The organism is Duganella sp. CT11-25, from assembly GCF_047302815.1.
Taxonomy (GTDB): Bacteria; Pseudomonadota; Gammaproteobacteria; order Burkholderiales; family Burkholderiaceae_D; genus Rugamonas.
The window spans coordinates 4,337,785-4,449,660 of sequence record NZ_JBKBFD010000001.1 but is presented as its reverse complement, the minus strand read 5'-3'; the positions used below and the strand labels follow the sequence as shown (position 1 = coordinate 4,449,660).

Annotated in this window: 107 protein-coding genes and 1 tRNA gene (2 of these 108 cut by a window edge); 36 read left to right on the top strand and 72 right to left on the bottom strand. The window is 62.9% G+C overall.

Annotated features, from left to right (window positions below; genetic code table 11):
- The 5 genes from ACEN9F_RS18990 to ACEN9F_RS18970 form a co-directional block, all read right to left on the bottom strand.
- On the bottom strand, positions 1–52 hold the 5' portion of the coding sequence (locus ACEN9F_RS18990; protein WP_413422250.1) for a ParB/RepB/Spo0J family partition protein. Its footprint begins 836 nt before the window's first position; 52 of the gene's 888 nt are visible here — the first part of the coding sequence; it begins with the start codon at positions 50–52; its stop codon lies off the left edge, out of view.
- A 14-nt stretch (positions 53–66) separates the two neighbouring features.
- The gene (locus ACEN9F_RS18985; protein ID WP_413422248.1) at positions 67–837 is read right to left on the bottom strand and encodes a ParA family protein; all 771 of its coding nucleotides are present in this window, start codon (positions 835–837) and stop codon (positions 67–69) included.
- A gap of 120 nt (positions 838–957) precedes the next feature.
- Positions 958–1,608 (bottom strand): 16S rRNA (guanine(527)-N(7))-methyltransferase RsmG, encoded by a 651-nt coding sequence (rsmG, locus tag ACEN9F_RS18980; protein ID WP_413422246.1) that lies wholly within the window; start codon positions 1,606–1,608, stop codon positions 958–960.
- The gene (gene mnmG, locus ACEN9F_RS18975; protein WP_413422244.1) at positions 1,605–3,536 is read right to left on the bottom strand and encodes a tRNA uridine-5-carboxymethylaminomethyl(34) synthesis enzyme MnmG; all 1,932 of its coding nucleotides are present in this window, start codon (positions 3,534–3,536) and stop codon (positions 1,605–1,607) included. The genes rsmG and mnmG overlap by 4 nt, the downstream gene beginning before the upstream one ends.
- Positions 3,537–3,697: 161 nt before the next feature.
- Positions 3,698–4,456, bottom strand: coding sequence for a TSUP family transporter (locus tag ACEN9F_RS18970; RefSeq protein WP_413422242.1), 759 nt, complete (start codon positions 4,454–4,456; stop codon positions 3,698–3,700).
- 137 nt (positions 4,457–4,593) lie between these two features.
- On the opposite strand from ACEN9F_RS18970, the gene ACEN9F_RS18965 reads away from it, so the two are divergent.
- A complete protein-coding gene (locus tag ACEN9F_RS18965; RefSeq protein ID WP_413422240.1) occupies positions 4,594–5,760 on the top strand; it encodes an iron-containing alcohol dehydrogenase in 1,167 nt (388 codons plus the stop codon).
- Here ACEN9F_RS18965 and ACEN9F_RS18960 read toward each other — a convergent pair.
- The 8 genes from ACEN9F_RS18960 to ACEN9F_RS18925 form a co-directional block, all read right to left on the bottom strand.
- Entirely contained in the window at positions 5,755–7,818 is a 2,064-nt protein-coding gene (locus ACEN9F_RS18960) for a 3-hydroxybutyrate oligomer hydrolase family protein (RefSeq protein ID WP_413422238.1), read from the bottom strand. The genes ACEN9F_RS18965 and ACEN9F_RS18960 overlap by 6 nt on opposite strands.
- Before the next feature lie 126 nt (positions 7,819–7,944).
- Positions 7,945–8,928 carry a branched-chain amino acid ABC transporter permease gene (locus tag ACEN9F_RS18955; RefSeq protein ID WP_413422236.1) on the bottom strand — a complete coding sequence of 328 codons (984 nt, stop codon included), beginning with the start codon at positions 8,926–8,928 and terminating at the stop codon, positions 7,945–7,947.
- 10 nt (positions 8,929–8,938) lie between these two features.
- The gene (locus ACEN9F_RS18950; protein ID WP_413422234.1) at positions 8,939–9,823 is read right to left on the bottom strand and encodes a branched-chain amino acid ABC transporter permease; all 885 of its coding nucleotides are present in this window, start codon (positions 9,821–9,823) and stop codon (positions 8,939–8,941) included.
- A gap of 68 nt (positions 9,824–9,891) precedes the next feature.
- Entirely contained in the window at positions 9,892–11,100 is a 1,209-nt protein-coding gene (locus tag ACEN9F_RS18945) for an ABC transporter substrate-binding protein (RefSeq protein ID WP_413422232.1), read from the bottom strand.
- 51 nt (positions 11,101–11,151) lie between these two features.
- The gene (locus ACEN9F_RS18940; protein ID WP_413422231.1) at positions 11,152–11,859 is read right to left on the bottom strand and encodes an ABC transporter ATP-binding protein; all 708 of its coding nucleotides are present in this window, start codon (positions 11,857–11,859) and stop codon (positions 11,152–11,154) included.
- On the bottom strand, positions 11,859–12,629 hold the full coding sequence (locus ACEN9F_RS18935; protein ID WP_413422229.1) for an ABC transporter ATP-binding protein: 771 nt from the start codon (positions 12,627–12,629) through the stop codon (positions 11,859–11,861). Before ACEN9F_RS18935 ends, ACEN9F_RS18940 begins: the two co-directional genes overlap by 1 nt.
- Before the next feature lie 123 nt (positions 12,630–12,752).
- The gene (locus tag ACEN9F_RS18930; RefSeq protein ID WP_413422227.1) at positions 12,753–14,381 is read right to left on the bottom strand and encodes a GMC family oxidoreductase; all 1,629 of its coding nucleotides are present in this window, start codon (positions 14,379–14,381) and stop codon (positions 12,753–12,755) included.
- Positions 14,382–14,394: 13 nt separating this feature from the next.
- Complete coding sequence (locus tag ACEN9F_RS18925; protein ID WP_413422225.1) at positions 14,395–15,432, bottom strand: NAD(P)H-dependent flavin oxidoreductase; 1,038 nt, start codon at positions 15,430–15,432, stop codon at positions 14,395–14,397.
- 446 nt (positions 15,433–15,878) lie between these two features.
- Between ACEN9F_RS18925 and ACEN9F_RS18920 the strand changes: the two genes are divergently transcribed.
- Complete coding sequence (locus tag ACEN9F_RS18920; protein ID WP_413422223.1) at positions 15,879–18,602, top strand: EAL domain-containing protein; 2,724 nt, start codon at positions 15,879–15,881, stop codon at positions 18,600–18,602.
- A gap of 331 nt (positions 18,603–18,933) precedes the next feature.
- Entirely contained in the window at positions 18,934–19,620 is a 687-nt protein-coding gene (locus ACEN9F_RS18915; RefSeq protein ID WP_413422221.1) for a 5'-methylthioadenosine/adenosylhomocysteine nucleosidase, read from the top strand.
- 87 nt (positions 19,621–19,707) lie between these two features.
- On the opposite strand, the gene putA is transcribed toward ACEN9F_RS18915, so the two are convergent.
- On the bottom strand, positions 19,708–23,361 hold the full coding sequence (putA, locus tag ACEN9F_RS18910) for a trifunctional transcriptional regulator/proline dehydrogenase/L-glutamate gamma-semialdehyde dehydrogenase (protein WP_413422219.1): 3,654 nt from the start codon (positions 23,359–23,361) through the stop codon (positions 19,708–19,710).
- A 212-nt stretch (positions 23,362–23,573) separates the two neighbouring features.
- Here putA and ACEN9F_RS18905 point away from each other — a divergent pair, with 212 nt between their 5' ends.
- Together ACEN9F_RS18905 and ACEN9F_RS18900 are read left to right on the top strand one after the other, a co-directional pair.
- Positions 23,574–24,029 (top strand): Lrp/AsnC ligand binding domain-containing protein, encoded by a 456-nt coding sequence (locus tag ACEN9F_RS18905; RefSeq protein WP_008443393.1) that lies wholly within the window; start codon positions 23,574–23,576, stop codon positions 24,027–24,029.
- A 55-nt stretch (positions 24,030–24,084) separates the two neighbouring features.
- Positions 24,085–25,641, top strand: a complete 1,557-nt coding sequence (locus ACEN9F_RS18900) for a methyl-accepting chemotaxis protein (protein WP_413422216.1) — start codon at positions 24,085–24,087, stop codon at positions 25,639–25,641.
- A 36-nt stretch (positions 25,642–25,677) separates the two neighbouring features.
- On the opposite strand, the gene ACEN9F_RS18895 is transcribed toward ACEN9F_RS18900, so the two are convergent.
- Entirely contained in the window at positions 25,678–26,646 is a 969-nt protein-coding gene (locus ACEN9F_RS18895) for a LysR family transcriptional regulator (protein WP_413422214.1), read from the bottom strand.
- A gap of 170 nt (positions 26,647–26,816) precedes the next feature.
- Here ACEN9F_RS18895 and ACEN9F_RS18890 point away from each other — a divergent pair, with 170 nt between their 5' ends.
- Entirely contained in the window at positions 26,817–27,098 is a 282-nt protein-coding gene (locus tag ACEN9F_RS18890; protein WP_413422212.1) for a hypothetical protein, read from the top strand.
- Between the two features lie 56 nt (positions 27,099–27,154).
- Here ACEN9F_RS18890 and ACEN9F_RS18885 read toward each other — a convergent pair whose 3' ends face one another.
- The 5 genes from ACEN9F_RS18885 to ACEN9F_RS18865 form a co-directional block, all read right to left on the bottom strand.
- The gene (locus ACEN9F_RS18885; RefSeq protein WP_413422211.1) at positions 27,155–27,730 is read right to left on the bottom strand and encodes a chalcone isomerase family protein; all 576 of its coding nucleotides are present in this window, start codon (positions 27,728–27,730) and stop codon (positions 27,155–27,157) included.
- A gap of 131 nt (positions 27,731–27,861) precedes the next feature.
- Positions 27,862–28,116 (bottom strand): YfhL family 4Fe-4S dicluster ferredoxin, encoded by a 255-nt coding sequence (locus ACEN9F_RS18880; RefSeq protein WP_413422209.1) that lies wholly within the window; start codon positions 28,114–28,116, stop codon positions 27,862–27,864.
- 12 nt (positions 28,117–28,128) lie between these two features.
- Positions 28,129–28,620, bottom strand: coding sequence for a pantetheine-phosphate adenylyltransferase (gene coaD, locus ACEN9F_RS18875; RefSeq protein ID WP_413422207.1), 492 nt, complete (start codon positions 28,618–28,620; stop codon positions 28,129–28,131).
- A 76-nt stretch (positions 28,621–28,696) separates the two neighbouring features.
- A complete protein-coding gene (gene rsmD, locus ACEN9F_RS18870) occupies positions 28,697–29,347 on the bottom strand; it encodes a 16S rRNA (guanine(966)-N(2))-methyltransferase RsmD (protein ID WP_413422205.1) in 651 nt (216 codons plus the stop codon).
- Between the two features lie 65 nt (positions 29,348–29,412).
- Positions 29,413–30,309 (bottom strand): DUF6279 family lipoprotein, encoded by an 897-nt coding sequence (locus ACEN9F_RS18865; protein WP_413422203.1) that lies wholly within the window; start codon positions 30,307–30,309, stop codon positions 29,413–29,415.
- Between the two features lie 27 nt (positions 30,310–30,336).
- Between ACEN9F_RS18865 and glmU the strand changes: the two genes are divergently transcribed.
- Entirely contained in the window at positions 30,337–31,701 is a 1,365-nt protein-coding gene (glmU, locus tag ACEN9F_RS18860; RefSeq protein WP_413422201.1) for a bifunctional UDP-N-acetylglucosamine diphosphorylase/glucosamine-1-phosphate N-acetyltransferase GlmU, read from the top strand.
- Positions 31,702–32,092: 391 nt separating this feature from the next.
- Here the strand turns inward: glmU and ACEN9F_RS18855 are convergent, their stop codons facing one another.
- A complete protein-coding gene (locus ACEN9F_RS18855; protein WP_413422199.1) occupies positions 32,093–32,545 on the bottom strand; it encodes an Lrp/AsnC family transcriptional regulator in 453 nt (150 codons plus the stop codon).
- 139 nt (positions 32,546–32,684) lie between these two features.
- Between ACEN9F_RS18855 and glmS the strand changes: the two genes are divergently transcribed.
- From glmS to ACEN9F_RS18835, 4 genes are all read left to right on the top strand, one after another.
- A complete protein-coding gene (gene glmS, locus ACEN9F_RS18850) occupies positions 32,685–34,514 on the top strand; it encodes a glutamine--fructose-6-phosphate transaminase (isomerizing) (RefSeq protein ID WP_413422197.1) in 1,830 nt (609 codons plus the stop codon).
- A gap of 78 nt (positions 34,515–34,592) precedes the next feature.
- Positions 34,593–35,603: a helix-turn-helix domain-containing protein gene (locus ACEN9F_RS18845; RefSeq protein WP_413422195.1), complete on the top strand. Its 1,011-nt coding sequence runs from the start codon at positions 34,593–34,595 to the stop codon at positions 35,601–35,603.
- Positions 35,604–35,823: 220 nt separating this feature from the next.
- Positions 35,824–36,495, top strand: coding sequence for a class I SAM-dependent methyltransferase (locus ACEN9F_RS18840; protein ID WP_413422193.1), 672 nt, complete (start codon positions 35,824–35,826; stop codon positions 36,493–36,495).
- A 43-nt stretch (positions 36,496–36,538) separates the two neighbouring features.
- Positions 36,539–37,081, top strand: a complete 543-nt coding sequence (locus tag ACEN9F_RS18835) for a hypothetical protein (protein WP_413422191.1) — start codon at positions 36,539–36,541, stop codon at positions 37,079–37,081.
- Here ACEN9F_RS18835 and map read toward each other — a convergent pair.
- The 6 genes from map to ACEN9F_RS18805 all read right to left on the bottom strand — a co-directional run bounded on the left by map (position 37,023) and on the right by ACEN9F_RS18805 (position 42,232).
- Entirely contained in the window at positions 37,023–37,790 is a 768-nt protein-coding gene (map, locus tag ACEN9F_RS18830; RefSeq protein ID WP_413422188.1) for a type I methionyl aminopeptidase, read from the bottom strand. The genes ACEN9F_RS18835 and map overlap by 59 nt on opposite strands.
- Positions 37,787–37,999: a ParD-like family protein gene (locus ACEN9F_RS18825; RefSeq protein ID WP_413422186.1), complete on the bottom strand. Its 213-nt coding sequence runs from the start codon at positions 37,997–37,999 to the stop codon at positions 37,787–37,789. Before ACEN9F_RS18825 ends, map begins: the two co-directional genes overlap by 4 nt.
- A gap of 68 nt (positions 38,000–38,067) precedes the next feature.
- Entirely contained in the window at positions 38,068–38,943 is an 876-nt protein-coding gene (locus ACEN9F_RS18820) for an alpha/beta hydrolase family esterase (RefSeq protein WP_413422184.1), read from the bottom strand.
- 77 nt (positions 38,944–39,020) lie between these two features.
- Positions 39,021–40,244, bottom strand: coding sequence for a sensor histidine kinase (locus tag ACEN9F_RS18815; protein ID WP_413422182.1), 1,224 nt, complete (start codon positions 40,242–40,244; stop codon positions 39,021–39,023).
- Entirely contained in the window at positions 40,237–40,947 is a 711-nt protein-coding gene (locus ACEN9F_RS18810; RefSeq protein ID WP_413422180.1) for a response regulator transcription factor, read from the bottom strand. Before ACEN9F_RS18810 ends, ACEN9F_RS18815 begins: the two co-directional genes overlap by 8 nt.
- Before the next feature lie 7 nt (positions 40,948–40,954).
- On the bottom strand, positions 40,955–42,232 hold the full coding sequence (locus tag ACEN9F_RS18805) for an MFS transporter (protein ID WP_413422178.1): 1,278 nt from the start codon (positions 42,230–42,232) through the stop codon (positions 40,955–40,957).
- A gap of 225 nt (positions 42,233–42,457) precedes the next feature.
- Between ACEN9F_RS18805 and ACEN9F_RS18800 the strand changes: the two genes are divergently transcribed.
- Positions 42,458–45,208, top strand: coding sequence for a hypothetical protein (locus tag ACEN9F_RS18800; protein ID WP_413422176.1), 2,751 nt, complete (start codon positions 42,458–42,460; stop codon positions 45,206–45,208).
- A 14-nt stretch (positions 45,209–45,222) separates the two neighbouring features.
- On the opposite strand, the gene ACEN9F_RS18795 is transcribed toward ACEN9F_RS18800, so the two are convergent.
- On the bottom strand, positions 45,223–47,136 hold the full coding sequence (locus ACEN9F_RS18795; protein ID WP_413422174.1) for a methyl-accepting chemotaxis protein: 1,914 nt from the start codon (positions 47,134–47,136) through the stop codon (positions 45,223–45,225).
- Between the two features lie 290 nt (positions 47,137–47,426).
- Positions 47,427–48,158 (bottom strand): SDR family oxidoreductase, encoded by a 732-nt coding sequence (locus ACEN9F_RS18790; RefSeq protein ID WP_413422172.1) that lies wholly within the window; start codon positions 48,156–48,158, stop codon positions 47,427–47,429.
- Positions 48,159–48,258: 100 nt separating this feature from the next.
- Here ACEN9F_RS18790 and ACEN9F_RS18785 point away from each other — a divergent pair, with 100 nt between their 5' ends.
- The gene (locus tag ACEN9F_RS18785; RefSeq protein ID WP_413422170.1) at positions 48,259–49,155 is read left to right on the top strand and encodes a cupin domain-containing protein; all 897 of its coding nucleotides are present in this window, start codon (positions 48,259–48,261) and stop codon (positions 49,153–49,155) included.
- 12 nt (positions 49,156–49,167) lie between these two features.
- Here the strand turns inward: ACEN9F_RS18785 and ACEN9F_RS18780 are convergent, their stop codons facing one another.
- The 5 genes from ACEN9F_RS18780 to ACEN9F_RS18760 form a co-directional block, all read right to left on the bottom strand.
- Positions 49,168–49,845 carry a Fe2+-dependent dioxygenase gene (locus ACEN9F_RS18780; RefSeq protein ID WP_413422168.1) on the bottom strand — a complete coding sequence of 226 codons (678 nt, stop codon included), beginning with the start codon at positions 49,843–49,845 and terminating at the stop codon, positions 49,168–49,170.
- 74 nt (positions 49,846–49,919) lie between these two features.
- Positions 49,920–52,283 (bottom strand): catecholate siderophore receptor Fiu, encoded by a 2,364-nt coding sequence (locus ACEN9F_RS18775; protein WP_413422166.1) that lies wholly within the window; start codon positions 52,281–52,283, stop codon positions 49,920–49,922.
- Between the two features lie 248 nt (positions 52,284–52,531).
- Positions 52,532–56,062: a response regulator gene (locus ACEN9F_RS18770; RefSeq protein WP_413422164.1), complete on the bottom strand. Its 3,531-nt coding sequence runs from the start codon at positions 56,060–56,062 to the stop codon at positions 52,532–52,534.
- A gap of 86 nt (positions 56,063–56,148) precedes the next feature.
- Positions 56,149–56,904 (bottom strand): alpha/beta fold hydrolase, encoded by a 756-nt coding sequence (locus ACEN9F_RS18765; RefSeq protein WP_413422162.1) that lies wholly within the window; start codon positions 56,902–56,904, stop codon positions 56,149–56,151.
- 167 nt (positions 56,905–57,071) lie between these two features.
- Positions 57,072–57,515: a MarR family winged helix-turn-helix transcriptional regulator gene (locus ACEN9F_RS18760; RefSeq protein ID WP_413422160.1), complete on the bottom strand. Its 444-nt coding sequence runs from the start codon at positions 57,513–57,515 to the stop codon at positions 57,072–57,074.
- A 137-nt stretch (positions 57,516–57,652) separates the two neighbouring features.
- Here ACEN9F_RS18760 and ACEN9F_RS18755 point away from each other — a divergent pair, with 137 nt between their 5' ends.
- From ACEN9F_RS18755 to fnr, 3 genes are read left to right on the top strand one after another with little or no spacing between them, the layout of a single operon-like run.
- Entirely contained in the window at positions 57,653–57,874 is a 222-nt protein-coding gene (locus ACEN9F_RS18755; RefSeq protein WP_413422159.1) for a DUF2892 domain-containing protein, read from the top strand.
- 6 nt (positions 57,875–57,880) lie between these two features.
- Positions 57,881–58,399 (top strand): RNA polymerase sigma factor, encoded by a 519-nt coding sequence (locus tag ACEN9F_RS18750; RefSeq protein ID WP_413422157.1) that lies wholly within the window; start codon positions 57,881–57,883, stop codon positions 58,397–58,399.
- A 46-nt stretch (positions 58,400–58,445) separates the two neighbouring features.
- Positions 58,446–59,204: a fumarate/nitrate reduction transcriptional regulator Fnr gene (gene fnr / locus ACEN9F_RS18745; protein WP_413422155.1), complete on the top strand. Its 759-nt coding sequence runs from the start codon at positions 58,446–58,448 to the stop codon at positions 59,202–59,204.
- On the opposite strand, the gene ACEN9F_RS18740 is transcribed toward fnr, so the two are convergent.
- The 13 genes from ACEN9F_RS18740 to ACEN9F_RS18680 all read right to left on the bottom strand — a co-directional run bounded on the left by ACEN9F_RS18740 (position 59,201) and on the right by ACEN9F_RS18680 (position 74,077).
- Positions 59,201–59,713 carry a FixH family protein gene (locus ACEN9F_RS18740; protein WP_413422153.1) on the bottom strand — a complete coding sequence of 171 codons (513 nt, stop codon included), beginning with the start codon at positions 59,711–59,713 and terminating at the stop codon, positions 59,201–59,203. The two genes, fnr and ACEN9F_RS18740, sit on opposite strands and share 4 nt — an antisense overlap.
- A gap of 11 nt (positions 59,714–59,724) precedes the next feature.
- A complete protein-coding gene (gene ccoG / locus ACEN9F_RS18735; RefSeq protein ID WP_413422151.1) occupies positions 59,725–61,104 on the bottom strand; it encodes a cytochrome c oxidase accessory protein CcoG in 1,380 nt (459 codons plus the stop codon).
- Positions 61,101–62,042 (bottom strand): cytochrome-c oxidase, cbb3-type subunit III, encoded by a 942-nt coding sequence (gene ccoP, locus ACEN9F_RS18730; protein WP_413422149.1) that lies wholly within the window; start codon positions 62,040–62,042, stop codon positions 61,101–61,103. Before ccoP ends, ccoG begins: the two co-directional genes overlap by 4 nt.
- Entirely contained in the window at positions 62,035–62,202 is a 168-nt protein-coding gene (locus ACEN9F_RS18725) for a cbb3-type cytochrome oxidase subunit 3 (protein ID WP_413422147.1), read from the bottom strand. The genes ccoP and ACEN9F_RS18725 overlap by 8 nt, the downstream gene beginning before the upstream one ends.
- Position 62,203: 1 nt before the next feature.
- The gene (gene ccoO, locus ACEN9F_RS18720) at positions 62,204–62,818 is read right to left on the bottom strand and encodes a cytochrome-c oxidase, cbb3-type subunit II (protein WP_413422145.1); all 615 of its coding nucleotides are present in this window, start codon (positions 62,816–62,818) and stop codon (positions 62,204–62,206) included.
- A gap of 13 nt (positions 62,819–62,831) precedes the next feature.
- Positions 62,832–64,253 carry a cytochrome-c oxidase, cbb3-type subunit I gene (gene ccoN, locus ACEN9F_RS18715; protein ID WP_413422143.1) on the bottom strand — a complete coding sequence of 474 codons (1,422 nt, stop codon included), beginning with the start codon at positions 64,251–64,253 and terminating at the stop codon, positions 62,832–62,834.
- Positions 64,254–64,329: 76 nt separating this feature from the next.
- The gene (gene ccoS / locus ACEN9F_RS18710; protein WP_413422141.1) at positions 64,330–64,506 is read right to left on the bottom strand and encodes a cbb3-type cytochrome oxidase assembly protein CcoS; all 177 of its coding nucleotides are present in this window, start codon (positions 64,504–64,506) and stop codon (positions 64,330–64,332) included.
- Positions 64,506–66,959, bottom strand: coding sequence for a heavy metal translocating P-type ATPase (locus ACEN9F_RS18705; protein ID WP_413422139.1), 2,454 nt, complete (start codon positions 66,957–66,959; stop codon positions 64,506–64,508). The genes ccoS and ACEN9F_RS18705 overlap by 1 nt, the downstream gene beginning before the upstream one ends.
- The gene (locus ACEN9F_RS18700; protein WP_413422137.1) at positions 66,938–67,774 is read right to left on the bottom strand and encodes a sulfite exporter TauE/SafE family protein; all 837 of its coding nucleotides are present in this window, start codon (positions 67,772–67,774) and stop codon (positions 66,938–66,940) included. The genes ACEN9F_RS18705 and ACEN9F_RS18700 overlap by 22 nt, the downstream gene beginning before the upstream one ends.
- On the bottom strand, positions 67,775–69,196 hold the full coding sequence (hemN, locus tag ACEN9F_RS18695; RefSeq protein ID WP_413422135.1) for an oxygen-independent coproporphyrinogen III oxidase: 1,422 nt from the start codon (positions 69,194–69,196) through the stop codon (positions 67,775–67,777).
- Between the two features lie 4 nt (positions 69,197–69,200).
- On the bottom strand, positions 69,201–70,838 hold the full coding sequence (locus ACEN9F_RS18690) for a methyl-accepting chemotaxis protein (protein WP_413422133.1): 1,638 nt from the start codon (positions 70,836–70,838) through the stop codon (positions 69,201–69,203).
- Between the two features lie 126 nt (positions 70,839–70,964).
- Positions 70,965–73,070 (bottom strand): EAL domain-containing protein, encoded by a 2,106-nt coding sequence (locus tag ACEN9F_RS18685; RefSeq protein WP_413422131.1) that lies wholly within the window; start codon positions 73,068–73,070, stop codon positions 70,965–70,967.
- Between the two features lie 68 nt (positions 73,071–73,138).
- Positions 73,139–74,077, bottom strand: coding sequence for a DUF808 domain-containing protein (locus tag ACEN9F_RS18680; RefSeq protein WP_413422129.1), 939 nt, complete (start codon positions 74,075–74,077; stop codon positions 73,139–73,141).
- Between the two features lie 155 nt (positions 74,078–74,232).
- Here ACEN9F_RS18680 and ACEN9F_RS18675 point away from each other — a divergent pair, with 155 nt between their 5' ends.
- The gene (locus ACEN9F_RS18675; protein WP_413422127.1) at positions 74,233–74,874 is read left to right on the top strand and encodes a LysE family transporter; all 642 of its coding nucleotides are present in this window, start codon (positions 74,233–74,235) and stop codon (positions 74,872–74,874) included.
- An 85-nt stretch (positions 74,875–74,959) separates the two neighbouring features.
- The gene (locus ACEN9F_RS18670) at positions 74,960–76,933 is read left to right on the top strand and encodes a DUF6600 domain-containing protein (RefSeq protein ID WP_413422125.1); all 1,974 of its coding nucleotides are present in this window, start codon (positions 74,960–74,962) and stop codon (positions 76,931–76,933) included.
- 65 nt (positions 76,934–76,998) lie between these two features.
- Here ACEN9F_RS18670 and ACEN9F_RS18665 read toward each other — a convergent pair whose 3' ends face one another.
- Positions 76,999–77,487, bottom strand: a complete 489-nt coding sequence (locus ACEN9F_RS18665) for a phage regulatory CII family protein (protein WP_413422123.1) — start codon at positions 77,485–77,487, stop codon at positions 76,999–77,001.
- A gap of 86 nt (positions 77,488–77,573) precedes the next feature.
- On the opposite strand from ACEN9F_RS18665, the gene ACEN9F_RS18660 reads away from it, so the two are divergent.
- The 4 genes from ACEN9F_RS18660 to ACEN9F_RS18645 all read left to right on the top strand — a co-directional run bounded on the left by ACEN9F_RS18660 (position 77,574) and on the right by ACEN9F_RS18645 (position 80,321).
- Positions 77,574–78,380, top strand: coding sequence for a hypothetical protein (locus tag ACEN9F_RS18660; RefSeq protein WP_413422121.1), 807 nt, complete (start codon positions 77,574–77,576; stop codon positions 78,378–78,380).
- A 1-nt stretch (position 78,381) separates the two neighbouring features.
- Positions 78,382–79,155 (top strand): DUF2491 family protein, encoded by a 774-nt coding sequence (locus ACEN9F_RS18655; RefSeq protein ID WP_413422119.1) that lies wholly within the window; start codon positions 78,382–78,384, stop codon positions 79,153–79,155.
- Between the two features lie 28 nt (positions 79,156–79,183).
- The gene (locus tag ACEN9F_RS18650) at positions 79,184–79,966 is read left to right on the top strand and encodes a hypothetical protein (protein ID WP_413422117.1); all 783 of its coding nucleotides are present in this window, start codon (positions 79,184–79,186) and stop codon (positions 79,964–79,966) included.
- Positions 79,967–80,045: 79 nt separating this feature from the next.
- A complete protein-coding gene (locus tag ACEN9F_RS18645) occupies positions 80,046–80,321 on the top strand; it encodes a DUF493 family protein (protein ID WP_413422115.1) in 276 nt (91 codons plus the stop codon).
- A gap of 1 nt (position 80,322) precedes the next feature.
- Here ACEN9F_RS18645 and gcvA read toward each other — a convergent pair whose 3' ends face one another.
- Positions 80,323–81,219 (bottom strand): transcriptional regulator GcvA, encoded by an 897-nt coding sequence (gene gcvA, locus ACEN9F_RS18640; RefSeq protein WP_413422113.1) that lies wholly within the window; start codon positions 81,217–81,219, stop codon positions 80,323–80,325.
- Positions 81,220–81,341: 122 nt separating this feature from the next.
- On the opposite strand from gcvA, the gene yfcF reads away from it, so the two are divergent.
- The 3 genes from yfcF to lipA are packed head-to-tail and all read left to right on the top strand — an operon-like array spanning position 81,342 to position 83,682.
- A complete protein-coding gene (gene yfcF / locus ACEN9F_RS18635) occupies positions 81,342–81,965 on the top strand; it encodes a glutathione transferase (RefSeq protein WP_413422111.1) in 624 nt (207 codons plus the stop codon).
- 14 nt (positions 81,966–81,979) lie between these two features.
- Complete coding sequence (gene lipB / locus ACEN9F_RS18630) at positions 81,980–82,663, top strand: lipoyl(octanoyl) transferase LipB (protein ID WP_413422109.1); 684 nt, start codon at positions 81,980–81,982, stop codon at positions 82,661–82,663.
- A 32-nt stretch (positions 82,664–82,695) separates the two neighbouring features.
- Complete coding sequence (gene lipA, locus ACEN9F_RS18625; protein WP_413422107.1) at positions 82,696–83,682, top strand: lipoyl synthase; 987 nt, start codon at positions 82,696–82,698, stop codon at positions 83,680–83,682.
- A 284-nt stretch (positions 83,683–83,966) separates the two neighbouring features.
- Here the strand turns inward: lipA and ACEN9F_RS18620 are convergent, their stop codons facing one another.
- From ACEN9F_RS18620 to ACEN9F_RS18600, 5 genes are all read right to left on the bottom strand, one after another.
- Positions 83,967–84,731 (bottom strand): hypothetical protein, encoded by a 765-nt coding sequence (locus tag ACEN9F_RS18620; RefSeq protein ID WP_413422105.1) that lies wholly within the window; start codon positions 84,729–84,731, stop codon positions 83,967–83,969.
- Entirely contained in the window at positions 84,646–85,245 is a 600-nt protein-coding gene (locus ACEN9F_RS18615) for a hypothetical protein (RefSeq protein WP_413422103.1), read from the bottom strand. Before ACEN9F_RS18615 ends, ACEN9F_RS18620 begins: the two co-directional genes overlap by 86 nt.
- A 287-nt stretch (positions 85,246–85,532) precedes the next feature.
- A complete protein-coding gene (locus ACEN9F_RS18610) occupies positions 85,533–85,742 on the bottom strand; it encodes a hypothetical protein (RefSeq protein ID WP_413422101.1) in 210 nt (69 codons plus the stop codon).
- Positions 85,743–85,855: 113 nt separating this feature from the next.
- Positions 85,856–87,073, bottom strand: a complete 1,218-nt coding sequence (locus ACEN9F_RS18605) for a DUF4861 family protein (RefSeq protein ID WP_413422099.1) — start codon at positions 87,071–87,073, stop codon at positions 85,856–85,858.
- A gap of 16 nt (positions 87,074–87,089) precedes the next feature.
- Entirely contained in the window at positions 87,090–88,505 is a 1,416-nt protein-coding gene (locus ACEN9F_RS18600; RefSeq protein WP_413422097.1) for a glycoside hydrolase family 88/105 protein, read from the bottom strand.
- A gap of 182 nt (positions 88,506–88,687) precedes the next feature.
- Between ACEN9F_RS18600 and ACEN9F_RS18595 the strand changes: the two genes are divergently transcribed.
- From ACEN9F_RS18595 to ACEN9F_RS18585, 3 genes are read left to right on the top strand one after another with little or no spacing between them, the layout of a single operon-like run.
- Positions 88,688–88,975, top strand: coding sequence for a type II toxin-antitoxin system Phd/YefM family antitoxin (locus tag ACEN9F_RS18595; protein WP_413422096.1), 288 nt, complete (start codon positions 88,688–88,690; stop codon positions 88,973–88,975).
- Complete coding sequence (locus tag ACEN9F_RS18590; RefSeq protein ID WP_413422094.1) at positions 88,938–89,243, top strand: Txe/YoeB family addiction module toxin; 306 nt, start codon at positions 88,938–88,940, stop codon at positions 89,241–89,243. Before ACEN9F_RS18595 ends, ACEN9F_RS18590 begins: the two co-directional genes overlap by 38 nt.
- A gap of 12 nt (positions 89,244–89,255) precedes the next feature.
- On the top strand, positions 89,256–89,918 hold the full coding sequence (locus ACEN9F_RS18585) for a uracil-DNA glycosylase (RefSeq protein ID WP_413422092.1): 663 nt from the start codon (positions 89,256–89,258) through the stop codon (positions 89,916–89,918).
- Here the strand turns inward: ACEN9F_RS18585 and ACEN9F_RS18580 are convergent.
- From ACEN9F_RS18580 to ACEN9F_RS18560, 5 genes are all read right to left on the bottom strand, one after another.
- Positions 89,876–91,009, bottom strand: a complete 1,134-nt coding sequence (locus ACEN9F_RS18580; protein WP_413427102.1) for a HupE/UreJ family protein — start codon at positions 91,007–91,009, stop codon at positions 89,876–89,878. The two genes, ACEN9F_RS18585 and ACEN9F_RS18580, sit on opposite strands and share 43 nt — an antisense overlap.
- Positions 91,009–92,166, bottom strand: coding sequence for a hypothetical protein (locus tag ACEN9F_RS18575; protein ID WP_413422090.1), 1,158 nt, complete (start codon positions 92,164–92,166; stop codon positions 91,009–91,011). Before ACEN9F_RS18575 ends, ACEN9F_RS18580 begins: the two co-directional genes overlap by 1 nt.
- 53 nt (positions 92,167–92,219) lie before the next feature.
- Positions 92,220–92,480, bottom strand: coding sequence for a hypothetical protein (locus ACEN9F_RS18570; RefSeq protein WP_413422088.1), 261 nt, complete (start codon positions 92,478–92,480; stop codon positions 92,220–92,222).
- A complete protein-coding gene (locus ACEN9F_RS18565) occupies positions 92,477–94,003 on the bottom strand; it encodes a DUF4331 domain-containing protein (protein WP_413422086.1) in 1,527 nt (508 codons plus the stop codon). The genes ACEN9F_RS18570 and ACEN9F_RS18565 overlap by 4 nt, the downstream gene beginning before the upstream one ends.
- A gap of 96 nt (positions 94,004–94,099) precedes the next feature.
- Positions 94,100–96,112, bottom strand: coding sequence for a TonB-dependent receptor (locus tag ACEN9F_RS18560; protein WP_413422084.1), 2,013 nt, complete (start codon positions 96,110–96,112; stop codon positions 94,100–94,102).
- 105 nt (positions 96,113–96,217) lie between these two features.
- On the opposite strand from ACEN9F_RS18560, the gene ACEN9F_RS18555 reads away from it, so the two are divergent.
- The 5 genes from ACEN9F_RS18555 to ACEN9F_RS18535 are packed head-to-tail and all read left to right on the top strand — an operon-like array spanning position 96,218 to position 99,421.
- Positions 96,218–96,805 (top strand): sigma-70 family RNA polymerase sigma factor, encoded by a 588-nt coding sequence (locus ACEN9F_RS18555; protein ID WP_413422082.1) that lies wholly within the window; start codon positions 96,218–96,220, stop codon positions 96,803–96,805.
- The gene (locus ACEN9F_RS18550) at positions 96,802–97,506 is read left to right on the top strand and encodes an anti-sigma factor domain-containing protein (RefSeq protein WP_413422080.1); all 705 of its coding nucleotides are present in this window, start codon (positions 96,802–96,804) and stop codon (positions 97,504–97,506) included. Before ACEN9F_RS18555 ends, ACEN9F_RS18550 begins: the two co-directional genes overlap by 4 nt.
- 58 nt (positions 97,507–97,564) lie before the next feature.
- On the top strand, positions 97,565–97,987 hold the full coding sequence (locus ACEN9F_RS18545) for a PaaI family thioesterase (protein ID WP_413422078.1): 423 nt from the start codon (positions 97,565–97,567) through the stop codon (positions 97,985–97,987).
- A 44-nt stretch (positions 97,988–98,031) separates the two neighbouring features.
- Positions 98,032–98,511: a group I truncated hemoglobin gene (locus tag ACEN9F_RS18540; RefSeq protein WP_413422076.1), complete on the top strand. Its 480-nt coding sequence runs from the start codon at positions 98,032–98,034 to the stop codon at positions 98,509–98,511.
- A 19-nt stretch (positions 98,512–98,530) separates the two neighbouring features.
- Positions 98,531–99,421, top strand: a complete 891-nt coding sequence (locus ACEN9F_RS18535; protein ID WP_413422074.1) for a DUF3034 family protein — start codon at positions 98,531–98,533, stop codon at positions 99,419–99,421.
- Here the strand turns inward: ACEN9F_RS18535 and cynS are convergent, their stop codons facing one another.
- From cynS to ACEN9F_RS18505, 6 genes are read right to left on the bottom strand one after another with little or no spacing between them, the layout of a single operon-like run.
- Positions 99,422–99,865, bottom strand: coding sequence for a cyanase (gene cynS / locus ACEN9F_RS18530; RefSeq protein WP_413422072.1), 444 nt, complete (start codon positions 99,863–99,865; stop codon positions 99,422–99,424). It lies immediately after the preceding gene.
- Between the two features lie 56 nt (positions 99,866–99,921).
- Positions 99,922–100,443, bottom strand: a complete 522-nt coding sequence (locus ACEN9F_RS18525) for a peroxiredoxin family protein (RefSeq protein ID WP_413422070.1) — start codon at positions 100,441–100,443, stop codon at positions 99,922–99,924.
- A gap of 15 nt (positions 100,444–100,458) precedes the next feature.
- Complete coding sequence (locus ACEN9F_RS18520) at positions 100,459–101,106, bottom strand: BON domain-containing protein (RefSeq protein WP_413422068.1); 648 nt, start codon at positions 101,104–101,106, stop codon at positions 100,459–100,461.
- Entirely contained in the window at positions 101,099–101,695 is a 597-nt protein-coding gene (locus ACEN9F_RS18515) for a phosphoheptose isomerase (protein ID WP_413422066.1), read from the bottom strand. The genes ACEN9F_RS18520 and ACEN9F_RS18515 overlap by 8 nt, the downstream gene beginning before the upstream one ends.
- 57 nt (positions 101,696–101,752) lie before the next feature.
- Positions 101,753–102,103 carry a YraN family protein gene (locus tag ACEN9F_RS18510; protein WP_413422064.1) on the bottom strand — a complete coding sequence of 117 codons (351 nt, stop codon included), beginning with the start codon at positions 102,101–102,103 and terminating at the stop codon, positions 101,753–101,755.
- A 7-nt stretch (positions 102,104–102,110) separates the two neighbouring features.
- A complete protein-coding gene (locus ACEN9F_RS18505; protein WP_413422062.1) occupies positions 102,111–103,514 on the bottom strand; it encodes a penicillin-binding protein activator in 1,404 nt (467 codons plus the stop codon).
- A 10-nt stretch (positions 103,515–103,524) separates the two neighbouring features.
- On the opposite strand from ACEN9F_RS18505, the gene rsmI reads away from it, so the two are divergent.
- On the top strand, positions 103,525–104,433 hold the full coding sequence (gene rsmI, locus ACEN9F_RS18500; RefSeq protein ID WP_413422060.1) for a 16S rRNA (cytidine(1402)-2'-O)-methyltransferase: 909 nt from the start codon (positions 103,525–103,527) through the stop codon (positions 104,431–104,433).
- An 11-nt stretch (positions 104,434–104,444) separates the two neighbouring features.
- Here the strand turns inward: rsmI and ACEN9F_RS18495 are convergent, their stop codons facing one another.
- Positions 104,445–105,059, bottom strand: coding sequence for a hypothetical protein (locus tag ACEN9F_RS18495; protein WP_413422058.1), 615 nt, complete (start codon positions 105,057–105,059; stop codon positions 104,445–104,447).
- 124 nt (positions 105,060–105,183) lie between these two features.
- Here ACEN9F_RS18495 and ACEN9F_RS18490 point away from each other — a divergent pair.
- A tRNA-Pro gene (locus ACEN9F_RS18490) sits at positions 105,184–105,260 on the top strand.
- A gap of 48 nt (positions 105,261–105,308) precedes the next feature.
- Here ACEN9F_RS18490 and ACEN9F_RS18485 read toward each other — a convergent pair.
- The gene (locus ACEN9F_RS18485; RefSeq protein WP_413422056.1) at positions 105,309–105,968 is read right to left on the bottom strand and encodes a glutathione S-transferase family protein; all 660 of its coding nucleotides are present in this window, start codon (positions 105,966–105,968) and stop codon (positions 105,309–105,311) included.
- 137 nt (positions 105,969–106,105) lie between these two features.
- Between ACEN9F_RS18485 and ACEN9F_RS18480 the strand changes: the two genes are divergently transcribed.
- Positions 106,106–106,594, top strand: a complete 489-nt coding sequence (locus tag ACEN9F_RS18480; RefSeq protein WP_413422054.1) for a winged helix-turn-helix transcriptional regulator — start codon at positions 106,106–106,108, stop codon at positions 106,592–106,594.
- A gap of 31 nt (positions 106,595–106,625) precedes the next feature.
- Here ACEN9F_RS18480 and ACEN9F_RS18475 read toward each other — a convergent pair whose 3' ends face one another.
- From ACEN9F_RS18475 to bioD, 5 genes are all read right to left on the bottom strand, one after another.
- Positions 106,626–107,537: a hydroxymethylglutaryl-CoA lyase gene (locus tag ACEN9F_RS18475; protein WP_413422052.1), complete on the bottom strand. Its 912-nt coding sequence runs from the start codon at positions 107,535–107,537 to the stop codon at positions 106,626–106,628.
- A 1-nt stretch (position 107,538) separates the two neighbouring features.
- Positions 107,539–108,471, bottom strand: a complete 933-nt coding sequence (locus ACEN9F_RS18470) for a 2-hydroxyacid dehydrogenase (protein WP_413422050.1) — start codon at positions 108,469–108,471, stop codon at positions 107,539–107,541.
- Positions 108,472–108,482: 11 nt separating this feature from the next.
- Positions 108,483–110,537 carry an acetyl/propionyl/methylcrotonyl-CoA carboxylase subunit alpha gene (locus ACEN9F_RS18465; protein ID WP_413422048.1) on the bottom strand — a complete coding sequence of 685 codons (2,055 nt, stop codon included), beginning with the start codon at positions 110,535–110,537 and terminating at the stop codon, positions 108,483–108,485.
- An 84-nt stretch (positions 110,538–110,621) separates the two neighbouring features.
- Positions 110,622–111,671 (bottom strand): biotin synthase BioB, encoded by a 1,050-nt coding sequence (bioB, locus tag ACEN9F_RS18460; protein ID WP_413422046.1) that lies wholly within the window; start codon positions 111,669–111,671, stop codon positions 110,622–110,624.
- A 17-nt stretch (positions 111,672–111,688) separates the two neighbouring features.
- A protein-coding gene (gene bioD, locus ACEN9F_RS18455) for a dethiobiotin synthase (protein WP_413422044.1) crosses the window boundary here: on the bottom strand, positions 111,689–111,876 show its 3' end. Its footprint extends 619 nt past the window's final position; the window shows 188 of its 807 coding nt (coding positions 620–807); the start codon falls outside the window, past its right edge — the gene reads right to left on this strand; the stop codon is at positions 111,689–111,691.

Below are 111,876 nucleotides of genomic sequence, written 5' to 3'. Positions count from 1 at the left end.
CGAGCAGCGCTTCCAGGCCGCGACCCAGGCCTTTGAGTTTTTTAGTTGCCATGATGTTGTGATGCCTTACATTTTCTTGATGCGCTTGACCATCTCGGCGCCGAAGGCGATGTACGCCTGCGCCCCCTTGGAGGTCGGATCGAATGTGACGCCCGGCAGGCCGTAGGACGGCGCTTCGGCCAGTCGCACATTGCGCGGGATGATGGTCTTGAAGACTTTGTCGCCGAAGTGCTGCTCCAGCTGGGCCGACACCTGCTGCGACAAGGTCATGCGCGGATCGAACATCACGCGCAGCAGGCCGATGATCTTCAGGTCGGGATTGAGGTTGGCGTGCACCTTCTTGATGGTGTTGACCAGGTCGGACAAGCCTTCCAGCGCGTAGTACTCGCACTGCATCGGAATGATGACGCCGTGCGCGGCGCACAGGCCGTTCAAGGTCAGCATCGACAACGCCGGCGGACAGTCGATCAGGATGAAGTCGTACTCCTTGTCGACCAGCGCCAGCGCATCCTTGAGGCGGCGCTCGCGGTTGTCCAGCGAGACCATCTCGACTTCGGCGCCGGCCAGCTCGCGGTTGGATGGCAGCACGTCGAACTGACCCGGCTCCGAACGCTGGCGCGCGGTGGCGACGTCGGACTCGCCCAGCATCACCTCATAGGTCGATGCCGGCAGCCCTGCCTTGTTGATGCCCGCGCCCATCGTGGCGTTGCCCTGCGGGTCCAGGTCGACCAGCAATACGCGCTGGTCCAGCTTTGCCAATCCGGCGGCCAGGTTTACCGTTGTGGTAGTCTTACCTACGCCACCCTTTTGATTCGCTACGCAAAAAATTTTCGCCATGTATCTTTTATAGTTGTGCTGCTTAATTATTTATACTATTAAAACGATATAAACGATTTATATAGTTTATACAGAATAAACTGTATATTTCATTTATACCGTTTATTTCATTTATATCGTTTACTTGGTTTCGGCTTTGATGAAAACCAGGTGACGCTCCGCATCCAGTCCTGGCACCTCCAAAGGCTCTAATTTCTGCACTTTCCATGGCTCTGGCAGTCGCTCTCGCTCCTCCGCCGGCGCTGTTCCTTTCAGGGCGATGAATTGCCCGCCCTCCGCCAAAACGTGTCCCGACCAGTTGACGAAGTCGGATAGGTCCGCAAAAGCCCGCGAGGTGATGACGTCGAATTTCGTCTTCACTTCCAGCTGCTCCACCCGCTTGGTGTACACCGTCACGTTGCCCAGTTCGAGCTCCGCTTTCACCTGGTTCAAAAACGCGGTCTTCTTGTGCACCGTGTCGATCATCGACACTTTCATGTCCGGCCGGCTGATCGCCAGCACCATGCCCGGCAATCCGCCCCCCGCTCCCACGTCCAGCACATTCGTCGCGCCAGCGAATGCGGGAACGGCGGCCAGCGAGTCCAGCACGTGCAAGGTCACCATCTGCATGGGATCGCGCACCGAGGTCAGGTTGTACACAGAATTCCACTTGTTCAGCAGCGCCAGGTAGTCCAGCAGTTTCTCCACCTGGCCGTCGTTCAATTCCAACTTCAGATCTTTGATGCCTTGCTTTAGAACATCCGCAATAACGACACGGTCAAACACCTTCATTGAACAGCCTCGTCTTTCTGGTTCACAAAGCCGCCAAAACCGGCCTTCTTCAAATGCACCAGCAACAGCGAAATCGCCGCCGGCGTCACGCCGGAAATGCGCGATGCCTGGCCCAAGGTTTCAGGGCGCTGCGCGTGCAGTTTCTGGCGCACTTCCACCGACAGCGCGGTGATGTCCAGGTAGTTGAACCCTTCCGGCAACTTCAGGTTTTCGTAGTGCTCATGGCGCTCGACTTCCTTGGTCTGGCGGTCGATATAGCCCGAATACTTGAGTTGGATTTCCACCTGTTCGCGCACCGCTTCGTCGCTCACGCCGGGACCGGCCAGCTCGCGGCCATCGATGCCGGACAGGCTCATCAGCTTGTTGTAATCGACGCCCGGACGGGCCAGCAGATTGGCCAACGAGTATTCACGCTCGATCGCCTGGCCGATGACGCGCTCGGATTCGGCGGCTTCCAGGATGCGCGGGTTGACCCAGGTGGAGCGCAGGCGCTCCAGTTCCAGCGCCACGGATTCGCGTTTTTTCTCGAACGCTTCCCACTGCGCATCGCCGACGCAGCCCAGCGTGCGGCCGATTTCGGTCAGGCGCATGTCGGCATTGTCTTCGCGCAGGCTCAGGCGATACTCGGCGCGGCTGGTGAACATGCGGTACGGTTCCATCACGCCTTGCGTGACCAGGTCGTCGACCATCACGCCGAGGTAGGCTTCGGAACGGGCCGGCGTCCACGCCTCGCGGCCCTGGGTTTGCAGCGCCGCGTTGATACCGGCCAGCATGCCCTGGGCTGCCGCTTCTTCGTAACCGGTGGTGCCGTTGATCTGGCCGGCAAAGTACAAGCCGCCGATGGCCTTGGTTTCCAGCGACGCTTTCAGGCCGCGCGGGTCGAAATAGTCGTACTCGATGGCGTAGCCCGGACGCAGGATGTGGGCGTTTTCCATGCCCTTCATCGACCGCACCAGCTCGATCTGCACGTCGAACGGCAGGCTGGTGGAGATGCCGTTTGGATAGAACTCGTTGGTCGTCAGGCCTTCCGGCTCCAGGAAAATCTGGTGCGATTCCTTGGCCGAGAAGCGATGGATCTTGTCTTCGATCGACGGGCAGTAGCGCGGGCCGACGCCTTCGATCACGCCGGTGTACATCGGGCTGCGGTCCAGGCCGGCGCGGATGATGTCGTGGGTCTTGGTGTTGGTGTGCGTGACCCAGCACGGCATCTGCTCGGGGTGCATGGACGCATTGCCCATCACCGAGAATACCGGCACCGGATCGAGGTCGCCCGGCTGCTCGGTCATCAGCGAAAAGTCGATGCTGCGGCCGTCGATGCGCGGCGGCGTGCCGGTCTTCAGGCGGCCCTGCGGCAGCTTCAACTCCTTCAAGCGGGCCGACAGCGAGATCGCCGGCGGGTCGCCGGCGCGGCCGGCCGAGTAGTTCTGCAGGCCGACGTGGATCTTACCGTCGAGGAAAGTACCGGCGGTCAGCACCACGGCCGGCGCCAAAAACTTCAGGCCGATCTGGGTGACGGCGCCGACCACGCGCTCGCCCTCCACCATCAAGTCGTCGACGGCCTGCTGGAACAGCCACAGGTTGGGCTGGTTTTCCAGGCGCGAACGGATCGCTTGCTTGTACAGGATGCGGTCGGCCTGGGCGCGGGTGGCGCGCACGGCCGGGCCCTTGGAGGAATTCAGGATACGGAACTGGATGCCCGACTCATCGGTGGCGATGGCCATGGCGCCGCCCATGGCGTCGACTTCCTTGACCAGATGGCCTTTGCCGATACCGCCGATGGATGGATTGCACGACATCTGGCCCAGCGTCTCAATGTTGTGGGTGAGCAGCAAAGTCTTCTGTCCCATGCGGGCGGAAGCGAGGGCCGCCTCGGTACCGGCGTGACCACCGCCGACAACGATGACGTCGAAATTAGTTGGAAATAACATGATTGGAATGGTTTAAAGCGAAGGGATCAAGGTCAGATTATAGAGTCTTTTTACTGCTGCGACTTTTTTAAGCAAAAAAATATCAGCAATTGTTCCACGTGAAACATTGAAAAAGGGGAGCCGAAGCTCCCCTTTTTTTTGTTCCACGTGAAACAATATCGTCAACGCAACCATGCATCGTAGCCAGTCTTGACGATCAAGACAGACACCACGACCAAGAACAGTTTGCGCACAAATCCGCTGCCGTGCTTCATCGCCAGGCGCGAGCCGATCAAGGAGCCAGCGATCTGGCATACCGCCATCGTCAGGCCCAGCTGCCAGATCAGGTGGCCGCTGTAGCCGAACCAGACCAGCGCCGCGAAGTTGCAGGCCACGTTGACGATCTTGGCCACGGCCGAGGCGCCGAGGAAGTCGAAGCCGAAGATGCGCACGAACAGGAACACCAGGAAGCTGCCGGTGCCCGGGCCGAAGAAGCCGTCGTAGAAGCCGATGCCGGCGCCGATCAGTAGCGCCAGCGTCTGCTCTTTGGCGCCCGAGTGGATGGGCGCGTGGACGCTGCCGAAGTCCTTCCTGGCGAAGGTGTAGATGGCGACGACGATCAGCACCAGCGGCAGCGCCCCGCGCAGGAAGTCCGGCGATACCTTGGTCACGGTGTAGGCGCCGAAAAAGGCGAAGATCAGCGCGGCGAACGCGGCCGGCGCGGCGACGCTCCAGGCGATGGCGACGCGGCGGGCGTAGCTGACGGCGGCCACGCCGGTGCCGAAGATGCTGGCCAGTTTGTTGGTGCCGACCAGCGTGGCGGGCGCCATGTTGGGAAACACCGTGAACATCGCCGGCAACTGTATCAGTCCCCCGCCCCCAACCACCGCATCCACCAACCCCGCGGCGAACGCCGCTATCGCCAACACCAGATAATCCATCGCCCCGCCATCCCAACTTCTGTGTAAAGGCTACATTGTACGGAAGAAATTCGTACAAGCTCATGCGCATCCTGCATGACCGGCGGTCCGGCTTGAGGTAAGCTTTCACGTGAAATCCACCACTAGCGGAAGCAGCCATGAACGATTTCCCAGCGTTTGCATTCAGCACCGTCGCCCACATCGTCTCCGAACTGGGCGCCGCCGGGCGGCTGGGCGAGCACATCGCCCAGCGTTTCCCGGGCGCCCGCCGCGCCCTGCTCGTCACCGATCCGGGCTTCCTGAAGACCGGACTGGTGGACGCGCCCGCCGCCAGCCTGCGCGCCGCCGGACTGGCGGTCGAGGTGTATTCCAAGGTGGTGGCGGACCCGCCGGAGCAGATCGTGCTGGAAGCCGTCGACGCCGCGCGCGCGCACCGGACCGACATCGTCATCGGCTTGGGCGGCGGCAGCTCGATGGACGTGGCCAAGCTGATCGCCGTGCTGGCCGCCAGCGATCAAGCGCTCAGCGCGATCTACGGCATCGGCAATGTGCAGGGCGCGCGGTTGCCGCTGGTGCAGATTCCGACCACCGCCGGCACCGGTTCGGAGGTCACCAACATCGCCATCGTGACGACCGGGGCTACCACAAAAATGGGCGTCGTCGCGCCGCAACTCTATGCCGATCTGGCATTGCTGGACGCGGAACTGACCCTGGGCCTGCCGCCGATGGTGACGGCCGCGACCGGCATCGATGCGATGGTGCATGCGATCGAGGCCTATACCAGCCGCCATAAGAAGAACCCGCTGTCGGATATCCTGGCCCGCAAGGCGCTCGGGCTGCTGTCGGCCAGCCTGATCCCGGCCTGCGAGAACGGCAAGAACCTGGCGGCCCGGCAGGGCATGCTGCTCGGCGCGATGCTGGCCGGGCAGGCGTTTTCCAACGCGCCGGTGGCGGCGGTGCATGCGCTGGCTTACCCGATAGGCGGCATATTCCACGTGCCGCACGGGCTGTCGAATTCGCTGGTGCTGCCGCACGTGCTGCGCTTCAACGCGCCGGAGGCGGCCGGGCTGTATGCGGAACTGGCGGAGATCGTGGTGCCGGCGGCCAGCGGCGGCGCCGAGGCGAGGGCGGAAGCGCTGGTTGTTGCGATGCAACAAATCGCCATCATCACGGGAATCGAGCGGACCTTGCAGCAGGTCGGCATCAAGGAAACGGACCTGGACCGGCTGGCCGACGGCGCCATGCTCCAGACCCGTTTGCTGGGAAATAACCCGCGCACCGTGACACGCGACGATGCGCGGGCGATCTACGCCGCAGCCCTATAGCGGGATATCCACCGTCGTGCCGGTCACGGTGATGGTGTTGCCCGCAGCCGGCGTGGCGGCGATAGGCGGCACATTGGCGATGGTGATCGGCGTCGTGTTATCCACCCGCGTGACGGTCCGCACCACTTGCGACGGCGGCAGCGGCGTGGCCGAACTGCGCAGGTTGGCCAGCATCGCATCCAGCGCCCGGAACAGGTACACATGCAGCGGCACGATGTTGGCCGGCAGCGTATTGCTGAACAAATCGAAGTGGTTGGCATTGGTCACCTCGATGTAGCGCAGCTTGCTCGCATTACCCTCCACCGACGCGTTCAAGCCCAGGTAGGCGCGCGAAGCGAAGTTCACCGGGATCAGCGTGTCGCTGCGGCCGTGCACGATGATGGCCGGCTTGCCGTGCAGGTTGCCGGTCGCAGCCACCTCCGCCACACCCGCCCTGACCCGCGTGCTCTGCGCCGCCAGCGCCGCGCTCAGCGCCCCACCGTTGACCGGATCGATGCCCGTCGCCAGCGCGCGCAGGCACAGGAATCCGTCCAGCGACTGGTCCGCCACACCGCTGCTTGGGGACACGCCGAAGTTGTATGCCTTGGCGCCGCCCACCGAATCCTCATATATGACGCTGCCGATAATGCCGTTCTGCGTGGCGAAGCTGCTCGCTTTTTGAGCAGCGGTGAACGCCACCGGCAAGCCGGCCGCATCGCTGGGCGCGAACGACAAACCACATACCTTGTCCGACGCCGCGAACTTGCCGTAGGCATTCGCATACGTCACGGCGACCAGGATGTTGGTGCCCGCATGCAGCGCCTGCAGCACATCCGAATCCGGCAGCCAGCCGTAGGCCTTGAGCCGGGCCTTGGCGTCGTCCTGCTGCGCCGTCAGATTCGCGCCGCTCAGCAAGCCCTTGGCCGCCAGCGCCGTGCAGCGTCCCGGCGCGGCCGCCGTCGACGCGATGCATGGCTGGTACAGCGCCGCGTAGGTCGCATAGTCGAACAGCGTCTTGCCCTGCCCCGTGACGTTGGCCGCGCCCTGACGCACCGTGTAGCCGGTCGCGGTCTTGGGCTGGACCTGCGGCTCGGTCGCGGCCACGCCGCTGATCAAGCCCTTGGTATCCTGCTCCGCCGCCAGCAAGGCCGAACCGGCGCCGTTGGAAATGCTGGAGGCGATGGTGATCGTATTCTTCGGCGTCAGCACCACGACGCGGCTCTTGTTGTCCTTTGCCAAGGTGCCGTACTTTTCGTTGAGCACATAGAACGCAAACTCCACCGACTGCAGCGTGACCTTGCCCCAGTCCTTTTCCGGGTTCTGCTGCGAGTACGCATGCTTGAACGACACCCGGCTCGGCGACGCGGCGGCAAACGCGGCGCGCTGGGCATCGGTCAATCCCGGCGGCGCGAAATTGGCGTTCTTGCCGGCCGCTGCACGCGTGGCGCGCACGCCGTTCTGCAGGTTCACCGTGTCGTCGTCAAAAGCATAGAGGCCGTTGCCGCTGCCCTTGTCGTTGTAGGCGACCGCGCAATTGTTCTTCAGGCCCCATTCGCCCGCGCTGCCGATGGCGCCATACACGCCGCGCGAGCCGCTCGACGTGCCGGTGACGATGCAGGGATTGTTCACGTCGAAGCCGGCCGGCACCTGCACCATCAAGGTCACGTTCTGGTTGCCGCTGCCGTCGTCGCTGTAGGCGATGTACTCGGTGCCGGCGATCTTGCCCTCGCCTGTCCCGGCCACGCCCTTGGCGTCCACGTTGGGCCCGTACAGCGTGCCGTAGCCGCTGTTGGCGACGATATCCAGCACCGCCCGGTAGTTGGCGTGGATGGCGTTGCGGCGCAGCTCGGCGGCGGTGGGATTGGCCGGGTCGGCGTAGGCCGGCGTGGCGCCTGCCAGCCCGGTCTTGCCCAGGCCGGCCGTCAGCAGATCGTCGCTGGCGCCGTCGTAGGTCTTGCTGCTGATCGTGCCCAGATAGCTCGGCAACTGGTTCAGGTCTTCCGTCTTGTCGTGCTCGTTGGAGCCGCAGGCGGTGAGCGCGATGCCAGCCAGCGCCAGCACGATGGTTCTTGTTTGCATGTCATCCTCTTTCTTCCAGAAGTCTCAAAAGTGACGGACGGACGAAACCACTCCGGCCGGCGGCCAGACAAAGTTACTACCCATTGAAAAAGAACGCCGGACAGAACGTCCGGCGCGTGTGCTACATCAAGCTGGCTTCTTGCTGCCGTTGCGGCCGAACCAGGCGATGAATTCGCCGATGATGCCGCGCCGGAACAACAACACGCAGACGATGAAGATCAAACCGACCACCATGTTGACCGCTTCGCCGATGGTGTTGAACCATTCGATGCCGGTGGCGTTGGTGAGGAAAATGCCCCAGTCGCCCAGCTTGTTTTCCAGCGCGATGATGATGATGGCGCCCAGCATCGGCCCGGCCAGCGTGCCCATGCCGCCCACCAGCGTCATCAGGATCACCAGGCCCGACATGGTCCAGTGGACGTCGGTCAGGGTCTCGAAGCCCTGCACCAGCATGTTGGTGGCGCCCGCCAGGCCGGACAGCGCGGCCGACAGCACGAAGGCCAGCAGCTTGTACTTGTCCACATCGTAGCCCAGCGAAATCGCGCGCGGCTCGTTTTCCTTGACCGCCTTCAGCACCTGGCCGAACGGCGAATGCACGGTGCGCACGATCAGCATGAAGGCCAGCACGCAGATGCCGAGCACGAAGAAGTACAAGGTCGTGTCGTTGGCGAGATCGACCACGCCCAGCAGCTTTCCACGTGGAACACCCTGCAGGCCGTCCTCGCCGCCGGTGAACTCGCCCGCCCTCAGCGCGCCGAAATACACCATCTGCGCCAGCGCCAGCGTGATCATCGAGAAGTAGATGCCTTGGCGGCGGATCGCCAGCGCGCCCATCACCAGGCCGATCAGGGCGCCGGCCGCGACGCCGGCCAGGATGCCCAGCTCGACCGGCCAGCCCCACATCTTCATCGCGTTGCCGGCCACGTAGCCGGCGCCGCCGTAGAACGCCGCGTGGCCGAACGACAGCAAACCGGTGAAGCCGATCAGCAGATTGAAGGCGCAGGCGAACAATGCAAAGCACAGCAGCTTGGCGAGGAACACCGGGTAGCCGACAAAGGGCGCCGCCAGCGCAATGGCGAAGGCGATCAAATAACCTATTTTCCTGTTCATCGTTACCCTCTTATTTTTCTTTGCCGAACAGGCCGGCAGGACGAATCAGCAACACGATGACCATCACCAGGAACACCACCGTCGACGAGAACTCCGGATAGAACACCTTGGTCAGCCCCTCGATCACTCCCAGGCCGAGGCCGGTCAGGATGGAGCCCATGATCGACCCCATGCCGCCGATCACCACAACGGCGAACACGACGATAATCAGGTTCTGACCCATCAGGGGCTGGACCTGGATGATCGGGGCCGCCAGCACCCCTGCAAAGCCCGCCAAAGCGACGCCGAAGCCATAGGTGAGCGTGACCATCAGCGGCACATTGACGCCGAAGGCTTCGACCAGCTTGGGATTCTCGGTGCCGGCGCGCAAATATGCGCCCAGCTTGGTCTTCTCGATCACGAACCAGGTCGACAGGCACACCGCCACCGACGCCAGCACCACCCAGGCCCGGTAATTCGGCAGCACCATGAAGCCGAGGTCGGTCGCGCCCGCCAGCGCGTCGGGCACCTGGAACGGCTGGCCGGAGACGCCGTAGAACGAGCGGAACACGCCTTCCACCAGCAGCGTGATGCCGAAGGTCAGCAGCAGGCCATACAGGTGGTCCAGCTTGTAGAGGTGGCGCAGCATGGTCTTTTCGATGACGATGCCGAACGCGCCGACGATCAGCGGCGACAGCACTAGCATGAACCAGTAGTTGAGGCCGAGATAAGCCATCCCCATCCAGGCCACGAAGGCGCCCATCATGTACAGCGCGCCATGCGCAAAGTTAATCACGTTCAGCAGGCCGAAGATGACCGCCAAACCCAGCGACAGCATCGCATAGAACGAACCGTTGACCAGACCCAGCAGCAGCTGGCTCATCATCGCGGGCAGGGGAACGCCGAAGATTTCCATGAGATCCACAATCAAAAGATCAGAAAAAAGGGCGGCGCCAGCGGCGCGCGCCCTGTGCACAACTCAGCTTATTTCCACAGGCTGCACTTGGTTTCCGCTTTGGTGGCGTAAGCCTGGTCGCCCGGAATGGTGGCCACGACCTTGTAGTAGTCCCACGGATATTTCGATTCCGACGGCTTCTTCACTTCCATCAGGTACATATCGTGCACCATGCGGCCGTCCGGACGGATCACGCCGTTCTTGGCGAACATATCGTTGATCTTGTTGGCTTTCAGGTAGGCCATGACTTTGTCGGAATCGTCGGTGCCCACGGCCTTGACCGCCTTCAGGTAGTTGCTGGCGGCCGAGTAGTCGCCGGCCTGCAGCATCGACGGTTCCTTCTTCATCTTCTCGAAGTAGCGCTTGGACCAGGCGCGGGTTTCCGGATTTTGATCCCAGTACCAGCCGTCGGTCAGGTACATGCCCTGGGTCAGGTTCAGCCCCAGCGAGTGCACGTCGTTGATGAAGATCAGCAGGCCGGCCAGCTTCATTTTCTTGGTGATGCCGAATTCGTTGGCGGCCTTGATCGAGTTGATGGCGTCGCCGCCGGCGTTGGCCAGGCCCAGGATCTGCGCGCCCGACGATTGCGCCTGCAGCAGGAAGGACGAGAAGTCCGACGCCGACAGCGGATGCTTGACCGCGCCCAGCACCTTGCCGCCGGCCGCCTTCACCACGTCCGAGGTATCTTTTTCCAGCGACTGGCCGAAGGCGTAGTCGGCGGTCATGAAGTACCAGCTCTTGCCGCCCTGCTTGACGATGGCGCCGCCGGTGCCGCGCGCCAGCGCGATGGTGTCGTAGGCGTAGTGCACGGTGTACGGCGTGCACTCTTCATTGGTCAGGCGGGCCGAGCCGGCGCCGATCGAGATGAAGATTTTTTTCTTTTCCGCGGCGACCTTGGCCATCGCCAGGTTGGCGCCGGAATTGGTGCCGCCGATCAGCATGTCGACGCCCTGCTGGTCGAACCATTCGCGCGCCTTGGAGGCGGCGATGTCGGCCTTGTTCTGGTGGTCGGCGGAGATGAACTCAACCTTTTTACCGGCAATGACCACGCCCGCATCGGCGATCGCCATCTTGATCGCCTCGGCGCCGCCGGCGCCATCGATATCTGTGTACAAGCCGGACATGTCGGTGATCATGCCAATCTTGATGGTGTCGCCGGAAACCTGGGCTTGGGCAGCAAAGGACAGGCCGAATGCGCAAACGGCGGTAGCTGCGATGGTGATGGCTTTGAGTTTCATTTCGTCTCCGTTCAGGGAAGTAGTGTTATTGCTTATTTTTAGTCCACTTACTTAGACGCCCAGAAGCTCGGTCAGTACCGGCATCTTGGCGCTCAACTCAGATGCAACAAAGGTCTCAACGATTTGACCGTGTTCCATCACATAAAACCGGTCCGCCAGCGGCGCGGCGAACCGGAAATTCTGTTCCACCATGACGATGGTGTAGCCCTTGGATTTGAGCGTGGTGATCATGCGCGCCAGCCCCTGCACGATCACCGGCGCCAGCCCTTCCGAGATTTCATCGAGCAGCAGCAGGCGCGCGCCGGTGCGCAGGATGCGCGCCACCGCCAGCATCTGCTGCTCGCCGCCGGACAGGCGCGTGCCCTGGCTGTGCTTGCGCTCCTCCAGGTTGGGGAACATGGCGTAGATTTCCTCGATCGACATGCCCTTTTCGCCGGTCGACAGCTGCGGCGGCAGCAGCAGGTTTTCCTCGGTCGACAGCGACGAGAAAATGCCGCGCTCTTCCGGACAATAGCCGATGCCGAGGTGGGCGATTTTATGCGTCTGCAAGCCGATCGATTCGACGCCGTTGACCTTGATCGAACCTTTGCGGGCGCCGGTCAGGCCCATGATGGAGCGCAGCGTGGTGGTGCGGCCGGCGCCGTTGCGGCCCAGCAGCGTCACCACTTCGCCCGGCTGCACCGTCAGGTTGACGTTGTGCAGGATGTGCGATTCACCGTACCAGGTTTGCAGGTTGGAGATATGCAGGGCGGCAGTCATCAGTGCGCTCCTTCCAGCACAGCGGCTTCCGTGCCCATATAGGCTTCCATCACTTGCGGGTTGGTCGAGACTTCGGCATACGTGCCTTCCGCCAGCATCGCGCCGCGCTGCAAGACGGATATCTTGTCGCAGATGCCGGACACCACTTTCATATTGTGTTCGACCATCAAAATGGTGCGGCCGGTGGAGACTTTTTTAATCAGCTCGGTCACGCGGTGCACGTCTTCGTGCCCCATGCCTTGCGTCGGTTCATCAAGCAGCATCAGCTCCGGTTCCATCGCCAGCGTGGTGGCGATTTCCAGGGCGCGCTTGCGGCCGTAAGGCATATCGACCGTGATGGTATCGGCGAACTCGGTCAGGTCGACCTCGGCCAGCAGCTGCATGGCGCGGTCGTTCAACTTGTCCAGCGCGCGTTCGCTCTGCCAGAAATAAAAACTGGTGCCCAGCTGGCGCTGCAGTCCGATGCGGACATTCTGCAACACCGTCAGGTGGGGGAACACGGCGGAAATCTGGAACGACCGGATCACGCCCATGCGGGCGATCTGCGACGGCTTGGCGGCCGTGATGTCGTTGCCGTTGAAAAGGATCTGGCCCGAAGTGGGCACCAGGAACTTCGTCAGTAAATTGAAGCACGTGGTTTTACCGGCTCCGTTGGGGCCGATCAGCGCGTGGATGTGGCCGCGCTGCACTTTGAGATTAACGTCGTTGACCGCGGTAAAACCCTTGAATTCCTTGGTCAAGTTCTTTGTTTCCAAGATAACGCCGGACATCCTGTCTCCTTGTTATTCTTTTCAAAGTACTAAAGTTTTTTAGATCATACACAGTAACAAATTCGCTAACAATACAGTATAACTACGGTCCACTTTTGATCTAAACCTAGCGTGCGCTAGCTTTCATTTCCAGGCTGAACGGATCAGTTCTGAAGCTTTCTCTGCAATCATGATTGTCGGCGAATTGGTATTTCCGGACGTAATAAACGGCATGACGGACGCATCCACGACACGCAATCCCGCCACGCCGATGACGCGCAAATCGCTGCCGACCACGGCGCCTGGATCATCGACGCGGCCCATCTTGCAGGTGCCCACGGGATGGAAAATCGTGGTGCCAATCGCGCCGGCCGCCTGCGCCAGTTCTTCCTCGCTGCGGTAGTGGATGCCCGGCTTGTATTCTTCCGGCGCGTATTGCTGGAGCGCCGGCGCCGCGACGATCTTGCGCGTGAGCGTCAGCGCATCGGCGGCGACCTTGCGGTCTTCCGGCGTGCTCAGGTACATCGGCGTGATCTTCGGCGGCGCATACGAATCGGCGCCGGCGATGCGTACATGGCCGCGCGAGGTCGGCCGCAGATTGCACACGCTGGCGGTGAACGCGGGGAAGGCATGCAGCGGATCGCCAAACTTTTCCAGCGACAAAGGCTGCACGTGATACTGCAGGTTCGGCGTCGCCTGGCTTGCGTCCGAACGCGCAAACGCGCCCAGCTGCGACGGCGCCATCGACATCGGCCCGCTCTGGAACATCGCATATTCGAGGCCGATTTTCATCTTGCCGAACCAGCCGGCCGCCAGCGTATTCAAGGTGCGCGCGTTCTTGCCGACCTTGTAGACCATGCGCAGTTGCAGATGGTCCTGCAGGTTTTCGCCAACCCCGGGCAAGTCGGCCAGCGGTGTGATGCCGTGCTGTTGCAGCAGCGCGGCCGCGCCGATTCCGGAGCATTGCAAAATCTGTGGAGAATTCACAGCGCCTGCCGCCAGCAGGGTTTCTTTGTCGGCGGTCGCACTGTACTGGGTTCCGCCGCCGGTGAAAACCACGCCTTTGCAGACGGGACCAAGGTCGCTTTTTTCGATCAGCAAACGTTCCACGTGGCAGCCGGTCATGATGGTCAGGTTAGGCCGCGCCCCGATCGGCTTCAGATACGCCTTGGCCGTGTTCCAGCGGATGCCGCGTTTTTGATTGACGTCGAAGTAGCCGCAGCCGGCGTTGTCGCCGCGGTTGAAATCGTCCACTTTCTGGATGCCGGTCTGCTCGGCCGCATCGCGGAAGGCGTCCAATATCTGCCAGGACAAGCGCTGTTTTTCCACGCGCCACGGACCGCCTGCGCCGTGATGTTCGGACGCGCCGCCGTGATAGTCCTCGCTCTTTTTAAACAGCGGCAGCACAGACTCCCAGCGCCAGCTGGCGTCGCCGGTCAGGTCGGCCCAGCGGTCGTAGTCGCCGGACTGGCCGCGCATATAGATCATGCCGTTGATCGACGAACTGCCGCCCAGCACCTTGCCACGCGGGTACAGCAGGCTGCGCCCGCCGAGTCCGGGATCGGCTTCGGTACGGAACATCCAGTCCGTGCGGGGATTGTCGATGCAATGCAGGTAGCCGACGGGAATGTGTATCCACAGATAGTCGTCCCGCCCGCCCGCCTCGATCAGCAAGACTTCCGCGTTCCTGTCCGCGCTTAACCGGTTCGCTAATACGCAGCCCGCCGAGCCTGCACCTATGATGATGTAATCGTACTCGCCAGCTGATTCCAAAAACGACTCCCCGTTAGGCTGCGGCTATCTCCGCCAACAATGTTTCGACCAGTTTTGCCGCCGGCATCGGCCGGACACGCGCGACGCCCGTACCGCACCAGAGCGACATCAGCTCGGTTTCGCCACGCTTGGCGGCTTCGGCGCGTATGGGCGACGTTAATGCATTTTGAATGGGATATGCAGGCAATTGCTTCTCGATGGCGGTCAGTTCGCGCATGAAGCGGTTTTCCAGTCCGCGCGCATAACGGCCGGAGAAGGTCCGGGTCAGCCTGGTCGGATGGTCGCCGGCCGTCAGCAAGCGTTGCTTATAATCAGGCTGGATGGCGGATTCATCGCAGACCAGGAACGCCGTTCCCATCTGCACCGCCTGCGCGCCGCCGTCCAGCGCCCGCTTGATATCGGCGCCGTCCATGATGCCGCCGGCTGCGATCACCGGAATGGCGACTGCTTCGACGATAGTCGGCAGCAACTCAAAAGTGGTCAGCCTGGCGTCTTCCTGCGCGCCGATGAAAGTGCCGCGATGCCCGCCCGATTCCGTACCGGACGCAATCACCGCATCGGCGCCCCTGCTCTGCCACGCCAGCGCTTCCTCGGCGTGGGTAATCGTGCCGACCACCAGGATGCCGGCGTCATGCAAACGCTGGATTTGTTCCGCGCTGAGGATGCCGAAAGTAAAACTGGCGACGGCAGGGCGCAATTCGATCAGCGCTTCAAACTGGGCGGCGAAGTCTTCGCACCATTTGGCTGGCGTCGGCAATGCCGTCCAACCCAGCGAAGACCAGAGCGGTTTCAGCCATTCGGCAGCGCGCGCCACCTCGGCCGGATCAGGCTGAGGCGTCTCCAAAACAAAGAAATTGAGGCAAAACGGCTTGTCGGTGAGCGCCCGGATCTGCGCGGTTTGCGCGCGGATCGTCTCCGGCGGCAGTAAAGAACAGGCCAGCGAACCCAGCGCACCGGCGTTCGACACGGCGGCGACCTGCGCCGGCGTGTTGTTCCCTCCGGCAGTAGGCCCCTGAATGATGGGATGCGGAAAAACTGATGCTAATTTCATCTGATTTCTCACAAAAAGGGGCGTTTACGGCTGTGGATAACGCTATGGATATCCACAGGCACCAAATGTGAGTAAACAAAAATTTTTTGGGGACGACTTTTCTTATCCCAAAACAGTTCTTTGCTCATACACGGTTTACTCGCCCGCTTATGCAGCCCGTAAACGCCTGATTCTAATCCAAAATCGACACTTATCCACAGAAAAGTGTCTGCGTTAACAACTACTACTATTTTTATATCTACATCTTTAGAGTAAACCATAAACCCAAAAACCACAGGCGTCACCGCCTGAACGGCTCGATACCTCGTTGAAAGCCGAAATAGTATTTCTCCAACATCAGCTTTCCCCTATACTGGATCGGCAAACAAACAGCATCAGCCGGAGTAATTTTGTCTTCACAGCGCAAAAATCCCCGGTCGCCTGCCTATCTGCGTTTTCGGCGACGCTTGGTCACCGGCCTGTTGTCCATGGCTGCGCTTGCCATTGCCGTAGTCGTCAGTCAATTCCGCGCTTCCTATGTCGATCGCGAACTCTCGGTGCAAAGCCAGACCGAGCATTACGTCAAGGCGATGGAAGCCCATGTTCTGTATTCGATTCAATCGGTGGATCTGTCGCTGATTGGATTTGCCAACGCCATCAAAGTTCTGCCTGCAAAGCAAAGCCGTTCACCGGAAACGATGTCGGATCTACTCTCTTCGCGCGGTTCCAATTTCCAAAGCGATTACTGGATAACTTTTCTGGATCCCAAAGGCATCGCCGTCGCCACGTCGACCGGCAACAACATTACCGGCGTCTCGTATGCGGATCGCGATTACTACAAAATCCACGTCGACAACACCATGCAAGGCAAGGTCTATGTCGGCGAACCGGACATCGGCCGGCGCAGCAAGCAAAAACTGTTTTTCTTAAGCCGCCGCGTGGAAAGCGCCAAAGGCGAATTCCTGGGCGTCGTCGTGGCGCCGCTCAACGTCAGCCGCTACGTCTCGGTATTTGAAAATTCGCGCTTCAATTCCGATATCTCGATCGCGCTGGTGCACGGTCGCGGCAAAATCATCGCCAGGGTGCCGAATTTTGAAGAAGCCTTCGGCCGTGACCTGGGGCCGACCGCCCTCTTCGACAACGTCCACCGCGCCAGCTCCGGCACCTACAAAACCCACAGCGTCATCGACAAGATAAACCGGATATTCAGCTATCGAGTACTGGACAACTTTCCACTGATCGTCGTCGTCGGCAGCAACGACACGGAATCGGCACGGCTGCTGCAAAAAAATTACCTGGTCGCAGGCGCCGGCCTGGCCACATTGCTCTTGCTGATGTGGGGCGCCGGACATTTCTCGCTGCGCACCTACACCAAATTGGCGGAACGGGAACTGCGTTACCGCATGCTGTATGCGGCCAGCCGGGAAATGGAGAAAAAACTGCTGGCCGGCGAAGATGAACGAAAAAAGAACGAAGAATCGATGAAGTTGGCGGCCCTGCTATTCCAGAACAGCGGCGAAGGCATGATGGTCACCGACGCGGAAGGCTTGATCTTGACGGTGAATCCGGCTTTTTCACTGCTCAGCGGCTACACCGAAAAAGAATTGCTAGGCCATCGCGGCTATGAAATCACCTCCGGCCGCGAAGACATGAGCTTGTTCGACCGCATGTTTGAATCGGTTGAGCAAACGGGTCAGTGGCAAGGCGAATTGTGGCAACAGCATAAGGACGGCGAGGAATACCTGGTCGCCATGCACGTCAACACCGTCTACGATGAACTGGGAAATCCATTCCGCTATGTCGCGTTGCTCAGCGATATCACCCAAAAGAAAGCCTCGGAAGAACTGATCTGGCGCCAGGCCAACTTCGATGCGTTGACGGGATTGCCGAACCGGCGCATGTTCCATGAGCATCTGCGCCAGGAAATGAAGAAAACCGACCGCTCGCACCTACCGATGGCGCTGATTTTCGTCGATCTGGACTACTTCAAGGAAATCAACGACACGCTGGGCCACGACAAAGGTGATTTACTGCTCAAGGAAGTGGCGGCCCGGCTGTCGAATGCCGTGCGCGGCACCGATACCGTGGCCAGGCTGGGCGGCGATGAATTCACCGTCATCGTCAGCGAGCTGCGCAATGCCGGCGACGTGGTGCGCACGGCGCAGGAAATCCTCCGGCAAATGAGCACGCCGTTCAACCTCGACGGCAACGTTGCCCATATTTCGAGCAGCATCGGCATCACCTTGTACCCGGAAGACGGCGCCGATGCCGAAACGTTAATCAACAACGCCGACCAGGCCATGTACGCGGCCAAGCAGCAGGGCCGCAACCGCTTCAATTATTTCGCGCCGTTCATGCAGGAAGCCACGCGCGTGCGCATGACCCTGGTGAACGAGCTGCGTGAAGCGATCAACCGCGATGAATTGCGCATCATGTACCAGCCGATCATCGACCTCTCCAACTGTGCGATCTGCAAGGCCGAAGCGCTGGTGCGCTGGCAGCATCCGGTGCGCGGCTTGTTGAATCCGGTTGAATTTATCGGCGTCGCCGAAAGCAGCGGCATGATCGTCGGCATTGGCGACTGGGTATTCCGCCAGGCGGCACGGGAAGTGCAGAAACTGCAGGCGCTCGGATTGCCCGAATTCCAGGTCAGCGTGAACAAATCGGCCTGGCAGTTCAAGGATGACGGCAGCAACTACCAGCAATGGCTGGATTTTCTGCAGGAGCTCAAGCTCAGTCCCAACAGCATCATCATCGAAGTGACGGAAAACCTGCTGTTGGACACCGCCAACGCGAATTCCGACCGCATGCTGGCCTTCCAGCATGCGCATATGCAGTTTTCCCTGGACGATTTCGGCACCGGCTACTGCTCGGTGGCGTTTTTAAAGCGTTTCAACATCGATTACATCAAGATCGACCCGAGTTTTGTCTCCAATCTCGCGAATGGCAGCGACGACGTGACGCTTTGCGAGGCAATTATCGCGATGGCGCACAAGCTCGGCATCAAAGTCATCGCCGAAGGGATCGAAACGCCACAACAATTGGCCGCCTTGACGGCGGCCGGATGCGATTTGGGGCAGGGATATCTGTTTTCCAGGCCGATTTCAGGCGAAGAATTGGAAAAACAACTACAAAATCAGCTAGCACCTGTGGATAAGGTCCTGAATATCCACAGGACGACTTGTGAGTAAGGACCCTGCTTGTGCAGAGGTCGATATTTTATACAGAATTGCTCCTGAATTGATACAGCGCTTATGCAGGTGCTTGTTTACGTCGTAAGCAGATGATTTGTAAACGTATACGTGACTTATCCACAGCTTTTTGATCGTTTACTATTACTACTATTTTTATATAAATCTTTTGTAAACTACTAAAACACCAAAAAGCGAAATCTGAGGGCCTGCTCGCCAACAGAAACCCATCCGCACAGTAAAAAACGCCTTAAAATCGATTTTTTTCGCTACGCGCTGTGGAAAAACGTCTGGATACCCACAAGCGATCTCACAAAATTGAAGGAAAAGTATGCGTTTAGGCATCATCAGCGCGTTGGCTGAGGAACAGCATGGGCTGATAGAAGCCCTTCAGAGCCCCTCCAGGCACGTTCACGGCATGAGGGAGTACACGGCCGGGAAACTCTGGGAAATCGACGCTGTGTGCGTTCTATCGCGTATAGGCAAGGTTGCAGCAGCCATGACAGCTGCGATCCTTGTGGAAAAGTTCGGAGTTACGCACATCGTCTTCACCGGAGTCGCTGGAAGCGGGGATAAAAACGTTCATGTTGGAGACATCGTGATCGCCGAATCGTTGATCCAGCACGATTTCGATGCCAGCCCGCTGTTTCCGCAGTTTGAAATCCCGCTGACGGGCTTATCGCGCTTCGCCACGGACGTGGCGTTGACGGAGCGTCTGGCTCGCGCCGCTGCGCAAACCACGCGTATACATCGGGGGCTGATTGCCAGCGGTGATCAATTTATAGGCAAATTGACGCAAATACAGGCCCTAAAGGCTGCTTTGCCCGACTTATTGGCAGTGGAAATGGAAGGCGCCGCCGTGGCGCAAGTATGTTTTGAGCTGGGCATTCCGTTCGCGGTCATCCGCACCATCTCGGACAACGCCAACGACGATGCCGCCGTCGATTTCATGCATTTCATCAAAACCGTAGCCTCGCGCTACGCCTTCGATGTGATTCAAAACTTCTGCAAAACCTAAATCCGGGGTCAGGTCCAGATCACGGACACAAGCTCAACTGCTAGTGGCAGAGCTCGTGTCCGTGATCTGGACCTGACCCCGGAGTTTTTAGGCTTCCAGCGTCATCAGGCTGGCGTTGCCGCCTGCCGCGGTCGTATTGACGCATAGAGCGCGCTCAGCGACCAAACGCCACAGGGGGATGGCTCCGTCCCCGCTGGTGTCGATCAGGCCTACCAGCGCCCCGCTACGGGCCGCCAGCGAGCTGTACAGGCCGGAGGCCAGCATCGATTCCACCAGGGCGATCTGGAAGTCGCCTTCGAAGCTTTCCAGGCTGCCGATGGTTTTGATGCGGTCCTTGACTGCTGTCGGCAGGTCGCCGGGCAGCAAGTTGGCCGATTCCGCGACGACCAGTGCGGTATTCCCGGTTGCGAGGCACGCCGCGATCTGGTTCAGCAGGCCGCCGACGGTGCCGGCTGCGCACACTACAGCGCCGCGCGGCACCAGGGCCAGCGTGTTGCGTTCGCCCGTCGGGCCCGGCAGGACGGTCAGGCTGCCCAACATGGTCGTGCGGCTGTATTGCTCCGCCAGGCTGGCGATGCGCTCGTGACCGTGCATTTTGGACCAGACCGCCAGAGCGTCGAGCGATGGCGTGGCCTGGCGCGTGTGTTCCGAGGTGGCGACCGCGCCGCGCTGCAGGCGTTTCAGGTACAGTGGACCGCCGGCTTTCGGGCCGGTGCCCGATTTGCCTTCGCCGCCAAACGGTTGTACGCCGACCACCGCGCCGACGATGTTGCGGTTGACGTAGATGTTGCCCACGTGCGCGCGGCTGGTGATGTAGTCGATGGTTTCATCGATGCGCGAGTGGATGCCCAACGTCAGGCCGAAGCCGCTGGCGTTGATCTGGTCGACCACTTTGGGCAGGTCGGCGCGCTTGTAGCGGATCACGTGCATGACCGGGCCGAACACTTCCTGCGTCAGTTCGTCCAGCGAGCGGATTTCCAGCACGGTCGGCGGTACGAAAGTGCCGGCCGCCGTCACGCTCGCAGGCAGATCCAGCGAGAAGTAGTTCACCGCCGTCGCTTTCAGCTTGTTGATGTGAGCCAGCAGGTTTTGCTGGGCTTCGGCGTCGATCACCGGGCCGATGTCGGTCACCAGGCGGTCAGGCGTGCCAACTTTCAGTTCCAGCATCGCACCCTTGAGCATTTTGATGGTCTTGTCGGCGATATCTTCCTGCAGGAACAGCACGCGCAGCGCCGAGCAGCGCTGGCCGGCGCTGTCGAAGGCCGACGAGATCGCATCCTGCACCACCTGCTCCGGCAGCGCCGACGAGTCGACGATCATCGCGTTCTGGCCGCCGGTTTCGGCGATCAGCGGGATGTCGGTGTTTTCCGCCACGGCGCGCTTGGCCAGGGTGCGGTTGATCAATTGCGCCACTTCGGTCGAGCCGGTGAAGATCACGCCTTTGACGCGGCTGTCGCCGGTCAGCGCGGCGCCGACCACTTCGCCGCGGCCAGGCAGGAATTGCAGCGCGGCGCGCGGAATGCCCGCTTCGTGCAGTAGCTCGACCGCGCGGTGCGCGATCAGCGGCGTTTGCTCGGCCGGCTTGGCCAGCACCACGTTGCCGGCGGCCAGCGAGGCCGCCACCTGGCCGGTAAAGATCGCCAGCGGGAAGTTCCACGGGCTGATGCAAGTGACCGGACCCAGCGCCAGCGTGTTGGCCGCGCCACCCACTTCGCCGGCGTAGTAGCGCAGGAAGTCGACCGCTTCGCGCAGCTCGGCGATGGCGTTCGGCAGCGATTTGCCGGCTTCGCGGATCGCCAGGGTCATCAGTTCCATGGCGTTGGACTCGAACAGGTCGGCGGCGCGGTTCAGTGCGGCGGCGCGCTGCGACGGTTCGGTGGTTTGCCAGTCCATGGAGAAATTGCTGGCGCTGGCCAGCGCGGTTTCCACATCGGCGGCGCTGGCTTCGACCAGTTGGCCGACGATATCGCCGCGCTGCGCCGGGTTGGTCACGTCCTGCACCGGCTGGCCGGCGCTGACGGCGCCCGCCAGCAACGGTGCGGCATGCCAGCTGCGCGGTTCGGCCAGGGCCGCCGAAATATCGCGCAGCACGTTTTCATTGGCCAGGTCGAAACCGGACGAGTTCTTGCGGTCGCCGAACATATCCAGCGGCAAGGCGATGCCGGCGTGCGGCTGGCCACCCTGCTCGCGCGCCTGCGCGACCGGATCCTTGATCAGCGAGTCGACCGGAATCGCTTCGTCGACGATCTGGTTGACGAACGACGAGTTGGCGCCGTTTTCCAACAGGCGGCGCACCAGGTAGGCCAGCAGCGTTTCATGGGTGCCGACCGGCGCGTAGATGCGGCACGGCTTGTCCAGGTTGTCCTTGCCGACCACCTGGTCGTACAGCGATTCGCCCATGCCGTGCAGGCACTGGAATTCGTAGTCGGTGACGCCGTCGCGCTTGGCCCAGGTGTAGATGGTCGACAGGGTTTGCGCGTTGTGCGTGGCAAATTGTGGATAAATCACCTCGGTCGCGCCGAGCAGCTTCTGCGCGCATACCAGGTAGGAGACGTCGGTGTAGACCTTGCGCGTGTAGACCGGGTAGCCGCTCATGCCGTCGACCTGGGCACGCTTGATTTCGGCATCCCAATATGCGCCCTTGACCAGGCGCACCATGAACTTGCGGCCGCTGCGTCTGGCCAGGTCGATCAGGAAGTCGATGACGAACGGGCAGCGCTTCTGGTACGCCTGCACCACGAAGCCGATGCCGTCGAAGCCGGCCAGTTCCGGGTCGTAGGCCATCGCTTCCATCAGGTCCAGCGACAGTTCCAGGCGGTCTGCCTCTTCCGCATCGATGTTCAGGCCGATGTTGTAGTGCTTGGCCAGCAGCACCAGCTGGCGCACGCGCGGCAGCAGTTCTTCCATCACGCGGGCGCGCTGGGCGCGGCTGTAGCGTGGATGCAGCGCCGACAGCTTGACCGAGATCCCCGGGCCATTCTTGATGCCGCGGCCGTTCGAAGCCTTGCCGATCGCGTGGATCGCGGTCTCGTAGGAGGCGTAGTAATTCTTGGCGTCGGCCTCGGTCAGCGCCGCTTCGCCCAGCATGTCGTAGGAGTAGCGATAGCCGCGCGCCTCGTTGCCCTGGCCGTTCTTGATCGCCTCATCGATGGTCTGGCCGGTGACGAACTGGTTGCCCAGCATGCGCATCGCCAGGTCCACGCCCTTGCGGATCAGCGGTTCGCCGCCCTTGGAAATGAGCTTGGTCAGCGCCGAGCCCAGGCCGTTTTCGCTGCTGGTGGATACCAGCTTGCCGGTGATCAGCAGGCCCCAGGTTGCCGCATTGACAAACAAGGACGGCGATTCGCCCAGGTGCTTGCGCCAGTCGCCTTTGCTGATTTTGTCGGCAATCAGGCGGTCGGCGGTGGCGTTGTCGGGAATACGCAACAGTGCCTCGGCCAGGCACATCAGTGCGACACCCTCTTCGGAAGACAGCGAAAACTCGTGCATCAGCGCGTCGACGCCGGAGGCGCGGGTGCGTTCCGCGCGCACCGAGCTGACCAGTTTATGGGCCAGTTGCTGGGCCTGCTGGAGGCTGGCGGCGTCGTTGTTTTTCAGCGCGCCGAGCAGCCACTGGACGGCGTTGACTTCATCGCGCCGATAGGCTGCTGTCACTGCTGCGCGCAGGGGAATCGGGTCGCGCAGGACTTCAGCCTGAAGCGCTGCAAATGGGGTAAAACCGGCGGAAACTGCTGCTTGCATGGAAGACTCTCAGAAGAAAAATTTGAAGCACGTCCACGTACAAAAACACGCTCGGCGAGCAAGGCTGGCGAGCGTGAAAAAGGGTGAACTGCTAATGATTCGATTGTAGTGGGATTTCTTCTGGATTAATTCTGGTAATGCAGGGGGCTAGCAATAGATTGTTTTTAGTGAGACAATTTAACCAAATAATATTTATTTGGGAGTTCCCGGAAATGTTAGACAAGATCAGCAAAAAAATCTTGATGGAATTGCAGAGCGATGGCCGCATCAGCAATGTGGAACTGGCGGCGCGGGTGAACCTGTCACCAGCCGCTTGCCTGGAGCGCGTGCGTAAGTTGCACGAGTCCGGCTACATCATGGGCTACACTGCGCAACTGAACCCGCAGTTGCTGGATGTATCCCTGCTCGTCTTCATCGAGGTGGTGCTCGATCGCACTACGCCCGAAGTCTTCGATGCTTTCAAACACAGCGTTCAGGTAATCCCTGAAGTGCTGGAGTGCCACATGGTTGCCGGCGGCTTCGACTACCTGGTCAAAGCCCGCGTCAAGGACATGGCGGCCTACCGCGAATTCCTCGGTAAAACCCTGCTCCAAAAGGGCGTACGGGAAACCCACACTTACGCCGTGATGGAAGAAGTGAAGAATACCACCAAGTTACCCATAAAATAGCATTACAGAAATAAATTAGTCGAGACGCTCGGCGCGCCGTCACAACGGGGGACAAATGAAGCATTTGCAGCACAAGCTGGTGCAACGTGGATTATGGTTTTTGGGCGCGACGGCCGGCGGCACATGCCTCGCTTATTTATTCAATATGATGGGCGCTTCGCCCGTGGTCTCGGCGATCCCGGCCGCGCTGACCGGCGCGCTGGTGGCGTGGTGGGCCGCCAGCCAGAACAGCGACGAAGGCGGCGTGCGCCGCTTTGCCCATACCGTGGGCGAGGAAATCGACGCCATCATGATCGGCGCGGCGGAAACCTCGTATTTCGTCGACTCGGTCAAGAAAAAGATTGAACTGGACGTGGGCATCGCCAGCAACATTGTCCACAGCTCGACCCAGAATGCGGACACTACCGAGCGCATCGCCGCCAATGCCGAGCGCGCAGCCAAGATCGCCGCCCAGGTGCGCGGCGAAACCGCGGCCGGCCGCGCCGAGGCCGATCACGGGCTGAAGCGCATCAGCACCGCGCGCCAGGATGCGCAGACCGCGGCGGCCGTCATGGCTGCGCTGCAAATCAATTCCCGCAAGATTTACGGCTTTACCGAGGCGATCAGCGAGATTTCCGCGCGCACCAATCTGCTGGCGTTGAATGCCGCCATCGAGGCGGCGCGCGCCGGCGAGCAGGGACGCGGTTTTGCCGTGGTCGCCAGCGAGGTACGCCAGCTGGCGCTGCGCACCAAGGAAGCCACCGACGAAATCAGCACCATGGTGCGCGAGATCAACCAGCAGGCGGAACAGGCCGCCACCGGCATGAGTTCGCTGGCGGTCAAGGTCAGCGAGGCGGCCGGCAACGTCGAGACCGTGCACGGGCTGCTAGGCAATATCGAGCGTTCGTCGGGCGTGTCGGAAGACGAGATCGGCCAGATCGCCCGGGCATCGCGCGAACACGTCGCCACCACCGAGGAAATCGCCGCCGCTATCCTGAGCATCCGCGACAGCCTGTTATCCACAGAGAAGGAATTGCCGCGTGCCGCCAGTTCGGCGATGGCGCTGGCCGAGCGGGCCGAGGTCATCACCGGCGCGCTGGGCGAGTCGTCGATCGAGACTTCCCATGACGCGATCCGCATGGCCGCGCAACGGGCGGCGGCGGAAGTGGGGCGCATCTTCGAGGCCGCTATCAATTCCGGCAAGATCACGCGCGAGGCGCTGTTCGACCGCAGCTACACGCCGATCCCGAATACCGATCCGCCCAAGCACAAGACGCGCTTTGACGATTTCACCGACCGCGCGCTGCCGTCGCTGCAGGAAGCGCTGCTAGTGGAGCTGCCGCAGCTGGCCTACGCCGGTGCTGTGGATAACAACGGCTATTTCCCCACCCATAACAAGAAGTTTTCCCAGCCGCTGACCGGGAACTATGACGTCGATATCGTCAACAACCGCACCAAGCGGATTTTCAGCGACCGCACCGGCAAGCGCTGCGGCTCGAATACCAAGCCGTTTCTGCTGCAGACCTATAAGCGCGATACCGGCGAAGTGATGCACGACCTGTCGGCGCCGATCTATGTGAACGGCAAGCACTGGGGTGGTTTCCGCATCGGCTACCGCTCCAGCCACAAGTAGGCGCGCGTCCTTCCCGCCTGAGCGGGAAGGACGCGGCTAGTAGGTGTCTTTCTTGGGCGCGCTGCCCGGCGCGGTACGCGAGGCGACCTGGTTCATGCCTTCCAGATGCATGCGCAGCCACTTGTGGGCCGGGCTGCGCGCATCGCGTTCGTGCCACAGCATGTCCAGGTGGACGGCCGGCAGCTGGAACGGCAATTCCTTCGAAATCAGCGCATCGGTCATGCCGGTGGAGGCGATCAGGTGGCGCGGCAGCACGGTGATCAGGTCCGAGTTGGCGACCACACGCCCTGCCGTGAAGAACTGGTTCACCGTCAGCAGAATGCGGCGCTCGCGCTGGATCTGCGCCAGCGCCTCGTCGACCAGGCCGTGCGCGCGGCCGGAGAAACTCACCAGCAGGTGGTTGGCCTTGCAATAGTTATCCAGGTTCAGCTCGATCTTGGCCAGCGGATGGTCGCGCCGCATCACGCACACGTAGTGGCCGGAATACAGGCGCTCGTGGCGGATCGGCGAGCCGGTCTCGTACGACAGCTGCGCCGCCACGCCAGGGAAGAAGCCCACCGCCAGGTCGATATCGCCGCGCAGCAGCATCGGCCGCGGTTCACGCGTGGTCAGCGGCACCATGCGCACGTTGACGCCCGGCGCTTCGCTTTCGATCGAGCGCATCAGCGATGGCAGCCAGAAGGCGGCGGTCGCGTCGGCCATCGCCATGCGGAAGGTGGCGTGGGCGGCGGAGACGTCGAAGGTTTCCGGCGCCACGGCCGCTTCCAGGCTGGCCAGGGCGCTGCGCACCGACGGCCACAGCGATTCGGCGCGCGGGGTCGGCTTGACGCCGTAGGCGGTGCGGATCAGCAGCTCGTCGCCCAGGCTCTCGCGCAACCGCTTGATGGCGTTGGACACGGCGGGCTGGGTCATGGCCAGGTGGCCTGCGGCGCGTGTCAGATTTTGTTCCGTCATCACGGCGTCGAAGACGCGTAACAAATTCAAGTCCAGCGTCAGAAAGCTCATAGTGGCTCAGGTGGTAGGTTGGGTTAAGTGCGGCGTCGAGAAATATGGAATTCTCGTCAACGATAACACATCCCATTCACCAAACGAATAATTGTTATCGTGAAAGGAAATTGGATACTTATGTTGCGCCGCACTATAGTTACGTTAGATTCTAATTGTACGACCACACCATGTCCACCATCATTTCCGCAGTACAAGATTTTTCATTCATCGCCGCGATGCAGCTGGCGCTGGTAGTCTCTTTGGCCGGCGGCGTGCTGGTGCTGTTCAAGCCGCTGCTGCGCGGTTGCGCAAGGGCCGCCATGCTTGTGGTTAAGCCAAAGTTGAGCAAAGAGGAACGCTTGCAGCGCCGCCAGATGCGCGACGCCATGATGTTGAAGCGGATGTTGAACCGCAGTGAATGCAATCCCAGCCACGCCGCCGAACTGCGCGCCATGGCTTCGCGTGCCTAAAATTTAAGCAATCGATACCGGCAATGGCCGATATCGCAGCGCAACATCCCCCGGTATTATTTCTCCCCCAGCAGGGCGGGCTTCAACGAGCTGTCGACCGGCTTATCACCCAGCCAGATGCGCAGCACGGCGTTGTAGAACGCCTGGTCCGGCATCAATTCCCCGAGTTTCTTACCATTCAGATAGCACTGCGTGCCCTCGCCCGGGGTCCAGTCCAGCAGCATCTGGTCGCCTTTTTTCAGCGTCTGGATCTGCGCGAACACTTCGCCGAACTTCATCGTCTGCGGCAGGATCTTGGTGCGTTCGGTTTTCTCGGTATTGGCGTTCAAGCCGTCCATGAAGGCTTTGCCGAAATCTTCGGAGCTGACTTCGCGCAGCATGGTGATGGAGACGCGGCGCGGGCCCGGCACGGCCAGCACGTCCGGCACGGTGTTTTTCTTCTCCGCCAGGTACAGGCCGGCGGCGTAGACCTTGAAGATGACCTTGGTGCGGATGCCGGCGCCGTTGAGCTTGAGCTCCTTGCCGGCAACGGTGAGGGTGTCGTCGAATTTCACGCCGGCCACTTCCGTGGCGGCAAATGCGGGCAGGCTGAAGCTGGTCGCCAGGAAGGCGGCCACGGCCAGGCTTTTCATAGTGGTTCTGCGGTTCATTTTTTTGTCTCCGAGGTAGGCCTGGCCCGAATATACCATCACGGAGACGACAAAAACGCGGCAAAACCGCGCTGCGGCGCAAATTGGCCGCACGGTCATGCTTTTAAGGCTCGTCAGGCCTTGGTGGCCTGCAGAAGATTGAACTTGGCGCGCAGCTGCTCTTCCGATTCGCGCCAGTCCGGATTGAAGGGGATGCAGCTGACCGGGCACACCTGCTGGCATTGCGGCTCATTGAAGTGGCCGACGCACTCGGTGCATTTGTCCGGATTGATTTCGTAAATTTCCGCGCCCATGTAGATCGCGTCGTTCGGGCACTCGGGCTCGCAAACGTCGCAATTGATACAGTCGTCGGTGATCATTAATGCCATGACAGGACTCGCTTAATCGGTTTTGGTGGCCGCGATTTTCTTTTGCAGCCAGCGGTCGACCGATGGGAAAACAAACTTGGAAACATCACCGCCCAGCACCGCGATTTCACGCACGATGGTGCCGGAGATGAACTGGTACTGGTCGGACGGCGTCAGGAACAGCGTTTCGACGTCCGGCAGCAGGTAGCGGTTCATGCCCGCCATCTGGAATTCGTATTCGAAGTCGGACACGGCGCGCAGGCCGCGCACGATGACGCGGGCGTCATGTTCGCGCACAAAATCCTTCAACAGGCCGGAAAAACTCTCGACCTTGACGTTCGGATAGTGGCCCAGGACTTCATTGGCAATAGCCAGGCGTTCTTCCAGCGAGAAGAAAGGTTTCTTGTTCTTGCTGTCGGCCACGCCGACGACGAGCGTGTCGAACAGACCCGATGCGCGACGCACCAGATCTTCGTGACCACGGGTCAACGGATCGAAAGTTCCTGGATAAACAGCTACTACCATTGCGGCTCCCTGCAGTGCACCAATATAGAACGCGCATTATGCCTGAAAAACGATGTTTGCCTTAATATAGGGCAGCTTATGCGGCTTTTAGCCGCAATAAATGGAAGAACACCATCCCGGCTTTGTCGGCCCGGATGACTTCCCACGGCGCCATCCACTCCGGCGCCTCGTCGTCGGCGAACTCCAGCGCCGCGCCGGATTCCGCGTAAATCAAACCGCCCTCTTTCATCAGCCGCGTGCACAGCGGCAGGCAGCGCTCCAGAAAGTTCTGCTGGTACGGCGGATCCAGGAAGATCAGGTCGTACTTCTGGCCGCGCGCGCCGGCCGATTGCGCCACCGCCAGCGCGTCGCCGCGCGTGATTTGCACGTTGTCGGCCTTCAGCTTGGTCTTGATCTCGTCCAGCTGGCGCACGACAGGCACGTTGGTGTCGATCATCGTCACCGATTGCGCGCCGCGGCTGGCGGCTTCGAAGCCCAGCGCGCCGCTGCCGGCGAACAGGTCCAGCACCTGGGCGTCGGTCCAATTGGCGTCGCGCTGGTGGTTGATCCAGTTAAACACCGTCTCGCGCACGCGGTCCGGGGTCGGCCGCAGGCCCAGCGCGCTCAGCACCGGCAGCGGCGTGCGCTTCCACGCGCCGCCGATGATGCGCACCTGGTTGCTGTGCTGGGGACCGTGGACCGGGACCTTGGCGGGTTTTGCGGGCTTGCTTGCTGGCTTCTTGGGCATGTGGCTGTGTTCTAAGTCATTGATTCAACAGGGGCCATCATACCATATGGGCTTGCGGCAGCTGGTCAGCGGACATCCGCCGCCAGGCTGGTGAAATCGTCGATCCAACCCTGCATGCGTTTATGCGCATGCGCTTTTTGCTCCGGCGTGGCCATCTTGATCACAGTCAGGATCAGCTGGATGGATGCCTGCTCGGACGCATCGAGGAAAGCCTTGTGTTCGGATTGCTGCTGGCGGTTGAAGTTTTCATCGATCACGTTCCTGATCAGCGGGATCGTCGCTTCCTTGCTCAGTTTTTCGCGCTGGACTTTCTGCACCAGTGCCAGGATGCTTTTCTGGCGGCGCATGCGCTCGTCGAGCCAGATCTGATTATCCAGCGGACGGGCGTCGGATGCTTTGCGGATGATCACTTCCTGCTCCGAACTGAAAGAGCCGAACCACAACTCAAACTGCTCCATCGATTTCTTGAAGCGGAATTTCTGCTGCGCCTCCCGGTCGCCCTTCATGTTCTTTTTGCGGAAATCGGCATTGTTCGCGGCGAATTGCTTCTCCAGCGTGCCGATCTGCTCCGGCTCCAGCGACAGCGCCAGGTCGGCCAGTTCCGGCAGGGCCTTGGTCAGCAGCAGCTGGGTGCGTTTTTTGATTTCGTCATAATCGGCGTTCAGGTCGGCGGCGGTCGGGTTGCCCGCCAGTTGCCGCTGGCCGTTCTTCAGGAGCTGCACGTAATCGAGCAGCTGGGTCTTGCGATGCCAGCGGAACAGGTCGCTGATATCTTCCTTGACCGAGATTTTTTGGTCCGAGTTGAGGTCGACGTATTTGTCTATCCACCAGTACAGCAGGGTGTCGCCGTGGTTGTAGGCCGTGCGCAGCGCGCCGCAGCCGGCCATGATGACCACAAGTGCGATCAGGAAAAGGCCTCTGAAGGAACGGCCGCCGATATGGGGCATGTTAGACTTTTGCATTTACTCACTCTCTCTCGATTAGCACCTATGAACGTAGTTATCCTCGCCGCTGGCATGGGCAAGCGTATGCAGTCCGCGCTGCCGAAAGTTTTGCATCCCCTGGCCGGCAAGCCGCTGCTGTCGCATGTGCTGGATACAGCGCGCAGTCTGTCTGCCAGCCAATTATGCGTGATTTACGGACATGGGGGCGCAGCCGTGCAGGAGCTGCTCGCCAAACAACCCGAGAAGGTCGCCACCGCGCTGCAGGAACCGCAGCTGGGCACCGGCCACGCCGTCATGCAGGCGCTGCCGGCACTGGACGACAGCGTCCCTACCCTGATCCTGTACGGCGACGTGCCGCTGACCACGGCCGCCTCGCTGCAGGCGCTGGTCGATGTGGCCGGCAGCGACAAGCTCGGCATCCTGACCGTGGTGCAGGACGATCCGTTCGGCTTGGGCCGCATCGTGCGCGAGAATGGCGAGATCAAGCGCATCGTCGAGCAGAAGGATGCGACCGAGGCGGAGCGCGCCATCAAGGAAATCAACAGCGGCATCATGGTGGTGCCGACCAAGCGCCTGAGACAGTGGCTGGGCGCGGTGAAGAACAACAATGCCCAGGGCGAGTATTACCTGACCGATATCGTCGCGCTGGCCGTGGCGGACGGCGTGCCGGTGGTATCGGCCCAGCCGTCGGCGCAGTGGGAGGTCGCCGGCGTCAACAGCAAAGTGCAGCTGGCCGAGCTGGAACGCATCCACCAGCGCAACATCGCGCTGAAACTGCTGGAACAAGGCGTGACGCTGATGGACCCGGCGCGCATCGATGTGCGCGGCGAACTGATCTGCGGCCGCGATGTCACCATCGACGTCGGCTGCGTGTTTGAAGGCAAGGTCGAGCTTGGCGACGGCGTGCGCGTCGGCGCCCACAACGTCATCGTCAACGCCCGCATCCTGGCCGGCGCACAGATCAAGCCGTTCTGCCATATCGAGGAAGCGGTGGTCGGCGAAGTCTCTATCATCGGCCCGTATGCCCGCCTGCGCCCCGGCACCGTGCTGGCTGAAGACGTCCATGTGGGTAACTTCGTCGAGATCAAGAACGGCCAGGTCGCCGCGCACAGCAAGGCCAACCACCTGGCCTACATCGGCGACGCCACCATCGGTTCGCGTGTCAACATCGGCGCCGGCACCATCACTTGCAACTACGACGGCGTGAACAAATCGCGCACCGTGATCGAGGACGACGCCTTCATCGGCAGCGACAGCCAGCTGATCGCCCCGGTCACCGTCGGCAAGGGCGCGACCCTGGGCGCTGGCACCACGCTGACCAAGGATGCGCCGGCCGGCAAGCTGACGGTGTCGCGTGCGCGGCAGGTGACCATCGAAAACTGGAGCCGTCCGGTCAAAAAGCCAAAATAATGCGTTGTGGATAAACGTGTGGGCAAGCAGATGAACAAGCCGGGATAACTATCCCGGCTTTTTTATTTGTGGATAAAGATGTGGAGAAGCCTGCTAATAAGCCTTGAAAAAGCGGGGTATAAGCAGGGGAAAAGGCTGGGATAACTTCGCTTGCATGAGCGATAGCCACACGCATCGCCGCCGTGGGCCATGCTTTGAGTCATGTTGTGGATAAGCTTGTGGGAAATTCTGTGAGTAACGCAGGATAACTTTTTATTGTGGATAAGCTTGGGTATAAGCCGGTGGAAAGCCGTTGCACAAGCGTTGGAAAAGCCGGGAAAAGTTTTCCCGGTACTGGCATCTTGTGGATAAAGCTGTGTAAAAGCGGCTGGATAAAGGTGGGATAACTGGATCAAACCGCGATGCGCGTCTCGAATTTGCTGCGGAAAGTGGAGAAATAGGCTTTGACGTTGCGAACATTGGCCTGCGTAGCGAACAAACGGTGCGCCAGCGCGTGGTAGGCCGGCATGTCCGCCACCTGTACGATCAGCACAAAGTCCGGCCCCGGCGCCACGCGGTAGCACTGCAACACAGCATCCTCGCTCGCCACATGGGCCTCGAACTCGGCCATGCGCTCGGCGGCCTGGACATCCAGCGAGATTTCCACAATCGCCGTCAGGCTGGGGCCAACCTTTTCCGGCGCCACGATGGCCACCTGGCGCTGGATCACGCCGGTCTCGGTCAGATGCTTGACCCGACGCAAACAAGTCGGCGGAGAAACATGCACGGCCGCCGCCAGCTCGCTATTTGTTTGCGAGGAGTCAACTTGTAGCGCATTCAGAATGCGACGATCTATTTCGTCCATAAAAATAATCCACTTAAATGAAATAATATTTCACGATACACGTGTCGTGAAATATTATTCCAAAGTTTGATGGATTTAGAAAGCTTATTTCATCAAGGCTGCTCTACGATGGCCGCCTAACTTAATTCGCGAGGTTTTTATGTGCGGCATCGTCGGCGCGGTAGCGCAACGCAACATCACCCCCATCCTGATCGAAGGCCTCAAGCGCCTGGAATACCGCGGATATGATTCCTGCGGCGTCGCCCTGCACGTGGATGGCCAGTTGCAGCGCTCGCGCAGCACTTCGCGTGTGGCCGACCTGGAAAAACAGATCGCCGACGTCGGCATGCAAGGCTTCACCGGCATCGCCCATACCCGCTGGGCCACGCACGGCGCGCCGGCCTCGCACAATGCCCACCCGCACTTCTCGCCATCGACGGAACAGGCGCGCATCGCGCTGGTCCACAACGGCATCATTGAAAACCACGACGAACTGCGCGCCGAACTGACCGCGCTCGGCTACGTCTTCCAGAGCCAGACCGACACCGAAGTCATCGCCCACCTGGTCGACCATATGTACAACGGCGACCTGTTCGACACCGTCCAGCACGCCGTCAAACGCCTGCACGGCGCCTACGCGATCGCCGTGTTCAGTCGCGAAGAACCGCACCGCGTGGTCGCCGCGCGCCAGGGCTCGCCGCTGATCGTCGGCATCGGCCAGGGCGAAAACTTCGTCGCCTCGGACGCGATGGCGCTGGCCGGCACCACCGACCAGATCATCTACCTGGAAGAAGGCGACGTGGTCGACCTGCAACTGGGCCGCACCTGGATCGTCGACGTCAACGGCAAGCCGGTCACGCGCGAAGTTAAAACCGTGCAGGCGCACACCGGCGCGGCCGAGCTGGGCCCGTACCGCCACTACATGCAGAAGGAAATCTTCGAGCAGCCGCGCGTCATCGGCGACACGCTCGAAGGCGTCACCGGCATCATGCCGGAACTGTTCGGCGACGGCGCCTACAACGTCTTCAAGCAGATCGACCGCGTGCTGATCCTAGCCTGCGGCACCAGCTACTACTCCGGCCTGACCGCCAAGTACTGGATCGAATCGGTGGCCAAGATCCCGGTCAACGTCGAAATCGCCAGCGAATACCGCTACCGCGACAGCGTGCCGCACCCGAACACGCTGGTCGTGACGATCTCGCAAAGCGGCGAAACGGCCGACACGCTGGCCGCCTTGAAACACGCGCGCAGCCTCGGCATGGAGCACACGCTGACCATCTGCAACGTCGCCACCAGCGCCATGGTGCGTGAATGCAAACTGGCGTACATCACCCGCGCCGGCGTCGAAGTCGGCGTGGCGTCGACCAAGGCCTTCACCACGCAGCTGGCGGCCTTGTTCCTGCTGACCCTGTCGCTGGCGCAAGTCAACGGCCGCCTGACGGACGCCGAAGAAGCCCAGCACCTGAAGGCGATGCGCCACCTGCCGGTCGCGATCTCCTCGGTGCTGGCGCTGGAGCCGCTGATCATCGCCTGGGCCGACGATTTCGCCCGCAAGGAAAACGCGCTGTTCCTCGGCCGCGGCATGCACTACCCGATCGCGCTCGAAGGCGCGCTGAAGCTGAAAGAGATTTCGTACATCCACGCCGAGGCATATCCGGCGGGCGAGCTGAAGCACGGCCCGCTGGCGTTGGTCACCGAGGAAATGCCGGTAGTCACCATCGCGCCAAACGATGCGCTGATCGAGAAGCTGAAATCGAATATGCAGGAAGTGCGCGCACGCGGCGGCCAGCTGTACGTCTTCGCCGACGTCGACTCGCGCATCACCTCGGGTGAAGGCATCCACGTGATCCGCCTGCCGGAACACTACGGCCTGCTGTCGCCGATCCTGCACGTCGTCTCGCTGCAGTTGCTGGCCTACCACTCCGCGCTGGCGCGCGGTACCGACGTCGACAAGCCGCGCAACCTGGCCAAGTCGGTGACGGTGGAGTAGTCCACCACCTTTTAGCTGACTGAAAGGAGCGATGCTATAGTGGCAAGCATCGCTCACTTTGAATACCTTTGACGCATCATGATAGCAACGGTCAGCATCCTCACGATTGGCTTTTCCGTTCTGAGCGCGGCGATACTGCTGACTGCTTATGTTTTCTTTCTCAAGAACGTCAGCAGGAAGTGGTATGCATTGGGTTCCTGTGCCGGACTCCTGATCAGCCTGAGCGCCTTGCAGCTCTGGCAGCTGGAATACTTTCTCCGGGGCGTAGATGTGCTGGCGTTGGCGGAATATCGCTTCTGGCTGTTCCTGGCGCCACCTATGTTCTTCTTTTTCAGCAAGGCCACCTTGCTTCCAGATGCGTCAACGCGGCCAATCCACCTGCTCCAGCTATTACCCTTATTACTGAATTTTCTGCCGCGTTATGAAACAGCCATCCCGCTGATTTTCATGATTGGCATGGGCTATTGCTTTTGGTTGTCCAACTTGATTTTCGGACTGCGCGAGCAACGTAAGCGTTTTAATATCGAGATATTCTTTTTCACGCTGTTTTCAATTGTTGCGCTGTGCGTGCTGGTGCTGGGATTGTCGGTTCCCTATATCGACCATGTTTATTTCTATGTGTTCTATACCAACAGCATCGGTATTTCATTCGTGCTGGTTGTCGCCGCATTGATCGTGTTCCCCGATCTGCTGATGGATCTGGCGGAGGCGGCAAAACTCAGTTATTCGGCATCGACACTCAACGAGGTCGATATCCAGGCCAGCGTGGATAAACTCGACGAGCTGATGAAGGTGTCCAGGCTGTACCAGAACGAAAGTCTGAACCTGGCCATGGTGGCGGAAGCCATGGAGCTGACGCCCCATCAATTGTCCGAGCTGGTGAACCGGCAGTTTGGCATGAATTTCTCGCGTTTCATTCGCGAGCAGCGGGTCAATGCGGTCAAGGCCAACTTGCTCAAGGAACCGAAAGCCTCGGTCCTGTCGATTGGGCTGGAAGCCGGCTTCGGCACCCAATCGAGTTTTTATGCCGCATTCAACGAAATTACCGGGATGTCCCCCGGCGCCTACAGAAAATCCATGACCCGATAGGCGTTTTCTCTTCCTCCCGCACTTCCAATACTCCAGAATGATCAATCTGGAAGTTTCCAAGTCCTTGTTTTTGAACGGCTATTCAGCTATTTGTTCAAAGCTTATCAATCCGGAAGTTCAAATACATCAGCTGCCTTAGTCTGGCCACTGTTTTCAGGCATTCGGGGATTTTCCACCGGCCGCCTTCGAAAACATACGACCAACATCACCGAGGCTGCGTATGCACACCACCAGAACCACTCAAGACGGGGTAAGGATTTACGGCGCCCTTTTGCTGCCGTTCTATGACTTCTTGATCATGAAGATGCTTTCCCCGTTTGTCTGGAGATGCCCCGCCCACCATTACACCGATCTGTACCGCAATCTGATGTCGCGCAATCACGCCGATATCGGCGTCGGTACCGGCTATGTGCTCGACCGGTGCGCATTCAAGCCAGGCGAGGCCCGGATCGCTTTGTTCGACCTGCAGCAGAACTGTCTCGATTACACCGCCAAGCGCCTGGCCCGGTTTGATCCGGAAGTCTATCAATGCGATGCGATGGAACCGATTCGGATCGATGCCGATCGGTTTGACTCCATCGCCCTCGGCGGGATCTTGCATTGCATCCCGGGGAATATGGCAAAAAAGGGCGTGGTCTTCGATGCAATCGCACCCCTCATGCGTTCCGGTGCAAACGTGTTCGGCTACACGATTCTGAATCGCGGCGTCAAAAAAACCATGGCAAGCAGAATTACCTATTTCATTTTGCAGAAACTCAGGGTGATTAACGGCCTTGACGATTCCGCAAACCAGCTGGCCCTGGAATTGAAAAAGCGTTTCACTTCCACTGACATAAAGGTGGTCGGATGCGTGGCTATATTCAGCGCCCATTCGCCGATCCAGGCAATTTAGTTTTTTAAACCTAATAAAACCCAGTCACCCGATAGGAGCAATCATGAACCAACAAGCCATCAGCAGCGCAACCACCAGCATGAAGATTCAAGCGAACAAGGTCGATATCTGGAAAAAAGTGGGGTTTTACGAGCACGTACAGAAGGCGCCAAACTGGCTCTTAAAATTGAGCCTGCCAGTGCCGCAGGAAGTGGACGGCCAGCACGGCAAGGTCGGCGATACCTGCCGTTGCAAATACAGTGATGGCGGCTTCCTGACCAAGCGTATGACCCGCATCGTTGGCGAGAGCCGTATCGAATTCGAGATCATCGAGCAAAGCATCCGCTATAGCAATACCGTCAAATTACTTGGCGGCTCGATTGAAGTCGAAGATGTCGGCGAGGGCCAGTGCATGGTTCACATGGTCACGTACTACGAAAACCTCTCCAGCCTGAAGACCATCGCCGCCGTGTTCATCAACAAGGTCATCAAGACCATGCATCAATTCGTCATGGACGATATGCGCCAACAGCTCGAAGGCGGCTTGCTCAGCTCAACGACATTTCCTCGGGGCGCAGCGTCAACACCCGAACGCCGTTGCGCGTGACCGCCACCGTATGCTCGAACTGAGCGGACAGTTGCCCGTCTATCGTCACCACCGACCAGCCATCGTCTTCGGTCCGAACGTCATGACGACCTTGGTTGATCATCGGTTCGATGGTGAACACCATGCCTTCGCGTAAGATCAGCCCGGTTTTTGGCCGTCCCCAATGCAGCACTTGGGGCGGCTCGTGCATCTCACGGCCAATACCATGACCGCAATACTCTTTGACGACGGAGTAACCGCTGAGCCGGGCGTGACGCTGGATGGCATAGCCGATATCGCCAAGCTGGGCGCCAGGTCGGACGGCTTTGATTCCCTTCCACATGGCTTCATAGGTCACTTGCACCAGCCGCTTGGCCGCTGGCGACACTTCGCCGACGAGGTAGGTTTTGCTGGAGTCGGCGATAAATCCGTTTTTTTCCAGCGTGATATCGAAATTCACGATATCCCCATCCTGCAAGATATCGGTCGGCGACGGAACGCCGTGGCACACAACGCTGTTGCGAGAGGAGTTCAGCGCATAGGCATATCCGTACTGCCCCTTGCTGGCCGGACGCGCATTGAGTTCGTTCACGATGAAGCTGTCGACCATGTCATTCACCTGCATGGTCGACATGCCGATCAAGCTCAGTTGGTCCAGGTAGCCGAAGACACTTGCCAGCAGCTTGCCCGATTCCGCCATCAACGCGATTTCCTCCGGCCGCTTGGTCATATTGAAGCCCCCCTGAAAGCCTGGGCCTCGACGCCGGCCGCCCGCAGTTCCCGGGCGACGATCTCGTTGAACGTCAGCGTCGGATTTACTTCGCACAACATGCCGATCTTGATCCAGAAGGTCGCCTGCGCATTGATTGACCGGCACGCCACCGCACTCGCCTTGCGCAGTTGGTCGTGCAGATCCTCGTCGATGTTCACAATGCCCATATGCTATCCTCTATATACGAAACGTATATGAATTGTATATTCATCCGATATGATCGTGCAAGAGGCTTCTAACGGCGGTGTTTGTCGAAGAATTGCCAGATGACTTCGTTGGCATCGATATCGCGGGTGGTTTTCCCTATCGGCAGGCCTACGTTGAACGGGTCGGCGCCGGGCCAGGTATGGCCGCCATCCCTGATCGTCGCCAGTGCCACGCTCTGCCGGCCATTCCCCTGCTCGACCCAGGTGACGTCGGTGCCGTCGCCGGCGTCGCTGTCGATGACGCGGCGGCTTGCCCGGCCCGGCCCGATGCCGTTCTGCTTCAACCAGTAGCTGTAGCTGTCTTCGGCGGACAAATAACCGGTTGGCTTGCCGTCATATGCCACCACCTGGTCCGCCGTGCCGTGTAGCAGGAGTACGCCGACCTTGCCTGGCTTCGAATGGTGCTGGACAACGGGTTCCGGCATCGGTCCGCCCACTGAGGCCACTGCCGCGAACAGGTGGGGCAGCTCGGCCGCGATGCGCAGCGTGAAGAAACCGCCACGCGATAGCCCGGTCGCATACACGCGCTGGCTGTCGACACGGTAGTCCTGCTTGAGTTTGGCGAGCAGCGCTTCGGTGAAACCGATATCGTCTGTACCTTCAAGGTAGGACATGCCGAAACCGACGTTCCAGTCCTGCTTGATCCCCAAGGGGTAGACGACAATGAACTGGTGGCGGTCCGCGGCGCGGTTCATTTGCGTGTAGAGCATTTGTTCGGCCATGGTCATGCCGCTGCCGTGGAAGTTGAAGACGACCGGAAAGGCCTTCTGCGGCTGGCCGGCGTACGACGTCGGGGTGTAGACGAGGTAGCGGCGCTTTTCTTCTTTGTACTGATGTGATTTCACCTGCGCGAACGCCGGAAGAGATGCACATGCGAGGAGGATGAGGCTGATCAGGATTTTCATGCTGTGTGCTCGGGGAAAGTTAGCGAGTACACAGCATAAAAAATCGGTGGTGAAACCTGGGTGAAATCCGCCCGGTTTCAGCGTGCGCGAAGCGGCGTGATCTTGACGCGGTACGCGTCTGCGCCGGCATGGAAGCCGATTTCCCAGCGCATGGCCTTGGCGATGCGACTAAGCAGATTCTGGCCGTGCAGGAATCCCTGCATCGAACCGGCCCGGACAGGATCGACCGTGTTGGTGACGCTGAGCACGCCATCCGCGAACGATAGCTGCAGCTGTGAATCGGGCCCGCCATGGAACAGGGCATTGCCCAGGCAGTTATTGATGAGCAGCATGGCCAAATGGCGGTTGCCCATTACCTCCAGCCGATCGGGCAAGTGGAGCTCCAGCCGTTCGTCGTCCCAGGCGCCATCGTCCAGCAGGCGCAGCAGGCTTTCCTCGATGCAGCCGCGCAGGTCGAGCGCCTCGTGCGCGATGTGCTCCGCGCGCGCCAGTGCGAACAGCACGTCGATGGTATTGCCGATCTCGTCGATGCCAGCCCGCAGCTGCGCCACGTCGTCCGCATCCAGCGGACCGGATGCCGCCTTGCCGAGGGTATTGTTCATGACCGTCAGCGGCGTTCGCAACTCATGGCTGACGTCGCGCGTGAAGGCATGCTCCCGGTTCAGCGACGAATGCAGCTCGGCGATCGTGGTACCGAGCTTTTGCGCCAGGTAGCCGATTTCATCCGGGCGATGGCGGGCGCTGAATTCGACCGGACTGTGCGGCGTTACGCCCCGCACTTCGTCCGCCAGCACCTGGAGCGGCGAGACCAGCCGCCTGGACAGCAGGTAGGCCAGTAGCAGCGCCAGAGCGATCAAGCCGAGCGCGACAAAGATCAGCACACCACCGACATCCTGGATAAGTTTCGACACCACCAGCAGCGGGCGGACATCAGCCAGCAGGTAGACACGTTGCAGACCGGACGCTGCGGGGAGATCAAGCGCGCGCAGATGATAGTGCTGGCCGGTGTCCGTGGAGATCTCGGCCCGTTCGCTGCCTGCCGCAACCCGTTCGCGCACGATGGTTGGGAGCGCCTCGACGCTGCGGTAGACGCGGATCAGTTCATCGCTGGGCAGCTTGACTTCGCCGTTCAGGCGGAAATGTGCTGTCATGGCGGTCGCTTCCCGTTCCAGCAATCGATCGATCAGCATGTCTTCGGTGACGTAGGAAATGACCAACGCGAGCCCGGTATAGCAAACGCAAAGCAGCACGGTGAAGCCGGCCAGTGCGGCAAACAGGCTATGCCGGATCGACCTAAACATGGTCCGCCGCATCCAGTTCCAGCCGATAGCCGAGCTGGGGAATGGTCAGGATCATGTTCAGCGCACCAGCCAGTTCCAGCTGCTTGCGCAGCGCATAGATGTGCGATTTGAGGGCGTCGCTGTCCGGCGGATTGGCGCCCCACAATTCGTGCATCAGCGCGGAGCGGGATATGGCATGCGGATGCGCGCTGCACATCGCAAACAGGATCTTGAAACCGGCCTGCGTCAGCGGGACGGGCGCGTTGTTGTAGCGGGTGCGTTTTTCCCGCAGCAGAAGCGTCAAAGGGCCGACGCGCATTTCCTGGTTGAGGTGCAGCTGTCCGCGTCGCGCCAGCGCTTCGCAACGCAGGGCAAGCTCGCGCAGGTCGAACGGCTTGGTCAGGTAATCGTCCGCGCCTTCCTTGAAGCCGCGCGCCTTGTCTTCGAACGCGTCGCGGGCGGTGAGCATCAATACCGGCACATTGCGCGGCGCCCGCGCCTTGATCGTACGGCAGACTTGCAGTCCGTCCAGGTCGGGAAGATTCAGATCGAGCAGCACGACGTCATACGCCTCGCGCGTTGCGAGCTCGATGGCGAGCGCGCCGGTCGCCGCATGGTCGGTCTGCCACTTGAGCCCTTCCAGGAACTGCACGATCTGGCGTGCAATCGTCGGGTGGTCTTCCACTACCAGTATGCTCAAGGAGTTGCGGGAGAGTGTCGTCACGTCGCTATCAGTCTTGTTCGGGGATGGGGCGGATCACCAGGAAGTGATACGACATGGCACCACAGAAGGCGATCGCGGCGCCGGTCAGCAAGGCCGGCACGAAGGACCAGGTCTGTGCGATGTAGCCGGTCAGGATGGGCGCCAGCGCTCCGCCAAGAAACCCGCCGAAGTTCTGGATCGCGCCGAGCGACGCGATGCGGCTCGGCGGCGCCGCCACGGTGGCCAGCGACCATGCACAGGCCGATGAGGCGTTGGCGAGGAAGATGACGATCGAGATGCAGGCCACGGCCAACACATTGCTCTCGACCAGTGCAGCAGGAATCGTGAACACCACCATGCCCAGCGTGGATACCACCACCGCATTGCGGCGGCCGGATATCGGCGAGGCCGCATGCCGGGTGACGCGGTCGGAAGCCCAGCCCGCCAGCAAGGCGCCGGCGAAGCCGCAAAGAAACGGGACCGAAGCCGCGATGCCGGCGTATGCCAGGTCCATATGCCGCTCAGTCCGCAGGTAGCCTGGCAGCCAGGTCAGATAGACCCAGTTGAGGTAGACCGAGCCGAAAAAGCCGAGCATCATGCCCCAGGTGACGCGGTGACGGAACAGCGCGCACCAGGCGGCAAAGCTGGTTGTCGGCTTGGCCTCGCCTGCCTCGTCGGCCTCAAGATAGGCGCGCTCGGCGGCGGACATTTGCGCATGGACCGGATCGCGATACAGGGTTACCCAGACGACGGCCGCCACCAGGCCCAGCGCGCCGGTGACGAAGAACGCCCAATGCCAGCTGGTCGCGGCAATCAGCGGCGACAGGCATATGGGCGCCAGCGCGACGCCCAGCGGCGAAGCGGAATTGTAGATGCCGGTCGGCGTGCCGCGCGAACGCAGCGGGAACCAGTTGCTCACCACCCGCGCCGCCGCCGGGAACTGCGGTGCCTCGCCGATACCGAGCGCGATGCGCACGATCAGGAAGTAGCCGAAGGTCGACGCGAGGCCGCCCGCGGCCTGGGCCAGCGACCACACCACCAGGCCGATACCGAGCAGCCAGCGCGGCCCCACCTTGTCGACCAGCGCGCCGACCGGGAGCTGGCATAGCGCATAACTCCACGAGAACGCCGACAGCAGCAGGCCCATCTGGCCGAGCGAGAGGCCGAGGTCGGCACGAATATACTCGTTGGCCACGGCCAGGGTGGCGCGGTCCATGTAATTGATGACGCCGCAGACCACCAGCAGCACAAGCGCCAGCACCTGGCTGCGGCGAATTCGGGAAGGGATGGTCTCGTTATTGATCATTTTAGAATGTGGCTGCGCCGCGCATGTGTCGCGTCAAGAGAATTGATTCACTGGAAATCAGTGAAAATGATGGCGAGTATAGTTCAGGGGGCGGTGCCCGAACAGTTTATCGGGCCTGAGATGGAAATATAGCGACTTCTTGTTACAGTGCTTTAAAACTTGACGTATATTTATGCCAGTCCTGGAATAAAAATTCCAAAGAAAATTTGATGTGAAGAGATTAACATGAGTGTTGCGGGCGTGCGTTCGAATCGCGGAGACAGTTATCAAACCGTGGTCGCAATTGAATGGGTGGTGAGCATGTTGCTCGATGAGTCTATCGTTGCAATCGAGGTGGACACGACTGCCTTGGTCGATAAAGAGCCAGCCGACGTAGATGACATTGTTATCAAGCTGGCTGATGGCCGTAGCCATTATTTTCAGTGCAAAAAGAATGAGAAAAATTTTGAGGCATGGACGGCAAAATCGCTGGCCTCCGAGTTTGTCAACGCCGCAAACTTGTTAAGCAGGGAGGCGACGGCCAATGTCACTTTTTACTCCCGAAATAATTTTGGCTCCGTCGCGAAGTTACGCGAGCATGCGCAAACCCAGCCAGACCACGCCGCATTTATCAAAAGTTTGACACCTGCTCTTTTGGCGGAACATCAAGTGTTGTGTGCATCTTTAGGCGGTAGCACAAAAGATTCGCAGGCAACGCTCTCTTTATTGCTTCGAATTGAATTCGAAACCACTGGTACGGTTGAACGTATTCAACGAAAGAATAAAGCGACGCTAGCGCGCCATCTGACCAACGCGGAAGCCGCACACTCCGCTATTTGGACGGCGGTCGACCAACTGGGCGCGCGTATCGTAAGGGCGAACGGCAGCATCCATTCGATTACCCGCTCCGACCTGGTCTCCATACTCGAGAGTCATGGTTGTCATGCCAAACCAAGCGTGCTGGGCGGTCGTTCCGCAACCGATGCCTTTTACGAGAAGAATGTTCCGCCCGCTGTACGCCAATCCTTGACGGAACATATTGATGCGTATGGCAATCCCGAACAGGTGATCGACCAGTGGAAAGCGCGATATGAGGCATTGCTACAAAAGCTGAATGCGCAAAGGACGGACTCCGATCTACACCACGCAGGCCAGGCGCTGGCGAGCGGCGACTATACCCAGGCTGAAAAGCATCTGGATGCTGCAATTCGAATTGGTGAGGAAAACGCTCGTACGCTCGGTGTCGCTTATAGCAATCGAGGTGAATTGCATTTACTCAAGTTCGAACAGCAAGACGCTTTGCACAACTTCCGCTTGGCATGGTTGAGCGCGCCGGACAATGCGGATTTCGTCACCAACTATAGTAGCCTGTTAATTGAGCTTGTCGATTTTTCCGAGGCCATCAATGTGCTGACGAAAGCGATTGCTTCTCCTCCGGATGACGCAACGTCCGCGTTGTGGCGTTGCACTCTCGCTACCGCGCTTTTTTCTGCAGGGCAGCTCAAAGAGTCGCAAGCGATGTTTACGACTGCCGAGAAATATTTCGCCACTGCTAAATATTCTTCGGCGGAGGAGCGGGCCGACGTGATTAACGGTCTTTATATCAATCGCGGCCTGATGTACGAAAGCATCGATTTGCAGACCGACGCATTGCGCTGTTATCAAACGGCGGTGACGCATTTTAGGGAGGCGCTCAAGGTCTCGCCGTCGACGCAACAAAAGTTCGCCCTTGCCCGTGCACTCAATAATCTGGCTTTACATTGCACCACTGCGCAGGACTCCGAGGAGCCTGGCAAGCTCTATCGTGAGGCGCGAAGCCTGCTCGAGGGGGATGGTAATTGGAGATCCGTAAAAGATCTCGCGCTTATCTCGGTTAACTATGCCGAGTATCTGATGGATAAGGATGACTTCGGGCAAGCAGAAACTCTTCTCGATGAGTCCCTCGCTATCCGGCGCGATGTATTGCAGAAGAGCGGATGGCATCCGGCCGCCTCATATGATCTGTGCGATTGCTTGTTGACCCTTGCGACATTTCAGTACCATTCAGGTCATACACGCAAGGCGCTGGCTATCGTGGAGGAGATCCGTGCCCAAGCTGAATTGCTGCGAACGGCAAACCCGGGACTGTATGGAAAAGTATTGGCGCGGTTCCTTACCAATGCCACGGCGATCTACCGTAACAATGGCCAGTTTGACGATGCCTTGGATTGCGCGGACGAGGCGGTACGCTTCTTCCGCCAGCAAGCGGTGACGGACACGGTTCTCAAGGACCTTGCCACGGCATTCAACAACAAAGCCAATGTGCTGATGGAGATGCGTGACGTTCAAGCTTGTGGTGAAACGCATGAAGAAGCCATCACCATACGCAGGGAATTGGCGAAAAGCGGTCATCACGGCCATCTCTGTGACTATGCCCTTTCTCTTGCAGGGCAAGCCGTATTGCTGAACGATGAGGCTGTCGCACGGAAGAACCTAGATGAAGCAGGAAAAATCCTGTCAGAACTGGTTATTAAAGACCCACAAGCTTATACCGTGCATTGGTGCCGATTCTTGAACAACGACTGCCTGGAACGAATCAGGTTCAGCAATTTCGAACAAGCGATCACGTCTGGTCTTAAGGCCGTCAATGAATTTAAAAGATTGATTGAAGGGGGAGCCGTTCAGCATACCGCTGATCTGGCGAGTTTCTTGTGCAATCTTTCCATCGCTTACGAACTCCATGGACAGGTTCAGCAAGCCATCGACTGTTTGATTGAGTCGAAGAAAATCTATCAGGCGCTTGCGCTCAAAGGCGATCTACGATCTCTGATTAATCTCGCCAAGGTCCATGAAAACCTGTGCTTTGTGTACCTGACCGCAGGAAATACGCCTGCCGCACTCGAAGCCAAGCGGCAGGCCATCGCAAGTCTGGAAAAAGTGCAAGCGAGCGCAGATCAATCCTTTAAGGACTATATCAACGCTACGATACAGAGAATCAACAGCAAGTTACCAGGCTAGCTTATCGTCAGGTCTTAATAGCGCACGAACTTCGACTCATCCGGCGGAATGCCGGACAGGGCGACCTGGCGCACCGGCACCGGACGCGCCGGCACGCGGCCACTGTGCACCGGCGCGCGCGGTGGGCTGCGCCGTACACCGTGACCGTTCGCGCTGACCTTGAAGAAGCCCATCGCCTGCTGCAGTTCCTCGGCCTGGCTGCTCATCTGCTCGGCCGTGGAGGCCAGTTCTTCCGCGCCTGCCGCGTTTTGCTGGGTGGTCTGGCTGAGCTGCGCGATGGCGGCGTTGATCTGCGCCAGGCCGGCCGATTGTTCTTCCGACGCGGCGGTGATTTCCTGCACCAGGTCGGAAGTCTTCTTGATGTTCGGCACCATCGACCCCAGCATTTGCCCGGCCTGCTCCGCCAGGTTGACGCTGCTGCTGGCGACCTCGCCGATTTCCTGCGCGGCGACCTGGCTGCGCTCGGCCAGCTTGCGCACCTCGGCGGCCACCACGGCGAAGCCCTTGCCGTGCTCGCCCGCGCGCGCCGCTTCGATCGCCGCGTTCAGCGCCAGCAGATTGGTCTGGTAAGCGATGTCGTCGATGATCAGCACCTTGGCGGCGATCTGCTTCATGGCCGATACCGTCGAGCGCACCGCGTCGCCGCCCTCGCTGGCTTCGTTGGCGGCGCGGCTGGCCATGGCGTCGGTGACCTTGGCGTTGTCGGTGTTTTGCGCCACCGAGGCTGTCATCTGCTCGACCGAGGCCGAGGTTTCCTCGACGCCGGCGGCCTGCTCGCTGGCCGCCTGCGCCAGCGACTGCGAGGTGGCGCTGACCTCTTCCGAGGCGGCGGCCAGGCCTTCGGCGTTGGCGTTGACTTCCGCCACCACCTCGGCCAGCTTGGACATGGTGTTGTTGGCGTAGTCTTTCAGTTCTCCGAACGCGCCTTCATATGGCTTGTCGATGCTTTGCGTCAGGTCGCCTTCCGACATCGCGCCCATCACCCGCACCACGTCGCTGATGCTGGAGCCGGTGGTGATCGCCAGCTGGTTCAAGCCCTCGCCCATTTCACGCTGGAAGCCCTGCAGGCCGTTGAGGTCGACGCGGGCGTCGAAGTTGCCGCGATTGGCCGCCGCTACCACCGTGCGCTGGCCGTCGATCACCTGCTGCAGCTTGGCCACCATGCCCTTGACCGCCAGCAGCATGCTGCCCTGGTCGCCCGGCTTGGTCACCACTTCACCGCTGAGGTCGCCGTTGGAGATGCGCTGCATCAGCTCGGCGGCATAGCCCGGCTCGCCGCCCAGGCTCTTGACCAGGCTGGCCGTGATCAGCCAGGCCACCACGACCGCGATCAGGATTGCGACGCTCGACAGGATGAACACCAGCCGACGCGTGCTTTCATAGTTGTCCGAGGCGTTGATGCGTCCCTTTTCCATCAGCTCGGTCTGGTATTTGACCAGCGTTTCCAGGGAGGCGAGGTAGCCGTTGTTGACCGTGACGAATTGCTCCTTCATGTACTCGAGCGCTTTCTTGGGATCGCTTTTGATCAGGCTATACAGCTCCTCGTAGGCCGCGTTCAGGGCGGTATTCTTGTCGGTGACTTCGCGGAACAGTTGGCGTCCCTTGTCGCTGGAGATCATTTTATCGAGCTTGGCCAGCGCTTCGGCCACCCTGGCCCGGTTGGTTTCGGCCGCGGCCTTGTATTTGTCGCGTTCGTCCTCGTTGGCGAACAGCAGCATGCTGCGCAGCTGGCGGCCATTGTCGATGGTGCGCGTCATCGCGTCGTTGGCCAGCACGACTTTGGGATAGCGGTCTTCCATTATCAGATCGACGTCGTTGTCGATGTCCGCCATCCGGGTCAGGCTGATCACGGACAGCAGCAGCAGCAATGCCACGACGGCGCCAAAGCCCAGTGCCAACCGGGTCGCCACTTTCATGTTTGAAAACATAATTTCTCCCTAAAGTACAACGTGGCCGCCAGGCGTGCCGGGCAACCATGAACAATATGGAACTACGAGGAAATTTTTTCTATTGCCGGTGCGCGTATGCCGCGACTAGCGTGATGAAAGGAGGTTGCCGGCGCGTGAGGCGTTGTTGAGGCGCGGCGGCAAATGAGGGGTGGACAGCTGAATGGATTACACACCATCGCGATCACAATTCTTTCAGAAAATGCGCAACAATGAAGGCAAACTTTGGCCTTCATCATGTCACGTTAGCGTGTTCTAAGGCAAGTATTTTCCTATCCGGCCAGCGCCACGGCGTCGGCGCCCGCCACAATGCGGAGCGGGCACGCCGCATCGTTTGCCGCGCGCCACACCGCTTCCGCCACATCCGCCGCCAGGGTGACCTCGGAAGGCTTGGCCCATTCCGCAAAGATATTCTGGGCCAGCTCGGCGTATGCCTCCGGAATGCCGATCCGGGCCCGCGCGTTGTCACCGAAGCGGGTGCCAGGCGCCCGTCCTGGCAGCACCACATTGACGCGCACATTGAATTGCCGGAGTTCCAGCGCGAGCGACTCGGTGAAGGCGTTGACCGCGGCCTTGCTCGCGGTGTACACGGACAGCAACGGCAGCGACTTCAAGGTCACGCTCGACGTCACATTGACGACGACGCCGGATCGGCGTTGCCGGAACTGCGGCAGCACCGCCTGCGTCATCGCCATCGTGCCCAGGGTATTGGTCTCGAAGATGGCGCGGGCGGTGTCCATCGACGTGCCTTCGAGCGCGCCCAGCATGCCCACCCCAGCGTTGTTGACCAGCACATCGATCGGCCCCGCGGCTTCCACGGCCTGGCGGATGCTGTCGGCATCGGTGACGTCCAGCGCCAGCACGCGCAGGCGGTCGGAACGCGGCAGCAGGTCTTCGCGCGGCGCGCGCATGGTGGCGATGACGTTCCAATCGCGATCGAGGAAGTATTGCGCGGTTTCCAGGCCGAAGCCGGACGAGCAGCCGGTGATAAGGATGGTTTTCATGAGGAACTCCTGTAGGTGGTTGGCGGTACAGAGACTGTAGCCCGCCGCGCCTGGACTTGCTACAATCGAAAGTCCATGGTTCATTTGCAGGAGTCCGGATATGGTCGATCCACTCGCGGAGGTTGTCACGCTGCTCCAGCCGCGCGCCAGGTTCTCGAAAGTTGTCAGCGCCGCCGGCCCCTGGCGGATACGCCGTTCGGATGCCGGGCATCCGTTCTATTGCGTGATCCTCGACGGTGCGTGCCGCCTGGCGGTGGACGGACAGGATGCGATCGACCTCCGGCAGGGCGACTTTGTCCTGGTCCCCGAGGCGTATGGCTTCACGATGTCCAGTCTTGAGCCGATGACGCCGGAGGACGCCTACACCGAGCCGGTCGTGCTGCGGCCCGGGGAATTCCGGCACGGCGCGCAAGACCTGCCGGCCGATGTCCTGCTGCTGGTGGGCTACTGCACCTTCGGCTCGCCGGACGCGGCCTTGCTGGTATCGCTGCTGCCGCAGCTGGTGCACGTACGCGGAGAGCGGCGGCTGGCCACCATCGTGCAGTTGCTGGGCGAGGAATCACGCGCGCAGCGGCCGGGGCGCGATGTCATCCTGGCGCACCTGCTGGAGGTCCTGCTGATCGAAGCGCTGCGCTCGACGGCGGGGACCGCCGCCTCGCCGGGCCTGTTGCGTGGACTGGCCGACGAACGGCTGGCGGCCGCGATACGCCGCATGCACGAAGATATGACCCGGCCCTGGACGGTGGCGGAACTGGCGAAAGAGGCGGCGCTGTCCCGTTCATCGTTCTTCGAACGCTTCAGCCGCGCGGTGGGCGTGGCGCCGATGGCGTATTTGCTGCGCTGGCGCATGGCTTGGGCCAAGAACCTGCTGCGGCAGACAGAGGGCAACGTTGCCGAGGTTGCCGAGCGCGTCGGCTACGGCTCCGCCAGCGCGTTCAGCGTCGCCTTCACGCGCCACGTCGGCCTGCCGCCCACGCGCTATGCGCGGGAGTCGTGAATCAGCAGCCGTCTACACCTCGCTCCACTGCCGCAGCAGGTTGTGATAATGGCCGGTCAGGCCGACCAGTTCCGGGCAGTCGCCGAGGCGGGCGCGCAGGCTCTGGATGTTCTGGTCCAGCTCCAGCAGCAGGCCGCGCCGCATGTCGTCGCGCACCATGCTCTGGGTCCAGAAGAAGGAACACACCCGCGCCCCGCGCGTGACCGGCTCCACGCGGTGGATGCTGGTCGACGGATACAGGATCAAATCGCCGGCCGGCAGTTTCACCTCGTGCTCGCCATAGGCGTCGGTGACGATCAGCTCGCCGCCGTCGTATTCGTCCGGGTCGCTCAGGAACAAGGTCGACGAGACGTCGGTGCGCAGCCACTGGCCATCCGGCACGCGGCGCAGCGCGCCGTCCACATGGGCGCCGTAGTGTTCGCCGCCGGCGTAGCTGTTGAACAGCGGCGGACAGGTGCGCCGCGGCAGCGCGGCCGAGAAGAACAGCGGATGGCGCGCCAGCGCCTCCAGCACCGCCTGGCCCAGTTCCAGCGCCAGCGGCGAGCCTTCGCGCAGTTGCCGGTTCTGCTTGACCTGCGCACCCTGCGCGCCGACCGTGGTGCGGCCGTCCACCCAGTCCGTCTGGTCCAGCCGGCGGCGCATGCCGGCCACCTGCTCGCGGCTCAGGACCTGTGGAATATGCAGCATCATGATGACTCTCCTTTAAAGCAAAAAAGCCCCGCCGGTAAGGGCGGGGCCAGCAACACGGAATCGGGAACCGGTGCTTAGAACTTGAAGTTGGCGGTCAGGCTGCCCGAGCGTGGATTGCCCGGAGTGTAGCGGTAGCCCGACTTGTTGATCGCCGCGATGTACTCTTTGTCCGCCAGGTTATACACGTTCAGGCGGACGTCGATGTTCTTGCTGATCGGGTACGACGCCATGGCGTCGAACACCCAGTACGAATCGGCGTAAGCCGGGGTGCCGACGGCGCCGTCGGTGCCGCGCAGCAGTTTGTCGCTGAAGCGCGCGCCGCCGCCGATTTGCAGGCCGATCGGCAGCGTGTACGAGGTCCACGCGGTGAACGCTTGCTTAGGCGTGTAGGTCAGCTGGTTCTGGCCGTTGGCGGTGACCACCTTGCCCGATTCGACGCTGGTCGACATGCGGGTGTAGCCGGCGCTGATGATCCAGTTGCGCATGATTTCGCCGGTCACGCCCAGCTCGATACCTTGCACGCGTTTCTTGCCGGTCTGGTAGTACAGCGCATCGACCGGATCCTGCTCGACTTCGTTCTTCACTTCGGTGCGGTACACGGCAGCCGACAGCGACAGTTTCTGCTTCAGCAGGTCCCACTTGGTGCCCATCTCGTAGTTGGTGGTTTCCTGTGGATCGAACTTCGGATTGGCGGCGCTGCTGGCCGAGGTGCTCAGCGCGAAGTTGGCGCTGCCGGGCGGCGCTTTCGAGGTCGCCACCAGGGCGTAGACGCTGCTGTCGGCGGTCGGCTTGTACAGCGCCGACAGCTTGCCGTTGGCCAGGTTGTCCGACGCTTCGATCGCGCTGCCGACCAGGGTGCCGACCGGGATCACTTGCGGCGTGGCGGCGGCCTGCACGGCGACCGCGTTGTAGGTGGTGCTGTAGTGGTCGACGCGCACGCCGCCGTTGAAGATCCACTTGTCGCCCAGCTTGACGGTGTCGAACAGGTACACGCTCTGGGTGTTGGTGGTGCCGTCGTTGCGGCCGCCGCTGCGCACCAGGTTCACTTGCGCAGTGCTGATCGGGGTGTGCGGGTTCGGGTAGTAGATGCTGGTCGCAGGCAGGCCGGCGGTCGCGGCCGGCGCCGAGTTCACGTACAGGTAATTGGTCTGCTTCTCGTTGGTCAGCTCCAGGCCGCCGACCACGGTGTGCTTCAGCGCGCCGGTGTCGAAGTTGGCGGTGATGGTGCTCTGGTTGGTCAGCACTTCGTTCTGCTGATCCTTGGTGGTCAGGTTGGTGCGGTTCAGCATCCAGGTCGCTGGATCGGCGCCGGCCACCACGGTCGGCATGTTGGCGCCGGTCGACATGAACGAGGTCAGCAGGTAGTTCTGCTTGGTCTTGCCGTAACGGGTGGTGTTCTGCACTTTGGCGCCGCCGGCGAAGTCGTGTTCGACGCGGGCCGTCAGCATGTCGGCCGTGACGTCGTCATGGTCCAGCACCGAGCCGTAGAAGTTCTTCGGATTGACGCGGGCGGCGCCGGCCATGAAGGCGAAGCTCTTGGCCGGCACGGCTGGCTTGGTCGCGGTGGCGGCCACGGCGGCGATGTCGGCCGGCGGGGTCCAGCCTGGCAGGCCGATGGTCAGCACGCCGCCGTCGGGCACGTTGTCCTGCTTGATGTGCAGGTAGTTCAGGTAGATGCGGGTCGGGCTGCCCAGGCCGAAGGCGACCGATGGCGCCACGCCCCAGCGCTTGTTCTTGACCATGTCGCGCGCCGGGCTGCCGCTGTCCTGGTCCAGCAGGTTCAGGCGGAAGGCGGTGCCGCTGTCGGCGTCGATGACCTTGTTGATGTCGGCGGTGGCGCGTTTCTGCTGGCCGCTGCCGAAGGTGACCGAACCCAGGTAGGCATCTTCCAGCAGCGGCTGTTTGCTGACCAGGTTGATGGAACCGGTCGGCGAGCTGCGGCCGTTGTCGGTGCCGGCCGGCCCCTTCAGGACGTCGATCTGTTCGATGTTGAAGGTGTCGCGCGAGATCGAGCCGATGTCGCGCACGCCGTCGACGTAGATGCTGCTCGAGGCATCGAAGCCGCGCATGTAGATCGCGTCGCCGGTGTTGGTGTTGCCGTTTTCGCCCAGGAAGAAGGCGCCGACGCCCGGAGTGTTGCGCAGCGCTTCGGTCAGCGTGACCGCGCCCTGCTGCTCGATCAGTTCTTTCTTGATGACGGTCAGGGTCTGGGCGGTGTCGACCAGCTTTTCCGTGTATTTCGGCGACGAGGCTTTTTCAGCGCGGATATCGTCGCGCACGCCCTGTACCTGGACTTCCTGCAGCTTTTGCGGGGTGGCGGCGTCAGGGGCGGCGTCGGCGGCGTGGGCAGCGACCGGCAGCAGCATCACGGCCAGCGCCGCACTCATGTGTTGGTTGAAGCGCGATTGCGCGTGTTTGCGACTCTTGATCATTGCCATGTGCTTCTTTCTTCCAAAAATGTAAGGCGGCTGTCTGCGCTAAAACTGCTGCAATCCGCGTCGGGCTGCCGGTCGAGGTAAATTTAGTGGGTGAGATTGTAACAATATTTATCCAAAACGTAAATGCGAATTGTTATCAATAGCATTTCGATGCAAGATTTATCTATGGGAGGAGTGTTGCGGAATTGGAAAAAAAGCATGCCTGCCGATCACTGCGGCATGCATTTGCTGGCCAATCCGAGGGGAAATCAGGGCTGTTCGCGGTCCAGCCAGGCGCGGGCGTGGGCCAGCGTTTGTTCCAGTTCGGCCCGTACGGCCTGGTAGCGCTCGGTGAGTTCGTGCTCGCGCTGCTCGATAATGGCGTCCTCGGCATCGATGGTGGCCTGGATCAGGCGCTTGGCGCCCAGCACGCCGACCGCGCCGCGCAGGCTGTGGAACAGGCGGGCGGCGTCGCGCAGACGGCCCTCCTGCAGGGCCTGGCCGGCCTGCTCGACCGGTTCCATGCCGGTGTCGATGGCGCCGCGCACCATCTTGAACATCACGGCGCGGCCCTTGGCGTCCTTGCCCATCACGCGCATCAGGCTGTCCATATTGAAGATGCTGGCCTCGCCGGCCGGCATGGGCGCGGCGGCCACCGGCTTGACGGCCGCCGGCACCAGGGCGGGCGCGGCGGCGGCGGCCATCGCCGCCAGCAAGTCGTCCTCCGCCGGCGGCGGCCGCTTGCGCAGGTGGCGCAGCAGCACCGCCAGCATTTCCTCGACCTCGATCGGCTTGGGAATGAAATCGGTGATGCCGGCCGCCACGCTGCGCTCGCGCTCGGATTCCAGCACGCCGGCGGTCATGGCGATGATCGGCAGCGTCAGCTTGAGTTCCTGGCGCAGCACGCGGGTGGCGGTGAAGCCGTCCATCACCGGCATCTGCATGTCCATCAGCACCAGGTCGTAGCGCCCGCCGTCGCCGCGCATGCGCTCGACCGCCTGGCGGCCGTCGCCCACCACGTCCAGCGTCGCGCCGGCGTGCTCCAGGATGCCGCGCGCCACCGCCTGGTTCAGCACATTGTCCTCGACCAGCAGGAAGTGCATGCCGGCCAGCGTGCCGCCGATGCCATGGTCGGCCGCGCCCTGCTGTTGCGGATCGCCGTTGCTGGCCAGCGCCTGGTGCAGCGCGTCGAACAGGCTCGAGCTGGTGATCGGCTTGACCAGCACCACGTCCGCCTCGGGCGCGAGGGAAATCTGGTCCATCTGGTCGCGGGCGAAGGCGTTGACCATCACCACGATGGGCTGCGGCCGGCCCGCCTGCGGCCGCTCGCTGGCGGCTGCGCGGATGCCCTTGGCCGTGGCCAGCCCGTCCATGCCGGGCATGTGCCAGTCGGCCAGCACCACGTCGTAGGGCTGCTGGTCCAGGCTCAGGCGGTAGCGGCGCAGCGCGGCGGCGCCGGAATCGACTTCGTCGGCCTGCCAGCCCCAGGCGCGTATCAGTTTGGCGATCAGTTCGCGGCTGGTGCGGTTGTCGTCGGCCACCAGCAGGCGCAACTGCCCCAGCGCCGGCTTGCGGCGCTCGTCCTGCGGCGCCGGCAGGATCTCGAACGGCAGGCTGAACCAGAAGAGCGATCCCTTGCCCGGCCCGGTGTTGACGGCGATCTGCCCGCCCATCAGCGCGATCAGCCGCTTGGTGATGGCCAGTCCCAGGCCGGTGCCGCCGAAGCGCCGCGTGATGCTCTGGTCGCCCTGCGAGAAGGCGTTGAACAATTGCGCCTGCTGCGCCTCGGTCATGCCGATGCCGGTGTCGCGCACCTCGAAGCGCAGCAGCGCGCTGTGCTCGTCGCGCGCGCTCAGTTCGATGCTGACCACCACCTCGCCCTGCTCGGTGAACTTGATCGCGTTGCCGGCCAGGTTGACCAGGATCTGCTGCAGCCGCATCGAGTCGCCGCGCAAATGGCGCGGCACGGCCGGATCGACGCTGATGGCCAGTTCCAGCTCCTTGTCGCTGGCGTTCATGGTCATCATGGTGGCCAGCGAATTCATGGTGTCGTCCAGCAGGAAGTCCACCGGCGACAGTTCCATGTGACGCGCCTCGATCTTGGAAAAATCCAGCACGTCGTTGAGGATGCCCAGCAGCGACTGGCCGGACACCCGCACCATGTTCAGGTATTTGCGTTGCTGCGGCGTCAGCGCGGTGTTGCCGAGCAGGTAGACCATGCCCAGCACCGCGTTCATCGGTGTGCGGATCTCATGGCTCATATTGGCCACGAAATCGCTCTTGGCGCGGTTGGCCGCCTCGGCGCGGTCGCGCTCGCGCTCCAGTTCCTGGGCGCGCGCCTCCACTTCCAGCCGCAGCCGGTGGCGTTCGGTGATGTCGGAAATCACCGCCAGCACCTTGGTGCCCTGGTCGGTGCGCACCGCGCTCAGGTTGATCTCGACCGGGAATTCGCTGCCGTCGCGGCGTTGGCCGTACAGCACCGAGCCCTGTCCCATGCGCACCGGTTCGGCGCTGAGGCGGTCGGCGAAGAACTTGATGCGGTGGCCGGCGTGCTGGGCGCGCAGCCGTTCCGGCACCAGGATTTCCAGCGGCTGGCCCAGCACTTCGTCGCGGCCGTAGCCGAAGCAGCGCTCGCCCTCGCGGTTGAAGGTTTCGATGCGGCCGTCGACGCCGACCACGACGATGGCGTTGGGCGCGAACTCGACCAGGCTTTGCAGCCGGGCGTCGGCCGCCAGCCGTTCGTGCATCAGGTCGTTGAAGGCCGAGGTCAGCTGGCCGACTTCGTCGCGCGCATGCACCGGCAGCGGCGTGAAGCGGGCGGGATCGCTGCGCAGCGCGACGATGGCGTCGCGCAGCCTGATCAGCGGCGCCAGCAGGCGCAAGGTCACCCAGCCGATCAGCGCCGCGGCCAGCAGCGAGGCCAGCCCGCTCCACAGCAGCAAACGGTAGAGCACACCGTTGAACGGCTCGAACGCCTCGTCGGCCGGCAGCGAGGTGGCCAGCAGCCAGTCCACCGACTTCAGCTGCTTGTAGCTGTTGAGCGCGCGCTGTCCCGCGCTGGTGACGCCCATGACCGTGCCTTCGAAGCCCTGCTCCAGCGCGCGCGTGGTGGCCGGGTTGGCGTTGGCCTGGCGCGGCTGCAGCAAACGGCTGATGTCGGGATGCAGCACGTACAGCGGATTCTCGCCCCGGGTCAGCGCGAAATAGTAGCCGGTGCGGCCGACCTTGGCGGTGCGCAGGTGGCCCAGCAGATTGTCCTTGTACAGGCGCAGCACGCCGATCAGCACGCACACCACCTCGCCCTTGGCGTTGAGCACCGGCGCGATCATTTGCACGATGGGTTGCTTGTTGGCCTTGCCGATCAGCGGTTCGGTGATCATCGGCTTGCGGGTCCGCATCACGGTCTTGAAGTAGGCGCGGTCGGTCGCATCGATGCCGACCCGGCCCGGCACCATCGGCAGGTCGGAAATCACCCTGCCTTGCGGACTGAGCACCAGCAAATCGTCGAACAGGGCCAGCACGGCGCGGTCCTGGTAATAGGCGCGCAGGCGGTCGGTGGAGCTGGCGATGTCGAGCGGCTGATTGCGGGCCGAGACGGCGATGATGTCGAGCAGCATCATCAGCTTGTCGTCGAGTTCCTCGGCGGTGCGGTTGATCAGCGCGGTTTGCTGCGTGAACAGGACTTTGGTGAAGTCGGCCTGCATCCGTTGCGTCTGGACGACGGTCACCAGGGCGATCATCAGGATCGACGTGATGCTGGTTGCAAGTGCAACCTTGGCCTTTATCCCCGGTGGCTTCATTTCGTCCTTGCTGGCGTATTAAGAGAATTGCCAAACGCTTATTGATTCTCCTATCAAAGACCGGCCTTGGCAAGGACGAATGCGGATTAACGCTGTGCCGCGGCGATGATCACTTCCGCCACCTTGGCCGGCTGCGACACCATCGGCACGTGGCTGGTCTGCAGCGTGGTGGTGGTGGCGTTGATCTTCTTGGCGAAGGCTTGCTCCAGCTCCGGCGCGATCATGCGGTCCTTGGCGGCGACGATGTAGTAGCTCGGCTTGGTTTTCCATGCCGCCACGGTGGTGGCTTCGCCAAAGGCTTTGGAATTGATCGGGCCCTGGGTGGCGGCGATCAGCGCGGCGGTGGCCGGCGACACGTCCTGGGCGAAGTTCTTGGCGACCGAGTCGGTCGGCAGCCACAGGTAGCCGCCGGCGTCGGCCTGCAGCGTGGCGATGCCTGGCGGCACGGCGTAGTTCTTGCCCAGCGCGCCGGCGGCCTCGCCTTCGGACGGGGCGAAGGCGGCCACGTAGACCAGCGACTTGATCTTGTCGCTGGTGCCGGCTTCGGTGATCACCATGCCGCCCCACGAGTGGCCGACCAGCACGACCTTGCCGGTTTGCGCATCAATCACGCGCTTGGTCGCGGCGACGTCGTCGGCCAGCGAGGTCAGCGGATTTTGCACGGCAACCACTTTCAAGCCCTTGGCTTGCAGCAGCGGGATCACTTTTTCCCAGCTGGAGCCATCGGCGAAGGCGCCGTGGACCAGCACCACGGTGGTGTCGGCGACAGGGGCGGCGGCGCTGGCGTTCATGGCGGCGGCGGACAGGATGGTGGCGGCGAAGGCGATGGCGGTGCGTTTCATGATGTTTCCTTTCAGTGGTTATGCGCTAACAATTAGCGCGCTAAGTAATTCGCTTTTAAAAACGCGCTTCAGGTAAAGCGCGTTTCGATGGAGTAAATATAGCGCACAAATAAATAGCGTGCAAGTTAAATTTCAAAGATTGTGCGAATTATTTTCTGGGGCCGGACTCAAGCGCCGAGATTGCGGTTCAATTTACCCAGGTTGTGCATCAGCGAGTCTACTTCCCCGTGCGTGACGGCGCATTGGGCGGCGAAGTCCTGGCTCACCTTCAGGGCGGCGGCGCGCAGCGCCTGGCCGGCCGGGGTCAGCGTCAGCACGCGGTTGCGCTCGTCGCGGGGATCGCGGTCGCGGATCAGATAGCCTTCGGCTTCGAGCCGCTTGACCACCGGCGTCACCGAGCCGGAATCCTGTTGCAGGCGCTGGGCCACGTCCTTGATGCCCAGGCCCTCTTCCTCCCACAGCACCACCATCACCAGGTATTGTGGATAAGTCAGGTTCAGCGCGGACAGCAGCGGCTTGTACACCTGCGTCATCTTGAGCGAGGTGTTATAGATCAGGAAGCACAGGTGCTGGTCCAGCCGGGGCGGCGTGGGGAGCTTGGGGGAGGTCATGGGCGCTAGCCTAGCGGCTATCGGCCGGCAATGCAAATCGGCGGGCCCAAAAATATTTTCAGATCCGCGCATCCAAATGCGCACACCGGGCCTCTTAGTAGCCGAGGGACTTCCTCTGCGACGAATAGGAGAGCAATATGTTTTATGTTAAAAACGTACCAGGCTGGGAACGCGCGCTGCGCGTGGTGGCCGGCCTGATCGCCATGGCGATCGGCTACAGCGTGCTGGGCGGCATGTGGGGTTCGCTGCTGGCGGTGTCGGCGGCCGGGATCGTGGCGTCCGGCCTGTTCGGCTTCTGCCCGATGTGCGCGATGGTGGGCCGCCGCCTGGACAAGGCCGCAAAGCAAGCCAAACAATAAGGACATATGAGTCTGGCAGAACAGCATCTACCTGTGCTGGACGCCGCCCACCGCGGCGATCCGGCGGCGTTGGCGCAGCTATTGCGGCTGTGCCAACCCGATATCCGCCGCTACGCCCAGCGTAACTGCCTGATCGGCGACGTCGACGACGCCGTGCAGGAAGCGTTGCTGGTGCTGTCGCGCCGGTTGGCGTCGGTGCGCATGCTGGCGGCGTTTTCCGGCTGGCTGTTCCAGGTCGTCAAGCGCGAATGCCACCGGCTGGGCCGCGCCGCGCTGGGCCACGATCCCTGGGACGACGAGCGCGCCGAGCAGTGGCTGGCCAGTCAGGACACGGCCGGCTTGCGGCTGGAGCTGGTCAATGCGCTGGAATCCCTGCCGGCCGATTATCTGCAAGTGGTGCTGCTGCGCGATTTCGCGGAAATGTCGATCGGCGAAATCGCCGGCGAGACCGGCGAGAGCGCGGCCGCCGTCAAAAGCCGCTTGCATCGCGCAAGGCGGATGGCGCGCGAATACCTGATCGGATGACTGCGGAATACCTCCGCGATCGCCGAACATCGTCTACACTGGCCCCATGATACGAGAACTTCCTTCGCTGGTGATACCCGGCGTCACTATCGATGTCCTCAAGGCCAGTTGCGCCACGTGCAGCATGCACCAGCTGTGCTTGCCGATGGGGCTGGACAACAACGACATGGACCGGCTGGACCAGATCATCGGCCGCCGGCGTAAAGTCGCGCGCGGCACCAACCTGTTCCGTATCGGCGATGCGTTCCAGAACCTGTACGCGATCCGGCTCGGCCACTTCAAGACTTGCCAGGTGACCCAGGACGGCGTCGAGCAGATCACCGGCTTCCAGATGGCCGGCGAGCTGCTGGGCATGGACGCCATCAGCACCGACCTGCACCATTGCACCGCCGTGGCGCTGGAGGACAGCGAAGTGTGCGAGATTCCTTTCGGCAGCCTGCAGCTGCTGCTGGGCGACATGCCGACGCTGCTGCGCCACTTCCACCGCATGATGAGCCAGGAAATCACGCGCGAGCAAAGCGTCATGCTCTTGCTGGGCAATATGCAGGCGACCCAGCGCTTCGCCGCCTTCCTGGTCAACCTGTCGTCGCGCTACGAGGCGCGCGGCTATTCGCCGAACACCTTCCAGCTGCGCATGTCGCGCGAGGAAATCGGCAACTACCTGGGCTTGACCATCGAGAGCATCAGCCGCTTGCTGTCCAGGTTCAAGAAGGAAGGCTTGCTGCGGGTCAGCAACCGTGAAATCGAGTTGCTGGATCCGTTGCGGCTCAAGGCGATCACCGCCGGCACCCAGACCTGCGCCTAATCAGGCCTCAGCGCCACGCCGCGCTGCGCCGGCCAGCTCCACGTGCCGGCCAGCCGCCAGTCGCGCCGCACGCTCTCCACCAGCACGATCCAGCGGCTGCGTTCCAGCATCGGCAGGTCGGCGCGGAAGACGCCGTCGGCGTCCGGCTTCAGCAGCAGCTTGATGTCCTTCTGCGGCAGCGTCGCGTGCGACAAATGCAGCAGCAGCGGGCCGGTTTGCTTGCGGTTGACGCGGCCCGACAGCACGCCGGTCGATGCATCGTAGCCCAGCGCCACCGACAGTCCCAGCGAGGCCGCGACCTGGTCGCGCCGCAAGTCCTGGTTGATGGCCTTGCCCTGCTTGTAGTAATCGCCCACCACCAGCGCATCCTGGTTGGAAAACGCCAGCCAGCCGGTGTAGGTGCCGGCCGCCGCGACGATGGCCGGACCCAGCATCAGCAGCCACGGCCAGCGCTGCTTCCACCACGGCGGCACGGTGGCGACGGACATGCGGATAATCGATTCTGGCATAGCGGTTCTCCTTAGCGCGGCACGAAAAACACCGCGGCTTCCTTCACATGCAGCGACGGATCGTCGACTGCGTTCAGCTCAATGGCGATCTTGTTCGAGCCGGGCTTGCCGTCGCCATGCGCGCTGCGCAGGCGGATCGGATAAGCCTTGGTCTCGGTGGCGCCGACCCGCACCAGTTGCTCCGTCTGCTGCTCCAGCGAGGCCAGGCCGCCGACCGTGATGCGGTAGGTATGCGCCTGCTCGGAAGTGTTCATGATCTGCAGGCGGTAGACGTTCTCGATCATGCCGTCTTCCACCTCGCGGCCCAGCGTGCCGCGGTCGCGGATCACGTCCAGCTTGAGCGGCACGCGCCAGTACAGCGCGCCGGCGGTGGCGGCGACGATCAGCAGCAGCACGCCGCTGTAGATCTTGACGCGGGTGCGCATGGTGCGGCGGCGGATCTCGCTCGGCGTGAAGTGCCGGTCCATCGCGCGCTCGGTGCTGTAGCGGATCAGGCCGCGTGGTTGGGCGATCTTGTCCATCACGCTGTTGCAGGCGTCGACGCAGGCGGCGCAGCCGATGCACTCGTACTGCAGGCCGTTGCGGATGTCGATGCCGGTCGGGCAGACCTGCACGCACATCGAGCAGTCGATACAGGAACCGCCGTTGCCACCGCTGGATTTCGACAACGGCGCGCGCGGTTCGCCGCGCTTGGCGTCGTAGGTGATGATCAGCGTGTCGGGGTCGAACATCGCGCTCTGGAAGCGGGCGTAGGGGCACATATACTTGCACACCTGCTCGCGCATCCAGCCGGCGTTGCCGTAGGTGGCGAAACTGTAGAACAGCACCCAGAACCATTCCCAAGGGCCGAAGTTCAGCGTCGCCACCTCCATGCCCAGCAGCTTGATCGGCGTGAAATAGCCGACGAAGGTGAAGCCGGTCCACAGCGCCACCGCGCCCCAGGCCAGGTGCTTGGCGGTCTTCTTGCCATATTTCGACAGCGACGGCGGTTGCCGGTCCAGCGCGATGCGCGCGCTGCGCTTGCCTTCGATCTTGCGTTCTATCCACAGGAAGATTTCGGTGTACACCGTTTGCGGGCAGGCGAAGCCGCACCACACGCGGCCCGCCACCGCCGTCGCCAGGAACAGCAGGTAGGCGCAGATGATCAGCAGCGCCGCCAGGTAGATGAAGTCCTGCGGCCACAACACCAGTCCGAAGATGTAGAACTTGCGCGCGGCCAGGTCGAACAGCAGCGCCTGGCGGCCGTTCCACTGTAGCCAGGGCGCGCCGTAGAACGCCAGCTGCGTCAGCCAGACGAACAGCCAGCGCAGGCTGGCATAGCGGCCTGTGGTCTCGCGCGGATAAATCTCCTCGCGCGCCGCGTACATTTTGATGACCTGTGGGGCGTTCATTTTTCCGCGACCGCTGGCGCTGGTGGGCGGGTATCGTTGGACAAGCCCCAGACATAGGCGGCCAGCACGTGTGCCTTGTCATCGCCGAGGAAGTCCTGGAAGGCCGGCATGGTCGCGGTGCGGCCCTTGCGGATGGTTTCCATGACGGTTTCGACGCTGCCGCCGAACAGCCAGATCTTGTCGGTCAGGTTGGGCGCGCCCAACAGCTGGTTACCGGTGCCGCCCGCGCTGTGGCAAGCCATGCAGGCGCCGAACTTGCCCTTGCCGAATACCACCTTGATCGGATCGGCGGTGGAACCGGACAGGCTCAGCACGTAGTGGGCGACGTTCTCCACATCCTTGTCCGAACCCAGCGCCGCGCCCATCGGCGGCATCACGCCGGTACGGCCGTGCAAGATGGTTTCCTTGATGGTGTCCGGCGCGCCGCCGAACAGCCAGTCCTTGTCGGTCAGGTTGGGGAAGCCCTTGTTGCCGCGCGCATCGGAGCCGTGGCATTGCGCGCAATAGGTCAGGAACAAGCGCTCGCCGATGGCGCGCGCCTGCGGATCGGCCGCCACGGCTTTCAGGTCCTGCTTGCTGTACTTGGCGAACAGCGGGCCGTAATCGGCATCGGCCTTTTTCAGTTCGGCCTGGTACTGGCCGGTGGATTTCCAGCCCAGCTTGCCGGCATACGTGCCCAGGCCCGGATACAGGAACAGATAGGCCAGCGCGAACACGATGGTGATGTAGAACAGCCACATCCACCAGCGCGGCATCGGCGTGTTCAGCTCGCTCAAGTCCTCGTCCCAGACGTGGCCGGTGGTACCCACCTTGCCGTCGGCGGCCTTGGCCAGCTTGACCTTCGATTGCGAGTACAGCAGCACGCCGCAGCCGAACACGCCCAGCAAGGTCAGCACGACGATGTACCAATCCCAGAAGCCGTTGGTGAAATCAGCCATGGCCGTTCTCCTCGTCATCGGCGAACGGCAGTCGCGCCGCCGCCGCGAAGTCGGCTTCCTTGTTGCGGATAAAGGCCCACCACAGGATGCCCATGAACGTGATGAAAGAGATCACCGTCATCACGCTGCTGGCGCTGTCAAACAGGTTGTCGATAGCCATGCTAGTTCCTCGTCTTGATGAGTGTGCCCAGGCCTTGCAGGTAGGCGACCAGGGCGTCTTCTTCGGTCTTGTCCTTGAGCTCTTCCGGCGCGGCGGCGATCTCGGCGTCGGTGTACGGCGTGCCCAGGCGGCGCAGCGCGTTCATCTTCGGCACGATCTCGGCCGGCACCAAAGAGGTCTTGGCCAGCCACGGATAGTTCGGCATATTCGATTCCGGCACCACGTCGCGCGGATTGTTCAGGTGGGTGCGGTGCCATTCGTCGCTGTAGCGGCCGCCCACGCGCGCCAGGTCGGGACCGGTGCGCTTGGAACCCCATTGGAACGGCCGGTCGTAGACGAACTCGCCCGCCACCGAATAGTGGCCGTAGCGCTCGGTCTCGGCGCGGAACGGGCGGATCATCTGCGAGTGGCAGTTGTAGCAGCCTTCGCGCACGTAGATGTCGCGTCCGGCCAGCCGCAGCGGCGAGTACGGCTTGAGGCCGGCCACCGGCTCGGTGGTGGACTTCTGGAAGAACAGCGGCACGATCTCGACGGCGCCGCCGACGCTGACCACCAGCGTCACCAGCGCGATCAGCAGCCAGGGATTTTTCTCGATCCATTCGTGGGTAAATTTCATGCTTTGCTCCGAATCAGGCGTGACCGGCGGCCAGCGCGGGAATGCGCGCCACGGCGGTCTCGCGGTTACGCAGGGTCATCCAGGTGTTGTAGGCCATCACGCACATGCCGCCCAAGTACAGCAGGCCGCCGGTGAAGCGCACCACGTAGTACGGGAAGGTGGCTTTGACGCTCTCGGCAAAGGTGTAGGTCAGCGTGCCGTCGGCATTGACCGCGCGCCACATCAGGCCCTGCATCACGCCGGCGATCCACATCGCGGCGATGTACAGCACGATGCCGATGGTGGCGACCCAGAAGTGCAGGTCGATCAACCTGGTGCTGTACATCTTCTGCTGGCTGGCCAGGCGCGGCAGCAGGTAGTAGATCGAGCCCATGGTGATGAAGCCGACCCAGCCCAGCGCGCCGCCGTGGACGTGGGCGATGCCCCAGTCGGTGTAGTGCGACAGCGCGTTGACGGTCTTGATCGACATCATCGGCCCCTCGAAGGTGGCCATGCCGTAGAACGACAGCGAGACGATCATGAATTTCAGGATCGGATCGGTGCGCAGCTTGTGCCAGGCGCCCGACAGGGTCATCATGCCGTTGATCATGCCGCCCCACGACGGCGCCAGCAGGATCAGCGAGAACACCATGCCGATCGATTGCGTCCAGTCCGGCAGCGCCGTGTAGTGCAGGTGGTGCGGGCCGGCCCACATATAGGTGAAGATCAGTGCCCAGAAGTGCACGATCGACAGGCGGTACGAGTACACCGGGCGTTCGGCCTGCTTGGGGATGAAGTAGTAGACCATGCCCAGGTAGCCGGCGGTGAGGATGAAGCCGACCGCGTTGTGGCCGTACCACCACTGGATCATCGCGTCCTGCACGCCGGCGTAGGCCGAGTACGATTTGAACAGCGAAGCCGGCATGCTGGCGCCGTTGACCACGTGCAGGATCGTCACGGCGATGATGTAGCCGGCGAAGAACCAGTTGGCCACGTAGATGTGTTTCACTTTACGCTTGATCAACGTGCCGAAGAAGACCACCGCGTAGGCGATCCACACCAGCGCGATCAGGATCGTGATCGGCCATTCCAGCTCGGCGTATTCCTTGCCGCGCGTGAAGCCCATCGGCAGCGTGACGACGGCGCTGAGAATGACCGCCTGCCAGCCCCAGAAGGTGAAGGCGGCCAGCTTGTCCGAGAACAGCCGGACCTGGCAGGTGCGCTGCACCACGTAGTAGGACGTGGCGAACAGGCCGCAGATGCCGAAGGCGAAGATCACCGCGTTGGTGTGCAGTGGACGCAGCCGGCCGTAGGTTAGCCAGGGTATGTCCAGGTTCAGCGCCGGCCAGGCCAGCTGGGCGGCGATGATGACGCCGACCAGCATGCCGATGACGCCCCAGACTACCGTCGCGACAGCGAACTGCTTCACGACCTTGTAGTTGTAGTGTTGATCCAATTTCGTTCTCCCCAGAACACTTTGATGATTTAGGTCAAAGGTTACTTTTCGGGGTCCAAAAAAACTTTGATGTGGATCAAAATTTTCCGGATGGGTCTTGATCCGGCTCGGCGCGATCATCGTCCTGCAGCACGCGCAGCGCGGGGCCGACCAGGTCGTCGAACTGGCCGTCGTCGGAGGCGATGAAAAATATCCACAGCGCGGCGAACACCGCGATCACGCTGAGCGGTATCAACAGGTATAAGGCTTCCATCAATCTCCCCTTCGCAGCCGCAGCGCGTTGGCCACCACCACCGCCGAACTGAGCGCCATGCCGACGCCGGACAGCCACGGATTGAGCCAGCCCAGCGCCGCCGCCGGGATCGCGATGACGTTATAGACCGTGGCCCAGCACAAGTTCTGGCGGATCACGCGCATGGTGCGTTCCGCCGTGCGCGCGCTGTCGGCCACGGCGCCGAGGCGGCCGTTGAGCAGCACCGCGTCGGCATGCGCCTGCGCCAATGCCGCGCCGCCGCCCATCGCGAAGGAGACGTCGGCCGCACCCAGCACGGCGGCGTCGTTGATGCCGTCGCCGATCATCGCCACCACGCAGCCGCGTCTTTGCAGCTGCTGCACGAAGTTCAGCTTGTCGGCCGGCAGGTAGCCACCCGCCGTGGTTTCTATGCCGAGCTGGTCGCCGACACGCCGCGCCAGCACATCATAGTCGCCGCTGAGCAGCACCACCGTCTTGCCGGCGTTGCGGAAGTAATCGACCGTGGCTTGCGCGTCGGGGCGCTGGCCATCCTGCAATTGCAGGCAGGCCAGCCACTGGCCTTCCGCGCCAAGGTAGACCGGCGTGGCGCCTTCGCTGATGTCATGCGGCGGCACCGGCCCGCTCAGGCCGGCGACGAAGTGCGCGCTGCCCAGGCGGTAGCGGCGGTTGTGCACCATGCCTTCGAGGCCGCGGCCGAGGGTCTCTTGCACAGCCGCCGCGCTCCAGTCTTCGCGTCCCGCCTCGCCGGCGGCGGCGGTGATGGCGTGCGCCAGCGGATGCGCGCTGCCGGTTTCCAGTGCAGCCGCCACTTGCAGGCAAAAATCCGCGCGCATCGCGCCGAGGGCGGCGATGTGCTGCACCGCCGGACGGCCATAGGTCAGCGTGCCGGTCTTGTCGAGCACGACGTGGGTGGCGCGGTGCAGCGTCTCCAGCGTTTGCGCCCCGGTGATCAAGACGCCCTGCCGCAGCAGCTGGTCGGTGGCGGCGGCCAGCGCGGTTGGCGTCGCCAGCGACAGCGCGCATGGGCAGGACACCACCAGTATGGCGATCGCGATTGGCCAGGCACGCGTGGCGCTGTAGCCGTCGATGCAGTACCAGAAGCCGAAGGCGGCCAGCGCGAACAGCAGCAGTCCGGCGACGAACCAGGCGGCCACCCGGTCGGCCCACAGCGCGATGCGCGGCTTGTCGCCGCCGGCGCGGTTGATCAGCTTGACCAGGTCCGACAAGGTGCTGTCCTGCGCGCGGCGCGTGACGCGCGCGAGGATGACGGCACCGGCGTTGATGGCGCCGCCGGGAATGGCCTCGCCTTCATGTTTGGCGACCGGCGCGCTTTCGCCGCTCAGCAGCGACAGGTCGAGCGATGTACGGCCTTCGATAATGACGCTGTCGGCGGCCACCGCTTCGCCAGGCTTGATAACGATGATGTTATTCACAGCCAGCGCGGCCGCCCGCACAATGGTGGCGGCGCGGCTGGCCGGATAGTTTTCCAGCAGCGAGGCCGATGCAGGCAGCGCGTGTTGCAAGCGTTCCAGCGCGGCGCCGGCCTTGCGGCGCGCGCGCAGCTCCAGGTATCGGCTGCAGAGCAGCAGGAAGATGAACATGGTGACCGAGTCGAACCACACCTCGCCTTCTCCGCTGACGGTGGCCAGCACGCTGGCGCCGAAGGCGGCAGCGATGCCCAGCGCGACCGGCACATCCATGCCAAAGGTGCGGGCGCGCAGGCTGTTGAAGGCGCCACGCCAGAACGGCAGCGCCGCATAGCAGATCGCGGGCAGCGTCAGCAGCAGGCTGGCCCAGCGCATCAGCGAGGCCATGCTGGCGTCCAGCGTGCCGTCGTCGGCCAGGTAGGCGGGCGCCACGTACATCATCACCTGCATCATCGACAGTCCGGCGACGAACAACTGGCGACCCAGCGTGCGTGCGGCGATGCGCTGCATGTCGCCGTGGCGGCCGGCGTCGTAGGGATAGGCGGCGTAGCCGATCGCGTGCAACGCGCCGAGGATGTCGCCAGGCCGGCAGGCGTCGCTGCGCCAGCGTACATAGAGGCGCTCGGTGGCGACGTTGAGCTGGGCGCTTTCCACCCCGGGCAGCTTGGCCAGGCGGTGCTCGATCAGCCAGACGCAGGCGGCGCAGCGTATGCCTTCCACCGTGAAGGTGGATTCGCGGCTGTCGGCGTCGAGCGCGAAGCGCGGGTCGGCGTTGTCGTACAGTTGCAGTTCAGGAGGCAGCTGCTGCGCGCCTTCGGCGCTGGCCGCGTAGGCGGTGCGGTTGCGGTAGTAGTTTTGTTGGCCGAGATCGACGATGGTCTGCGCCACCGCCGCGCAGCCGGGGCAGCACATCGTGTGCTGGACGTTGTCGATCCGTACCGTCCATGCGGCGCCGGATGGCAGCGGCAGGCCGCAGTGGTAGCAGGCTGTCGGCTCGACGGTATTTATGAGTGTGGTGTCAGGCATAGCATATTCATCCAGTCGGGCGTGACGCCGCCCGCCGTGCGCGCGAGGCCGATCGCGCCGAAGGCCAGCACCAGCAGGCCGCAGGCGATGCGCACATGGCGCCGTTGCATGGCGCGTTGCACGCGCGCGCCCAGCAAGCCGAGGCCGGTCAGCATGGGCAGTGTGCCGAGGCCGAAGGCCAGCATCACGGCCGCGCCGCCGGCGGTCGAGCCGCTCAGCATGGCGGTGGCCAGTGCGCTGTAGACCATGCCGCATGGGAGCCAGCCCCACAGCGCGCCGAGGGCGAAGGCTTTGTGCGGCTGGTCGGCGGGCACCAGCGTCTTCATCATGGGGGCGATGATGGGTTGGGCGCGCTGCCACAGCACGCGGCCGCCCTGCTCCAGCACGGCCAGGCCGCGCCAGGCGTTCATCAGGTACAGGCCGAGCGCCACCAGCATCAGGTTGGCCAGCCAGTAGAAGCCCAGCTGCGCGTCCGCCAGCGGGGCCAGGTTGAGGGCGCCTCCTGCCAGTCCGCCCGCCAAGGCGCCGGCCAGCATGTAGCTGGCGATGCGGCCGGCGTTGTAGGCCAGTACGTGCGGCAGCGCGCCGGCCGCCGCGACGACTATCGGGATCACGGCCACCCCGTCATTCCCGCGTACGCGGGAATCCATGCTGAGCATCTCATCACGCGCTCTATGGATTCCCACGTGCGTGGGAATGGCGGCGGGGCGGGCGGTGGCGGATAGCGCGCCGACGATGCCGCCGCACATGCCGGCGCAATGCACGCTGCCAGCCAGGCCGACCACGAATACGGGCAGTAGCTGGAGCGCGTTCATTTATATCGTCTTCGAGTAGCGCAGCGGTTGCGGCGCGATGTCGCGCGCCAGGCTCAGGTAGCGGTCGAACACCATACAGATATTGCGTATCAACAGCCGGCCCTTGGGTGTCACCGCGATCCAGTGCTGGTCGATGGTCAGCAGGCCATCGTCGACGAAGCCTTGCAGCTGCGCCAGCTCGTTGGCGAAGTACAGCGGGAACTGGATCGGATAGGCCTGTTCCATCGACGATATCGACAACTCGAAATTGCACATCAGCTTCTGGATCACGATGCGGCGCAGCAGGTCGTCGGTATCGAGCTTGATGCCGCGCGTGACCGGCAGCTTGCCGTCGTCGAGCTTTGCGTAATAGCCCTCCAGCGTTTTCTCGTTCTGGCTGTAGGTTGCGCCGATGGCGCTGATGGCCGACACGCCGCAGGAAATCAGCTCCGACTCCGCGCGGGTGGAATAGCCTTGGAAGTTGCGCTGCAGGCGACCCTGGCGCTGGGCCACGGCCAGTTCATCGTCCGGCTTGGCGAAATGGTCCATGCCGATATAGACGTAGCCGGCCGCGCACAGCCGGCGTATGCACAGCGCCAGCAACTCCAGCTTGACGGCGGGCGTCGGCAAATCGGCATCGGCGATGCGGCGCTGCGGCTTGAACAGATGCGGCATGTGCGCGTAGTTGTACAGCGCGATCCGGTCCGGGTTGGCGGTGATCACCTTGTCCAGCGTCTGCTCCATGCTGGCCATGCTTTGCTTCGGCAGCCCGTAGATCAAATCGATGCTGATCGAACGGAAGCCGGCGTCGCGCGCGGCGTCCATCACGGCGCGCGTCTCCGCCTCCGGCTGGATGCGGTTGACCGCCTTCTGCACCTCGGGATCGAAATCCTGCACGCCCAGGCTGATGCGGTTGAAGCCTTGCGCGCGCAGGCTGTGCACGCGCTCCGCGCTGACGGTGCGCGGATCGATCTCGATCGCGTACTCGCCCTGCTGGTCGGAGGCGAAATCGAAATTCGCGCGCAAGTGCGCCATCAGGTCGCCCATCTGGCGGTCGCTCAGGTAGGTCGGCGTGCCACCGCCGAAATGCAGTTGCTCGATCTGGCCCATGCCGTCGAACAGCCGGCCCTGCATGTCGATTTCCTGCTTCAGGTAGCCGAGGTAGGTGGCGGCCTTGCTGTGGTCCTTGGTGACGATCTTGTTGCAGCCGCAGTAGTAGCAGATCGTGTCGCAGAACGGGATGTGGATGTACAGCGACAAAGGCCGGCGGCTGCGGCGCATGCGCAGCCCGGCCACCGCCTCCAGCAACTGGCCGTAGCCGAAGTCGTTGTGGAAGCGGTCGGCGGTCGGATACGAGGTGTAGCGCGGTCCCGATTGACTCAGCTTGCCGATGATGGCGGCATCGAATTCAACGGGCGGAAATGCGGAAAGCGCGGTATGCATGATCTCAGGCGGCGAGGCGCTTCAGCGGTTGTGGGGTGGCGGCGTGCCTGGCGCGTACTGCGCGCGGGCTGCGGGCCGGGCCGAACTTGAACAGGCTGACCGCTTGCGTCAGGCCGCCCGCTTCGGTGGCCAGGCTGGCCGTGGCGGCCGCCGCTTCCTCGACCAGCGCGGCATTCTGCTGCGTGACCTGGTCCATGTGGGCGATGGCCGAGTTGACCTGGTCGACGCCGATGCTCTGCTCGTGCGAGGCCACCGAGATCTCGTGCATGATGGCCGTCACCTGCTGCACCGAGGCCACCACCTCCTTCATCGTGGCGCCGGCGCGGTCGACCTGCAGCATGCCGGCGCTGACCTTGCCGACCGAGACGTCGATCAGGTTCTTGATGTCCTTGGCGGCGGTGGCGCTGCGCTGGGCCAGGTTGCGCACCTCGCCCGCCACCACGGCGAAGCCGCGGCCTTGTTCGCCGGCGCGGGCCGCTTCGACGGCGGCGTTCAGCGCCAGGATGTTGGTCTGGAAGGCGATGCCTTCGATCAGGCCGATGATGTCGACGATCTTGCGCGACGAATTGTTGATTTCATCCATGGTGGCGATGACGTCGGCGACGATCTCGCCGCCCTGCACCGCGACGTTGGAGGCGTTCTGCGCCAGCAGGTTGGCCTGCGCCGAGTTGTCGGCGTTTTGCTTGACGGTGGACGAGAACTCTTCGACGCTCGACGCGGTTTCCTCCAGGCTGGCGGCCTGCGCTTCGGTGCGGCCGGACAGGTCGGCGTTGCCGGCGGCGATCTGGCGCGTGGCCACGGCCATGGTCTCGACGTTGACGCGCACGTCGCGGATGGTGGCGATCAGGTTGCTGTTCATTTGCTGCAGCGCGCGCAGCAACTGGCCGACTTCGTCGGTGGCTTCGGTCTCGAAGGAGCCGGACAGGTCGCCGGCGGCGATGGCGCGGGCGCCCTGCAGCGCGCGGTCCAGCGGCTGCAGCACCGACACGCGCAAGGTGTACCACAGGAAGACGTTGATCAGCAGGCCGAGGAAGGTGGCGCCGAAGATGGCGTAGTTATGCGCGCCGTTCCCTTCCAGCAGCGTGGCGCTGCAGACGCCGACCTGCAGCAGGTTGACCACGCTGGTGGCCAGCCAGATGCGCATGCCGAGCGAGACGTGACTGAGGCGCGACAGCAGCGTGCCGACGCCGGGCAGGATCACCTGGCCGTTCTTGATGCGGATGCCGTGATTGGCTTCGGTGCGTATGGCGCGGTAGGCTTGCTCGGCCTGGGCGATCTGCTGGCGCTCGGCCTTGACCCGCACCGACATATAGCCGATGGTCTTGCCGTTTTCGCGGATCGGCGTGATGTTGGCCCGCACCCAGTAATAGTCGCCGTTCTTGCAGCGGTTCTTGACGATGCCGGTCCACGGCGTGCCGTCCTTGATCGAGGCCCACAGGTCGGCGAAGGCTTCGGCCGGCATGTCAGGATGGCGCAGGATGTTTTGCGGCGCGCCCATCAGTTCTTGTTCGCTGAAGCCGCTGATCTGCGTGAAATACGGATTCACGTAGGTGATATTGCCATTTAAATCAGTTTTCGAGACGATGGCCTGGTCGTCCAGGACTTCCACTTCGCGGTTGGTGACAGGTTGGTTGTTGCGCATGACTTGGGCTCCGGCTGTTTTATTGCTGTATCGCAATAGATGTAAGCAGTTTACGGAGTCCACCCGTCAAATTTATTGATGTAGATCAAAATTCACCGGATTGGGGTGGATTAGCGGCGGACGGGGCTAGTCGCCGACCGTCAGCGGGCGCAGCGTGCCGACCGCATAGCCCTGGGCATAGTCCAGGCCCAGCTCGCGCACCACCGCCAGCGTCTGCTCGTCCTCCACGTATTCGGCCACCACGCTGATGCCCATCACGTGGCCGACCTCGTTGATGGCCTTGACCATCGCGCGGTTGATGGCGTTGCTGGCGATATCGCGGATGAACACGCCGTCGATCTTGAGGAAGTCCACCGGCAGCGTCTTCAGGTAGGCGAACGAGGACAGGCCGCTGCCGAAGTCGTCCAGCGAAAAGCGGCAGCCCAGCGCCTTCAGCCCGGCCATGAAGTCCTGCGCCTTGAGCAGGTTGGCGATGACGGCGGTTTCGGTGATTTCAAAGCAGATCTGCTCGGGCGCGATGTCGTGCTCGACGAACTGCTCGACGATGTAGTCGTGCAGGCCCTCGTCGCCCAGCGACGTGCCGGACAGGTTGACCGAGTACTGCGCCGGCACCGGCTGGCGGTCCTCGATATAGGCTTGCTCCTCGCTCAGGCTCTCGCGCACGCTTTGCACGTGGCGGCAGACGGCGCGGATGACCCAGCGGTCGATCGCCGTCATCATGTCGTAGCGCTCGGCGGCGGGGATGAAGGCGCCGGGCAGGATCAGGTCGCCCTTGGCGGGCTGGATGCGGATCAGCACTTCGTCATGGGCGTCCTCGTGCGGCCCGAGGCCGACGATGGGCTGGGCGTACAGCCGGAAGTACTGGCGCTCGAAGGCTTCGTTCAGGCGCGACACCCACAGCATTTCGCCTTGGCGGCGCGCCAGCCGCTGGTCCGATTCCTGGTACAGGTGCACGCGGTTGCGGCCGCGGTCCTTGGCCAGGTAGCAGGCCTGGTCGGCGGCGATCAGCAATTCGGTCATCGACTTGCTGTTGTGGTTGATCTCGACCACGCCGATGCTGACGCCCAGCTCGAAGGTGTGGTCGTCCCAGACAAAGCGGAAGTTCTTGACCGACTGCCGCAAGCCGTCGGCGATCAGCGCCGCCTGGTCCGGCGGGCAGTGCGGCAGCAGCACGCCCAGCTCGTCGCCGCCGAGGCGGGCCAGGATGTCGCTGTCGCGCATCTGTTTCTGCAGCATCTTCGACAGCAGTTGCAGCAGCAGGTCGCCGGCGCTGTGGCCGCAGGTGTCGTTGACGATCTTGAACTGGTCGAGGTCCATGTACAGCAGGGCGTGTACATGGTTTTCCGTCTTGGCGCTGTGCAGGGCGTTGGCGATCTGCACCTCGAATTCGCGCCGGTTGATCAGGCCGGTAAGCGTGTCGTGGCTGGCGTTCCAGGACAGCTGCCTGGCCAGCTTGCGCTCGTGGCTGACGTCGCGGAACACCACCACGGCGCCCAGCAGCTCGCCGGCGTCGGACCAGATCGGCGAGGCCGACTCCTCCACCGAGACGCGGCGGCCGTCGCGCGTGACCAGCTGGTTTTGGGTCGACACGCCGATGGTCTGCCGCAGTCGCAGGCATTGCAGCGCCACGTGTTCCGGCGTATGGCCGCTGGCTTCGTCGATCAGGTGCAGCGTGGTGCCGATGTCCAGCCCCCGGGCCTGGTCGACGGTCCAGCCGGTCAGCTGTTCGGCGATGCGGTTGAGGTAGCGGGTCTTGCCATGTTCGTCGGTGGTGACCACGCCTTCGCCGATCGAATGCAGGGTGGCGGCGGCCATTTCGCGGGTGCGGGCGCTGGCTTGCTCGGCCTCCTTGCGCGCGGTGATGTCCCAGACGATGCCCAGCGTGCTGACGGGATTGCCTTGCTGGTCGCTGAACACATGGGCCTTGGCGGCCAGCCAGTGCAGTGTCTGGTCTTCCCAGATCACGCGGTATTCGACCTCGTAACCGGTGCCTTCATCGACCGCGTCCTGCATGGTGTTGAGCAGATGGTCGCGGTCGTCCGGAAAGACGAATTGCAGGAAGGCGGTGAACGGCTGGGCGCGGTCGGCGGTGGGCAGGCCCAGCAGGCTGGCGCCGGGCGTGTCCCAGTTGACGGTGCTGTCGATGACTTTACCGCCGCTCAGGCTCGAATCCCAGATCGACATGCGCGCGGCATCGAGCGCCATGCGCAAATGCCGCTGTATATGCTCCATGCTCGCTACTCCACCATTTTGCGATTAGAGCGTTGGGCAGGGAGAAAAGTTCCAGGCTTGCCTTCGGGTCAGCCTGCCTTCTTGAAGCTGCCCGCGATTTTGCCGCCGATGGTAACCACCGCCAGCGCCAGCGCGCCGGCGACGATGCCGGCGATCGCGTCGAGCAGGCTGGGCGTGATGAAGGCCAGCACCGGGCCGATGGCCGGCAGCGTGCCGGCCGCTTCGGCGGCGTGGTGGATGAGGTCGTGCGCGCCTGGCACGCCGTGCGTCAAGATGCCGCCGCCGACCATGAACATGGCCGCCGTGCCGACCACCGACAACAGCTTCATCAGCTTGGGCGCCGCCGCCAGCAGCACGCGGCCCAGGGCCCGCAGCGCCGCGCCGCCGCGCTGGCTCAGGTAGAGGCCGGCGTCGTCCATCTTGACGATGCCCGCCACGATGCCGTACACGCCGACCGTCATGACCAGCGCGATGCCGACCACCACCGTCACCTGTTGCGAGAACGGCGCCGCAGCCACCGAGCCCAGCGCGATGACGATGATCTCGGCCGACAGGATGAAGTCGGTGCGGATCGCGCCCTTGATCTTGTCCTTTTCCAGCGCCACCAGGTCGACCTCGGGATTGGCGACCGCCTCGGCCAGCTCGGCGTGGTGCTGCTTGTCCTCCTCGGCGTGCAGGTAGCCGTGGGCGATCTTTTCAAAGCCCTCGAAGCACAGGTAGAGCCCGCCGATCATCAGCAGCGGCGTGATGGCCCATGGCGCAAACGCGCTGATCGCCAGCGCGGCCGGCACCAGGATGGCCTTGTTCTTGAGCGAGCCGACCGCCACCGCCCACACCACCGGCAGCTCGCGCTCGGCGCGCACGCCGGAGACTTGCTGCGCGTTCAGCGCCAGGTCGTCGCCCAGCACGCCGGCGGTCTTCTTGGCCGCCACCTTGCTCATGGCGGCGACGTCATCGAGGATGGAGGCGATGTCGTCGATGAGGGCGAACAGGCTGGAACCGGCCATTAGCGGTTCCCTTGCGGGGTAAGGTGGGTCATTTCAGCTCCTTGGTTGATAAGCAATATTAACCCAAGCCGGGCGCGCAGCGATATGGCCGGCCCGGTACAATGTGGATTGCCGTGCAGCATGGGCGCTGCCGCTGTCTACTCAATGGGATGCGTATGAGCTTTGCCACCTGGTTCACCTTTTTTGTCGCCGCCTGCATCATTGCCGTTTCGCCGGGCTCGGGCGCCGTGCTGTCGATGTCGCACGGCCTGTCCTACGGCGTGCGCCGCGCCAGCGCCACCATCCTGGGCCTGCAGACCGGCCTGCTGCTGATCTTCTTCATCGCCGGCGCCGGCGTCGGCTCGCTGCTGCTGGCCTCGGAAGTGGCGTTCAACATCGTCAAGACGGTGGGCGCGCTGTACCTGATCTACCTGGGCCTGAGCCAGTGGCGCGCCAAGGTCAGCATCGGCCAGCAGGAGTCGCACGCGGAAGTGGTGGTGCCGACCGTGCAAAAGCGCTTCCTGACCGGCTTCCTGACCAACGCGACCAATCCCAAGGGGATTATCTTCATGGTGGCCGTGCTGCCGCAGTTTATTACCCAGGGCCAGCCGCTGCTGCCGCAACTGCTGATCCTGGCCGCCACCATGTGCTGCATCGACCTGGTGGTGATGCACAGCTACGCTTTCCTGGCCTCGTCGATGCAGCGCTTTTTCCGCGACGCCGGCGCCGTCAAGAAGCAGAACCGGGTGTTCGGCGGCCTGTTGATGGCGGTCGGCGCGGCGCTGTTCTTCGTCAAGCGCGGCGGGGCGACTACCTGAATTTGCAAATTTGTAACTCCGTGTAACCCCGGTAGTCGGACGCGCGCTTGAAGCGTTAAATCAAGATAACCACTGGAGCGCAGCCATGAGCCGCAAAAAGATCATCCATTTCCTCCTGCTGGCCGCCCTGGCCGGCGCTAGCGCCTGGGCGCTGGCCGACCCGCCCGCCGTGGTGGGGCGCATTTCCAGCGTCCAGGGCCAGGTCACGCTGGTGGGCGACGACGAGCCGGTGGCCGCCTCGCTGAACTGGCCGGTGACCGCCGCCAACCACATCAACACCGCGACCGGCGGCCGCACCGAGTTCCGCGTCGGTTCGACGGCGGTGCGGGTAGATGGCGATTCGGACCTGGAAATCACCGAGATGGATGACGATTTGCTCAGGTTGCGCCTGAACTACGGCAGCGTCAGCATCCGTATCCGTAGCCCCGAGTTGCTGCGCGACTTTGAACTGACCACGCCGCAGGCGCGCATCACCATGATCGAGCCGGGCGTGCTGCGGGTCGATGCCGACCGCGTCGCCGACACCAGCCAGATCAGCGTGCTGGCCGGTACCGCCCGCGTCGATGGCGCCGGTTCGTCGGTGACGGTGAACAACGGCCGCCATGTCGACGTCACCAGCGAGGATGTGCGCACCAGCGTGGCCCGCCGCGACGGTTTCGACGTCTGGGCCGAGGACCGCGACCGCCTCGACCAGAGCGCGACGGCGACCCGCTTTGTCTCCAGCGGCATGACCGGCTACGAGGAACTGGACCGCAACGGCAGCTGGACCGAGGACGCCGAGTACGGCACGTTGTGGACGCCGCGCAATGTGGCGATCGACTGGGCGCCGTATCGCGACGGCCGCTGGATCTGGCTGGCGCCATGGGGCTGGACCTGGGTCGACAATGCGCCGTGGGGCTATGCGCCGTCGCACTATGGCCGCTGGGTGGTGGTCAACCGCCGCTGGTGCTGGGCGCCTGGCCGTCCCGCCGGACGTCCGGTGTGGGCGCCGGCGTTGGTCGGCTGGGTCGGCGGCGATGGCTTCGCACATAATCGCCGGCCGGGCCTGGGCTGGTTCCCGCTGTCGCCGCGCGAGCGCTTTGTGCCGGGTTACAAGGTGTCGTCCGATTATGAGCGGCGCATGACCTGGACCCATAACGGCAAGCCGTTCCAGCCGCGCGCGGATGGCCACGACAACTTCACCGAGCGCCGCGGTATGACCGTGCTGCCGCGCGAGCAGTTCGAGGGCCGCCGCACGGTGCAGGTGAACCGTGGCGCGCAAGTGATTCCGACCTCGAACCAGGTGAAAAACGTGGCGCCGGTGGCGCCGCCGCAGCCGGCTGGGCCGAACCGCTTCATCAACACCAATCGGGACCGTGACCGGGACAATGACGGCCGCCCTGACCGCCCTGAGCGCACGGACCGCTTTGACCGCAACGACCGCAACGACCGCAACGATCGCAATGACCGTCCGGGTCGGGTGATCACCGCGCCGTCGCAGCCGGTGAACGTGCCTGCGCAGCAGCCAGGACGCCAGCAGACCATCACGACGCTGGCGCCGGGACAGGTCGGCAGGCCGGATGCGCCGGCGCAGACCATCAATCCAAACGATGTGCGCGTTGATCTGCGGCCGCGTTTCAACCCTCCGCAGCAGCACCAGCCGTCAGGACCGGGGCCCTCGCTGCAAGTGGTACCGAACGGGCGCGAGCGCTTTGACCGCGACCGCGACGATGATGACAATCGCCGCCGCCAGCGCCCGTCGCAGGAGCCGCGACAGCAGCAAGTGCTGCCGATGCCGCAAGCGCAGCCGCAGCCACAAGTGCAGCCACAGCCGCAGCGCCAATTCAATCCGCAGCCGCCGCAGCCGCAACAACCGCAGCAGCAACATCAGTTCAATCCGCCGCCGCAGCAAGCGCAACCGCAGCCGCAGCGCCAGGTCACGCCGCCGGCGCCGCAAGTACAGCCGGCCCAGCGTGAGAACCGCGATGCCGGCCGCGGCGAGCCGCGCAAGGAAGCACCGGAAAAGCGCAACAACGACAACCGGGGCGACCGGGGCGACCGCCGCCAGAACCTGCAGTAAGCTAGGCCACACAAAAAACCGCCGGCCTGAACGCACTCAAGATCGCGTTCAGGCCGGCGGTTTTTTTACGCCTGCTTCTCTGCCTTCAACCGCAAACGGGCGCGCCATTCACCCAGCGCCGACAGCGCGCCCTGGAATTCGCGCTCGATCAAATCCGCCTCGGCGGCGGTCACCTTGCCATCCATCAGCGCGCTCGACACCGCTTCCGCCACCGCCCCCACCTGGCTCATCACCTTGCACACGGTTTGCGACAGGTCGTCGCTGCCGATGCTTTCCGGTGTCGGCACCACGAAGGCCGCCATGCCATGCCGCACCAGCAGCGCGTGCAGCGGCAGGTGGGCGTCCGCCACGCCGGCTTTGTGGCACAGGTCGACCACGGCCGACACTTCCTCGAACGACGGGTAATGCGAAGCGATGGTCGGCGCCAGCTTGTTGCGCAGGACGTTGACCGAGATTCCCATCGCCTGCGCCAGGGCGTCGATGCCGCCGGGATAGCTGCGCGCCACCTTGTAGAGCGCGTCGTGCTGATTCATGTCCAGGTATTTGCGTGTCATGGTGAAGCGAGCCTTTTATTACCGATGCATGCGCCATCGCGCGGCGCTATGCTGATTTTCATTCAACCTTTTTACGAAAAGACATCATGAAGTCCTTTCATTCGGTGCTGGTGCTGGTGATCTGCCTTGCGATGGCCGGCAATGCGCCGGCCGAAGCGCGGCCTGGCCAACATTCTGGCACATCATCGTCATACAAAAGCGGTTTTTCTTCACAAAAGAACAACCCCGGGCGCGGCAAGTCTGCGCCGCCGCCCGCCAGCCGCCAGAGCGGCCCGGGCGCCTTCGGCAAGGCCCCCGGCTCGCCGGCGTCGGCCCAGCCACAGCGCAATACCTCGGCCATGTCGCGCGACGTCGACCAAAGCGCAGCGCGCGACAACGCGCTCAGGACGCTGGAAGCCCGCCGCGCCGCCGCCAACGCACCGCCGCCCTTGCCGCCGCTGAACGACACGCTGCGGCGTCCGCAACCGGCGCCCGGCTACCAGACGCCGCCGCCGGTGTTCCAACCGCCGGTGCAGCAATCGTCCGGCAACGGCCTGATGCACGGTTTGCTGGGCTTCATGCTGGGACGGGCGATGAGCCAGAGTAACCAGCCGGTGGCGTATCCGAGCACCGGCAACGGCCAGCCGCCTGCGGCCCAGCCGGCCAACGGCAGCGTCGCCGGCGGCGCGGTGGCAGGCGCCGGCATGATCGGCGGCATGCCGGGGCTGGGGGCGCCGGCGGCCGCGCCGGTTCCGGTGCCGCCGCAGCAGCAATCGTTCGGTGCCAGCGTGCTGCGCTGGTTTATCTGGCTGTCGGTGCTGAGCGTGATCGTTTGGACGGTGGTGTATTCGGTGCGCAAGCTGCGCCGCCTGCGCGCCGGCAATACCCCGAATTATTCATTTGAGAGGAACTGAGATGGGCTGGTCGGATGCTTATAACTACTTGCGCAACATGGGCAGCGCGGATGCGCCGCGCACGGACCGTGACCTGCCGCTGGGCGCGCGCATCGGCAGCCTGGTGTGCATCCAGCAATCGCCGCTGCTGCGCGCGGCCGGCGACGGTTCGCTGATCACGCCGCCGGATGCGGACGACAAGCGCATCGTCGCCGTCTCGCAGATCCGGCTCAAGCAGAGCGGCGGCTTGTACCGCTACTACCTGGAAACCGGCGATCACGACGACAAGGAGAAATTCCTGCAGGTGTACCAGAACGGCGGTGGCCAGGTGGCCGAGGTCATGTACTGCACCCAGCTGGCGCGCGTGATCCCGGAGACGGTGGAAGACCAGGAGGCCTACATGGGCCTGGCCGGCGCCGGCCTGGGCGACCGCAGCTACACGCTGTGGCGCGCCCAGTTGAACGACATCGGCCTCGACGAGAGCGACCTGGACCTGGTGTTCGGCGATGCAGAGGGTATCGATTACTGGCGCGACGCCGGCGATCCGCAGGCCGAGTTCGTGACGCCGTTCTCCGGCACCGAGACCCGGCTGGACGACGCCAGCGGCCGCCTCGGCCTGCGCCAGGAAATGTATTTCATGCCGTATGTGCGCCAGCTACGCGGCGGTGGCCACGAATATTTGCTGATCACGACTGAAATCATCAACAGCGTGAACGGCGATGCATCAAAACGCGGGATCCATGTGGACTTTGTGATCGGCATCCCGGTGGAGCAGGAACGCATCGTTATCCAATGATGCGCAATATTTTTTGAGGAAGACTGAAATGAGCAACTTGAATGGCTGGGGTTTGACCGCGCGACTGATCACCAAGCATTTTGGCGCGCTGGGCGACCGCGTCTCCGAAGCGATCGCCAATTTTGATCCGGAAACCGCGACCGAGGCCGATCGCGACCGCCTGGCCGACAGCCTGCGTGGCGCGGCGCAAAAACTGGCGGCGGCCCGCAGCTCCTTCGACAAGGAAGCGGCGGACGTGGTCAAGCTGCGCCAGTTGATCGCCACCGACGAACAGGCCGCCGGCACCTTGGCCGACCGCCTGGCCGCCGGCAAGATTTCGGAAGCGACCATCACCCTGTTCTGCGACGAGCTGGAATCGAACAAGGCGCGCATGCCGCTGGAAGTGCAGGAGGAGGCCGACGCCCGCCAGTACATGGACGAGCTGCAAACCATCGTCGATGCGCTGTCCAAGCAGCTGTCCGAGTTCGACGCCGCCGCCAAAAAGGCGATGCAGGCGCTGGCTTCGGCCCGCGCCCAGCAGGATCTGCAGCGCCTGCGCACCGAGCGCCAGAGCGAGCTGGCCGGCTTGTCCGGCATGCGCGGCAATTCCAGCGCGCTGAACGCGCTGGCCCGCCGCGCCCAGGCCATCAGCAACGATGCGGCAGGCATGAAGATCGTCGCCGACATCGGCCAGCGTCCGTATGAGCAGGCGGCCGAGCTGGAGGCGATCCGCAAGTCGGTCGGCGAGCCCGGCGCGGGCAGCGAATCGGCCCTGGCGCGGCTGCAGCGCTTGTCCAGCCAGCAGGCCGTGCCGCAGCTGGCCAAATCGTAAGCACCCGCTGAATTGGCTACAATAGAGGCCGGTGGCGTCACGTTGACGCTGCCGGTTTTCTTTTTTGATTGGAATGAATATGCAAGCGATCCCGCCGTCAGAGTCCCTCATCGAGTATCCGAGCGACTTCCCGATCAAGGTGATGGGGCCGACTCATATCGATTTCGCGCCGGCCATCGTGCTGGTCGTGCAAAAGCATGACAAGGAATTCCATGAAGGCAAAATGGAAGTGCGTCCTTCGGCCAAGGGCAATTACACCGGCCTGACCGTGACCGTGCGCGCCATCAGCCGCGAGCAGCTCGACGCGCTGTACACCGAGTTGTCGGCTCACCCGATGGTGAAAATCGTGATGTAAATCAGGCTGGCTGGCGCTGGAAGGCGGCGATCTCCGCCAGCAGCCAGTCGCGGAAAGCCTGTACCTGCGGCTTGCCGACCGATCCCGGCGGCGAGACGAAGAAGTAATCGTCCGGGCACGGCGTCGTGATATCGAACAGGCGCCGCAACTGCCCGGACGCAATTTCCTGCACCGCCACCAGATGGCGCACCAGCGCCACGCCGTTGCCGTCCACTGCGGAACGGATCAGCAGCGACAAATCATCGAACAACAGCCCGCCGGACGGTTCGGCCAGATCGAGCCCGGCTGCCCGCAGCCATGGCGACCACGGCTCCACCGAACGCAGCAGCGTATGCTGACGCAGGTCTTCCGGCGAGACTGGAAGCTGTCCATTGCGATAGTGGGGACTCACTACCGGGTAATAGATATCCCCCATCAAGCGCTCCACCACCAGGCCCGGATAGTTGCCGCGGCCGAAACGGATGCCGACGTCGATGCCGTCGCGCGCCAGATCCTGCAATTGCGCGCTCGATTGCAGCACCACCTCGATATCCGGATACAGCTCGATAAACCGTCCGAGACGCGGCGCCAGCCAGCGCGCCGCCACCGACGGCACCGACGATACCGTCAGCCGCTTGTTGGCGCTGACCGCGCGCATGGCGTCGGCCGCGATGGCGATGTCGGCAAAGGATTTGCCTAAGAACTGGGCAAATCTCAGCGCATCGCTGGTTATTTTCACCTGCCGGCCATTGCGCACGAACAGTTGCCGGCCCAGTTCCTCCTCCAACGCCCTTACCTGATGGCTGATCGCGCCATGCGTCAGATGCAACTCTTCCGCCGCGCGCGAGAAGTTCTCGTGGCGGGCCGCCGCCTCGAAGGCGCGCAGAGCGGAAAAATTGGGCAGGCGACGGCTGCTCATGGGCTAGTCATGCTGTGGATAACTATGTGAATAAAATTAGCAAGAATCACGAAAATATAACGTTATACAGGGACTTAGGCAAGGTTTACCATGTGAATAAATCTACACTAACCGGAGCCACCATGCCTTTTGAACTGTACGTCGACAGCCTTTTCACCAGTCCTTACGCCTTGTCGGCTTTTGTGGCGCTGACCGAAAAACGCCTGCCTTTCACCATCAAGACGGTGGATCTGGAGGCCGGCCACCAGAAACAGGCCTCCTATGCGGACCGCGCGCTGACCGCCCGCGTGCCGGCGCTGGTCGAGGGCGACTTCGTGCTGACCGAGTCAACCGCCATCACCGAATACCTGGAAGAAACCTTCCCGGCGCCGGAATACATTGCGCTGTATCCGAAGGACAAGCGCCAGCGCGCCCGGGCGCGCCAGATCCAGGCCTGGCTGCGCAGCGACCTGGTGCCGTTGCGCGTCGACCGGGATACGGAAACGGTGTTCTTCGGTAAAGCCTGCGCCCCGCTGACGCCGGCCGGCCAAGCCGCCGCCGACAAGCTGATCCACGCCGCCGGCCAGCTGGTGCAGGGCCCCAACCTGTTCGGCGACTGGTGCCTGGCCGATGTCGATTTGACCGTCATGCTGAACCGCCTGATCCTGAACGGCGACGAGGTGCCGCAAAAGCTCAAGGACTACGCGGCGGCCCAGTGGCGGCGGCCTTCGGTGCGGCAGTGGCTGGAGCGTCACCAGCCGGGCTGATTTATAATGGCGGCATGACGTCTCCTACCCACACCGAGCCGGCGCTGATACGCCACCTCGGTCTTGCCGATTACGACAGCACCTTCGCCGCCATGCGGGCCTTCACCGACGCCCGCACGCCGGACACCCGCGACGAATTGTGGATAGTCGAGCACCCGCCCGTGTTCACGCTGGGCCTGGGCGCCGATCGCGGCCACCTGCTGGCGGGCGCGTCCGCCATCCCCGTGGTGCAGACCGACCGCGGCGGCGAAGTAACCTACCACGGCCCCGGCCAGGTGGTGATTTACATGTTGATGGATTTGCGCCGCAACAAGCCGGGCGGCAAGCTGTACGCCCGTCAGTTCGTCAATAAAATCGAGCAGGCGATCATCAATGTCTTAGGGGCGTATAATCTCATCGGTGAGCGCGTCCAAGGCGCGCCGGGCATCTACATGGCCGGCGGACCGAAGAAAGGCGCCAAGATCGCCGCGCTCGGCTTGAAAGTGCGCGGCAACGGCTGCACCTATCATGGGCTGTCGCTGAATGTGGCGATGGATCTGGCCCCGTTTTCCTGGATTAATCCTTGCGGCTATGCCGGACTGGAAACAGTCGACATGCGCACCGTTGGCGCGCAGGCAATGCTGTCCGATGTACAACAGCAGCTGGCCGACGAGCTGATAGGCGTCCTGGCCGCCGTTGAACCTGCAACACACGAATAAACTAACCCTGCCCGCGAGGGCACGCCGCCAAAATGACCTCTGAAACCACTACCAGCGTTGCCCCAGCTTACAACCCGAGCGAAAAGCAAAAAGGCGCCAGCAAGACCTCGCGCATTCCGATCAAGATCGTGCCGATCGAGCAGGTTGAGCGTCTGAAAAAGCCGGACTGGATCCGCGTCAAGGCCGGTTCGCCGAACACCCGTTTCTACGAAATCAAGGAAACGTTGCGCGAGAACAAACTGGTCACCGTGTGCGAAGAAGCGAGCTGCCCGAACATCGGCGAATGCTTCGGCAAGGGCACCGCGACCTTCATGATCATGGGCGACAAGTGCACCCGCCGCTGCCCATTCTGCGACGTCGGCCACGGCCGTCCGGATCCGCTGGACAAGGATGAGCCGACCAACCTGTCGCACACCATCGCCAAGCTGCGCCTGAGCTATGTGGTCATCACCTCGGTGGACCGCGACGACTTGCGTGACGGCGGTGCGCAGCACTTCGTCGAGTGCATCCAGAACACCCGCGCGCTGTCGCCGAACACCCAGATCGAAGTGCTGGTGCCGGACTTCCGCGGCCGCCTGGAAAAAGCGCTGACGATCTTCGCCGACGGCCTGCCGGACGTGATGAACCACAACCTGGAAACCGCGCCGCGCCTGTACAAGGAAGCGCGTCCGGGTTCGGACTACATGCACTCGCTGAAGCTGCTGAAGGACTTCAAGGCCCTGTATCCGCAGGTGAAGACCAAGTCGGGCATCATGGTCGGCCTGGGCGAGACCGACGAGGAAATCCTGCAAGTGATGCGCGACATGCGCGAGCACGACATCGACATGCTGACCATCGGCCAGTATCTGGCGCCGTCGAACAGCCACCTGCCGGTGCGCCGCTACGTGCACCCGGACGTGTTCAAGATGTTTGAAGAAGAAGCTTACAAGATGGGCTTCAAGCACGCCGCCGTCGGCGCCATGGTGCGCAGCTCGTACCACGCGGACGAGCAAGCACACAACGTGCTGGCAGCAGGTTAATACCAGTCCCGGCTTCGAGCCGGGATTTTTCTATGGGGCCTAGGCCCCGATGCGCTCCATCTTGGGGCGCTTGATTTTTCCCGCGCGGTGCAAGTCATACTGCAACTGCATTCCCGCCCACAATTCAGGGCTGGTGCCAAAGACTGAAGCAAGCCGATAAGCCATATCCGGGGAGATCCTGGACAAGTAAGTTGTTCGGCGTAATCATCGGTACGGATGTCGCTGAGCCGTACCCTCCTGAAATACAAGCATTGCCAAGCTGGCCCAGATATCGAGCACCGTTTTTAGGACACCGGGCAGGCACCGCTGCCGTTGGGCGCCACCCACGACCCGGTGATCGTCTGTCCGTCTTTCAACGCTGTCAATCCCGTGCCACTCAGTTGGCAGCCGCCATACCAATTGCCTCCCTGGTTGTAGGCCATGGAGATGACCTGCGTACCGGCAGGGAACTTGAACTGCGCCGTCGCGCCGCCGCTGATCTTCGCCGCCAGACTCCAATCATTCGCGCCCGGCTTGGCCTTGGTGCTGTAGTTAAAGGCCAGCTCCTGTCCCTGATCCATGTCATTGGTCAGCGTTACCGTCAACGCTGTCGGCAAGCCGCTTGTCGGGCTGCAAGGCAAGGGATCCGGATTGGCGGCCTGGCCGCCGAATTCCGTGATGTCCTTGTACGCCGCGCTCAACGCGTCATAACCGCCGCCACCGCCGATACCTCCATCCACCGGCGTGGGATCAGGACTTCCCGCTTGCACCAGGCCGAAATTCGCGCCCTGCTCGTAGTAGCGAAACACGAAGCAGCCTGAAATCGCCGACGCCATGTCGGCCGCCGGTTTGCCCGTCGTCGACGTCACTTGTTTTGCGCCGAAGATGTAGGGGATTTGCGTCCAATCGCGTCCGCCTGCACATTGCGCGCCGATCTCGGTCAGCATCACCGGAATCGGGAAGCTCTTGAAATGATCGTACAGCTCATAGTAAGCGTTGATGGCGCCAGCTGTCGGCTGCTGGCCGTGCGGCACCACCCAGCGATAGCAGTTGTAGCCGACGAAATCCATGCGCGTATCGGCATCGCCGCAGGCGTAGGCGAGCGTCGCGGGTTTGCATCTGCTGCTTGACCTGCTTGGCGATCTCGACCAAGCCGTTGTCGGGCGCGTCCAGCAATTCGTTGGCCACAGAAAATCCCAGCACGTTGTCGTAACCGGCAAAGGCGTCGGCCACCTGCTTGACGCGGGCGATGGTTGCCGCGGGCACGCTGGTTGCGTTGCGTGGAATCGCTGTATCGGCATTGACCGTTCCCACCAGCACGTAGATCCCATGTTTCGCCAGCAGCGCCATGACCTTGTCGTGCGACTTGTTGGGATCGACCTGATATACCCGCAAGCAATTGATGCCCAGATTCAGCAATCCGTAAGTGGTCGCGGGATCGAGCAAATGGGTAAGGGTTGCTAGGTTGTCGTCGCACAGCGGATCGACGCCGTCCTGCGGCTGGTAGCAAAGCCCTTTGGGCGACCAGCGTTGAGTACCTTGCTTGAAAATATTCTGTTTGACGGTAATGGGGATACTGGTCATCGAGGTCTTCCGGTTGGGTGTTCCGACTGATTATGGGGGGCGGCCGGGGTGTATGCAAAAAACTCAAATCTGGTTATGGCCGCTAGCTGAATCGAATCACTAGCTCTGTACAAACTAACTCTGCGTGACTTTTGGCCCAAGCCTCAGCTGCTTCTATTTCGTGTTGCAGCTCATCTAACGCTAGCGCACGGATTCGAGATACTGCTCACTGCTCATGTTTTCGTTCATTGATGCTTACTTTATCGTATAAGAACATGTCTGCTTCTGGCTGGAGAGGCAAGCGTTCGTTATATGCGCTGTGCATCTTTGTACTCGGCCAATGCCGTTTGAAGCGAGTACGCGAGGTCGTCTGAATCCTGTCGCCATACGTAGTCCACTTCGGATTTCGTGATAATGACCGTGAATCGCTTGGCCGATCGCTGTCCGTCCCATTTCAAGAGCACGACCGCACCATCTGCTTGAACCTCGTTAATCATCGGAAGAAATTGGTCGAGCATCTAGTCCCTCTAAATAGCGAACGGCAGGTTTGGCAGTTTCGTCAAATATAACGCGGATCGATGCACTATACAAAAAAATAACCCGGCTCGTAGCCGGGTTATTTTCTTTTGGCTTAAGGCTGAGCCTTTAGCTCCACCTTGACCGGATGCTGCGCTCGCAGCGCGGCGTCGGCTATGTAGCCTTCCCACTGCGCCTTGCTGGTGATCTCGCCGGCGCGGCTCCAGGCGCCGCCTACGTAGTAGCGCAATGGCTGGCCGGACGTTACCTTGGCCATCACTAGCTGGTTCAGCTGGTCTTCGCCGAATTCGGTGGAGGTCGGCAGGATCACGGCGGCGCCGAAGGCATCGTTGCTCTTCTGTTCGACCCATTGCGTCAGCGCTTTCGCTTTGTCGTCACGGTTGACGGCGATCTTCGCATCCTGGTTCTTGTCCTGGGGCTTTTTATTCAGGCCCACGGCCACCGTCAGCGACGATGGGCCGCTGAAGGTGAAGGTGCTGTCCATCTGGTCCAGGTAGTGTCCGGCGTCGACCGTGAAGCGCTTGACCTCGGAGACCTTGGTGCCGGCCGCGTCCCAGTCGGTGTAGCGCAATTCGAAGATGGCGCGGATCGGCCCGTTGGCGATCACATTCCAGCCGGCGTAGTTGCCGCCTGTGTACAACTTCCCATCTATCCACACGCCGGTGCCGCCCGCGCCGCGCGACTTGCCGACGTTATACATGTCCATGCCCTCGCCTTCGTCATGGTGATAGTGGTCGTGGCCCTTGTTATACCAGCGGTCGACGATAGGATACGGCACGCGCTTGAACCACAGGTCCAGGCCGCTGGTGACCAACACTTCCTTGCCGACACCGGCCGTATCCGGCGCGGCCAATGCCGGGCCGTAGGTGCGGTGGCCGATCTTGTCGTTTTCCCACGCGAAGTCGTCCAGGCGCTCCGGGACGTAGCGCGCGAAAGCCTGGGTCGGGAATACCGGCGCCAGCGTCTCGATCTTTTCGACCGTGATGGTGGCGCTTTTCTCGCCGGCCGCGAAGCTGTGCTGGAAGATCAGCTCGCCGTAGGCGGCGCCGATGTTCTTCGGATCCTTGGCTTGCGGCGCGACGTTGGTCACCTGGTGCGGGATCACACGGCCGCTGCCGTCCTTGACGGCGATCTTCTGGACCAGCGCGCCGGGCAGGGCCTTGTTGACCTCGGTCCACGGAATGGTGATGGTTTCCGATGGGCGCGCGGTCGGCAGGTCGTTGCTCAGCGTGACGGTCAGGCTGGCGGCATAGGCCGGGAAGATCGCCAGCATCGCGAGCGCGGCCGGCAAAAGCTTGAGTTGCTTGGTCATGGTCGTGCTCCCGTGCTTAGTGGTGTTCGCGGTAATCGGTTGGCGCGCCGTCCTTCGGCTGGTAGTGATAAGTACGCACCTTGTACTCGACCTTGAAGGCCGGGTTGTTGATCATCTTGATGACCTCGGCACCGGCCAGCAGCATCGGGCCGTAGCCGTGCAGCGTGTGCACGCTGGTCGGACGGTAGTAGTAGTAGACCTGGTCGCCGGCCAGCGTGGTGCCGACGCAAGTGCCTTCGACTTGGCCTTGGGCGTTGATGCGGGTCGACAGCGCGGCCCAGCCGGCTTGCGCGATCGAGCCGTAGGTGGTCGGCGCGATCCAGCCCTGGTTGACCGAGTGCGCGATCACGTAGGTGAAGATGGCGCTGGCCGAGGTTTCCAGGTAGGAGTCGTTGCGGTCGATCATCTGGTGCCACAGGCCGGTGCCGGACTGGCGCTCGGCGATGCCTTTCAGCGAGACGCGCAGTTGCGCCAGCACTTTCGGATAGCCGGGATGGTCTTTCGGCAGCACGTCCAGCAGGTCGCTCATGGCCAGCACGGCCCAGCCGTTGGCGCGCGCCCAGTACAGGCGCGGGATGTCGGTGGCGTTGGCGTGCCAGCCGTGGGTGTAGATGCCCAGTTCCGGGTTGAACATGCGCTTGCTCATGTTGAGCACGTTGTTGACGGCGTCGTCGAAGTATTTGCGGTCGCCGGTGCTGCGGCCCATCTCGGCCAGCGCCGGGATGCCCATGTACATATCGTCGGCCCACAGCGATACCGCTTGCGGGCGCTTGCGTGCCAGGGTGCCGTCGTCGAGGCGGAACTGCTTGTTGGCGACCCAGTCGCCGCAGGTGGCGATCATGCCGGACAGGTCCGGCCCGATCTTGGCTTGGCGGGCGCGCATCAGCGCGGCGCACATGGAGCCGGCGTCGTCCAGCGAGCGCGGGTCGAGGAAGCGCGCGAAGCTGTTGCCGCGCTCCAGGTGGAACTTGTCTTCCTGCGCGCGGAAGTACGGCAGCGTCTCCTTGAAGAACTTGAGATGGCGCTCGGTCATGGCGGTGAAGCGCTTGTCCCCGGTGACTTCGGCTGCCTTGATCAGGCCGGCATGGACCACGCCCATTTCATACACCAGGATGCCGTAGTCGCCCTTGCTCGGCTCGAAGATCGCATCGGCCACCGGCTTGCTGAAATCCGTGATCGGCGCGCCGGTCTTCTTGTTGATGACGCGGGTCGGCGTGGCGCTTTCCATGTAGGCGCGGATGCGGTTCAGCTGTTCGGTGATTTCGGCCGCCACCGGCATCTTGTACGGAATCGGGTAGGTGCCCTCGGCGGGGTCGTCCAGGCTCTTGTTGTCGGTGTTGCGGTAAGGGCCTTGCGGCGCCTGGGCGGTGGCATTGCTTATGAGCAATGCGCAGGCCGTCAAGCCGGCAAGCAGGTGGGGGATGGTCTTCATATGTCTCCGTTGGCGCTTTTTTGAAGGGGATGCTGCCTAAACTGGTCAGACCATTCTAAATTGGTCCGGCCAGATAAGCAAGGTGGACTAGCCACTTCCAGGCATAGAAGTTTATTGAAAGTTGTACCGTATTCTGTACAATTGAACTGCCAGTAGCGGCATTTCAACGATGTGAGGAACTTATGAACATTCTGACTTTTAGCGAGGCGCGAGCCAGTTTGAAGAGCGTCATGGATGATGTCTGCAATGACCACACTCCTACGGTAATCACTCGAGTGAACGGTGAACATGTGGTGATGTTGTCGCTATCAGACTTCAACAGCATTGAGGAAACAATGTATCTCCTGAGTTCGGCGAAGAATGCCAGTCGGCTAATGGAGTCCGTTGCGCAGATCAAAGCCGGTAAGGCCCAACCAAGGGAACTTATTCGCAATGAAAAACAAAAAAGCAGGAAACAAGCAGCAGGCTAAGCAAGCTGTATTATCTTGGGCGGATCATGCTTGGGAGGATTATCTCTGGTGGCAGCAAGCGGATGTTGCCATTGTCGAAAAAATCAACAACCTGATCGACGAGTGCCAGCGGGATCCTTTCAACGGAACGGGAAAGCCGGAACCGCTTAGAGGGGAACTGAGCGGTTTCTGGTCGCGAAGAATTGATCGGCAGCATAGGCTGGTCTACGTGGCCGAAGGCGGTTGCATTTACATCGCCGCGTGTCGTCATCATTATGATGATAAGTAAAAAGGAAGAGGAATGACTGTACGTATCGAGCCGTCGTGGAAGGAGCGCTTGCAGGAGGAGTTCGAGCAGCCGTATTGGGAGGCGCTGACGGCGTTCGTGCGGGCGGAATATGCGGCGGGGCAGTGCTGCCCGGCCGGCAAGAATATCTTCCGCGCCTTCGACCTGACGCCGTTCGATGACGTCAAGGTCGTGATCCTCGGCCAGGATCCGTACCACACGCCCGGCGCGGCGATGGGCTTTTGCTTCTCAGTGCCGGACGGCAACCGGCCGCAGCCCAGCTTGCAGAACATTTTCCAGGAATTGCACAACGACCTGGGCCTGGACCGCCGCCAGACCGATTTGTCCGATTGGGCCCAGCAGGGCGTGTTCCTGCTGAACAGCGTGCTGACCGTGCGCGCCCGCGAGGCCGGTTCGCATGCCAACAAGGGCTGGGAAAGCTTCACCGACAGCGCGATCCGCCACCTGTCCCAGCAGCGCGAGCGCATCGTGTTCATCCTGTGGGGCAGCTATGCGATCGCCAAGAAGGCGCTGATCGACAGCCGCAAGCATCTGGTGATCACCTCGCCCCACCCTTCGCCATTCTCGGCGCACAAGGGCTTCTTCGGCAGCAAACCCTTCTCGCGCGCGAACGATTACCTGGCCGCGAACGGCCACGCGGCCATCGCCTGGGCCTGAACGTCGAACGCCCGCTCGACGAACCATACCACCGCCACCAGTGCGATCATCGCCGAGCCGCCCGTCAGCAGGCGGCGGTAGAACCAGGTGTCGCGCAGCACGAACGCCAGCGGCAGGAACAGCGCGACGATGCATAGCTGGCCGATCTCGACGCCGAGGTTGAAGCCGACCAGGCTGGCCAGCAGCGCACCTTGCGGCAATCCGAGGTCGGTCAGCACGCTGGCGAAGCCGAAGCCGTGGATCAAGCCGAAGGCGAACGCCGCCACCGGCCGCCGTCCGCGAAACAGCGGATAGAGATTGTTCACCGCCGCGAGTATCACCGAGGCGGCAATCGCCGATTCGACAAAGCGCGACGGCAGCGACACCAGCGACAGGCTGGCCAGCGTCAAGGTCAGCGAGTGCGCCAGCGTGAACGCGGTGACCACTTTCAGCACGTCGATGAAGGCGCCACGCAGGTTGTCCGACGGCGCGGCCAGCAGCACCGCCGGCAGCAGCAGCGACAGCAGGAACAGGATATGGTCGTAGCCTATCCAGATATGCCACACGCCGTCCTTGACGTAGTCGCCGAACTGCTGCCAGTGGTCAGGCGCCGTCAGCGACAGCGTCTGCCGCGCATGCCCTGGATCGAAGATGGCGGTCGAGGTTTCTCCGCCGCGCGTCAGGCGCAGCAAGCCTTTGTGCTGCGGATCGAGATCGGCGAACAGGCGATAGTTGATGCTCAGCGCAGTCACCGGTACCGGGCAGCGCACATGAAAGCGCAGCACACTGTAGGCGCCGTCGGTGTGGTCGTCGATCATCTGCTCGTCGGTGTCGACCTGACAGGCGCCCCTGTCGGACGCGAGGCTTAGACGCTCCAGCGCGTAGGCGGCAATCGCCGCGTGGCGCACGCGGATCTCATCCCATGTCAGCTTGCCGTCGCCGTCCTGATCGAGGCCGATGGCGAAGTCCAGGTCGCGCAGCGCGATGTCCCATTGGCCGGTGATGCTGTCGCCCTGCACGTTGAGCGACAGATAGCTGTCGCTGGGCTTGTGCGCCTGCGCCGGCAACATGACGCCGCACAGCAGCGCGAATAAGAAAATCAAGCGTTCCATCATGTTCCTGCTTTCAGTCGGGCGATCAGCCGTGTGGCGGCGGCATCCTCGGTATGGTTCAGCGCCACCCAGTCCAGCACCGGTCTGGCGGCATCGCGCGCCTGCAGCGCTGCTTCCAAGTAGATGCGGATGTCGGCCGGCTCTTTTTGCACGGCCCAATTTTTGCGCGCCAGCGTCAGCGCGGTGGCGGGATCGTGGCGCAGCGCCAGTTCAAAGCGGGCCTGCTCGCGCTGATGCACGGTATCGCCGCGCTGCATGGCGGCGTCGAAGCGCGCCGCCAGTTCCGCGACATCGGCGGTCACCGGGCTGCCCATCTGCTGCAGCGCCAGCGCGCGGCGCAACAGCAGCGCATCGATGCGGGCCTGGTCGTTCAGCATGGCCAGCACTTCGCGCGGCTGTCGCTGCTCAAGCAGGAAGTCGGCGTAGGCGCCAAGCAGATAGCTGTCGCGCGGCGCCATCGCCAATGCGCGCTTGTAGCGCGCTTCGGCGGTAGTCTTGTCGTCGCGCCGCTGCGCCATCTCTGCCAACAGCGTCAATGCCCATACCTGCAGCTCGGCCGGCGCGTTGGGGCTGCGCTCCAGCGTCAGGTCCAGCAGTTGCTCGCTCTTGAGCGCGCGGCCTGTCACCGCGCCGACGTTGGCGATGCAGGTAAAGGTGACCAGCTCCGTCGACAGCTTGGACAAATGGGCGCAACTGGCCGTGGCGTCGGCGTAGTCGCCCTGCACGGTCTGCACGGTGGCGCGCGTCAGCCAGGCTTGCACGTTGTTCGGATCGGCGGCCAGCACCGCCTTCAAATCATCCAGCGCGGGCTGGAACTGGTGGGTGCTTTGCAGCAGCGTGGCGCGCAGCAGCCGCACTTGCGGCGGCGGTGCGGACAGCCACCACCACGGCGCCAGCACCGCTTGCGCGTAACCGAGGTAGCGCGGATCGGTTTCGCTGCGGCCGAGGGCGATGTAGCGTCGTGCCAGCGTGGTGGCCAGCGCCAGGTCGTTCGGCGCGGCGTTGAGCTGGCTGCGCAGGCGGCGCAGTTCCTGCTGCACCGGATCGCCTCGGCGCGGCAGCGTTTCGATCACCTGCTGGCCGCTGGCGGGAATATAGGGCGCCGCGTGTGCCGCAATAGCGGTGAACAGCGCAAGCGCAAAAAATGGTTTTTTCATGATGGCCTCAAGACGACGGAAAGGGCGGACCATGCTGCGTCCGCCCTGCTTTCTTATTTCAATGTCGCCGGTTCCGTATCTTCCGGCGCGGTGGCGGCGATGCTGTCCACCGCCACCGGTTCCGTCGTGGTTTCGCTGCCGTCGCCGATGATGCCCATGACGGCGGTGAAGAAGGCGTCCGTCATGCTGATCGGCGGTGTGGTTGGCGTGGTCGGCGTCGTCGGTGCGTCATAGTGGCTGGAGCCGCCGCAGCCGGCCAGCGTCAGCGTGGCCGCCAGTGCTGTTAGTGCTGTCAGTGTCGGAATGGTTTTCATGGCGCGCTCCGGTTGGCCAGCGACGCCGCGGTCTGCGGCGAGCCTGGGATCGGCGTCTTCAGGTAAGGGAAGGCGCCGGTGAAGTAGCTGTCGTCCAGGTAGGCGCCGTCGGTGAAGTGCAGGCCGCCGGCCGGCGCGTCGGCCGGGGCGCAGCCGAGGTTCAGCGTGCACAGCTTGCCCATCACCACGCGCAGCGCGATGTCGACCACGTCGTCGCCGGGACGGCGGCCGTTCGGGAAGCCGGCGTTGTCGCCGCCGATGACGCCGAGGCGGTTCTGCGATCCCATCGCCACCACCGGCGTGGTGGTGTTCAGCCGCAGCATTTCAGAGGCGGTGACGGTGGCCGGCTTGTTCAGGCCCGGGACGCCGGTCAGGAAGGCGGTGACCAGGTCGTTGCGCGGGAAGTTGGTCGGCGCCTTGGCGCCGGCGCTGCCGTACAGGATCTCCACCAGCGCCGGCAGCGTGGGATTGGTCACGTAGTCGGCAAACTGGCTGTCGCCGGAGGGCTTGCTGGCGTTGAAGGTGTCCTTGTCCTTGAGGCCGATGACGACTTCATTCACCAGCGGCATGCCGAGGCGCGATACCTGGGTCCAGGGGCCGCCCTCGATCGACGGCGCGCCGAGGTTCGGCCTCGGATTCAGCAGGCGCGCCTGGCGCACGCTGGCGGTGGTCCAGCCGCCGATGACGGGATCGCTGCTGCCGCTCGCCGTCAGGCATGACGCCGCCACTTCCAGCTCGATCGCCGTGACGTTCTTGTCGGCCAGGTCGTCGCGCGCGGCCCGCTCCGCGTTGGCGGCGAACTCGGTGGCCGGCGCCTTGATGTTGATCAGGTCGAAGGTCTCGCCGAGGTTGACCGCGAACGGGTCCTTGCGCTGGCCGACGAACATGCGCGCCGGCGTGGCGCAGCCGGGGATGTTGATGTTGTAGACGTGGGCCGCCGCGTAGGCGGCGTAGTTCGGTATCGACTTGTTGCCGATGTTGTCGAGCGGCTTGTCGAAGGTGCTGCTGCCGTCGGCGGCATTGGTGACGGCCGCCTTGGCGCCGCTGCGGCGGTCGCCGCGCACCACGCTGACGGTATAGGTTTCGCGCACGTTGGCGCCGGCCGCGTTCGGGGCGGCGATGGCGCCGCCGTTGATCACCAGCGGGATCGAGACGGACTTGCCGCCGACGGTCAGCTTGGTGTCCTTGTTGGCGTTATTGAAGCGGAACTGGAAGGTCAGGTCTTCCTTGGCGTCGCCGTTGTTGTCGATATGGATCTCGTACAGCGCCTTCGGGTCCATCGAAAAGAAGTTCGGGCCGCCGTAGGCATCCTGCAGCGGGATGTAGTCGGCGATCAGCGTGACGAAGTTGGCGCGGCCTGATTCGTAGCTGCGGAACATATAGAAATCGGTGCCGTCCACCTTGGGACTTTGCGTGATGAACGGCGCCTCGCGGTGGCTGGAGGCCAGTGCCGCCGGCGCGATTGCGCCGGCCAGGGTGCCCAGTACTGCCATGCTGAGCGCATGCTTCATGAAAGTTTGCATCTTGTATCTCCCCAAATGGTTGATCTTTCCCTGGTACTGCAGGGGGTTATACGGCGCACGTCCGGCGCTGGATTCAGGTTAGATAAGATTTATCTTTTAAAAATTCCGGCTGAATGTCAGGCGCAGGGTGCGTGGCTCCACCGGATGGAAATGGCGGTCGTTGACGCCGTTTGCGTCTTCGCCGGGCAGCCGCGATGCGTAGTAGTAATCGATGTCGCTGGCGCGGCGGTTGAACAGGTTGAAGCCATCCAGCGTCAGCCGCGTGCGGCTGTCGATACGGTAGCCGATGCGGCCGTAGGCCAGCGTGGTCGAGGCCGAGCGCACGCTGTTGTCCTCGACCAGCGGCCGCTGGCCGAAGTAGCGCAGCTCGAAGCCGCCGTACCAGCGGCCGATGTCCTTGACGGTCACGCCGAACGAGGCTACCTTGTCCAGCGCCTCCGGCACATAGTCCCCCGCCGCGTCGTGCTGGCGGTAGCGGGCGCGCGAGGCCGACAGGTCGAGATCGAACAGCAGCCACGGCGCGGCGATGTAGTGGTTGCTCCACTCGATGCCGCTGCGGCGGCTGGGGCGGCTCGCCTCGGTCTGGCCGCTGTCGCCGGCGTAGACCAGTTCCGAATCGATATCCAGTCTCCACAGCGACAATGAGCTTTGCAGGCCAGGCAGCACTTCGCTGCGCACGCCCAGCTCGGCGCCGCGCGTGCCGACCAGCGGCGTCGCGGGATCGGGGCCGGTCACGCCGCGCGCGTCGTTGCTGTGGAAGCCGCGGCCGTAGTTGATGAAGTATTCGGTCTTGTCCCACGGCCCGAAGATCAGCGACAGCTTGGGCGAGACCTTGTGCGCCTTGGCCTTGTCGCCGTTGACGTCGAAGCGGTAGGCGTCGTAGCGCAGGCCGAGGATGCTGCGCAGGTCTGGCCGCCAGTAGCTGGTGTTTTCCCAGTACAGGCCGGCGCTGCCTTCATCGACGCGGTCTTCGCGCACGGTGGCGATGCGCCGGCGCTCGCTCGTCGCGTACAGGCCGACCGGCGCGATGTGGTCGTAGCGGGTCTGCAGGCCGAACTTGTTGCGCATGTCGACGCCGCCGATCCGGCTTAGCCAGGCATGGCTGGCGTTGAAGCCCGCCATCGTGCGGCGTTCGGATTGCTGGAACTGGTCGCCATTGAGCGGGTCGTTGAGCAGATAAGTGAAGTTGCTGTACAAGTCCAGGCTGGAGCGTACGACGTAGGCCGATGCTTCGGTGCTGCGGTCGTCGCCGCGACGGTGCATGGCCCATGACAGGCTGCTGCGCGAGGTGTCGCCGCCGTCGCTGGCGTCGATGCCGCCGTAGCGGCCGATCAGGCCCTGCTCGACCGCGCGTAGCGGCACCTGGTCGGTGGCGTTCCAGCGGTTGCGGTAGGCCATCGCGGTGACGCTGTAGCCCTGCCGCGCATCGCCGCTGCTGTACCTGAGCGTGCCGCTGTACTTGCGCACCTGTTCCGGCGTGTCCCACGGGCCGTTGTTGCGGCTGACCTCCAGCCCGTACAGCAGCGTGCCGCCGGCCGCCGCCAGCGCGTCGGCCAGCACGCCGCGGCGGTAGCCGTAGCTGCCCAGCGTCACGCTGGCCAGGCCTTGCTGCAGGCTGTCGGCCAAGCGGATGCGGGCCGCGCCGGCCGAGGAAAAATCGCCCTCGTCGGCGAAGTAGCTGCCTTTCTTGTAGTCGATGCGCTGGACCAGCTCGGGGATCAGGAAGTTCAGGTCGGAATAGCCCTGGCCGTGGGCGTTGCTGCGCAGGTTGACCGGCATGGCGTCGACATAGGTGGCGAAGTCGGTGCCGTGGTCGAGGTTGAAGCCGCGCAGGAAGTACTGGTTGGCCTTGCCGTCGCCGCTGTGCTGGGTGACGATCATGCCGGGCACGAATTCCAGCAGTTCGCCGGTGCGCAGCGCCGGACGGTTGGCGATCAGGCCGGCCGTGACCGTGCCCTGGCTGGCCGCGTCCGATGAGCCGACCGCGTTGTCGTAGTGGCCGGTCACGATGACGCGGCCGGCCAGCGGGCCATCGCCCTCCGCGCCGGCGCGGGCGGCATGCGCGGCCAGCATCGCCATCACCGCCGCCGTGAGTTGCCTGGTCTTCATCGCGCCTCCTGTGTTGTTGTCTTGCGAAGCTTGTACGGAATAACATCGTTGGCGGATTCAGATTGTGGTACTTTCCTCATCTCCCTCATCTCTCCAAGGCGCGCAGTGACCGACATCTCTACCCTCGATCCCCAGCAGCTGCGTGTCTGGCTGCAGGGGGCGGCGAAACGCGACGCGGTCGCCTTCCGCGCGCTGTATGACGCCACGTCGTCGAAACTGTTCGGCTTCGCGCTGCGTATATTGATTAAGCGCGAACTGGCCGAAGAGGTGCTGCAAGAAAGTTTTGTCGCGATCTGGAACAACGCCGGCAGTTATCAAAGCCATTTGGCCGCACCGATGACGTGGATGACGACCATCGTGCGCAACAAGGCTTTCGATCTCTTGCGCCGCAACGACGTGCATGCCGAAATCGACGGCGAACAGTTTGACAGTGAGGTGATCAATGCATTGCAGGATCCTGGCGCCACGCCCATCGAGGCTTTGCAAATGAGCAGGGACGCGAAGGCGCTCGCCTACTGCATGTCGGCGCTCGAGGGCCTGCATCGGCAGGTGCTCGGCCTGGCGTTTTTCCACGACCTGTCGCACAGCGAAGTGGCGCAGCAGATGGCGCTGCCGATCGGCACCGTCAAGACCTGGATACGGCGCAGCCTTGAGCGCTTGAAGGCTTGCCTGGCGAAGGAAGAGCGCGCATGAATATCCGCGACAACGCGCCGCTGCGCGAAAAGCTGGCCGCCGAATACGTGCTCGGCACGCTGAAGGGCGGTGCGCGGCGCCGCTTCGAGGGCTATATGCACAACGATGCAGCGCTGCGCCAGATGACGATGGAGTGGCAGGACCGGCTGGCGCCGCTGGCCGAGTTCTCGACCGCGCAAACGCCGCGCAAGCAGGTATGGGCCGGCATCGAGCGCCGCCTGAACCTGCCGCGTTCCTACGCCGCGTGGCAGTTCTGGCGCAACGAGTCGCTCACCTTCTGGCGCTCGCTGGGCGTGGCCTCGACCGCCGTCGCGGCCTTGCTGGTGGTGGTGGTCGCGACGCGCACGCTGGATGCGCCGCGCCTCGACTACGTCGCCACGCTGACCGATGACAAGGCCCAGACCGCGCTGGTGCTGACCGGCGACAGCAGCCGCAAGGCGCTGACCGTGCGCATGGTCGGCAACGCGCCGGTGGCCGGCGACAAGTCGCTGGAACTGTGGGCGGTGCCCAAGCAGGGCAATCCGCGTTCGCTGGGACTGCTGGCCGATCGCGGCGAGGTCAAGCTGGCGCTGACGCCGGGCGCCATCGGCGACGACGTGGCCTTGCTGGCGGTGACGCTGGAGCCGAAAGGCGGCTCGCCGAATCCGAACGGCCCTACCGGTCCCATCCTCTACAAAGGCGGCTGGGTGCGCGTGATGTAAGTTGAAAGTTGCTATCATCGCGGGTGTCGGGCATCGCCCTCATTCGCGAAAGAGCACTATGGACGCAAGCAAATTCACGCCGGAATATTTCAACCAGTTCGGCAAGGGTACCTTGCCGGATCATCTGGGCATCGTCATCACCTCGGTCAAGGAGGGCGAAGTGGTGGCGGAGTTCGCGGTCACCGGCAATCATCTGGCGCCCAACGGCTTCCTGCACGCGGGCAGCGTGGTGACGCTGGCCGACACCGCCTGCGGCTACGCCTGCTTCTCGCACCTGCCGGCCGATGCACAGAATTTCACCACCATCGAATTGAAGTCCAATCACCTTGGCACCGCGCGCGACGGCGTGGTGGTGGCGAGCGCCAAGGTTGTGCACCTGGGCCGCACCACGCAGGTGTGGGATGCGGTCGTGACCAACAAGGCCACTGGTAAAACGATAGCGTTGTTCCGATGCACACAAATGGTTTTGTACCCGAAATAACTGCTAAATTTGTGGCTGGGCAAGGCTTTCATAAGGACCGCACGATGATCAAATTCTCCCGCATGGCCGGCCTCGGCCTGTCGCTGGCCCTCGCCTCGTCGCTGGCGATGGCGCAAACCCCTTACACCGACGACTCCACCTATCAGGGCCTGGGCGGCAAGGAAGGCATCAAGAAGATCGTCGATACCTTCATCCCCATGCTGCTGGCCGACCCGCGCATCAAGGAAAGCTTTGCCGACTTCGACATGGAACAGCTGAACCTGCGCCTGCAGGAGCAGTTCTGCGAGTTCGCCGGCGGCCCGTGCAAGTACACCGGCAAGTACCGCGACAAGACGATGGACGGCGTCGGCACCGTGCGCGACATGGCCACCGTGCACCAGGATTTGAAGATCACCAACGCCATGTTCAATGCGCTGGCCGAGGATTTGCAGATCGCGATGGAACGGCACAACGTGCCGAACAGCGTGGCGAACAAGCTGATCGCCAAGCTGGCGCCGATGCAGCGCGCCATCGTGACCAAATAATCCCGCCAGGAGCAGAACAATGAGAAAAATGATTCCAGCCTTGATGGCGATATTGGCCGCCTCTGTTCACTGCGGTGCATCCGCGCAGGGCAAGCCCGACATGGGCAAATTCCTCGCCACCGGCGGCGTCAGCCAGGTCGAGGGCGCGGGCGGCGGCGGCATCACGCCGTGGGCGCTGATCACCAGCTACGGCACGCGCGACAGCTGGGGCGCGAACGCGCACTACACCTACATCAACACCCAGGACTACAAGCTGGGCAGCTACGGCGTGGCGGTCGGCATCGCCGACCGGCTGGAGCTGTCGCTGGCCAACCAGGAGTTCAAGGGCAGCCTGGCGCCGCTGGACCAGCTCAACATCAAGCAGGACATCCTCGGCCTGAAGCTGAAGGTGGCCGGCGATGCCGTCTATGAACAGGACAGCCTGATGCCGCAGGTGGCGATCGGCATCATGTACAAGCGCAACAAGGGCATAGGCGGTCTCGGCGCGCTGGGCGTGACCAAGGTGACGCAGCTGGGCGCCAAGGATGATCACGGCTACGACTACTACGTGGCGGCGACCAAGATCCTGTTCGAGCAAAGCTTGCTGCTGAACGGCACGCTGCGCGCGACCCGCGCCAACCAGATGGGCTTGCTGGGCTTCGGCGGCGACCGGAACGACAGCACGCGCCTGATGCCGGAAGTGTCGGTGGCCTACCTGGTCAGCCGCAAGCTGGCGGTTGGCGCCGAGTACCGCCGCAAGCCGCACAACCTGGGCGTGGATGACGAGAAGGCGTACTACGACGCCTTCGTGGCCTGGTTCCCGAGCAAGAATTTTTCGATCACGGCCGCCTACGCCAACCTGGGCGACATCACCATCTTCAATCCGACGAAGCAGCGCGGCCTGTACCTGTCGGCACAAGCCGGTTTCTGATCAGTAGGATTTGTAGGGCAGGAACTTGCCGCTCAGGACCACCTGCACGCGGTCGCCCTTGGGATCGGCCTCGCGCTGGATGTCCATCGAGAAATCGATGGCGCTCATGATGCCGTCGCCGAATTCCTCGTGGATCAGTTCCTTGATCGTGGTGCCGTAGACGCTGACGATCTCATACCAGCGGTAGATCAGCGGATCGGTCGGCACCGCGCCGGGCAGCGAGCCCTTGTAGGGCACGATCTGCAGCCAGGCCGCTTCCTCGTCGGTGAGGCCGAACAGTTGCTGCGCCTTGTCCGCCTGCTGGCGGTTCAGCGTCATCTGGCCCAGCAGGGCGGCGGTAGTCCATTCCTTGCTCTGGCCGATCTGCTCGGCGATGTCGGCCCAGCGCATGTGACGCGCGACCTTGGCGGAGAGGATTTTTTGGGTGACTTGAAGACGGTCCATGCGGGGCTTTCCTGGTGGTTGAGGAGAGCCCGTAGTGCATGCAAGCGGCGTGCCAGTTATCCGTGCAGCGACTCGGCCAGCAGTTTATGCAGCGCCGGGAAGTCCGGTTCGCCGAGGTAGCGCTTGAGGATCTTGCCATCCTTGCCGATGACGAAGGTGGTCGGCGTCATCGCCACGTTGCCGTAGGCCTTGGCGGCCGAGCCGTCGGTGTCCAGCGCCACCTTGAACGGCAGCTGGCGCGTCTCGGCATAGTTGAGCACGTAGTTCGGCGGATCGTAGCTCATCGCCACGGCGACGAACTCCAGCCCTTCGGCCTTGAACTTGTTATACGTGTCGACCATCTTGGGCATCTCGGCCACGCAGGTGGTGCAGGAGGTGGCCCAGAAATTGACCATCACCACCTTGCCGCGCAGGCTCTCCGGCGCGATCTTCTCGCCCTTGATGCTGAGGAAGGTGACCGCCGGCGCGGTCTCGCGCTTGTTCAGCGCGACATAGCCGCCCAGGCCGATGGCGGCCAGTACCACGGCGGCAAGCACCGGTTTGATCCAGGCGCGGGAGGAAGGTGCGGTGTCCGGCATGATGGGTCCTGTGGCTTATTGGCTGGCGGTCTGCTTCGGCTGGTAAGACTTCCACTCGTCGTCGGTGATGTACTCGAACACCTTGACGACCTTGGTCACGCCGCTGACGCCGCGCGCCACGTCGGCGCCGATCTGGCCTTCGCGCTGGGTCACGCGGCCCTGCAGGTAGACCACGCCGCGCTCGGTCACCACCTGGTAGGAGTTGGCCGAGATATCCTTCATGTCGACCAGGCTGGCCTTGACCTTGGTGGTGATGATGGCGTCGCTCGAACGCGAGGTGTAGCTGGCCAGGCCGGCCACTTCCAGCTCGTTGGTGACCGAGACCACGCCTTCGACGGCGCGCACTTCGCGCTCGGCGGTGGCCTTGGACGCTTCGTCCGGCACTTCGCCGGTCACCAGCACGCGGCGGTTGAAGCTGTTGACATTGATGTGACCCGCGTCGCCGATGGTGTTGCGCAGCCGGTTGGCGGCCTTGAACTGGATCGATTGATCTTCCGTCTGGGCGCCAAAGGTGCGGCGGTCGGACGCGGCCAGCGTACCGGAAATGGCGCCGCCCGCGACCAGCGCGACGCAGCCCGACAGCGACGCCAGCATCGCGCCGCACAGCACGCTCATGGCCAGCGGACGTTGTACTTTCTTCCAGATTGCGCCGGGATTACTCATTCACATCTCCTCCGAATAGCGCGACGTCGATGCCGTCGCAAATGCAGTGTATGGTCACCAGGTGGACTTCCTGGATGCGGGCGGTACGGTCGGCCGGCACGCAGATGTGCACGTCGGCGTCGGTCAACATCTTGCCGATGGCGCCGCCGCCCTTGCCGGTCATCGCCACCACGCGCATTTCGCGTTCCAGCGCCGCTTCGATCGCCGCCATCACATTGGCCGAGTTGCCCGAGGTCGAGAACGCCAGCAGGATGTCGCCGGCCTGGCCGAACGCTTGCACCTGCTTGGAGAAGATCTCGCGATAGCTGTAGTCGTTGGCCACCGCCGTCAGGATCGAGGTGTCGGTGGTCAGCGCCATGGCCGGCAGCGGGAAGCGCTCGCGCTCGAAACGACCCACCAGCTCGGCAGCGAAGTGCTGGGCGTCGGCGGCCGAACCACCGTTGCCGCAGACCAGGATCTTGTTGCCGTTGGACAGCGCCGAGAACATCAGGTCGATCGCTTGCGCAATATGCGGTGCGAGGACGGTGGCGGATTGGATTTTAAGTTCGGCACTTTCGTGGAAGTGCGAGAGGATGCGTTGATTAGTCATAGTGTGCTGATTATAGTGCAGTCGCTTGGCGAGCCGGACAAGCTCTGTTAAAAATGCTTACATTTCAAGCATATTTTGTATCCATGACAATCTTTCTCCGTCGATGGCGACCAGGTCGAAGCGGCAGGGCGGCAGGTTTTGATAGCGTAGCAGATAGAGCTGGGCGGCGCGCAGCAGGCGCTGCTGCTTGGCCGGGGTGACGCTGAAGACCGCGCCGCCGAAGCGGCCGCTGGCGCGCCGCCGCACCTCGACAAACACCAGCCAGGCGCCGTCCTGCATCACCAGGTCGATCTCCCCCGCCTTGCAGAGGAAATTGCGCTCCACCAGCGTCAAGCCCTGGGCGTGCAGGTGGGCCAGCGCCCTGTCCTCGCCGATCCGGCCCGACTGCTGTTGACTGGTGCGCGGCATGGCTGCCTCATTGGGTGACGGCCCGCGGCACGCCGTTGGTGTAGATGGCGGTGGGCTCGATGCGCTCGAAGCTGGCCGGACCCCGGCCGAAATCGACGGTCAGCTTGCCGGTCACGCCGTCCAGGTGGAAGCGGCCGGACGGATGGCGGCCGATCTCGCGCGCCACGCGGTAGGCGTCGATGCCGAGCGCGTACAGGCGCTCCATGTCGGCGCTGCCGGCCTGCACCTGGTGCGGGTAGACCATCACGGCCGGATGGTCGCGCTGGATTTGCCACGGCAGGTCCAGCAGGCGCACGCCGTCCAGGTCCTGCGAGGCGAAACTGCCGCTGCCGCCCGGGTTCAGGGCCGAGGTGCCGTAGATCGGCAAGCCGCTGAATTGCTCGGTCGGCGCCGCCGGCGATGGCGGCAAGGCGTCGGCGGTGCTGAAGACCGGATTGGTCGGCTCGGTGGTCAGCGCGCTGCCCAGGGCGCCGCGCAGCTGGCGGGTCTGGTCGGCGCTCATGGCCGAGAACAGCAGGCCGGGCCGGTCCAGGCGCAGGCGCGCGCGCAGCTGCACCAGTTCCGGATCGCTGAGGTAGCCGTCCGGCGCGCCCAGTTCGACCATGCGCACCTGCTGGCCGAGGCGCTGCCACTGGCCGGTGAAGGCGGCCGCCACGCGGCGTTGCCAGGCCGTGCCGGTGGTCAGCACCAGGGCGCTTTGGCCCGGATGTTCGGCGGCGGCCCATTGGGCGGCCTGGCGGGCTTCCTCCTCGATCGACAGCCCGATTACCAGGATATTGTCCGGCAGCGGCGCGGCGCCGGGCTGGCCGTGGCCTTCTGGATAGTTCAGCACGATGGTCGGCTTGCTGACCAGCGGGCTGCCCGCCACCGTGGTCACGGCGGCGCGCGACAGGGGGCCGACCACCAGGTCCTGGCTTTGCAGCGCCTTGGCGTAGGTGGACAGGATGTCCTGCGGCACATCGCCGGTGTCCAGCGCGGTCACGGTGATGTTGTCGCGGTCGCGTTCCCAGGCGGCCATGAAGCCGGCCCGCAGCGCGACCGCGGCGGCGCCCAGGGTTTCCGAGCGGGTCGGCAGCAGCAGGCCGATGCGGATCGGGGTGTTGGACGGCATCGCGCCCTCGTCGACCCGGTGCGCGGGAGCGGGGGCCAGGGCCGGCTGGCTGTCGTCGGCATCGGCCACGCCGGCCGCGCCGGGCATGGCGATGCTGAAAGTTTGTGCAGGCGGCAGCGGCGGTTCCGGCGGCGGCTTGGGCAACCCGGTCTGCTGCGCTGGCGGCGCGGCCGGCGGCGGCGGGCTTGTGTTTGCCTGGCCGGGGGCGCACAATCCTCCGGGCGCGTTGCAAAACGGCGTGCTGCATGCACTGACCAACGCAACCACGACTGCCAGCAGCGACAACCTCAGACTATTCATCCTACCCCCAATGACCGACCTCGTATCCAGTTCCATCGCCGCCCTGCCCGTCATGGGCGAAACGGCGCACCAGACCTATCCTAGCGCAACCTTGTACGTCGTGGCGACCCCCATAGGCAATGTGACGGATATTAGCCTGCGCGCGCTGCACGTTTTGAGCCTGGTCAATGCCGTGGCGTGCGAGGACACCCGCAACACGGCGCAATTGATGACCCGTTTCGGCCTGCACAAGCCGTTAATTGCCGCGCATCAGCATAACGAGCGCGAAGTGGCCGAAACGCTGATCGCCCGCCTGCAGGCCGGCGAGCGCATCGCGCTGGTGTCGGATGCCGGCACGCCGGCGGTCTCCGATCCGGGCGCGCGCATCGTCGACGCGGTGCGTGCCGCCGGCCTGCGCGTGCTGCCGTTGCCGGGCGCCTCGGCGGCCGTGACGGCCCTGTCGGCCAGCGGCCTGGTGAACGACCAGTTTTACTTCGTCGGCTTTTTGCCGGCCAAGGCCAAGCAGCGCGAGAATTTCCTCGGCACCTTACGCGCCGTGACGGCGACCATGGTGTTTTACGAGGCGCCGCACCGCATCCTCGACTGCGCCACGGCGCTGGCGGCGGTGTTCGAGCCGGAGCGCCAGGTGGTGTTTGCGCGCGAGCTGACCAAGATGTTCGAGGAAATCCACCGTTGCCCGCTGTCCGAGGCCGAGGCCTGGATCAAGGCCGATGCGCACCGGGAAAAAGGCGAGTTCGTCGTGCTGCTGGAAGGCGCGCCGGCCGCCGAGGATGAGCAGGACGTGGAAGCGGAGCGTATCTTGAAGATCCTGCTCACCGAATGCTCGGTCAAGCAAGCCGCCAACCTGGCCGCGCAGATTACCGGCCGCAAGAAAAACGCGCTGTACGACCGCGCGCTGCAGCTCAAGGACGAGGGCTGATCACCGCTTGATCACCACTTGCAGCCGTGGTCCTTCTTGTCCAGCAGCCAGATGAGCGGCGACAGCAGGCCGGCGCCGGTGTTCTTGCAGTCGCTTCGCTTGGCGCCATCCATCTTGCGCGCCAGCTCGCTGGCGGTCTGCTCGGGATAGAGCGGATGGTCGTCCAGCTGGGCGACCGCCGTGCCGGCGCGGGCCGGGTCTTGCAGGGCGCCCTTTTCGCCGGCGACCTTGCGCGCGGTCTTCAGCGCCGCGTTCATGTCGAATTTCTTGGGCTGCTGCTCCGGATACAGCGGATCCGGCGCCGTGCCCGGGACTGAGGCCGTGGCGGGCGCGGGCAGCGTGATGGCCTGCGTGGCGGCTGGCGCTGGCTGGCTCTCGCGCCTGGCCAGTTGTCCGGTTTTCTCCTGCTTGCGGGGCTGGGCCGGCTTGGGCGGCGGCTCGACCTTGGCGACAATCTCCGGCGGCTTGGGCGGCTGCAGCCAGACGGTCAAGACGCGCGGCGGTTGCCCGGCCGGCGTGTCGGGCGGGCTCAGCCGGTAGCCGAAAATCAAGAAAGCATGCAGCGCCAGCGACACCGCGATACCCGCGATGACTCCCGGCCGGCGCCACTGCATCGTCGAGTTCATGGTTTTTTCGCTAATTTCCGCATGCCGCCATCATCTCACATTGAAAAAATCCTGCTTTGGTACATACTGAATTTTATAGGAGCACTTGACGGATACTGAGGCAGCTTGTATTATCTTGCTTCTTCGGAGTGTGGCGCAGTCCGGTAGCGCACCTGGTTTGGGACCAGGGGGTCCAAGGTTCGAATCCTTGTACTCCGACCAAGATTCAAGAAAAAAGACTCAAGAGTTTCGGCTCTTGGGTCTTTTTTTTTAGTCGCGGTCCGGCGCTCCCAACGGGAAGTATGCGCGATAGGGGCGCGCTTCGTCGACCGCCCGCGCGACGGATGGACGGGCCAGCAGGTTCGCGCGATAGGCGCGCAGCGCGGGATAAGCGTCGGAAATCCGATGCGTCCAGTCCGCGAAGAAGAGTGAAGACGCGGCTGCGCAGTCGGCGAGCGTGAAGACCGCGCCCGTCGCCCAGGCCTTACCGGCAAGCTGGGTTTCCAGCCATTGATAGGCTCGCTCCAATTTTTCTTCCGCCAGCGCCAGTGCTTCACTGCGCTTCACAGCATCCCCCGTCAGCGCACCACCCACCGCCTGTTGTACCGGAGTCATCACGTGCAGGTCGAAGAAGCGATCGAGGAAGCGCACATCAAGCGCGGCCATCGGATCGGCCGGTAGCAGCGGAACCGGGCCCGGATATGCGAGTTGCAAGTACTCGATGATAATGCTGGTCTCAGGAACATTGCGTTCGCCATCCACAAGCAGCGGAAATTTGCGCAATGGCCAGCGTTGTTTCCACTCCGCGGTGTGCACCGGCTGGGCTGGCTCAATGCAACGGAATTCAAAAGGGATGCTGTTTTCGTACAGTGCGATAAGCACTTTTTGAGTGTACGAAGAAAAAGGATGGCCATAGAGTGCGAGTGACATATCGGGGGCGCTTTCTGTGTGAAGGGTGCGGGGCATGGCGTACGGTCTGACTGCAAAAAACCACTTGCAAACCGCAACTGGTTTTAGGATACTCATGCAATATATAAATTGCAAGCATTTAATGAAGGAGAACGGCCATGCCGCAAACCGGGCGATCCGGGTGCCCGATCAACCTGACGCTGGAACAGCTCGGTGATCGCTGGAGCCTTATCGTCATCCGTGATGTGATGTTCGGTAACCGGCGCAGCTATGGGGATCTGCTCGCGCAAAGCGAGGAAGGGATAGCCTCAAATATCCTGGCGGACCGGCTGAAGCGGCTGTCGGGCGCCGGCCTGCTGACGCGACGCCCTGATCCCGAGCATCAGCAGAAACGGATATACGACCTCACGGAGCCGGCGATTCAGCTGGTGCCGCTGCTGGCGCAAATGGCGGCATGGGGCCGCCGGCATACCTCTCCGAGCAAGGAGTTGTCCGTGCGTGCGGAGCTGTTGGAAAGCGGCGGAGCGCCGCTTTGGAGCGCATTCATGGATGAGCTGCGTTACCTGCACCTCGGTGCGCCGCAGCCTGCACGCTCGGTATTCGGCGAGCTGCAGGCAGCTTATGAAGAAGCAACGCGGGCGAGCTGACCGGCATATCCCGCCAGCGCAACCGTCAGCGTCAGCCGATGCGCTTGGCGGCGATGGCGTTGCCGGCGCGGCTGGCGCCTTTGCGGCCGAGGAATTGCGAGATGAACTGGCCGGCGTCGACCACGATGTCGAGGTCGATGCCGGTCTCGATGCCCAGGCCCTGCATCATGTACAGCACGTCCTCGGTGGCGACGTTGCCGGTCGCGCCCTTGGCGTACGGGCAGCCGCCCAGCCCCGATACCGACGAGTGATAGATCGCGATGCCCAGCTCCAGGCTGGCGTAGATGTTGGCCAGCGCCTGGCCGTAGGTGTCGTGGAAGTGGCCGGACAAGCCGTCGAGGCGGAACGCGCGGATGGCGCGCTCCATCACCGCCTGCGTCTTGCGCGGCGTGGCGACGCCGATGGTGTCGGCGATGTCGATCTCGTCGCAGCCCAGGTCGCGCATGCGGCCCACCACGTCGGCCACCGCGTCCAGTGGCACCTCGCCCTGATACGGACAGCCGAACGCGCAGCTGATGCTGCCGCGCAGGCGGATGCCGTTGTCCTTGGCGGCTTTGGCGACGCCTTCAAAGCGGGCGATCGATTCGGCGATCGAGCAGTTGATGTTCTTTTGCGAGAACGCTTCCGAGGCCGAGCCGAAGATCACGACTTCGTTGACCTGCGCGGCCAGCGCCGCTTCGAAGCCTTGCATGTTCGGCGTCAGCGCGGAGTAGATCACGCCCGGCTTGCGCGCGATGGCGGCCATCACCTCTTTGCTGGTGGCCATCTGCGGCACCCACTTGGGCGACACGAACGACGCCGCTTCGATGTTCTGGAAGCCGGCGCCGGTCAGGCGGTTCACCAGTTCGATCTTGATCTCGGCCGGGACGCTCTCTTTTTCATTCTGCAGGCCGTCGCGCGGACCGACTTCGACTATCTTGACCTGCTTGGGCAAACTGTTCATTTCAATATCCTCGGTTGCGGTCGACCACATCGGCGACAGGCTGGCCCTGTTCGACCTTGCGGATTTTCTCGGCGATCTGCTGCACGCTTTCGCGGCGCAGGGTCAGCGCCGAGATGTGCGGCGTGATGGTGATGCGCGGCTCCTGCCAGAACGGATGCTGCGCCGGCAGCGGCTCGTTGCGGAATACGTCCAGCGTGGCGGCGGCGATGTGGCCCGACTTGATCAGCGCGACCAGATCCGGTTCCGCCAGGTGCGCCCCGCGCGCGACATTGATGACGTAGGAGCCCTGCGGCAGCTTGCACATATTGGTGCGGTTGACCAGGTTGCTGGTCTCGGGCGTCAGCGGCAGCATGCAGACCAGCACGCGCGAGCCGCGCAGGAAGGTGTCCAGGCCATCGGGGCCATGGAAGCACTGCACGCCCGGCATGCCCTTCTCGGTGCGGCTCCAGGCGCGCAGCGGGAAGCCGAACGGCGCCAGCGCTTCCAGCACGCGCGTGCCCAGCACGCCCATGCCCAGCACGCCGACGGCGAAATCTTCCTTGTAGTGCTGCGGCAAAGGCAGCCACTGCCCGGAGCGCGCCTGCGCTTCGTATTCGTCGAAGCGGCGGAAGTAGCGCAGCACCGAGTGCGTGACGTATTCGGCCATCTGCATCGCCATGCCGGCGTCGCCGAGGCGGATGATGGGGATGTGGGCCGGCAGCGCGTCGCTGAACTTGAGCAGCGCGTCGACCCCGGCGCCGGTGACGAAGATCGCCTTGACCGTCGCCAGCTCGGGCAGCATGGCTTCCGGCGGCGACCACACCACCGCGTAGTCGCAGTTCTGGCACTTCTCGCCGGCGTGCCAGATTTCGATCTCGGCCTCCGGCAGGAACTTGCCGAAGTCCTTGATCCACGGCTCGGTCTTGCCGTCCGCTCGATGTAAAAGAATGCGCATGATGATCTCCTTTACGCCGTCTTGAACGCCAGCAGCGGTGCGCCATCGGCCACCTGGTCACCCACGCTGTACAGGATATCGTCGACCACGCCATCGTGCGGCGCGGCGATGGTGTGCTCCATTTTCATTGCTTCCATGATGACGAGGGCGTCGCCCTTCTTCACTTCCTGGCCTTTGGATGCCAGCACCGCGACCACCTTGCCCGGCATCGGCGCGGTCAGGCGGCCGCCTTCGGCTTCAGCCTCGCCGGCGTGCGCCATCGGGTCGCTGTAGGCCAGCGGGTAATGGGCGCCGTTGGTGAAGACGTGGAACACGTCGCCGTCGCGGCGCACGGTGCCATGCGCGGCCTGGTCGCCCAGCTTGATGCTGAAGTCATTGCCGTCCTGGGACATCAGGCTCAATACGCGCGGCTGATTGTCCGGGCAGGCCGGCAGGTCGAACAGCCAGTCGGCCGCGCGGTAGGTGATCTCGACGCCGTAGGCCTTGGCCGGCAGCGCGGCGGCGTATTCGTCGGTGAACGACAGCTTGCGCAAATAGGGACGGTTCATGCGCCAGCCCAGCGCCTGGCCCCACGGATCGGCGGCGTTGGCGCCGGATTGCGCGGCGGAGCTGTCCTTCTCCGATTCGATCAGCGAGACGGCGGCCAGGGCCATCGCGGCTTCCGTCGCCGGCTGCGCGGCCGGGAACAGCGTGTCGTGATTGCGTTCGATCAGGCCGGTGTCGAGGTCGGCGGTGGAGAAGGCATGGCCTTCGACCAGCCGTTTCAGGAAGGCGATGTTGGTCGCCAGGCCGACGATCTGGTACTGCGACAGCGCCTGCGCCATGCGGGCCAGCGCCTGCCTGCGGTCCACGCCCCAGACGATCAGCTTGGCGATCATCGGGTCGTAGAACGGCGAGATCGCGTCGCCTTCGCGCACGCCGGAATCGATGCGCACGCCGGCCGGCACGCCAGCGGCGCCACCCAGCTCGAAGCTGACCGCCGTTGGCGTTTCCATGTGGCGCAGCGTGCCGATCGACGGCAGGAAGCCCTTCTCCGGATTCTCGGCGTAGATGCGCGCCTCGATGGCGTGGCCGTGGATGGCCAGTTCGTGCTGCTGCTTCGGCAGCGGCTCGCCGGCGGCCACCCGCAGCTGCCACTCGACCAGGTCGGTCCCGGTGATCATTTCGGTGACCGGATGTTCGACCTGCAGGCGGGTGTTCATCTCCATGAAGTAGAACGAGCCGTCCTGGTTGGCGATGAATTCCACCGTGCCGGCGCCGACATAGCCGACGGCCTTGGCGGCGGCGACGGCGGCTTCGCCCATCGCGGCGCGGCGCTCGGCCGGCATGTTGGGTGCAGGCGCCTCCTCCAGCACCTTCTGGTGGCGGCGCTGCACCGAGCAATCGCGCTCGAACAGGTAGATGCAATTACCGAGTGTATCGGCAAACACCTGGATTTCAATATGGCGCGGACGCTGCAGGTATTTTTCCGCCAGCACCTTGTCGTCGCCGAAGGAACTGATCGCCTCGCGCTTGCACGAAGCCAGCGCGTCCTTGAATTGCGCCGTGTTCTCGATCACGCGCATGCCCTTGCCGCCGCCGCCGGCCGACGCCTTCAGCAGCACCGGATAGCCGATCTTGTCGGCCTGCGCGTGCAGGAAGTCGGCGTCCTGCTGCTCGCCGTGATAGCCGGGCACCAGCGGCACGTTGGCCTTCTCCATCAGCGACTTGGCGGCGGACTTGGAGCCCATCGCACGCATCGCCGATGCCGGCGGGCCGATGAAGACCAAGCCCGCTTCGGCGCAGGCGTCGGCGAATTCGGCGTTCTCGGACAGGAAGCCGTAGCCCGGATGGATCGCTTGCGCGCCGGTGGCCTTGGCGACGGCGATGATCTTGTCGCCGCGCAGGTAGCTTTCCTTGGCGGCGGCGGGGCCGATCAGCACCGCTTCGTCGCAGACGGCGACGTGTTTGGCGTTGGCGTCCGCTTCGGAGTAAACAGCAACGGTCTTGATGCCCATGCGGCGCGCGGTAGCGGCGACGCGGCAGGCGATTTCACCACGGTTGGCGATCAATATTTTTGTAAACATCGTCTCTCTCTTGGCAGCTTGTGGCTGGAAGTTTTTTATAATTAACCGTGAAACCGTCATTCCCGCGCAAGCGGGAGCGACGTGTTAGCAGCCGCACTTTTCCTTTGGCGCCGAATCGAGCACGGCGCCGCGGGTTTTCAGGCCCAGTTTCGTCAACAGGTTGCGGTCGTCTTCCGCTTCCGGGTTTTCGGTGGTCAGCAGCTTGTCGCCGTAGAAGATCGAATTGGCGCCGGCCAGGAAGCACATGGCTTGCACCGCCTCGCCCATCTGGCGGCGGCCCGCCGACAGGCGCACGCGCGCTTTCGGCATGGTGATGCGGGCGACCGCGATGGTGCGCACGAATTCAAACGGGTCCAGCGGATCCAGGCCGTACAGCGGCGTGCCTTCCACCTGCACCAGGTGGTTGACCGGCACCGATTCCGGGTATGGATTCAGGTTGGCCAGCTGCGCGATCAAGCCGGCGCGCTGCAGGCGGGTCTCGCCCATGCCGACGATGCCGCCGCAGCAGACCTTCAGGCCCGCCTCGCGGATGCGGCCCAGTGTATCCAGGCGGTCCTGGTATTCGCGGGTCGAGATCACGTTGTCGTAGAACTCGGGCGCGGTGTCCAGGTTGTGGTTGTAGTAATCGAGGCCGGCGGCTTTCAGGCGTTCGGCCTGTTTTTCCTCCAGCATGCCCAGCGTGGCGCACGTCTCCAGGCCCAGCGCCTTCACTTCGCGCACCATCTCCTCGACCTTGTCCATGTCGCGCTCTTTCGGGCTGCGCCATGCGGCGCCCATGCAGAAGCGGGTCGCGCCGTTGTCCTTGGCCTGGCGGGCCGCGTCCAGAACGGTGTCGATGTCGAGGAGCTTCTTGGCCTCGACGCCGGTGTCGTAGCGCGCGGCCTGCGGGCAGTAGCCGCAGTCTTCCTCGCAGCCGCCGGTCTTGATCGACAGCAGCGTCGCCAGTTCGACGTCGCCGTCCGGGAAGTTGACGCGGTGGGTCTGCTGCGCCTTGAACATCAGGTCATTGAACGGCAGCTCGAACAGCGCCATCACGTCTTCCAGCGGCCAGGTGGCGGCGGGCGGCAAGGTGATCGCAGCCGTCGGGCGGTGCAGGGATACGGTTTTCGGTTCTTGGAGGGTATTCAGGGACATCGTGATTCCTTCTTCGTTCAAAGTTGGTTCTGAGCCGGCCAATTGGGCAGCTTGGTAAAATCGATATGGTCGGCGGCCGCTTGCGCGGACGGTTCGGCCAGGCGCGGCACGCGGCCCAGCAGCGGCGCGTTGATGCGTTGTTCCAGCGCCGCGATGTTCTCGTCGGCGAAAGCCATGTCGGCCTGCGTTTCGTTGGCGACCCAAC

Bases quoted from the DNA above. Each gene is read 5' to 3' on its own strand.
- ACEN9F_RS18985 (WP_413422248.1), bottom strand. From the start codon at position 837: ATGGCGAAAATTTTTTGCGTAGCGAATCAAAAGGGTGGCGTAGGTAAG.
- rsmG (WP_413422246.1), bottom strand. From the start codon at position 1,608: ATGAAGGTGTTTGACCGTGTCGTTATTGCGGATGTTCTAAAGCAAGGC.
- mnmG (WP_413422244.1), bottom strand. From the start codon at position 3,536: ATGTTATTTCCAACTAATTTCGACGTCATCGTTGTCGGCGGTGGTCAC.
- ACEN9F_RS18970 (WP_413422242.1), bottom strand. From the start codon at position 4,456: ATGGATTATCTGGTGTTGGCGATAGCGGCGTTCGCCGCGGGGTTGGTG.
- ACEN9F_RS18965 (WP_413422240.1), top strand. From the start codon at position 4,594: ATGAACGATTTCCCAGCGTTTGCATTCAGCACCGTCGCCCACATCGTC.
- ACEN9F_RS18960 (WP_413422238.1), bottom strand. From the start codon at position 7,818: ATGCAAACAAGAACCATCGTGCTGGCGCTGGCTGGCATCGCGCTCACC.
- ACEN9F_RS18955 (WP_413422236.1), bottom strand. From the start codon at position 8,928: ATGAACAGGAAAATAGGTTATTTGATCGCCTTCGCCATTGCGCTGGCG.
- ACEN9F_RS18950 (WP_413422234.1), bottom strand. From the start codon at position 9,823: ATGGAAATCTTCGGCGTTCCCCTGCCCGCGATGATGAGCCAGCTGCTG.
- ACEN9F_RS18945 (WP_413422232.1), bottom strand. From the start codon at position 11,100: ATGAAACTCAAAGCCATCACCATCGCAGCTACCGCCGTTTGCGCATTC.
- ACEN9F_RS18940 (WP_413422231.1), bottom strand. From the start codon at position 11,859: ATGACTGCCGCCCTGCATATCTCCAACCTGCAAACCTGGTACGGTGAA.
- ACEN9F_RS18935 (WP_413422229.1), bottom strand. From the start codon at position 12,629: ATGTCCGGCGTTATCTTGGAAACAAAGAACTTGACCAAGGAATTCAAG.
- ACEN9F_RS18925 (WP_413422225.1), bottom strand. From the start codon at position 15,432: ATGAAATTAGCATCAGTTTTTCCGCATCCCATCATTCAGGGGCCTACT.
- ACEN9F_RS18915 (WP_413422221.1), top strand. From the start codon at position 18,934: ATGCGTTTAGGCATCATCAGCGCGTTGGCTGAGGAACAGCATGGGCTG.
- putA (WP_413422219.1), bottom strand. From the start codon at position 23,361: ATGCAAGCAGCAGTTTCCGCCGGTTTTACCCCATTTGCAGCGCTTCAG.
- ACEN9F_RS18905 (WP_008443393.1), top strand. From the start codon at position 23,574: ATGTTAGACAAGATCAGCAAAAAAATCTTGATGGAATTGCAGAGCGAT.
- ACEN9F_RS18900 (WP_413422216.1), top strand. From the start codon at position 24,085: ATGAAGCATTTGCAGCACAAGCTGGTGCAACGTGGATTATGGTTTTTG.
- ACEN9F_RS18895 (WP_413422214.1), bottom strand. From the start codon at position 26,646: ATGAGCTTTCTGACGCTGGACTTGAATTTGTTACGCGTCTTCGACGCC.
- ACEN9F_RS18890 (WP_413422212.1), top strand. From the start codon at position 26,817: ATGTCCACCATCATTTCCGCAGTACAAGATTTTTCATTCATCGCCGCG.
- ACEN9F_RS18885 (WP_413422211.1), bottom strand. From the start codon at position 27,730: ATGAAAAGCCTGGCCGTGGCCGCCTTCCTGGCGACCAGCTTCAGCCTG.
- ACEN9F_RS18880 (WP_413422209.1), bottom strand. From the start codon at position 28,116: ATGGCATTAATGATCACCGACGACTGTATCAATTGCGACGTTTGCGAG.
- coaD (WP_413422207.1), bottom strand. From the start codon at position 28,620: ATGGTAGTAGCTGTTTATCCAGGAACTTTCGATCCGTTGACCCGTGGT.
- rsmD (WP_413422205.1), bottom strand. From the start codon at position 29,347: ATGCCCAAGAAGCCAGCAAGCAAGCCCGCAAAACCCGCCAAGGTCCCG.
- ACEN9F_RS18865 (WP_413422203.1), bottom strand. From the start codon at position 30,309: ATGCAAAAGTCTAACATGCCCCATATCGGCGGCCGTTCCTTCAGAGGC.
- glmU (WP_413422201.1), top strand. From the start codon at position 30,337: ATGAACGTAGTTATCCTCGCCGCTGGCATGGGCAAGCGTATGCAGTCC.
- ACEN9F_RS18855 (WP_413422199.1), bottom strand. From the start codon at position 32,545: ATGGACGAAATAGATCGTCGCATTCTGAATGCGCTACAAGTTGACTCC.
- glmS (WP_413422197.1), top strand. From the start codon at position 32,685: ATGTGCGGCATCGTCGGCGCGGTAGCGCAACGCAACATCACCCCCATC.
- ACEN9F_RS18845 (WP_413422195.1), top strand. From the start codon at position 34,593: ATGATAGCAACGGTCAGCATCCTCACGATTGGCTTTTCCGTTCTGAGC.
- ACEN9F_RS18840 (WP_413422193.1), top strand. From the start codon at position 35,824: ATGCACACCACCAGAACCACTCAAGACGGGGTAAGGATTTACGGCGCC.
- ACEN9F_RS18835 (WP_413422191.1), top strand. From the start codon at position 36,539: ATGAACCAACAAGCCATCAGCAGCGCAACCACCAGCATGAAGATTCAA.
- map (WP_413422188.1), bottom strand. From the start codon at position 37,790: ATGACCAAGCGGCCGGAGGAAATCGCGTTGATGGCGGAATCGGGCAAG.
- ACEN9F_RS18825 (WP_413422186.1), bottom strand. From the start codon at position 37,999: ATGGGCATTGTGAACATCGACGAGGATCTGCACGACCAACTGCGCAAG.
- ACEN9F_RS18820 (WP_413422184.1), bottom strand. From the start codon at position 38,943: ATGAAAATCCTGATCAGCCTCATCCTCCTCGCATGTGCATCTCTTCCG.
- ACEN9F_RS18815 (WP_413422182.1), bottom strand. From the start codon at position 40,244: ATGTTTAGGTCGATCCGGCATAGCCTGTTTGCCGCACTGGCCGGCTTC.
- ACEN9F_RS18805 (WP_413422178.1), bottom strand. From the start codon at position 42,232: ATGATCAATAACGAGACCATCCCTTCCCGAATTCGCCGCAGCCAGGTG.
- ACEN9F_RS18800 (WP_413422176.1), top strand. From the start codon at position 42,458: ATGAGTGTTGCGGGCGTGCGTTCGAATCGCGGAGACAGTTATCAAACC.
- ACEN9F_RS18795 (WP_413422174.1), bottom strand. From the start codon at position 47,136: ATGTTTTCAAACATGAAAGTGGCGACCCGGTTGGCACTGGGCTTTGGC.
- ACEN9F_RS18790 (WP_413422172.1), bottom strand. From the start codon at position 48,158: ATGAAAACCATCCTTATCACCGGCTGCTCGTCCGGCTTCGGCCTGGAA.
- ACEN9F_RS18785 (WP_413422170.1), top strand. From the start codon at position 48,259: ATGGTCGATCCACTCGCGGAGGTTGTCACGCTGCTCCAGCCGCGCGCC.
- ACEN9F_RS18780 (WP_413422168.1), bottom strand. From the start codon at position 49,845: ATGATGCTGCATATTCCACAGGTCCTGAGCCGCGAGCAGGTGGCCGGC.
- ACEN9F_RS18775 (WP_413422166.1), bottom strand. From the start codon at position 52,283: ATGGCAATGATCAAGAGTCGCAAACACGCGCAATCGCGCTTCAACCAA.
- ACEN9F_RS18770 (WP_413422164.1), bottom strand. From the start codon at position 56,062: ATGAAGCCACCGGGGATAAAGGCCAAGGTTGCACTTGCAACCAGCATC.
- ACEN9F_RS18765 (WP_413422162.1), bottom strand. From the start codon at position 56,904: ATGAAACGCACCGCCATCGCCTTCGCCGCCACCATCCTGTCCGCCGCC.
- ACEN9F_RS18760 (WP_413422160.1), bottom strand. From the start codon at position 57,515: ATGACCTCCCCCAAGCTCCCCACGCCGCCCCGGCTGGACCAGCACCTG.
- ACEN9F_RS18755 (WP_413422159.1), top strand. From the start codon at position 57,653: ATGTTTTATGTTAAAAACGTACCAGGCTGGGAACGCGCGCTGCGCGTG.
- ACEN9F_RS18750 (WP_413422157.1), top strand. From the start codon at position 57,881: ATGAGTCTGGCAGAACAGCATCTACCTGTGCTGGACGCCGCCCACCGC.
- fnr (WP_413422155.1), top strand. From the start codon at position 58,446: ATGATACGAGAACTTCCTTCGCTGGTGATACCCGGCGTCACTATCGAT.
- ACEN9F_RS18740 (WP_413422153.1), bottom strand. From the start codon at position 59,713: ATGCCAGAATCGATTATCCGCATGTCCGTCGCCACCGTGCCGCCGTGG.
- ccoG (WP_413422151.1), bottom strand. From the start codon at position 61,104: ATGAACGCCCCACAGGTCATCAAAATGTACGCGGCGCGCGAGGAGATT.
- ccoP (WP_413422149.1), bottom strand. From the start codon at position 62,042: ATGGCTGATTTCACCAACGGCTTCTGGGATTGGTACATCGTCGTGCTG.
- ACEN9F_RS18725 (WP_413422147.1), bottom strand. From the start codon at position 62,202: ATGGCTATCGACAACCTGTTTGACAGCGCCAGCAGCGTGATGACGGTG.
- ccoO (WP_413422145.1), bottom strand. From the start codon at position 62,818: ATGAAATTTACCCACGAATGGATCGAGAAAAATCCCTGGCTGCTGATC.
- ccoS (WP_413422141.1), bottom strand. From the start codon at position 64,506: ATGGAAGCCTTATACCTGTTGATACCGCTCAGCGTGATCGCGGTGTTC.
- ACEN9F_RS18705 (WP_413422139.1), bottom strand. From the start codon at position 66,959: ATGCCTGACACCACACTCATAAATACCGTCGAGCCGACAGCCTGCTAC.
- ACEN9F_RS18700 (WP_413422137.1), bottom strand. From the start codon at position 67,774: ATGAACGCGCTCCAGCTACTGCCCGTATTCGTGGTCGGCCTGGCTGGC.
- hemN (WP_413422135.1), bottom strand. From the start codon at position 69,196: ATGCATACCGCGCTTTCCGCATTTCCGCCCGTTGAATTCGATGCCGCC.
- ACEN9F_RS18690 (WP_413422133.1), bottom strand. From the start codon at position 70,838: ATGCGCAACAACCAACCTGTCACCAACCGCGAAGTGGAAGTCCTGGAC.
- ACEN9F_RS18685 (WP_413422131.1), bottom strand. From the start codon at position 73,070: ATGGAGCATATACAGCGGCATTTGCGCATGGCGCTCGATGCCGCGCGC.
- ACEN9F_RS18680 (WP_413422129.1), bottom strand. From the start codon at position 74,077: ATGGCCGGTTCCAGCCTGTTCGCCCTCATCGACGACATCGCCTCCATC.
- ACEN9F_RS18675 (WP_413422127.1), top strand. From the start codon at position 74,233: ATGAGCTTTGCCACCTGGTTCACCTTTTTTGTCGCCGCCTGCATCATT.
- ACEN9F_RS18670 (WP_413422125.1), top strand. From the start codon at position 74,960: ATGAGCCGCAAAAAGATCATCCATTTCCTCCTGCTGGCCGCCCTGGCC.
- ACEN9F_RS18665 (WP_413422123.1), bottom strand. From the start codon at position 77,487: ATGACACGCAAATACCTGGACATGAATCAGCACGACGCGCTCTACAAG.
- ACEN9F_RS18660 (WP_413422121.1), top strand. From the start codon at position 77,574: ATGAAGTCCTTTCATTCGGTGCTGGTGCTGGTGATCTGCCTTGCGATG.
- ACEN9F_RS18655 (WP_413422119.1), top strand. From the start codon at position 78,382: ATGGGCTGGTCGGATGCTTATAACTACTTGCGCAACATGGGCAGCGCG.
- ACEN9F_RS18650 (WP_413422117.1), top strand. From the start codon at position 79,184: ATGAGCAACTTGAATGGCTGGGGTTTGACCGCGCGACTGATCACCAAG.
- ACEN9F_RS18645 (WP_413422115.1), top strand. From the start codon at position 80,046: ATGCAAGCGATCCCGCCGTCAGAGTCCCTCATCGAGTATCCGAGCGAC.
- gcvA (WP_413422113.1), bottom strand. From the start codon at position 81,219: ATGAGCAGCCGTCGCCTGCCCAATTTTTCCGCTCTGCGCGCCTTCGAG.
- yfcF (WP_413422111.1), top strand. From the start codon at position 81,342: ATGCCTTTTGAACTGTACGTCGACAGCCTTTTCACCAGTCCTTACGCC.
- lipB (WP_413422109.1), top strand. From the start codon at position 81,980: ATGACGTCTCCTACCCACACCGAGCCGGCGCTGATACGCCACCTCGGT.
- lipA (WP_413422107.1), top strand. From the start codon at position 82,696: ATGACCTCTGAAACCACTACCAGCGTTGCCCCAGCTTACAACCCGAGC.
- ACEN9F_RS18620 (WP_413422105.1), bottom strand. From the start codon at position 84,731: ATGGATTTCGTCGGCTACAACTGCTATCGCTGGGTGGTGCCGCACGGC.
- ACEN9F_RS18615 (WP_413422103.1), bottom strand. From the start codon at position 85,245: ATGACCAGTATCCCCATTACCGTCAAACAGAATATTTTCAAGCAAGGT.
- ACEN9F_RS18610 (WP_413422101.1), bottom strand. From the start codon at position 85,742: ATGCTCGACCAATTTCTTCCGATGATTAACGAGGTTCAAGCAGATGGT.
- ACEN9F_RS18605 (WP_413422099.1), bottom strand. From the start codon at position 87,073: ATGACCAAGCAACTCAAGCTTTTGCCGGCCGCGCTCGCGATGCTGGCG.
- ACEN9F_RS18600 (WP_413422097.1), bottom strand. From the start codon at position 88,505: ATGAAGACCATCCCCCACCTGCTTGCCGGCTTGACGGCCTGCGCATTG.
- ACEN9F_RS18595 (WP_413422096.1), top strand. From the start codon at position 88,688: ATGAACATTCTGACTTTTAGCGAGGCGCGAGCCAGTTTGAAGAGCGTC.
- ACEN9F_RS18590 (WP_413422094.1), top strand. From the start codon at position 88,938: ATGAAAAACAAAAAAGCAGGAAACAAGCAGCAGGCTAAGCAAGCTGTA.
- ACEN9F_RS18585 (WP_413422092.1), top strand. From the start codon at position 89,256: ATGACTGTACGTATCGAGCCGTCGTGGAAGGAGCGCTTGCAGGAGGAG.
- ACEN9F_RS18580 (WP_413427102.1), bottom strand. From the start codon at position 91,009: ATGGAACGCTTGATTTTCTTATTCGCGCTGCTGTGCGGCGTCATGTTG.
- ACEN9F_RS18575 (WP_413422090.1), bottom strand. From the start codon at position 92,166: ATGAAAAAACCATTTTTTGCGCTTGCGCTGTTCACCGCTATTGCGGCA.
- ACEN9F_RS18570 (WP_413422088.1), bottom strand. From the start codon at position 92,480: ATGAAAACCATTCCGACACTGACAGCACTAACAGCACTGGCGGCCACG.
- ACEN9F_RS18565 (WP_413422086.1), bottom strand. From the start codon at position 94,003: ATGCAAACTTTCATGAAGCATGCGCTCAGCATGGCAGTACTGGGCACC.
- ACEN9F_RS18560 (WP_413422084.1), bottom strand. From the start codon at position 96,112: ATGAAGACCAGGCAACTCACGGCGGCGGTGATGGCGATGCTGGCCGCG.
- ACEN9F_RS18550 (WP_413422080.1), top strand. From the start codon at position 96,802: ATGAATATCCGCGACAACGCGCCGCTGCGCGAAAAGCTGGCCGCCGAA.
- ACEN9F_RS18545 (WP_413422078.1), top strand. From the start codon at position 97,565: ATGGACGCAAGCAAATTCACGCCGGAATATTTCAACCAGTTCGGCAAG.
- ACEN9F_RS18540 (WP_413422076.1), top strand. From the start codon at position 98,032: ATGATCAAATTCTCCCGCATGGCCGGCCTCGGCCTGTCGCTGGCCCTC.
- ACEN9F_RS18535 (WP_413422074.1), top strand. From the start codon at position 98,531: ATGAGAAAAATGATTCCAGCCTTGATGGCGATATTGGCCGCCTCTGTT.
- cynS (WP_413422072.1), bottom strand. From the start codon at position 99,865: ATGGACCGTCTTCAAGTCACCCAAAAAATCCTCTCCGCCAAGGTCGCG.
- ACEN9F_RS18525 (WP_413422070.1), bottom strand. From the start codon at position 100,443: ATGCCGGACACCGCACCTTCCTCCCGCGCCTGGATCAAACCGGTGCTT.
- ACEN9F_RS18520 (WP_413422068.1), bottom strand. From the start codon at position 101,106: ATGAGTAATCCCGGCGCAATCTGGAAGAAAGTACAACGTCCGCTGGCC.
- ACEN9F_RS18515 (WP_413422066.1), bottom strand. From the start codon at position 101,695: ATGACTAATCAACGCATCCTCTCGCACTTCCACGAAAGTGCCGAACTT.
- ACEN9F_RS18510 (WP_413422064.1), bottom strand. From the start codon at position 102,103: ATGCCGCGCACCAGTCAACAGCAGTCGGGCCGGATCGGCGAGGACAGG.
- ACEN9F_RS18505 (WP_413422062.1), bottom strand. From the start codon at position 103,514: ATGAATAGTCTGAGGTTGTCGCTGCTGGCAGTCGTGGTTGCGTTGGTC.
- rsmI (WP_413422060.1), top strand. From the start codon at position 103,525: ATGACCGACCTCGTATCCAGTTCCATCGCCGCCCTGCCCGTCATGGGC.
- ACEN9F_RS18495 (WP_413422058.1), bottom strand. From the start codon at position 105,059: ATGAACTCGACGATGCAGTGGCGCCGGCCGGGAGTCATCGCGGGTATC.
- ACEN9F_RS18485 (WP_413422056.1), bottom strand. From the start codon at position 105,968: ATGTCACTCGCACTCTATGGCCATCCTTTTTCTTCGTACACTCAAAAA.
- ACEN9F_RS18480 (WP_413422054.1), top strand. From the start codon at position 106,106: ATGCCGCAAACCGGGCGATCCGGGTGCCCGATCAACCTGACGCTGGAA.
- ACEN9F_RS18475 (WP_413422052.1), bottom strand. From the start codon at position 107,537: ATGAACAGTTTGCCCAAGCAGGTCAAGATAGTCGAAGTCGGTCCGCGC.
- ACEN9F_RS18470 (WP_413422050.1), bottom strand. From the start codon at position 108,471: ATGCGCATTCTTTTACATCGAGCGGACGGCAAGACCGAGCCGTGGATC.
- ACEN9F_RS18465 (WP_413422048.1), bottom strand. From the start codon at position 110,537: ATGTTTACAAAAATATTGATCGCCAACCGTGGTGAAATCGCCTGCCGC.
- bioB (WP_413422046.1), bottom strand. From the start codon at position 111,671: ATGTCCCTGAATACCCTCCAAGAACCGAAAACCGTATCCCTGCACCGC.